General features: G+C 61.8%; 100 protein-coding genes, 6 tRNA genes and 1 pseudogene (2 of these 107 cut by a window edge). 64 read left to right on the forward strand and 43 right to left on the reverse strand.

Annotated features, from left to right (window positions below):
• The 5 genes from KG698_RS00535 to KG698_RS00555 all read left to right on the forward strand — a co-directional run.
• On the forward strand, positions 1 to 246 hold the final stretch of the coding sequence (locus KG698_RS00535) for a cytochrome C (protein WP_213683627.1). The gene continues 324 nt to the left of window position 1, outside the view; only the last 246 of its 570 coding nucleotides appear in the window; its start codon lies beyond the left edge, outside the window; its stop codon occupies positions 244 to 246.
• 81 nt (positions 247 to 327) lie between these two features.
• Complete coding sequence (locus KG698_RS00540) at positions 328 to 1,593, forward strand: NAD(P)/FAD-dependent oxidoreductase (RefSeq protein ID WP_213683628.1); 1,266 nt, start codon at positions 328 to 330, stop codon at positions 1,591 to 1,593.
• A gap of 63 nt (positions 1,594 to 1,656) precedes the next feature.
• Positions 1,657 to 2,088: a DUF302 domain-containing protein gene (locus KG698_RS00545; protein WP_213684248.1), complete on the forward strand. Its 432-nt coding sequence runs from the start codon at positions 1,657 to 1,659 to the stop codon at positions 2,086 to 2,088.
• Entirely contained in the window at positions 2,085 to 3,320 is a 1,236-nt protein-coding gene (hemA, locus tag KG698_RS00550; protein WP_213683629.1) for a 5-aminolevulinate synthase, read from the forward strand. The genes KG698_RS00545 and hemA overlap by 4 nt, the downstream gene beginning before the upstream one ends.
• Before the next feature lie 61 nt (positions 3,321 to 3,381).
• On the forward strand, positions 3,382 to 4,455 hold the full coding sequence (locus KG698_RS00555; protein ID WP_367114008.1) for a YeeE/YedE family protein: 1,074 nt from the start codon (positions 3,382 to 3,384) through the stop codon (positions 4,453 to 4,455).
• Here the strand turns inward: KG698_RS00555 and KG698_RS00560 are convergent.
• Positions 4,443 to 5,186, reverse strand: a complete 744-nt coding sequence (locus tag KG698_RS00560; protein WP_213683630.1) for an SDR family NAD(P)-dependent oxidoreductase — start codon at positions 5,184 to 5,186, stop codon at positions 4,443 to 4,445. The two genes, KG698_RS00555 and KG698_RS00560, sit on opposite strands and share 13 nt — an antisense overlap.
• Before the next feature lie 175 nt (positions 5,187 to 5,361).
• Here KG698_RS00560 and KG698_RS00565 point away from each other — a divergent pair, with 175 nt between their 5' ends.
• The 7 genes from KG698_RS00565 (at position 5,362) to kynU (ending at position 12,533) form a co-directional block, all read left to right on the forward strand.
• The gene (locus tag KG698_RS00565) at positions 5,362 to 6,429 is read left to right on the forward strand and encodes a Gfo/Idh/MocA family oxidoreductase (RefSeq protein ID WP_213683631.1); all 1,068 of its coding nucleotides are present in this window, start codon (positions 5,362 to 5,364) and stop codon (positions 6,427 to 6,429) included.
• Between the two features lie 154 nt (positions 6,430 to 6,583).
• Positions 6,584 to 7,534, forward strand: a complete 951-nt coding sequence (locus KG698_RS00570) for a zinc ABC transporter substrate-binding protein (protein WP_213683632.1) — start codon at positions 6,584 to 6,586, stop codon at positions 7,532 to 7,534.
• Positions 7,535 to 7,581: 47 nt separating this feature from the next.
• On the forward strand, positions 7,582 to 8,358 hold the full coding sequence (locus KG698_RS00575; RefSeq protein WP_213684250.1) for a metal ABC transporter ATP-binding protein: 777 nt from the start codon (positions 7,582 to 7,584) through the stop codon (positions 8,356 to 8,358).
• 6 nt (positions 8,359 to 8,364) lie between these two features.
• A complete protein-coding gene (locus KG698_RS00580; protein ID WP_213683633.1) occupies positions 8,365 to 9,579 on the forward strand; it encodes a metal ABC transporter permease in 1,215 nt (404 codons plus the stop codon).
• On the forward strand, positions 9,579 to 10,499 hold the full coding sequence (locus tag KG698_RS00585; RefSeq protein WP_213683634.1) for a metal ABC transporter permease: 921 nt from the start codon (positions 9,579 to 9,581) through the stop codon (positions 10,497 to 10,499). The genes KG698_RS00580 and KG698_RS00585 overlap by 1 nt, the downstream gene beginning before the upstream one ends.
• Positions 10,500 to 10,518: 19 nt before the next feature.
• Entirely contained in the window at positions 10,519 to 11,349 is an 831-nt protein-coding gene (locus tag KG698_RS00590) for a tryptophan 2,3-dioxygenase family protein (RefSeq protein WP_213683635.1), read from the forward strand.
• Positions 11,346 to 12,533: a kynureninase gene (gene kynU / locus KG698_RS00595; protein WP_213683636.1), complete on the forward strand. Its 1,188-nt coding sequence runs from the start codon at positions 11,346 to 11,348 to the stop codon at positions 12,531 to 12,533. The genes KG698_RS00590 and kynU overlap by 4 nt, the downstream gene beginning before the upstream one ends.
• A gap of 9 nt (positions 12,534 to 12,542) precedes the next feature.
• On the opposite strand, the gene KG698_RS00600 is transcribed toward kynU, so the two are convergent.
• From KG698_RS00600 to KG698_RS00610, 3 genes are read right to left on the reverse strand one after another with little or no spacing between them, the layout of a single operon-like run.
• Entirely contained in the window at positions 12,543 to 14,036 is a 1,494-nt protein-coding gene (locus tag KG698_RS00600; protein ID WP_213683637.1) for a TRAP transporter large permease, read from the reverse strand.
• On the reverse strand, positions 14,033 to 14,677 hold the full coding sequence (locus tag KG698_RS00605; protein WP_367114009.1) for a TRAP transporter small permease: 645 nt from the start codon (positions 14,675 to 14,677) through the stop codon (positions 14,033 to 14,035). Before KG698_RS00605 ends, KG698_RS00600 begins: the two co-directional genes overlap by 4 nt.
• A gap of 12 nt (positions 14,678 to 14,689) precedes the next feature.
• A complete protein-coding gene (locus KG698_RS00610) occupies positions 14,690 to 15,733 on the reverse strand; it encodes a TRAP transporter substrate-binding protein (protein ID WP_213683638.1) in 1,044 nt (347 codons plus the stop codon).
• 166 nt (positions 15,734 to 15,899) lie between these two features.
• Between KG698_RS00610 and KG698_RS00615 the strand changes: the two genes are divergently transcribed.
• Together KG698_RS00615 and KG698_RS00620 are read left to right on the forward strand one after the other, a co-directional pair.
• Positions 15,900 to 16,826 (forward strand): sugar kinase, encoded by a 927-nt coding sequence (locus KG698_RS00615; RefSeq protein ID WP_213683639.1) that lies wholly within the window; start codon positions 15,900 to 15,902, stop codon positions 16,824 to 16,826.
• Between the two features lie 72 nt (positions 16,827 to 16,898).
• Positions 16,899 to 18,686: a gamma-glutamyltransferase family protein gene (locus KG698_RS00620; RefSeq protein ID WP_213683640.1), complete on the forward strand. Its 1,788-nt coding sequence runs from the start codon at positions 16,899 to 16,901 to the stop codon at positions 18,684 to 18,686.
• A 6-nt stretch (positions 18,687 to 18,692) separates the two neighbouring features.
• Here KG698_RS00620 and KG698_RS00625 read toward each other — a convergent pair whose 3' ends face one another.
• Together KG698_RS00625 and KG698_RS00630 are read right to left on the reverse strand one after the other, a co-directional pair.
• Positions 18,693 to 20,186, reverse strand: a complete 1,494-nt coding sequence (locus KG698_RS00625) for a sensor histidine kinase (RefSeq protein ID WP_213683641.1) — start codon at positions 20,184 to 20,186, stop codon at positions 18,693 to 18,695.
• Positions 20,183 to 20,860, reverse strand: a complete 678-nt coding sequence (locus KG698_RS00630) for a response regulator transcription factor (protein WP_213683642.1) — start codon at positions 20,858 to 20,860, stop codon at positions 20,183 to 20,185. Before KG698_RS00630 ends, KG698_RS00625 begins: the two co-directional genes overlap by 4 nt.
• Positions 20,861 to 21,066: 206 nt before the next feature.
• On the opposite strand from KG698_RS00630, the gene KG698_RS00635 reads away from it, so the two are divergent.
• From KG698_RS00635 to KG698_RS00655, 5 genes are all read left to right on the forward strand, one after another.
• On the forward strand, positions 21,067 to 22,161 hold the full coding sequence (locus KG698_RS00635; protein WP_213683643.1) for a tricarboxylate transporter: 1,095 nt from the start codon (positions 21,067 to 21,069) through the stop codon (positions 22,159 to 22,161).
• Positions 22,162 to 22,302: 141 nt separating this feature from the next.
• On the forward strand, positions 22,303 to 24,318 hold the full coding sequence (locus tag KG698_RS00640) for a tripartite tricarboxylate transporter permease (protein ID WP_213683644.1): 2,016 nt from the start codon (positions 22,303 to 22,305) through the stop codon (positions 24,316 to 24,318).
• A 9-nt stretch (positions 24,319 to 24,327) separates the two neighbouring features.
• Positions 24,328 to 25,428 carry a 4-oxalomesaconate tautomerase gene (locus KG698_RS00645; RefSeq protein ID WP_213683645.1) on the forward strand — a complete coding sequence of 367 codons (1,101 nt, stop codon included), beginning with the start codon at positions 24,328 to 24,330 and terminating at the stop codon, positions 25,426 to 25,428.
• A gap of 8 nt (positions 25,429 to 25,436) precedes the next feature.
• Positions 25,437 to 27,086: a thiamine pyrophosphate-dependent enzyme gene (locus tag KG698_RS00650; protein WP_213683646.1), complete on the forward strand. Its 1,650-nt coding sequence runs from the start codon at positions 25,437 to 25,439 to the stop codon at positions 27,084 to 27,086.
• A gap of 24 nt (positions 27,087 to 27,110) precedes the next feature.
• Positions 27,111 to 27,860: a TSUP family transporter gene (locus KG698_RS00655; protein ID WP_213683647.1), complete on the forward strand. Its 750-nt coding sequence runs from the start codon at positions 27,111 to 27,113 to the stop codon at positions 27,858 to 27,860.
• Here the strand turns inward: KG698_RS00655 and KG698_RS00660 are convergent.
• The 3 genes from KG698_RS00660 to KG698_RS00670 are packed head-to-tail and all read right to left on the reverse strand — an operon-like array spanning position 27,842 to position 30,316.
• Positions 27,842 to 28,921 carry a 4-oxalomesaconate tautomerase gene (locus KG698_RS00660; protein ID WP_213683648.1) on the reverse strand — a complete coding sequence of 360 codons (1,080 nt, stop codon included), beginning with the start codon at positions 28,919 to 28,921 and terminating at the stop codon, positions 27,842 to 27,844. The genes KG698_RS00655 and KG698_RS00660 overlap by 19 nt on opposite strands.
• Positions 28,914 to 29,588: a 4-carboxy-4-hydroxy-2-oxoadipate aldolase/oxaloacetate decarboxylase gene (locus KG698_RS00665; RefSeq protein ID WP_213683649.1), complete on the reverse strand. Its 675-nt coding sequence runs from the start codon at positions 29,586 to 29,588 to the stop codon at positions 28,914 to 28,916. The genes KG698_RS00660 and KG698_RS00665 overlap by 8 nt, the downstream gene beginning before the upstream one ends.
• On the reverse strand, positions 29,585 to 30,316 hold the full coding sequence (locus tag KG698_RS00670) for a PIG-L deacetylase family protein (protein ID WP_213683650.1): 732 nt from the start codon (positions 30,314 to 30,316) through the stop codon (positions 29,585 to 29,587). The genes KG698_RS00665 and KG698_RS00670 overlap by 4 nt, the downstream gene beginning before the upstream one ends.
• 174 nt (positions 30,317 to 30,490) lie before the next feature.
• Between KG698_RS00670 and KG698_RS00675 the strand changes: the two genes are divergently transcribed.
• Positions 30,491 to 31,366 carry an NAD(P)-dependent oxidoreductase gene (locus tag KG698_RS00675; protein ID WP_213683651.1) on the forward strand — a complete coding sequence of 292 codons (876 nt, stop codon included), beginning with the start codon at positions 30,491 to 30,493 and terminating at the stop codon, positions 31,364 to 31,366.
• The gene (locus tag KG698_RS00680; protein WP_213683652.1) at positions 31,363 to 32,556 is read left to right on the forward strand and encodes a LysR substrate-binding domain-containing protein; all 1,194 of its coding nucleotides are present in this window, start codon (positions 31,363 to 31,365) and stop codon (positions 32,554 to 32,556) included. The genes KG698_RS00675 and KG698_RS00680 overlap by 4 nt, the downstream gene beginning before the upstream one ends.
• 10 nt (positions 32,557 to 32,566) lie before the next feature.
• Here the strand turns inward: KG698_RS00680 and KG698_RS00685 are convergent, their stop codons facing one another.
• A complete protein-coding gene (locus KG698_RS00685; RefSeq protein ID WP_213683653.1) occupies positions 32,567 to 33,307 on the reverse strand; it encodes a sulfite exporter TauE/SafE family protein in 741 nt (246 codons plus the stop codon).
• A 236-nt stretch (positions 33,308 to 33,543) separates the two neighbouring features.
• Here KG698_RS00685 and KG698_RS00690 point away from each other — a divergent pair, with 236 nt between their 5' ends.
• The 4 genes from KG698_RS00690 to KG698_RS00705 are packed head-to-tail and all read left to right on the forward strand — an operon-like array spanning position 33,544 to position 38,143.
• Complete coding sequence (locus KG698_RS00690) at positions 33,544 to 34,389, forward strand: IclR family transcriptional regulator (protein WP_213683654.1); 846 nt, start codon at positions 33,544 to 33,546, stop codon at positions 34,387 to 34,389.
• Positions 34,386 to 35,825 (forward strand): aldehyde dehydrogenase family protein, encoded by a 1,440-nt coding sequence (locus KG698_RS00695; RefSeq protein WP_213683655.1) that lies wholly within the window; start codon positions 34,386 to 34,388, stop codon positions 35,823 to 35,825. The genes KG698_RS00690 and KG698_RS00695 overlap by 4 nt, the downstream gene beginning before the upstream one ends.
• Entirely contained in the window at positions 35,822 to 37,387 is a 1,566-nt protein-coding gene (locus tag KG698_RS00700) for an FAD-dependent monooxygenase (RefSeq protein WP_213683656.1), read from the forward strand. The genes KG698_RS00695 and KG698_RS00700 overlap by 4 nt, the downstream gene beginning before the upstream one ends.
• Positions 37,388 to 38,143 carry an SDR family oxidoreductase gene (locus KG698_RS00705; RefSeq protein WP_213683657.1) on the forward strand — a complete coding sequence of 252 codons (756 nt, stop codon included), beginning with the start codon at positions 37,388 to 37,390 and terminating at the stop codon, positions 38,141 to 38,143. It begins immediately after the preceding gene.
• On the opposite strand, the gene KG698_RS00710 is transcribed toward KG698_RS00705, so the two are convergent.
• The 11 genes from KG698_RS00710 to KG698_RS00760 form a co-directional block, all read right to left on the reverse strand.
• Positions 38,140 to 39,666, reverse strand: a complete 1,527-nt coding sequence (locus KG698_RS00710) for an indolepyruvate oxidoreductase subunit beta family protein (RefSeq protein ID WP_213683658.1) — start codon at positions 39,664 to 39,666, stop codon at positions 38,140 to 38,142. The genes KG698_RS00705 and KG698_RS00710 overlap by 4 nt on opposite strands.
• Positions 39,663 to 41,831, reverse strand: coding sequence for an indolepyruvate ferredoxin oxidoreductase subunit alpha (locus KG698_RS00715; RefSeq protein ID WP_213683659.1), 2,169 nt, complete (start codon positions 41,829 to 41,831; stop codon positions 39,663 to 39,665). The genes KG698_RS00710 and KG698_RS00715 overlap by 4 nt, the downstream gene beginning before the upstream one ends.
• A gap of 29 nt (positions 41,832 to 41,860) precedes the next feature.
• Positions 41,861 to 42,277, reverse strand: a complete 417-nt coding sequence (locus KG698_RS00720) for a thioesterase family protein (protein WP_213683660.1) — start codon at positions 42,275 to 42,277, stop codon at positions 41,861 to 41,863.
• A gap of 1 nt (position 42,278) precedes the next feature.
• Positions 42,279 to 43,586, reverse strand: coding sequence for a TRAP transporter large permease (locus KG698_RS00725; RefSeq protein ID WP_213683661.1), 1,308 nt, complete (start codon positions 43,584 to 43,586; stop codon positions 42,279 to 42,281).
• Positions 43,583 to 44,089 carry a TRAP transporter small permease gene (locus KG698_RS00730; protein ID WP_213683662.1) on the reverse strand — a complete coding sequence of 169 codons (507 nt, stop codon included), beginning with the start codon at positions 44,087 to 44,089 and terminating at the stop codon, positions 43,583 to 43,585. The genes KG698_RS00725 and KG698_RS00730 overlap by 4 nt, the downstream gene beginning before the upstream one ends.
• 3 nt (positions 44,090 to 44,092) lie before the next feature.
• Positions 44,093 to 45,106: a TRAP transporter substrate-binding protein gene (locus KG698_RS00735; RefSeq protein ID WP_213683663.1), complete on the reverse strand. Its 1,014-nt coding sequence runs from the start codon at positions 45,104 to 45,106 to the stop codon at positions 44,093 to 44,095.
• 155 nt (positions 45,107 to 45,261) lie between these two features.
• Positions 45,262 to 46,449 carry an OsmC family protein gene (locus KG698_RS00740; protein WP_213683664.1) on the reverse strand — a complete coding sequence of 396 codons (1,188 nt, stop codon included), beginning with the start codon at positions 46,447 to 46,449 and terminating at the stop codon, positions 45,262 to 45,264.
• Positions 46,446 to 47,399 carry a methylenetetrahydrofolate reductase gene (locus KG698_RS00745; protein ID WP_213683665.1) on the reverse strand — a complete coding sequence of 318 codons (954 nt, stop codon included), beginning with the start codon at positions 47,397 to 47,399 and terminating at the stop codon, positions 46,446 to 46,448. The genes KG698_RS00740 and KG698_RS00745 overlap by 4 nt, the downstream gene beginning before the upstream one ends.
• Positions 47,400 to 47,474: 75 nt before the next feature.
• On the reverse strand, positions 47,475 to 48,878 hold the full coding sequence (locus KG698_RS00750; protein WP_213683666.1) for an aminomethyltransferase family protein: 1,404 nt from the start codon (positions 48,876 to 48,878) through the stop codon (positions 47,475 to 47,477).
• Between the two features lie 23 nt (positions 48,879 to 48,901).
• Positions 48,902 to 49,636: a GntR family transcriptional regulator gene (locus KG698_RS00755; protein WP_213683667.1), complete on the reverse strand. Its 735-nt coding sequence runs from the start codon at positions 49,634 to 49,636 to the stop codon at positions 48,902 to 48,904.
• Between the two features lie 172 nt (positions 49,637 to 49,808).
• On the reverse strand, positions 49,809 to 51,533 hold the full coding sequence (locus tag KG698_RS00760) for a cation:proton antiporter (RefSeq protein WP_213683668.1): 1,725 nt from the start codon (positions 51,531 to 51,533) through the stop codon (positions 49,809 to 49,811).
• 269 nt (positions 51,534 to 51,802) lie between these two features.
• Here KG698_RS00760 and dusA point away from each other — a divergent pair, with 269 nt between their 5' ends.
• Together dusA and KG698_RS00770 are read left to right on the forward strand one after the other, a co-directional pair.
• Positions 51,803 to 52,801 carry a tRNA dihydrouridine(20/20a) synthase DusA gene (dusA, locus tag KG698_RS00765; protein WP_213683669.1) on the forward strand — a complete coding sequence of 333 codons (999 nt, stop codon included), beginning with the start codon at positions 51,803 to 51,805 and terminating at the stop codon, positions 52,799 to 52,801.
• Positions 52,802 to 52,846: 45 nt separating this feature from the next.
• A complete protein-coding gene (locus KG698_RS00770) occupies positions 52,847 to 53,626 on the forward strand; it encodes a hypothetical protein (protein ID WP_213683670.1) in 780 nt (259 codons plus the stop codon).
• Here the strand turns inward: KG698_RS00770 and KG698_RS00775 are convergent.
• The 3 genes from KG698_RS00775 to ccmI are packed head-to-tail and all read right to left on the reverse strand — an operon-like array spanning position 53,623 to position 55,581.
• Entirely contained in the window at positions 53,623 to 53,865 is a 243-nt protein-coding gene (locus tag KG698_RS00775; protein ID WP_213683671.1) for a DUF1289 domain-containing protein, read from the reverse strand. The two genes, KG698_RS00770 and KG698_RS00775, sit on opposite strands and share 4 nt — an antisense overlap.
• Positions 53,855 to 54,349, reverse strand: a complete 495-nt coding sequence (gene ruvX, locus KG698_RS00780) for a Holliday junction resolvase RuvX (RefSeq protein ID WP_213683672.1) — start codon at positions 54,347 to 54,349, stop codon at positions 53,855 to 53,857. Before ruvX ends, KG698_RS00775 begins: the two co-directional genes overlap by 11 nt.
• A complete protein-coding gene (gene ccmI / locus KG698_RS00785; protein ID WP_213683673.1) occupies positions 54,346 to 55,581 on the reverse strand; it encodes a c-type cytochrome biogenesis protein CcmI in 1,236 nt (411 codons plus the stop codon). The genes ruvX and ccmI overlap by 4 nt, the downstream gene beginning before the upstream one ends.
• A 193-nt stretch (positions 55,582 to 55,774) precedes the next feature.
• Here ccmI and KG698_RS00790 point away from each other — a divergent pair, with 193 nt between their 5' ends.
• From KG698_RS00790 to KG698_RS00810, 6 genes are all read left to right on the forward strand, one after another.
• Positions 55,775 to 57,019, forward strand: coding sequence for a sarcosine oxidase subunit beta family protein (locus tag KG698_RS00790; protein WP_213683674.1), 1,245 nt, complete (start codon positions 55,775 to 55,777; stop codon positions 57,017 to 57,019).
• 109 nt (positions 57,020 to 57,128) lie between these two features.
• On the forward strand, positions 57,129 to 57,449 hold the full coding sequence (locus tag KG698_RS00795) for a sarcosine oxidase subunit delta (RefSeq protein WP_213683675.1): 321 nt from the start codon (positions 57,129 to 57,131) through the stop codon (positions 57,447 to 57,449).
• Positions 57,446 to 60,478, forward strand: coding sequence for a sarcosine oxidase subunit alpha family protein (locus tag KG698_RS00800; RefSeq protein ID WP_213683676.1), 3,033 nt, complete (start codon positions 57,446 to 57,448; stop codon positions 60,476 to 60,478). Before KG698_RS00795 ends, KG698_RS00800 begins: the two co-directional genes overlap by 4 nt.
• The gene (locus KG698_RS15375; RefSeq protein WP_300982772.1) at positions 60,471 to 60,779 is read left to right on the forward strand and encodes a hypothetical protein; all 309 of its coding nucleotides are present in this window, start codon (positions 60,471 to 60,473) and stop codon (positions 60,777 to 60,779) included. The genes KG698_RS00800 and KG698_RS15375 overlap by 8 nt, the downstream gene beginning before the upstream one ends.
• The gene (locus KG698_RS15380; protein ID WP_300982774.1) at positions 60,715 to 61,032 is read left to right on the forward strand and encodes a hypothetical protein; all 318 of its coding nucleotides are present in this window, start codon (positions 60,715 to 60,717) and stop codon (positions 61,030 to 61,032) included. Before KG698_RS15375 ends, KG698_RS15380 begins: the two co-directional genes overlap by 65 nt.
• A gap of 135 nt (positions 61,033 to 61,167) precedes the next feature.
• Positions 61,168 to 61,773 carry a superoxide dismutase gene (locus tag KG698_RS00810; protein ID WP_213683677.1) on the forward strand — a complete coding sequence of 202 codons (606 nt, stop codon included), beginning with the start codon at positions 61,168 to 61,170 and terminating at the stop codon, positions 61,771 to 61,773.
• A 50-nt stretch (positions 61,774 to 61,823) separates the two neighbouring features.
• Here KG698_RS00810 and KG698_RS00815 read toward each other — a convergent pair whose 3' ends face one another.
• Positions 61,824 to 62,384 carry a TIGR00730 family Rossman fold protein gene (locus KG698_RS00815; protein ID WP_213684252.1) on the reverse strand — a complete coding sequence of 187 codons (561 nt, stop codon included), beginning with the start codon at positions 62,382 to 62,384 and terminating at the stop codon, positions 61,824 to 61,826.
• Between the two features lie 141 nt (positions 62,385 to 62,525).
• On the opposite strand from KG698_RS00815, the gene KG698_RS00820 reads away from it, so the two are divergent.
• The 6 genes from KG698_RS00820 (at position 62,526) to hflX (ending at position 70,638) form a co-directional block, all read left to right on the forward strand.
• The gene (locus KG698_RS00820; protein WP_213683678.1) at positions 62,526 to 63,962 is read left to right on the forward strand and encodes a LysM peptidoglycan-binding domain-containing protein; all 1,437 of its coding nucleotides are present in this window, start codon (positions 62,526 to 62,528) and stop codon (positions 63,960 to 63,962) included.
• Between the two features lie 65 nt (positions 63,963 to 64,027).
• On the forward strand, positions 64,028 to 65,896 hold the full coding sequence (locus KG698_RS00825) for an ABC transporter ATP-binding protein/permease (protein WP_213683679.1): 1,869 nt from the start codon (positions 64,028 to 64,030) through the stop codon (positions 65,894 to 65,896).
• A 173-nt stretch (positions 65,897 to 66,069) separates the two neighbouring features.
• Entirely contained in the window at positions 66,070 to 67,446 is a 1,377-nt protein-coding gene (gene trkA / locus KG698_RS00830) for a Trk system potassium transporter TrkA (protein ID WP_213683680.1), read from the forward strand.
• Positions 67,447 to 67,450: 4 nt separating this feature from the next.
• Positions 67,451 to 68,968 carry a TrkH family potassium uptake protein gene (locus tag KG698_RS00835; protein ID WP_213683681.1) on the forward strand — a complete coding sequence of 506 codons (1,518 nt, stop codon included), beginning with the start codon at positions 67,451 to 67,453 and terminating at the stop codon, positions 68,966 to 68,968.
• A 135-nt stretch (positions 68,969 to 69,103) separates the two neighbouring features.
• The gene (gene hfq / locus KG698_RS00840) at positions 69,104 to 69,337 is read left to right on the forward strand and encodes an RNA chaperone Hfq (protein WP_213683682.1); all 234 of its coding nucleotides are present in this window, start codon (positions 69,104 to 69,106) and stop codon (positions 69,335 to 69,337) included.
• 50 nt (positions 69,338 to 69,387) lie between these two features.
• A complete protein-coding gene (hflX, locus tag KG698_RS00845) occupies positions 69,388 to 70,638 on the forward strand; it encodes a GTPase HflX (RefSeq protein ID WP_213683683.1) in 1,251 nt (416 codons plus the stop codon).
• 32 nt (positions 70,639 to 70,670) lie between these two features.
• Here hflX and rimK read toward each other — a convergent pair whose 3' ends face one another.
• Positions 70,671 to 72,068: a 30S ribosomal protein S6--L-glutamate ligase gene (gene rimK / locus KG698_RS00850; RefSeq protein WP_300982779.1), complete on the reverse strand. Its 1,398-nt coding sequence runs from the start codon at positions 72,066 to 72,068 to the stop codon at positions 70,671 to 70,673.
• A 74-nt stretch (positions 72,069 to 72,142) separates the two neighbouring features.
• Here rimK and tgt point away from each other — a divergent pair, with 74 nt between their 5' ends.
• The 10 genes and pseudogenes from tgt to KG698_RS00900 all read left to right on the forward strand — a co-directional run bounded on the left by tgt (position 72,143) and on the right by KG698_RS00900 (position 79,426).
• The gene (tgt, locus tag KG698_RS00855; RefSeq protein WP_213684254.1) at positions 72,143 to 73,273 is read left to right on the forward strand and encodes a tRNA guanosine(34) transglycosylase Tgt; all 1,131 of its coding nucleotides are present in this window, start codon (positions 72,143 to 72,145) and stop codon (positions 73,271 to 73,273) included.
• 277 nt (positions 73,274 to 73,550) lie between these two features.
• Entirely contained in the window at positions 73,551 to 75,887 is a 2,337-nt protein-coding gene (gene lon / locus KG698_RS00860; RefSeq protein ID WP_300982858.1) for an endopeptidase La, read from the forward strand.
• Between the two features lie 143 nt (positions 75,888 to 76,030).
• Positions 76,031 to 76,813, forward strand: a complete 783-nt coding sequence (locus KG698_RS00865) for a polysaccharide deacetylase family protein (RefSeq protein ID WP_213683685.1) — start codon at positions 76,031 to 76,033, stop codon at positions 76,811 to 76,813.
• Positions 76,814 to 76,926: 113 nt separating this feature from the next.
• On the forward strand, positions 76,927 to 77,436 hold the full coding sequence (locus KG698_RS00870) for an HU family DNA-binding protein (RefSeq protein WP_213683686.1): 510 nt from the start codon (positions 76,927 to 76,929) through the stop codon (positions 77,434 to 77,436).
• A 16-nt stretch (positions 77,437 to 77,452) separates the two neighbouring features.
• Positions 77,453 to 77,527 (forward strand) — tRNA-Val (locus KG698_RS00875).
• A gap of 81 nt (positions 77,528 to 77,608) precedes the next feature.
• A tRNA-Val gene (locus KG698_RS00880) sits at positions 77,609 to 77,684 on the forward strand.
• A gap of 97 nt (positions 77,685 to 77,781) precedes the next feature.
• Positions 77,782 to 77,919, forward strand: a pseudogene (locus KG698_RS15750) (hypothetical protein); the annotation flags it as partial.
• Between the two features lie 176 nt (positions 77,920 to 78,095).
• On the forward strand, positions 78,096 to 79,055 hold the full coding sequence (locus KG698_RS00890; RefSeq protein WP_213683687.1) for a DMT family transporter: 960 nt from the start codon (positions 78,096 to 78,098) through the stop codon (positions 79,053 to 79,055).
• 67 nt (positions 79,056 to 79,122) lie between these two features.
• Positions 79,123 to 79,199: transfer RNA gene (locus KG698_RS00895), tRNA-Asp, on the forward strand.
• 150 nt (positions 79,200 to 79,349) lie between these two features.
• Positions 79,350 to 79,426, forward strand: a tRNA-Asp gene (locus KG698_RS00900).
• Positions 79,427 to 79,466: 40 nt separating this feature from the next.
• Here KG698_RS00900 and mnmA read toward each other — a convergent pair.
• The gene (gene mnmA, locus KG698_RS00905) at positions 79,467 to 80,609 is read right to left on the reverse strand and encodes a tRNA 2-thiouridine(34) synthase MnmA (RefSeq protein ID WP_213684256.1); all 1,143 of its coding nucleotides are present in this window, start codon (positions 80,607 to 80,609) and stop codon (positions 79,467 to 79,469) included.
• A 145-nt stretch (positions 80,610 to 80,754) separates the two neighbouring features.
• On the opposite strand from mnmA, the gene KG698_RS00910 reads away from it, so the two are divergent.
• From KG698_RS00910 to recG, 4 genes are all read left to right on the forward strand, one after another.
• Positions 80,755 to 81,036, forward strand: a complete 282-nt coding sequence (locus KG698_RS00910; RefSeq protein WP_213683688.1) for a DUF1153 domain-containing protein — start codon at positions 80,755 to 80,757, stop codon at positions 81,034 to 81,036.
• 84 nt (positions 81,037 to 81,120) lie between these two features.
• Positions 81,121 to 81,834 (forward strand): response regulator transcription factor CtrA, encoded by a 714-nt coding sequence (ctrA, locus tag KG698_RS00915; RefSeq protein WP_213683689.1) that lies wholly within the window; start codon positions 81,121 to 81,123, stop codon positions 81,832 to 81,834.
• Positions 81,835 to 81,914: 80 nt separating this feature from the next.
• On the forward strand, positions 81,915 to 84,110 hold the full coding sequence (gene ligA / locus KG698_RS00920) for an NAD-dependent DNA ligase LigA (RefSeq protein ID WP_213683690.1): 2,196 nt from the start codon (positions 81,915 to 81,917) through the stop codon (positions 84,108 to 84,110).
• Positions 84,103 to 86,211, forward strand: coding sequence for an ATP-dependent DNA helicase RecG (gene recG / locus KG698_RS00925; RefSeq protein ID WP_300982784.1), 2,109 nt, complete (start codon positions 84,103 to 84,105; stop codon positions 86,209 to 86,211). Before ligA ends, recG begins: the two co-directional genes overlap by 8 nt.
• Before the next feature lie 384 nt (positions 86,212 to 86,595).
• On the opposite strand, the gene KG698_RS00930 is transcribed toward recG, so the two are convergent.
• Positions 86,596 to 87,048 (reverse strand): iron-sulfur cluster assembly scaffold protein, encoded by a 453-nt coding sequence (locus KG698_RS00930; RefSeq protein ID WP_213684258.1) that lies wholly within the window; start codon positions 87,046 to 87,048, stop codon positions 86,596 to 86,598.
• A 67-nt stretch (positions 87,049 to 87,115) separates the two neighbouring features.
• Between KG698_RS00930 and hisI the strand changes: the two genes are divergently transcribed.
• On the forward strand, positions 87,116 to 87,478 hold the full coding sequence (gene hisI, locus KG698_RS00935; protein ID WP_213683691.1) for a phosphoribosyl-AMP cyclohydrolase: 363 nt from the start codon (positions 87,116 to 87,118) through the stop codon (positions 87,476 to 87,478).
• A 60-nt stretch (positions 87,479 to 87,538) separates the two neighbouring features.
• On the opposite strand, the gene gluQRS is transcribed toward hisI, so the two are convergent.
• Genes gluQRS through gyrA form a run of 3 tightly spaced genes read right to left on the reverse strand, consistent with a single transcriptional unit; the run spans position 87,539 to position 92,595 of the window.
• Entirely contained in the window at positions 87,539 to 88,390 is an 852-nt protein-coding gene (gene gluQRS, locus KG698_RS00940) for a tRNA glutamyl-Q(34) synthetase GluQRS (RefSeq protein ID WP_213683692.1), read from the reverse strand.
• Positions 88,391 to 88,422: 32 nt separating this feature from the next.
• Positions 88,423 to 89,778 carry a methylenetetrahydrofolate--tRNA-(uracil(54)-C(5))-methyltransferase (FADH(2)-oxidizing) TrmFO gene (gene trmFO / locus KG698_RS00945; RefSeq protein WP_213683693.1) on the reverse strand — a complete coding sequence of 452 codons (1,356 nt, stop codon included), beginning with the start codon at positions 89,776 to 89,778 and terminating at the stop codon, positions 88,423 to 88,425.
• A gap of 42 nt (positions 89,779 to 89,820) precedes the next feature.
• Positions 89,821 to 92,595, reverse strand: a complete 2,775-nt coding sequence (gene gyrA, locus KG698_RS00950; protein WP_213683694.1) for a DNA gyrase subunit A — start codon at positions 92,593 to 92,595, stop codon at positions 89,821 to 89,823.
• A gap of 195 nt (positions 92,596 to 92,790) precedes the next feature.
• On the opposite strand from gyrA, the gene KG698_RS00955 reads away from it, so the two are divergent.
• Positions 92,791 to 93,060 carry an usg protein gene (locus KG698_RS00955; RefSeq protein WP_213683695.1) on the forward strand — a complete coding sequence of 90 codons (270 nt, stop codon included), beginning with the start codon at positions 92,791 to 92,793 and terminating at the stop codon, positions 93,058 to 93,060.
• On the opposite strand, the gene KG698_RS00960 is transcribed toward KG698_RS00955, so the two are convergent.
• Entirely contained in the window at positions 93,047 to 93,520 is a 474-nt protein-coding gene (locus KG698_RS00960) for a disulfide bond formation protein B (RefSeq protein WP_213683696.1), read from the reverse strand. The two genes, KG698_RS00955 and KG698_RS00960, sit on opposite strands and share 14 nt — an antisense overlap.
• Before the next feature lie 5 nt (positions 93,521 to 93,525).
• Positions 93,526 to 94,140: an exopolysaccharide biosynthesis protein gene (locus KG698_RS00965; RefSeq protein ID WP_213683697.1), complete on the reverse strand. Its 615-nt coding sequence runs from the start codon at positions 94,138 to 94,140 to the stop codon at positions 93,526 to 93,528.
• Between the two features lie 183 nt (positions 94,141 to 94,323).
• Here KG698_RS00965 and KG698_RS00970 point away from each other — a divergent pair.
• Both KG698_RS00970 and KG698_RS00975 read left to right on the forward strand, forming a co-directional pair.
• Positions 94,324 to 94,408 (forward strand) — tRNA-Leu (locus KG698_RS00970).
• Positions 94,409 to 95,098: 690 nt separating this feature from the next.
• A complete protein-coding gene (locus KG698_RS00975) occupies positions 95,099 to 95,809 on the forward strand; it encodes a Hint domain-containing protein (protein WP_300982789.1) in 711 nt (236 codons plus the stop codon).
• Positions 95,810 to 95,875: 66 nt separating this feature from the next.
• Here the strand turns inward: KG698_RS00975 and KG698_RS00980 are convergent, their stop codons facing one another.
• The 6 genes from KG698_RS00980 to KG698_RS01005 all read right to left on the reverse strand — a co-directional run bounded on the left by KG698_RS00980 (position 95,876) and on the right by KG698_RS01005 (position 103,288).
• Positions 95,876 to 96,466 (reverse strand): NTP transferase domain-containing protein, encoded by a 591-nt coding sequence (locus tag KG698_RS00980; RefSeq protein ID WP_213683699.1) that lies wholly within the window; start codon positions 96,464 to 96,466, stop codon positions 95,876 to 95,878.
• A gap of 64 nt (positions 96,467 to 96,530) precedes the next feature.
• Positions 96,531 to 98,948 carry an FAD-dependent oxidoreductase gene (locus tag KG698_RS00985; RefSeq protein WP_213683700.1) on the reverse strand — a complete coding sequence of 806 codons (2,418 nt, stop codon included), beginning with the start codon at positions 98,946 to 98,948 and terminating at the stop codon, positions 96,531 to 96,533.
• Positions 98,949 to 99,044: 96 nt separating this feature from the next.
• A complete protein-coding gene (locus KG698_RS00990) occupies positions 99,045 to 100,382 on the reverse strand; it encodes an HlyC/CorC family transporter (protein WP_213683701.1) in 1,338 nt (445 codons plus the stop codon).
• Positions 100,383 to 100,546: 164 nt separating this feature from the next.
• A complete protein-coding gene (locus KG698_RS00995; protein ID WP_213683702.1) occupies positions 100,547 to 101,482 on the reverse strand; it encodes a tyrosine recombinase in 936 nt (311 codons plus the stop codon).
• A complete protein-coding gene (locus KG698_RS01000; RefSeq protein ID WP_213683703.1) occupies positions 101,479 to 103,017 on the reverse strand; it encodes a hypothetical protein in 1,539 nt (512 codons plus the stop codon). The genes KG698_RS00995 and KG698_RS01000 overlap by 4 nt, the downstream gene beginning before the upstream one ends.
• 22 nt (positions 103,018 to 103,039) lie before the next feature.
• On the reverse strand, positions 103,040 to 103,288 hold the full coding sequence (locus KG698_RS01005) for a hypothetical protein (RefSeq protein WP_213683704.1): 249 nt from the start codon (positions 103,286 to 103,288) through the stop codon (positions 103,040 to 103,042).
• Between the two features lie 24 nt (positions 103,289 to 103,312).
• On the opposite strand from KG698_RS01005, the gene KG698_RS01010 reads away from it, so the two are divergent.
• Together KG698_RS01010 and aroB are read left to right on the forward strand one after the other, a co-directional pair.
• On the forward strand, positions 103,313 to 103,894 hold the full coding sequence (locus tag KG698_RS01010; RefSeq protein WP_213683705.1) for a shikimate kinase: 582 nt from the start codon (positions 103,313 to 103,315) through the stop codon (positions 103,892 to 103,894).
• Positions 103,891 to 105,006 carry a 3-dehydroquinate synthase gene (gene aroB, locus KG698_RS01015; protein WP_213683706.1) on the forward strand — a complete coding sequence of 372 codons (1,116 nt, stop codon included), beginning with the start codon at positions 103,891 to 103,893 and terminating at the stop codon, positions 105,004 to 105,006. The genes KG698_RS01010 and aroB overlap by 4 nt, the downstream gene beginning before the upstream one ends.
• A gap of 54 nt (positions 105,007 to 105,060) precedes the next feature.
• Here the strand turns inward: aroB and gpt are convergent, their stop codons facing one another.
• Complete coding sequence (gpt, locus tag KG698_RS01020) at positions 105,061 to 105,567, reverse strand: xanthine phosphoribosyltransferase (protein ID WP_213683707.1); 507 nt, start codon at positions 105,565 to 105,567, stop codon at positions 105,061 to 105,063.
• A gap of 3 nt (positions 105,568 to 105,570) precedes the next feature.
• Positions 105,571 to 106,395 (reverse strand): enoyl-ACP reductase FabI, encoded by an 825-nt coding sequence (gene fabI, locus KG698_RS01025; protein ID WP_300982790.1) that lies wholly within the window; start codon positions 106,393 to 106,395, stop codon positions 105,571 to 105,573.
• Positions 106,396 to 106,528: 133 nt separating this feature from the next.
• Here fabI and pdxH point away from each other — a divergent pair, with 133 nt between their 5' ends.
• The 5 genes from pdxH to KG698_RS01050 all read left to right on the forward strand — a co-directional run bounded on the left by pdxH (position 106,529) and on the right by KG698_RS01050 (position 112,683).
• On the forward strand, positions 106,529 to 107,149 hold the full coding sequence (gene pdxH, locus KG698_RS01030; RefSeq protein ID WP_213683709.1) for a pyridoxamine 5'-phosphate oxidase: 621 nt from the start codon (positions 106,529 to 106,531) through the stop codon (positions 107,147 to 107,149).
• A gap of 166 nt (positions 107,150 to 107,315) precedes the next feature.
• Positions 107,316 to 107,825 (forward strand): cold-shock protein, encoded by a 510-nt coding sequence (locus KG698_RS01035; protein WP_213683710.1) that lies wholly within the window; start codon positions 107,316 to 107,318, stop codon positions 107,823 to 107,825.
• A gap of 11 nt (positions 107,826 to 107,836) precedes the next feature.
• Positions 107,837 to 108,319 carry a DUF192 domain-containing protein gene (locus KG698_RS01040; RefSeq protein ID WP_213683711.1) on the forward strand — a complete coding sequence of 161 codons (483 nt, stop codon included), beginning with the start codon at positions 107,837 to 107,839 and terminating at the stop codon, positions 108,317 to 108,319.
• Positions 108,320 to 108,367: 48 nt separating this feature from the next.
• Positions 108,368 to 108,444 (forward strand) — tRNA-Pro (locus tag KG698_RS01045).
• Positions 108,445 to 109,011: 567 nt separating this feature from the next.
• Positions 109,012 to 112,683 carry a vitamin B12-dependent ribonucleotide reductase gene (locus KG698_RS01050; protein WP_213683712.1) on the forward strand — a complete coding sequence of 1,224 codons (3,672 nt, stop codon included), beginning with the start codon at positions 109,012 to 109,014 and terminating at the stop codon, positions 112,681 to 112,683.
• Between the two features lie 177 nt (positions 112,684 to 112,860).
• On the opposite strand, the gene KG698_RS01055 is transcribed toward KG698_RS01050, so the two are convergent.
• Complete coding sequence (locus KG698_RS01055) at positions 112,861 to 113,784, reverse strand: MBL fold metallo-hydrolase (RefSeq protein ID WP_213683713.1); 924 nt, start codon at positions 113,782 to 113,784, stop codon at positions 112,861 to 112,863.
• 142 nt (positions 113,785 to 113,926) lie between these two features.
• Positions 113,927 to 114,118, reverse strand: the 3' portion of a protein-coding gene (locus KG698_RS01060) for a DNA translocase FtsK 4TM domain-containing protein (protein ID WP_213683714.1). The gene runs 12 nt beyond the window's last position; 192 of the gene's 204 nt are visible here — the last part of the coding sequence; its start codon lies beyond the right edge, outside the window — the gene reads right to left on this strand; it ends in the stop codon at positions 113,927 to 113,929.

The following is a 114,118-nucleotide window of genomic DNA, read 5'->3' on the forward strand; positions in this document are numbered from 1 at the left end:
ATCCTCGCGATTGCGGGCGATGTGCCCTACGGCGAATATCTCTCGTCGGAATGCACCGCCTGTCATCGTGACAGTGGCGGCTCGGATATTCCGACGATCCGTGGGCTTGCGCCTGCGTCGTTCATCGCCGGAATGGTTGATTATCGCAACGGAACACGCGAACATCAGGTGATGAATACGGTGGCACGCAGGCTGGGCGATGAAGAATTAGCCGCGCTTGCCGCTTATTTCGCGCGCACCGAGTAACGTATCGGTGCAGACGGGACAGCGCCACCGGACCGGCGCTTGGAAGAGAAGCCCGAGAACGGGTGGAAAAGGGAGAAAGACATGACCATAAACAGACGCGCCTTTTTGGGCACATCCGCCGCGCTAACGGCGGCGCTTGCCACGCCCATGATCGCCCGCGCGCAGGCCACGCCGCGCGTGGTTGTCGTCGGCGGCGGCTCGGGCGGGGCTACGGCTGCGCGCTACATCGCACGCGATAGCGCAGGTGCCATCGACGTCACGCTGATCGAACCGCAGCGGGTTTATCACACCTGCTATTTCGGCAACCTCTATCTTGGTGGCTTTGTCGCCTATGACGATCTGGGCCATGGCTATCAGGGTTTGGCGGCCAATTACGGGATCAACGTGGTCCATGACTGGGCCGTGGGCGTCGACCGCGATGCCAAGACCGTGACCCTCGCCAGCGGTGCTTCGGTGCCTTACGACCGCCTCGTGCTGAGTCCCGGCATCGATTTCGTCGATGGCAGCGTGCAGGGCTGGTCTGTCTCGGCCCAAGGGCGCATGCCGCATGCCTATAAGGGCGGCACGCAGGTCGAGTTGTTGAAGGCACAGATCGCGGCCATGCCGCAGGGCGGCACCTTTGCCATGATCGCCCCCCCGAACCCCTATCGCTGCCCGCCCGGCCCCTATGAGCGGATCTCGATGGTGGCCCACCACCTACGCGAGAATAACCCGACCGCCAAGATCTTGCTGGTCGATCCCAAGGAAAGCTTCTCCAAGCAGGGCTTGTTCGAGGATGGCTGGAACCGCCACTACAGCGGCATGATTACCCGCATCGGCCCCGATATGGGCGGCGCGGTGGTCGAGGTTGATCCGACAGCGATGACCGTCACCATCGACGGTGTCGTGGAAAAGGTCGATGTCTGCAACGTCATCCCCGGCCAGCGCGCGGGCCAGATCGCCTTTGCCGCCGGGATCACCGATGGCAATTGGGCGCCTGTCTCGGCCTATGACATGACCAGCAAGATCGACTCCAATATCACCGTCTTGGGTGATGCGGCGGCACAGGGCGCGATGCCCAAATCCGGCTTCTCGGCCAATAGCCAAGCCAAGGTTGCGGCCAATGCCATCGTGGCGGCGCTGACCGGATCGCGGGCCTTCCCGGCGCGCTATTCGAACACCTGCTGGTCGCTTCTCGATACCGATGATGGCATCAAGGTCGGCGCGACCTATGAAGCGTCGGCCGAGGGCATCGTCAGCATCGACAGCTTCGTCAGCCAAGTGGGCGAAACCGCCGATGTGCGCGCGGCCACCTATCGCGAAAGCCTTGATTGGTATGAGGCGATCACCAGCGACATGTTCGTATGATCTCACAGGCTGCGGGGTGGTTTTCCCGCCCCGCAGCCCCATTCACCGGAGGCGGTACCCATGATGCGATCCTTAGCTTTTGGCCTGACATTGGCCCTTACACCAATGGCCGCTGTGGCACAGGACGCTATTACCTATCCCTTCGATGGCAGTTTCGAGGATGCGAGTTTCGCCATTGAGAACGCGATTATCGATCGCGGTCTCGTGATCGATTTCACCAGCCATGTCGGCGATATGCTGAACCGGACCGGGGCCGATGTTGGCTCGAACCTGGCCATTTTCGACAATGCGCAGATTTTCCTTTTTTGCTCGGCGGCTGTGTCGCGCCGTGTGATGGAGGCCGATCCGATGAACATCATGCATTGCCCCTATGGAATTTTCGTGGCCGAACGCGAGGGCGAGGTGATGATCGGTCATCGCGATTACCCCGATGGGCCGATGCAAGAGGTCGAGGCGCTGCTTGACGCCATCATTCTCGAGGCGACAGCACAGTGACCGACCAAAACCGCTATGACCGCTTCTTCAACGACGAGCTTGATGCGCTGAAGCAGGCGGGCAATTACCGCTACTTCGCCGATCTCGAACGCCGCCGTGGCCAGTTTCCCGCCGCGGTGAACCGTCATGCGGGCGGCGCGCGCGACATCACCGTGTGGTGTTCGAATGACTATTTGGGAATGGGTCAGCACGCGGATGTGCTGGCGGCGATGCACGCGGCCATCGATACGATGGGCGCAGGCGCGGGCGGCACGCGCAATATTTCCGGCACGACGCATGCCCATGTGGCGCTTGAGGCCGAGTTGGCGGATCTTCACAACAAGGAATCTGCGCTGGTCTTTACCTCGGGCTATGTGTCGAACTGGGCCAGCCTTGGGACATTGGCCGCGCGCCTGCCGGGTTGCGTGGTCTTGTCTGACGCGGGCAATCACGCCTCGATGATCGAAGGGATCCGCCATTCCCGCGCCGAGCGCGTGATATGGAAACACAATGATCTCAATGATCTGGAAGCGAAACTGAAAGCGATACCCGAAGATCGCCCCAAGATCGTGGCCTTTGAATCCGTCTATTCGATGGATGGCGATATCGCCCCCATCGCCGCGATCTGCGATCTTGCGGAGCGCTATGGCGCGCTGACCTATCTCGACGAGGTGCATGCCGTGGGTCTTTACGGGCCGCGCGGCGGTGGCATCGCCGAGCGCGAGGGTCTGATGGACCGGCTCGATGTGATCCAAGGCACGCTGGGCAAGGCCTATGGCGTGGTGGGCGGCTATATCGCGGGATCGACCGTGTTGATCGACTTCGTGCGCAGTTTCGCCAGCGGCTTTATCTTTACCACCGCGTTGCCGCCTGCGGTGGCGGCGGGCGCTGCGGCGGCGGTACGTCATCTGAAAACCAGCAGCGCCGAGCGCGCCGCCCATCAAGCCCGCGTGGCCGAGGTGCGCGCCGAGCTTGACGCGCGCGCTATCCCGCATCTGGCCAATGACAGCCACATCATCCCCGTGATGGTGGGCGATCCGGTGAAATGTCGCTGGATTTCCGACCAGCTGATGGAACGTCACGGCATCTATATTCAGCCGATCAACTACCCCACCGTGCCAAAAGGGACCGAGCGGTTGCGCATCACGCCATCGCCTGTCCATTCCGCCGCCGATATCGCGCGGCTGGTCGGCGCGTTGGGGGAATTGTGGTCGCAATGCCAACTCGCGCGCCAACCGATAGCCGCGCAATAGGCATTTGATCCAAGTCAAAGCGGCCAGCCCAAGGGGTGCCTAGATCCCTTTGCAAACGGGGATGACCACCATGCTGGAAGAGCTATTGATCGCCCAAGGCGAGCCGCTTGTGCTGGCCACTGCCGGTGTCTTGACGGGGTTGGTGTTTGGCTTTGCTGCGCAGCGCTCGCGCTTTTGCCTGCGCGCGGCCACAGCCGAGGTGGCGGGCGGGCAGTTTGGACCGAAACTCGCCATTTGGCTCGTCGCCTTCTTTGCCGCCATGGCCCTGACGCAAGCTGGGCTTGCCTTGGGCCTGTTCGATGTGTCGAGCACGCGGCAATTGGCGGCCGAGGGGTCGGTATCGGGCGCGCTGATCGGCGGGCTGATGTTCGGCATTGGCATGATCTTGGCGCGCGGCTGTGCCTCGCGGCTTTTGGTCTTGTCGGCCACAGGCAATCTGCGCGCGCTGATCACGGGGCTGGTCGTGACGTTGGTGGCGCAGGCGGCCTTTACCGGGGTTTTGGCACCTTTGCGCGAATGGATCGCGGCACTTTGGACGGTGCAAGGTGGGGCGGGGCGCAGCCTTTTGGCCAATCTGGGGCTGGGTAATGGCGCTGCGGCGATTGTGGCCTTCGGTGCCTTGGCAGGCGCGCTTGCATTTGGGCGGCGGCGTGATTTGTCCACAGGCGTCTTGCTGGGTGCGCTTGTGGTCGGGGGTGCGGTGGCGATGGGCTGGGCCGCAACCGCGCTGATCGCGGCCAACAGCTTTGCCTTGGTGCCCATCGGCTCGATCACTTTTACCGGGCCTGCGACCGACACGCTGATGGCTTTGGTGGCCGAGCGGCGCGTCGCGCTGTCCTTTGGCATCGGGCTCGTGCCGGGGGTGTTCATCGGGGCAGGGGTGGCCGCGCTGGCTTCCGGTGAATGGCAGCTCGCGCGCTTTGGCGCGGACACGCCGATGGAGCGTTACCTGATCGGCGCGGTCTTGATGGGCTTTGGTGCGATGCTGGCGGGCGGCTGCGCCGTAGGGGCGGGGGTCTCGGGCGGGGCGGTGTTCTCGACCACGGCCATTCTGGCGGTGTTTGCCATGTGGGTGGGCGCGATGACGACCGCGCGCCTGATGACTTGGCGCGCGGGCAGTGCTCAGACGGTGTAGTTCAGCCCCAAGCGCCCACCATCGACATAGATCGTCTCGCCGGTGACATAGCTGGATTTGGGCGAACACAAGAAAGCCACGACATTGCCGATCTCATCGGCGCTGCCGACCCGGCCGATGGGGGTGCGCGAGAGCACGCGCGCAAAGGCCTCGGGGCTGGCGTTTACGCCCGCCATCATCTCGGTATCGATGGAACCCGGACCAACTGCATTGACGCGGATACCATGCGGGGCCAGCGCGAGTGCTGACGCCTTGGTCAATTGCTGCACACCCCCCTTGGAGGCGCAATAGGCCGGGATCGCGGGGATCGCCACCACCGCGTTGATCGACGACATATTGACGATCGCCCCCTTGATGCCCGCCTTGATCATGCCCTTGGCCGCGCGCTGGGTCGCGGCAAAAACCGCGCGCAGGTTCAGCCCGATCACCGCATCGAAATCGGCCAGATCATAGCTGAGGAAATCACCCGGTTTGGCGATGCCTGCATTGTTGACGAGCGCGGCAATCGGCCCTTCTTCGGCCTCGATTTGGTCGAACAGGGCCAAAAGCGCGTCGGTGTCGGCCACATCGCAGACAAAACCGCGCCCGCCGATGGTGGTGGCGGCCTCCGACACGCTGTCTTTTACATCCACGAGCATCACGCGGTAGCCATCATCGGCCAGTGCCCGCCCGCAAGCCAGCCCGATGCCCTGCGCGCCGCCGGTGACCAAGGCAATGGGATGATCGGTCATGTGCAGTCCTTTCGTCGCGTGATGTGCCCTGAGCCTGCTTTGCGCTTTGGGCGGTGTCAATTCGCTAGCTGATAGGGCCGAGAATTGACAGTGCCATCCGGTCCTGCGCAGTCTGCGCGCAAAGGCGCGGTTTCGCGTGCGAAAAGAGGTGCGGCGGCATGGCGGAGGGGCGAACTTGATCGGGGTTGCAATCATCGGGGCGGGGATCGGGCGCGAGCATTTGGCCGGATACCGCGCGCTTCCTGACCAATTCACCGTGCGCTGGTTGATCGATCTTGATACCGCCCGCGCGGCCGAGGTCGCCTTGGGCGATCCATCCATCGCGATTGCCGCCGATATCGCCACGGCCTTGGCTGATCCGGGCGTCGATCTGGTCGATGTATGCTTGCCGCCGCATCTGCATGTGCCGGTCGCGGTGCAGGCTTTGCAGGCGGGCCGCCATGTGGTGCTGGAAAAGCCTATCGCGCCTTCGCTTGCCGCGTGCGATATCCTAGAGCAAGCAGCTCAGGCCGCCGGGCGGCAGGTCTTTCCGGTGTTTCAATATCGCTACGGCCCGGCCACAGCCGCGCTTGATGCGCTGATTGCCGCGGGTCTTGCGGGCCAGCCGCAGGTGGCCGCACTTGAGACTCATTGGAACCGTGGCCCCGATTACTATGCCGTGCCTTGGCGCGGCACTTGGGCGGGTGAGCGCGGTGGCGCGGTTTTGGGCCATGCGATCCATAATCACGATCTCTTATGTCGCTATCTCGGCGCGCCTGCGGCGGTCAGCGCGACCTTGGCCACCCGCGTGAACCCGATTGAGACCGAGGATTGCGCGGCAATCGCCATCCGCTTTGCAAATGGCGCATTGGCAAGCTCATCGGTCACTTTGGGTGCGGCGGGCGATCAAACGCGGCTTCGGTTCGTTTTTTCCCAGATGACCGCCACATCGGGCGATTTGCCCTATGCACCGGCCATGGGGCAATGGCACTTCGTCGCGCGCGATCCCGCTGGCCAACCCGCGATTGACGCTGTTTTGGCGCAGGTCGCGGCACCGCATGCTGGTTTTGCCGGATACTTCGCGGCGATTGCGCGCGCGCTTGCCGCCGCGCCGGGTGATGAGGTGACGCTTTTGGATGGGCGGCGCTCGATCGAATTGGTGACAGCGATTTATGCCGCCGCGCGCAGCGGCACAGAGGTGGCTTTGCCGCTGACGGTCGGGTCGGAACTTTATGCAAGCTGGCTACCCCCCAAAGATCGGTAAGACAGGCGGCGCAGAGCGGCGATCTCGATGCCCCTTGGCGTAAAGTTTATTGCGACTAATTCGCAACTAACTTGACTTTTTGCGAATGCGTCGCAATATCCAGTACTGACGGCACGGACCGCGCCCGCCCGCGCGCTTGCAACAGGTGCAACAGATGCTAACCCGACGTATTGTTTTGTCTTTTGCCACGGCTTTTGCGCTGGCACTTCCCGCTATCGCGCAAGATCGCCTGACGGTCGTGGCCACCACCGGGATGATCGCCGATGCGGCCCGCCAAGTGGGCGGTGATTTGGTCGATGTGACCGCCTTGATGGGGCCGGGGATCGATCCGCATGCCTATCGCCAGACGCGCAGCGATATTGTCGCCACCGCGCAGGCCGATCTGGTCTTGTGGAACGGCCTATACCTTGAAGCGCAGCTTGAGGAATTCTTGCAAGAGCTGGACGAAACCCGCCCGGTTGTTGCCTTGGCCGAGGCGATCCCCCAAACCCAGCTCATCGGGTCCGAAGATTACGAGGGCCGTTTTGATCCGCATGTTTGGATGAACCCCAATCTGTGGTCGCGCGTGGTTCTGGCCGCGCGCGATGCGATGATCGCACTCGCCCCTGATCACGCCGAAGTCTTCTCCGCCAATGCGGCGACCCATCTGGCCGAGATTTCGAACCTTGCAATCTATTCCCAGACCGTGCTTGCCTCGATACCGGCAGAAAGCCGGGTTCTGATCACAGCGCATGACGCCTTCAACTATTTCGGCGCGGCCTATGGTTTCGAGGTGGTGGGCATTCAAGGCATCTCCACCGAAAGCGAGGCGGGTCTCAGCCGCATCGCAGAGCTGGTCGATATGCTGGTCGCGCGCGATATTCGGGCGGTCTTCGTCGAAAGCTCGGTCTCTGATCGCAATATCCGCGCCTTGATCGAAGGGGCGGCGGCGCGTGGCCACGCGGTCGTGATTGGGGGCGAGCTTTTCTCTGACGCGATGGGTGCGCCGGGCAGCTATGAAGGAACCTATCTGGGCATGATTGATCATAATGTCACCACCATCGCCCGCGCGCTTGGGGGCCAAGCACCCGAACGCGGGCGCATCGATGCATTGGCCATGAATTGAGTGATCCCATGCCAGAGCGACTGCGACTTGCCGCCGATGATGGGGCGATGTTGAGCGATCACGCCGATGTCGCGCGCGCGGCGCTATCGGTGCGCGGCATGACGGTCAGCTATGGCGAAAAGCCCGCGCTTTTTTCGGTTGATGCGACATTCCCCGTGGGGGCGATGTCGGCGATCATCGGGCCGAATGGCGCGGGCAAATCGACCTTTCTCAAGGCCGCACTTGGGCTTGTGCCCATGGTCTCCGGCGAGGTGCAGTTTTTCGGCCAAAGCTTGGCGCAGGCGCGCGCGCGCATCGCCTATGTGCCGCAGCGCGCCAGCGTTGATTGGGATTTCCCGACCACGGTGATCGATGTCGTCTTGATGGGGCGTTACCGCAGCCTTGGGCTTTTGCGCCGCATTGGCCGGGCCGAGATGGCGCTGGCGCAAGAGGCGCTCGCGCGTGTGGGGATGGAGGGTTTTGCCAATCGCCAAATTGGCCAGCTATCAGGCGGCCAGCAACAGCGCGTCTTTCTTGCGCGCGCCTTGGCGCAACAGGCCGATCTTTACCTGCTGGATGAGCCCTTTGCCGGGGTCGATGCCGCCACCGAACGCGCGATTATCGCCGTGTTGAAAGACCTCAACGCTGCGGGCAAATCGGTGATCGCGGTGCATCATGATCTGTCCACCGTGGTGGATTATTTCGATCATGTTTTCATGGTCAATGTGCGCGCCATGGCGCAAGGCCCGGTTGCCAGTGCCTTTACCACCACAGCGCTCAGCCAGACCTATGGCGGGCGGTTGGGCGCGGGCCAGTTGGACCAGTTACACCCGGCGGGAAGCTAGGCGCGCATGGCGGGATTTCTTGACGCGGTGTTGTTGCAAGCGGGCTATAACGCGGCGCTGGTGACGATTGGCGCCACGTTGCTTGGCATTGCGGCTGGCACGTCCGGGACATTCTTGTTCTTGCGCAAACGCGCGCTTGTCTCGGATGCCATGGCGCATGCAACCTTGCCGGGGATCGCCTTGGCCTTTCTTGTGATGGTGGGGTTTGGCGGCGATGGGCGCAATCTGGCCGGGCTTTTGCTCGGTGCGGGGGCAAGCGCGCTGATCGGGCTATACCTTGTCGATTGGATCGTGCGGCACACAAGGCTGGCCGAAGATGCGGCGATTGGGGCCGTCTTGTCGGTGTTTTTCGGCTTTGGCGTGGTGCTTTTGACGGTGATCCAGTCGCTTGACCGGGGGCGTCAAGCAGGGCTTGAGGATTTCTTGCTCGGTGCCACCGCAGGCATGCTGATGCAAGATGCCGTGCTGATCGCTGTGGGTGGCGCTTTGGTTGTGGCATTGATCGTGATCTTGCGGCGGCCCATGACGCTGGTGGCTTTCGACCCCGGCCATGCGGCGGCGCTGGGGCTGCCGGTAGGGCGGATCGATCTGGCGATGATGGGGCTGGTCTTGGCGATTACGGTGATTGGGCTGACCTTGGTCGGGCTGATTTTGATCATCGCGCTTTTGATTATCCCGCCTGTGACCGCGCGGTTCTGGACCGACCGGGTCGCGCGGATGTTGCTGATTGCGGGCTGTGTCGGCGGGGCCGCGGGCTATCTTGGCGCGGCCCTATCGGCGACGGCCCCCGATTTGCCCACGGGGCCGATCATCGTGTTGATCGCTGCGGGGCTATTCACCCTGTCGCTGTTTTTCGCGCCGCGCCGTGGGGTATTGGCGGCCGTTTTGGCGCGGCGGCGCTTTCAGGCGCGGGTGCATTGGCGCCAAGGGCTGTTGTCGCTGGCGCGCGCGGAACCGATCCATGATCCGCTGACGCTACGCATCTTGCGCGCGGCGGGGGCCATCCGCCCCGATGGGGTTGCCACCGACAAGGGGCGGGCGCTGGCAGCCAAATCGCTGCGCGATGAACGCCGCTGGGATATCGCGCGCGCGATCCATCAGGATACGGCGTTGACCGGGCGCTATGACGGGCTGACCCCGATTGAAGAGGTGTTCACCGCCGACCAAATCGCCGATTTTGACGCGCGGATCGGCGCGCCCCAACCGGTGGGGGCCGCGTGATGGGGGCGGAATTCGTGCAATTCTCGCTTACGCCGATGCTGATCGGGGTTTTGGCCGCGATCGCCTGTGCGCTGCCCGGCAATTTCTTGATCTTGCGCCGGCAAGCTTTGATCGGTGACGCGATTTCCCATGTGGTTTTGCCGGGCATTGTCGTGGCCTTTTTGGTCACGGGAACGGTGGCGACCATGCCGATGCTGATCGGGGCGGGGGGGGCGGCGCTGGTGGCCGTGGTGTTGATCGAGGCGATCCGCCGCCTTGGCCGGATCGAGCCGGGGGCCGCGATGGGCGTGGTCTTTACTGCACTTTTCGCGGGCGGTGTGCTTTTGCTTGAGCAATCCGACACAAGCCGGGTGCATCTTGATGTGGATCACGCGCTCATGGGCAATCTGGAGACGCTGATCTGGCTACGCGCAAGCGGTTGGGCAAGCGTGATCGACCCTGTGGCACTTGCCCATCTGCCGCCCGAATTGCCGCGCATCGCTATTGTGGCGGCGTTGATGGCAGCACTGACGGTAATCTTTTGGCGGCCCCTGAAGCTTGCAACCTTTGACGAGGGGTTTGCCCGCGCCATCGGCCTGCCGGTCTCGGCCATCGGTCTGGCGCTGGTGATTGCCGCCGCCGTTGCCGCCGTGGCGGCCTTTGATGCGGTGGGATCGATTATCGTGATCGCGATGTTCATCTGCCCGCCCGCAACCGCGCGGCTGATGACCGACCGGCTTGCGACACAGGTTTGGCTTTCGCTCGCCGTCGCTGCGGTTTCGGCAATCCTTGGCTATGTGCTGGCGGGCTATGGGCCGATCTGGCTGGGTTTTGACAGCTCGGTCAGCGCGGCGGGCATGATTGCTACGATATCCGGCGTGATGCTGGCCATCGCTTGCCTTTGGGGGCGCGCGCGGGGCAGGGTGACACCTGTCGCGTGACCCTGACCGAAAGCTTGCCATGACCGATGCCTATGATCCCGCCAAAGACGGTGCCACCATGTCCTATGCGCGCGAGATGAGCTATGGCGACTACCTCGCGCTGGATGGGCTGCTTGATGGGCAAAAGCCGCTTTCCGATGCGCATGATGAAATGCTGTTTATCATCCAGCACCAGACATCTGAACTGTGGATGCGATTGGCGATTCACGAGTTGACCGCCGCGCGCGCGGGGCTTGCGGCGGGCGACGTGCGCGCCGTGTTCAAGATGCTGACCCGCGTGGCGCGTATTTTTGAACAGCTCAATGGCGCATGGGATGTGCTGCGCACCATGACGCCCTCGGAATACAGCGATTTTCGCGATGATCTGGGGAAATCTTCGGGGTTTCAATCGCACCAGTATCGCCGGATCGAGTTTATGCTGGGCAATCGCAACCAAGCCATGCTCAAGGTGCATGAACACCGCCCCGCGCTGCATGCAGCCTTGCTGGCCGAGCTGGGTCAACAATCGCTCTACCATGTGGCGCTTGACCAGCTTGGGGCCGCGCTTGGCCAAGATTTCAGCGCGTCTTACCAGTTGACCGCACCCCATAGCGCCCAAGAGGCGATCCGCGATGCATGGGCGCGGGTCTACCGCGACCCACAGGCGCATTGGGCGCTTTACGAGCTTGCCGAAAAGCTCGTCGATCTTGAGGATTACTTTCGCCGCTGGCGCTTTAACCATGTCACCACGGTCGAACGCATCATCGGCTTCAAACGCGGCACGGGGGGCACATCGGGGGTGCAATATCTGCGCCGCATGCTCGAGGTGGAGCTTTTCCCCGAGCTTTGGCAAGTCAGGGGGCAATTATGAGCATCTTGCGCAAACATCTGTTCGATCTGCCCGAGGGGGTGATCTATCTCGACGGCAATTCGCTGGGGCCTCTGCCCAAATCCGTGCCCGCCCGCGTGGCGCAGGCGGTGACGGGGCAATGGGGCGCGCATCTGATCAAGGGCTGGAATATCGATGGCTGGATGGCCCAGCCCTCGCAAGTGGGCGACCGGGTGGGGCGTCTGATTGGGGCCGCACCCGGATCGGTGGTGATGGGCGACACACTCTCGATCAAGGTCTATCAGGCGTTGTCTGCGGCCCTGCAAATGCGGCCCGACCGGCGGGTGATCTTGTCCGACAGCGGCAATTTCCCGACTGATCTCTATATGGCCGAGGGGTTGATCCGCCATTTGGGTGGCACCCACCGCTTGCATACTGTCAGCCCCGAGGCGGTGATGGCCAACATCACCAACGAGGTGGCCGCCGTCATGCTGACCCAAGTCGATTACCGCACGGGGCGGCTGCATGATATGGCGGCGATCACCAAAGCGGCCCATGCCGCGGGTGCCGTGATGATCTGGGATCTGGCCCATAGCGCCGGGGCGCTGCCCGTCGATCTGGCCGGATCAGGCGCGGAATTCGCCGTGGGATGCAGCTATAAATACCTCAACGGCGGCCCCGGCGCGCCCGCGTTTATCTATGTGCGCCCCGATATCGCGGACCGGATCGACCCGGCGCTGGCGGGCTGGTTGGGCCATGCCGCCCCCTTTGCCTTCGATCTTGATTACCGCCCCGCACCGGGGGTAGAGCGGATGCGCGTGGGCACCCCGCCCGTGTTGCAGATGACAGCGCTCGATGCCGCCCTTGATGTTTGGGAGGGGGTGGATATGGCCGCGCTGCGCGAAGCCTCCATCGCGCTTTCTGACCGCTTCATCGCAGAGGTAGAGGCGCGCTGCCCCGATCTGGTCTTGGCCAGCCCCCGCGACGCGCAGCAGCGCGGCAGCCAAGTTTCGTTCCATTTTGCCCATGGTTATGCCGCGATGCAGGCTTTGATCGCCCATGGCGTGATCGGCGATTTCCGCGCGCCCGATATCATGCGCTTTGGCTTTACCCCGCTTTATATCGATGCGGGCGATGTCACCCGTGCCGCCGAAATCCTTGCGCGGATCATCGGCGAAAGGCTGTGGGACAACCCCGCCTATCACGCCCGCCAAGCCGTGACCTGAACTGCGGCCCTAGCGCAGCAAGAACAAGGTGATCCCCGGAAAGGCCACAAGGATCGCGACGCGGATCAGGTCGGATGTCACAAACCACATCACCGCGCGATAGGTGGCGGTGATCGGCGTCGCGCGGTCAAGCGCGTTGATGATGAACAGGTTCATCCCCACAGGCGGGGTGATCAGCCCCACCTCGACCACGATCAAGACCAAGATCCCGAACCAGATCGCGGTGAGGGTGGTGTTGAAATCGGCATGCATAGCTTGCGTCACCGGGCGAAGGCCCAGCGCGCGGAACTCGTCGCGCGCCAGCGGCACGCCCTCGGCCAGTTTGGTCTGCGCGGCGGCCAAAAGATCGGGGGCCATCGCCACGCCATCCGCGATCCCTTGGGCCAGCCTTGCCGCTTGCATGTCAAGAAGCGAGATGAGCCCGAAATCCAGCCCCGCCATCACCGGCCAAAAGATCGGGATGGTCAAAAGGATCATCGACAGGCTGTCCATCAAACAGCCCATCAAAAGGTAGAAGACCAAGATCAAGATCAGCACGGTCAATGGCGCATAGCCTTGGCTGACCACCCAAAGCGACAATTCCTGCGGCATTTGGGTGAGTGCCAAAAAGGAATTATAAAGTTTCGCGCCCAAGATGATGAAAAAGATCATCGCGCTCGAAATCGCGGTGGCGATAATGCTTTGCTGGAAAAGCGCCCATGTCATGTTGCCCCGCACAAGCGCCAATAGACCGGTGCCAGCGGCCCCCACCGCCGCCCCTTCGGTCGGTGTGAACCAGCCCGCGTAGATGCCGCCGACCACAAGGCCAAAGACCGCGATCACCGGCCAGATCTCGACCAACGCGCGCAACCGCTCAGCATAGGGCACGCGCGCTTTGACCCCTGCGCTGGTGGGGTTGACGCGCACATAGATGGCGATGGTCAGCATATAGCCGATAGCAGCCAGTATCCCCGGCACAAAGGCCGCCAAGAACAGCGAGGCGATGTTTTGCTCGGTCAAGATCGCATAGATCACCAAGATCACCGATGGCGGGATCAAGATGCCGAGCGTGCCGCCCGCCGCCAGCGTGGCGGTCGCAAACCCGCCCGAATAGCCGTAGCGCCGTAGTTCGGGCAGCGCCACGCGCCCCATGGTGGCCGCCGTCGCCAGCGATGAGCCGCAGATCGCCCCAAACCCCGCACAAGCCCCGACCGAGGCCATGGCGACGCCCCCCTTACGATGGCCAAGCCAGCCTTCGGCCGCGCGAAACAGCGATGTGGACATCCCCGACAGCGTCGCGAATTGCCCCATCAGCAAAAACATCGGGATGATCGACAGCGAATAGCTGGAAAAGGTGGAATAACTCTCGCCCTTGAGCAGGTTCAGCGCCATATCAGGGCTGCCTGTGATCAGCCACAGCCCGCCCATTCCCATCAAAAACATCGCCGCCCCAATCGGCGCGCGCAGAAAGATCAGCGCCAAAAGCACCGGGAAAGACCATAGCCCGATGGCAAAGGCGCTCAAAGCTCTGCCCCTTCGCCCGTCGGCAGATGGGGCTTACCTGTCGGCACCTCGTGCAGGCGCATCAGCGCGCAATAGACCCCAACCAGCCCCGCGACCAAGGCCGCCAGAAAACTCGCCCCATAGGCCCACCACACTGGCATTTGCAGCAAAAAGGTCGTCTGACCGTTATCGAGTTTCTCAAGAAATCCAAGAGAGAGCCGCCAGCCGATCACGATGATGATCGCGGCCAATACCCCTTCCCAGAAGGCGGTCAAGATGCGGTTAAGGCGCGCGGGCAAGGCCGCGGCGATCAGATCGACCCGCGCATGGCCCGCCTTGAGTTGGCAGATCGGTAAAAAGGCGAAAATGGCGAAAGCGATCCCTGCCTCGATCAATTCATAGTCGCCCTTGACCGAGCCGGTATGGGCGGCAAGCCAAAGGCCCAGCGCGCCCAGCATGCCACCATGTCCGACGGTGTTGAGCGCGCGGCCAAGGATACTGATACAGGTCATGCCCACCAACAGGCACAGCACCAACCCGCCAAGCAAGGCCATCACCTGCGCGCTGCGCGTGATCACGATTTGCATGGCAAGCACCTCGCACAGCCTTTGGGCTTCATCGCCCATGGGCGCGATATAGCGGGCGATGGCGGGGCGCGCCACCGCCCTTGGGCTTTAGTTCGCGGGCTGGTTCTCGGCGATCAATGCACGCGCGCGATCAACGAGCGCTGCCCCATCGATGCCCGAGGCGGTCAAATCGGCCACCCATGTCTGGATCGTGGGCGCGGCGGCGGCGCGCCAAGCGGCCACTTGGGTCTCATCAAGCGTGATGATCATGTTGCCCTGATCCTCGGCCATTTCGCGGCCGGGCGCGTCATAGCTTTGCTGCACGCGCCCTGCATTGGCCGAGAATTCCAGCCCGGAATGGGCGTCGATAATGGCGCGTAGATCATCGGGAAGGGCGGCATAGCTTGCGGGGTTCATCGCAAGGATGAAGGTCGCGGCATAAAGCGCCTCGCCGCCGAATTCGGTGTGATAGTCCACCAACTCCGCCACGCGCAGCGATGTCGACACCTCCCATGGGATGACGGTCGCATCGATCACCCCTTGCGATAGCGCCTCGGGCACGGCTGGAACCGGCATGCCAATGGCGGTGGCCCCGAGCGCCGAGAGCATCATGTTCGTCGTGCGCGTCGGCGCGCGAAGCTTGACGCCTGCCAGATCGGCGACATCAGTGATGGGTGTCTTGGAATGGATCACGCCCGGCCCATGAACCCAAAGCCCCAGCACATGCAGATCGGCGAAATCGGTGTCCATCATCGTCTCTTCGGCCAATTGCCAAAAGGCGCGGCTTGCGGCCTCGGCATTGCCGCCTGCGATGATGAAGGGCAGCTCGAACACCTCGGTGCGCGGGAAGCGGCCCGGCGTGTAGCCCGGCAGCGTCCAGACGATATCGACCGTGCCGTCGATGGCTTGGTCGATCAGCTGCGGCGGCGTGCCACCCAACTGCATCGAGGGAAAGCGCGCGATCTCGATCCGCCCGCCTGATGCCGCCTCGATCGCATCGGCCCAGGGATCAAGGATATGGGCAGGCACCGCGGATTGCGGCGGCAAGAATTGATGCAGGCGCAGCGTCACCTCCTGCGCGCAGGCAATCCCCGCACCGAAGGTAAATGCCAAAACCGCGCCGTTAAAGCGCAATGCCACTCTTCTCGCCATGTGCCGATCCCTCCACATGATGGGCGACAATCACGTGCCGCCCGAATCCAGCCGACACTATCCGAGGGGCAGGGCCGCTCCAAGCGATCTTGTGACGGTGCGCGGGGGCCATGGACCTTTGGCCCGACAAGGCGCAAGATCGTGCCAAAGACGCGCGGGGGGCAGCATGGCGCAGATAAAAATCGCATGTATCGGCGAATGCATGGTCGAATTGTCGGCACTTGCCTTTGACGCGGGGCGTGCGCGGCTGGGGGTTGCGGGTGATACGCTCAACACCGCCGTCTATTTGCGGCGCAGCCTGCCCGAAGATACAGGGCAGGTCAGCTATGTCACCGCCTTGGGCGATGATCCGATCTCACACCAGATGGTCGATATCATCGCCGCACATGGGATTGAGACTGGCCTGATCGCGCGCTGCGCAGGGGCGCTGCCGGGGATCTATGCAATCGATCTGACCCCGCAGGGTGAGCGCAGCTTTCACTATTGGCGCAGCGCATCGGCCGCGCGCAGCATGTTTGGCGATGGTGGCATCGCGTTATCGCGGCTGACCGATTTCGGGGTGATTTATCTATCTGGTATCAGCTTGGCGATCTTGCCCGCCGCTGATCGCGACGCGCTAATAGCCCAGCTTGCCGCGCATAAGGCGCAAGGCGGGCAGGTGGTCTTTGACAGCAATTACCGCCCCCGGCTTTGGCCTGATATCGCCACGGCCCAAGCTGCGATGGCCGCGATCTGGAGGGTTTGCACCTGCGCGCTGCCCTCGGCCGATGATGAGGCGGCCCTGTGGGGCGACGCGGATGATGCGGCGATCATCGCGCGGATCGCGGCGGCAGGTGTGCCCGAGATCGCGCTCAAGCGCGGTGCGCGCGGCCCGATCTTATGGTGCGACGGGCGGTTGATCGAAAACAGCTACCCCGCTGCAAAGACCTTGCGCGATACCACGGCTGCGGGCGATGCCTTTAACGGTGCCTATCTCGCCGCAAGGCTGGCGGGGCATGACCCAGAGGTCGCCGCGCGCCGTGGCCATGATCTGGCCTGTCATGTGATTGGCCAGCCCGGTGCCATCGTCGATCTACCGCCTCGCCCGGCCTGATAAAGCGCTTGACGCCCGCGCGCGATCCGCCGCCATTGACCCAGCAAGACCCGCAAGAAACGGAAACATCCCATGACATTCACGACCCGCCCCGAGATCACCGGCACATTCGGGGTTGCCACCTCGACCCATTGGATCGCCTCTGCCGTGGGGATGAAGATCCTTGAACAAGGCGGCAATGCTTTTGATGCCGCCGCCGCCATGGGCTTTGTCCTTCAGGTGGTCGAGCCGCATCTGAACGGCCCCTTGGGCGATATGCCCTTGATGCTGCGCACTGCCGATGCCGATGCGCCGGTGATGATCTGTGGTCAAGGCACGGCACCCGCAGGGGCCACGATCGACCACTATAAATCCGTTGGTTTGACCATCGTGCCGGGGTCCGGCCTATTGGCCACCGTCATTCCCGGCGCGTTCGGCGCATGGATGCTGATGCTGCGCGATCACGGCAGCTTGCCCCTGCGCGAGATTTTGGCGCCTGCGATCTATTATGCGCGCCATGGCCACCCGATCTTGCCGCGTGTGGCCAATACCATCGCAAGCCTGCATGACTTCTTTCGCGATGAATGGCCCACATCCTATGCAACTTGGTTGCCGGGGGGCGTGGCCCCGGTTGCGGGGCGGTTGTTCAAAAACCCCGATCTGGCCGATACATGGGAGCGTGTCTTGGCCGAGGCTGAGGCCGCGCAAGGCCATGCCGCCCAGATCGAGGCCGCGCGCCGCGCATTCTACGAGGGATTTATCGCCGAAGGGATCGACGACTACCTGCGCGAGGCTTGCGTCATGGATGCCGAGGGCGCGCGCCGCAAGGGCGTGTTGACCGGCCAAGACATGGCTGATTGGCAGGCGAGTTATGAGGCACCGCTCAGTGTCGATTACCACGGCTGGCGCGTCTGGAAGCCCGGCGTCTGGACCCAAGGGCCGACATTGCTGCAATCGCTGATGACGCTCTCGGGCTTTGACATCGGCGCGATGGACCCGCGCGGGGCCGATTTCGTCCATCATGTGACCGAGGCGATGAAGCTATCATTCGCCGACCGCGAGGCCTATTACGGCGATCCGGCTTTTGCCGATATCCCGGTCGAGACGCTGCTCTCACGCGATTACGCCGCAACGCGCAGCCCACTTGTCGGCCCCAAAGCCTCGCGCTTGCAGCGCCCCGGCCATATCGCGGGATACGAGGCATGGGCCAAGGCCGCGATCGCGCGGGCGGGCCAAGACCACGCCGAAGGGCCGGGGATGGGCGCAGGCGAGCCGACGATGGCGCATCTGACCGAAAAGCGCGGCGATACCGTGCATATCGATGTGATCGATCAATGGGGCAACATGGTCTCGACCACGCCCTCGGGGGGCTGGCTGCAATCCTCGCCGATCATTCCGGGGCTAGGGATGCCGCTCAATAGCCGGGCGCAGATGTTCTGGCTGGAAGAGGGGCTTGCCACCTCGCTGGCGCCCGGACGGCGGCCGCGCACGACGCTCTCGCCCTCGATGGCCGAGACTGATGGGCGCAAGCTGGCCTTCGGCACGCCCGGCGGCGATCAGCAAGACCAGTGGCAACTGATCTTGTTCCTGCGGCTGGTGCATGGGGGCATGAACCTGCAAGAGGGGATCGATGCGCCCCTGTTTCACACGGCGCATTTCCAATCCTCCTTCTATCCGCGCGGCACAAAGCCCGGTCATCTGATGGTCGAGCCTGCATTTGGTGAGGCCGTGCTGGCCGATCTGCGCGCGCGCGGCCATGATCTGGAGGTGTCCGAGCCTTGGGCCGTGGGGCGTCTAACCGCCGCCTCGCGCGATGATGATGGCATGCTCAAGGCCGCCGCCACACCGCGCCTGATGCAAGCCTATGCCATCGGTCGGTAAGTTCGCTTAAGGCGCGATGGCGGGGCTTGATGGCCCTAAGACGCGCGCAGGGGCGGCATTGCCGTTGCCGGCCAACGCCATGCTGGGCTGCTGGCTTTCATCGGCCAGCGGCAGGCGCATTGTGACCTGAAGCCCGGCGCGCGATGCGGCGCTTGGGGCGATGTCAAGCTGGCCGCCATGTGTCGCGACGACGGCGGCGGTGATCGATAGGCCAAGCCCCGATCCTTCGGTGGTGCCAACTTGCCCAAAGCGCGCAAGGGCCAGCGGCACCTCGTCAGGGCTAAGGCCACGGCCATCATCGCGCACGCTCAGCTGCGCATGGCCATCCATGACCGCCAATCCGATGTTGATATGCCGCAGATTTGGTCCGCCATGGCGCAGCGCATTGTCGATCAGGTTCAACACCGCTTCGCGCAGCATCAAGCGATCGGCCATGACCACGGCCTGTGCCTTTCCCAGATCCAGCACCAGATCGACCGCTTGCGCCACAGCCCGCGCTTGCTGATCGCGCGCGATCTCGGTCAGCAATGCGCCAAGCGCGACCCTTTCGCGGGCCTGTCCTGCCGCACTCGCGCGCTCGAGCGTCAGTAACCTGTTGGCCAAATCGCGCACTTGTCGGGCTGAGCTCAGCAATTCACCCGCCCGCGCGCGGGTATCTTCGGGGGTGGGGGCGCGGCGCACCGCCTCGGCCATGGCCAAGACGCCCGCGATTGGGTTGCGCAGTTGATGGGCGGCGTTCGACACGAAACTGGCCTGGGCTTGGATCGTCGCCTCGACCTGTTCGAACAGCGCGTTGAGCCGCAGCACAAGCCCGCGCGCCTCAGGCGGTACACGCCGCCGGATCGGGCTGAGGTCATCTGAATTACGCCGCGAAATCGCATCTTCAAGATCAAGCAGCGGCCGCAGACCCAGATTAACCCCGAACCACACCACCAATGCCACAGTGCCGATCAGCACGCCCATCACCACCATGACCTGCCAGGCCAGATCGCGCGCCAAGGCGTCAAGAACCGCGCGCTCTTGCCAGACGGTATAGGTATAGGTGCCTGAAATGCCACTGACCGTATTGACCTGTCGCAGGCGCAGCGCGCGCACCGGGCTGCCAAAATAGGTGGAATCGTAAAAGCCGTAAAACGCGTCGCCAATGGCCGCGACCGCCTCGGGCGGGCGGGCCGGGGGGGTCGCATAGCCCGTTACATAAACGCCTGAGGGCGCGAAAGCATGGTAATAGACCTGACCGCCGGATGTGTCATTCAACAGATCGCGCGTCTCAAGCGACAGCGCGTCACCGCCCGAGCGCGCCACATCGGCGGCGATGGCAAGCCCGGTGCTGAGTAGTGAGCGGTCAAAGAGCCCCTCGGCCTTTTGGCGGGTATAGTCGAGCTGCCAGATACCCAAGGCCAGCGCGATCAACAACAATGGCACCAAGATGATCGCCGTGAGCCTGACCCGAAGCGACGTCGCGGGTTTTGCAATCTGATAGGATTGCCGGGTGATCATGCGCTTTTCCCCAAAACCACAAGCGCATAGCCAAGGCCGCGCGCCACGCGAATTTCCAGCCCGTAGGGTTTCAGCCGCTTGCGTAACCGCGAGATATGCACCTCGATCGCGCTCTCCTCGATATCGGCACCAGTGCCGTAAAGATGGTCGATCAGATCGCTCTTGCTGACGGTGCGGCCCTGCGCGCTCATCAAAATCTCCATCACGCTGACCTCGCGCCTTGGCAGCGCAAGGGGGATGCCCGCGCCGCTGACCTCGCGCGCATCGAGATCAAGGATAACATCGCCTGCAGTGATCTTGCGCCGCAGCGGGTTGGGCTGACGCCGGGCGAGCGCGCGGACGCGCGCCTCCAACTCGTCCATCTCGAAGGGTTTGACGAGATAATCATCCGCCCCCGCATCAAGCCCGCGCACCCGGTCATGGGTTTCGGCGCGTGCTGTCAGCAAGAGCACGGGCCGCCCATCGCCACGTTGGCGCATCGCGCGCAGGATCGACAGACCATCAAGCCCCGGCAAGCTGATATCAAGAATGACCAGATCGCCGCCACCCATGCGCAAATGCTGATCAGCCGCCAACCCATCCGAGATTACATCGACCGAATGGCCCAAATCCTCCATCCGGTAACAGATGCCCTTGGCGACGCTGTCATGGTCTTCGACCAAAACGATCCGCATGGCTGGTCTCTCCCCTTGGTTTAATCAGCCTGTGTTGCACGCTCTTTGGAGCGATGCCCCATAAATCCGTTGCAAGCGATAAAAAAGGCGCTCACGTAAGCTTGGCGAAAGCTTCGCAAGTCAAGAACACCACATCAAGGGTGGTAAAACGCCTTGAATTTTGCCGTGTGACCCAGAATGAGCCGCACGGACCTAGGGAGGAAGACATGACCAAAATCAATACACCGCGCGTCAGCGCGGCAATTCTTGCGGCCTCTGCCGCAGCTTTCAGCTTTGCTGCCCCCGTCGCGGCACAGGATTTGGCGGGCAAAACCGTCGAGTTCGTGATCCCCTTCTCAGAATCGGGTGGCTCGGCGCGTTGGGCGAACTTCTTTGCGCCGCTCCTGGCCGAAGCGCTGCCTGGCAATCCGACCGCGATCGTAGGCTACCGTCCCGGCGGCGGCTCGACCACGGGCGCCAACTGGTTCCAGGAACAGACCACCGCCGATGGCACGCTGATCTTCGGCACCTCGGGCTCGACCCAGTTCCCCTATCTCTTGGGCGATCCGCGCGTGCGTTATGAATACCGTGATTGGCAGCCGGTTCTGGCATCCGGCACGGGCGGCGTCGTTTACCTGCCCGGCGATCTGGGCGCGCGTTTCGATGGTGATATGGATGATCTGCAGGGTGAGTTCTTCATCTTCGGCAGCCAAGGTGCCACCACGCTCGACCTCGTGCCGCTTTTGGCCTTCAAGATGCTTGGCCTTCAGGTCGAGCCCGTCTTCGGGATCGAGGGTCGCGGCGACGGCCGCCTGATGTTCGAACGCGGCGAGGCCAATATCGATTACCAAACCTCGTCGGCCTATCTCAAGAATGTTGTTCCGCTCGTCGAACAGGGCTTGGCGGTTCCGGTGATGAGCTGGGGCATCTTGGATGACGCGGGCAATGTTGTGCGCGATCCGACCTTCCCCGATATCCCGACTTTCGCCGAGATTTGCGAGGCGACCGCTGGTTGCGAAACCTCGGGCGTGGCTTGGGACGCATGGCGCGCCTTCTTCGTGTCGGGCTTTGCGGCGCAAAAGCTGGTCTATCTGCCCGGCAATGCATCGGCTGACGTTGTTGGCATGTATAGCGACGCCTTTGCAGAGATTCTGGCGCGCCCCGACTTTGCCGCTTTGTCTGAGAGCCAGTTGGGCGTCTATCCCCAGATGATCGGCCCGGCGGCCCGCGTTGCGCACGAGGCGGCGATCACCGTGTCCGATGAAGCGCGTGAATACGTGCTGTCGTGGCTGGCCGAGGCTTACGGCGTCACGATGCAGTAAACCGCTGCACGGGTCCGGCGACAATTTATACGTCGCCGGACCTATTTTCTCTCGCAAGATACGACAAGCCGTGCGTGCCGTGCGGAACAAATAACCACGCGTGTTCGGGCGGCCGATCATGGGTGAGGGGAGGGCGCCGCCATGGATATCTTGACTGTCGCGCTACCGGCGCTGGGTGACGCGTTTTTGACCGTGATCCAGCCTCAGCACATGATGTACATGATTGCGGGGGTGCTTTTGGGCCTGTCGATTGGGGTTCTGCCTGGGCTGGGTGGTATCGCCGGACTGTCGCTTGTTCTGCCCTTCATGTTCGGGATGGACCCGATCTCGGGTCTGGCGCTGATGGTGGGTTTGATCGCGGTGATCCCCACATCCGATACGTTTTCTTCTGTTTTGCTCGGAATTCCCGGCAGTTCGGCCAGCCAAGCCACCGTGCTTGACGGCTTTCCATTAGCGCGCAAGGGCCAGGCGGCGCGCGCGCTGTCCGCGGCCTTTGTCTCATCGCTTTATGGCGGTATTCTGGGGGCCATGGTGTTGACGATGATCATCTTCGTCGCGCGGCCCCTGATCTTGGCCTTCGGCCTGCCCGAGATGCTGATGATCACGATCCTTGGCATGTCGATGGTCGCGATCTTGGCGGGGCGCATCCCGCTCAAGGGTGTGGTCGCGGCTGGTTTGGGCATCTTGGTGGGCACGATCGGTACGGCGCCTGCTGGCGGCTCGCTGCGCATGGCCACTTATGATTTCCCCTATTTGGTCGATGGGTTGCAATTGGTGATCATCGGCCTTGGTATCTACGCGATCCCCGAAGTCGTCTCGCTTTTGCGGCAAGACACATCCATCTCGAAATCAGGCCAATTGGGGGCGGGCTGGTCGCAAGGTCTGCGTGATTGGTGGGCCAATCGGTGGCTTTCGACGAAATGCGCGGGCATCGGTGTGATTGTGGGCGTGATCCCCGGGCTTGGCGGCTCGGTCGTGGATTGGATCGCCTATGGCTACGCGGTCCAAAGCACGAAGGATCGCGACCAGTTTGGCCAAGGCGATATTCGCGGCGTGATCGCGCCCGAAAGCTCCAACAACGCCAAGGAGGGGGGCGGGCTGGTGCCCACGCTCATCTTCGGCATCCCCGGCTCAGGCTCGATGGCGGTTTTCTTGGGCGGCTTGGCGCTTTTGGGCATGTCGCCGGGGCCCGCGATGATCCGGCAAGACCTTGATATCACCTACACCATCGTCTGGTCGCTGGCGTTGGCCAATGTCGTGGGCGCCGGGCTTTGCGTGCTTTTGTCGGGCCAGATCGCGCGGTTGACCACGATCCGCTTCACGCTTTTGGCGCCCTTCTTGTTCATGATGATCGCCTTTGCCGCGTTTCAGTCGCGCATGTCCTTTGGCGATCTGATCGCGCTGGTTTTTGTTGGCGTCATCGGCATTCTGCTTCGCCGCTTCGATTATTCGCGGCCGGCTTTCCTGATCGGCTTTGTTCTGTCGACGCAGGCCGAGCAATTCGTCAATATGGCCACCCAGATCGGTGCAGCCCGTTTCCGGCGCAGTTTCGAGGCGGGGATCGATTACCTCGTCTCACCCATCACGGTGTCGCTGTTGATCCTGACGGTGTTGTCCATCGTGATCGGTATCCGCCAATCCAAGAACATCCGCGAGAATATCACTACCTATACAGGCACCAAGCGCGCGCCGATGCTGTTTTTGGGCGCGATCACGGTTTATGTCGCCATCGCCACCATCGATGCGGCTACGGTGACGCGCTTTGGTGACAAGGTCTTTCCGCTGACAGTCGGCATCGTGACGCTTTTGGGCTGTCTGGCGCTGATGGCGCGGATGATCTTGCGGCCTGAGACGGACGACGTCTTCATCGATATGGAAACCGGCGGCGATGATGGTGAGGCACCTCATTCCCTTTGGGGAACCTTGGCATGGTTCTTTGGGCTGTTGGTGCTAACCGGGCTTTTTGGCTTTATCATCGCTTTGGCGCTGTTTTTCGTGGGCTTCTTCCGGCTTCGCGCGGGGCTGTCTTGGGCAATGGCGCTGGTGTTCGCGTCGGTGGGGCTTGGCTTTATCTTGTTCTTCGCCGATCTCTTGAACCGCGATTTCCCGCCCGGTTTGTTGCAAAGCTATTTCGACCTGCCTTGGCCCTTCACCTGAGACATCAACATGACCAACCCCCTCTACCAAGATGCGATCCCGTTTTTGTTCATGCGCGGCGGCACCTCGCGCGGGCCGTATTTGAACCGTGCCGATCTGCCCCAAGATCGCGACGCGCTGGCGCGCGTTCTTGTGGCCATCGTGGGCGCTGGCCATCCGCAGAATATCGATGGTTTGGGCGGCGGCGTGGCGGTCACGACCAAGGTCGCCATGCTGTCGAAATCCGATGAGCCGGGGATCGATGTGGATTACTTCTTCGGCCAAGTCGCCGTGGAAGAGGCCTTGGTCGATTTCAAACCCACCTGCGGCAATATCCTTGTGGGCGTTGGCCCCGCTGCGCTTGAGATGGGGCTGGTGGAAGCCCAAGATGGCGTGACCACCGTGCGCATCCGCGCGGTCAATACCGGTGCCACGGTCGAGGCGCGTGTGCAAACACCCGGCGGGCGCGTGAGTTATGAGGGGACAACCGCGATTGATGGCGTGCCGGGCACGGCCGCCCCCGTGGGCCTGCAATTTCTGGATGTCGTCGGCTCGTCTTGCGGGGCTTTCTTGCCCACCGGCAAGCCCCGTGATGTGATCGACGGGGTTGAGGTCACATTGATGGATGTGGCCATGCCGATGATGATCGGGCGGGCCGCCGATTTCGGCCTGACCGGGTATGAGACCGCCGAAGAACTCGACGCCAACCGCGACCTTTACGCCAAGATGGAACCCATGCGGCTTGAGGCTGGGCGGCGCATGGGCCTTGGCGATGTGACGAAATCCGTCATGCCCAAGATCGGGCTTTTGTCCGCCCCCCGCCACGGCGGCGCAATCTCGGCGCGCTATTTCATGCCGTGGAATTGCCACCCCTCGATGGCGGTGACGGGCAGCCAATGCCTTGCCGCGTGCACGCTTACCCCCGGCACGGTCGCCGATGGTTTGGGCGTCATCCCCAACGAGGTGCCGGCCTTGATGAAGATCGAGCATCCGATGGGCATCATCGAGGTGACGGTGGATTATGATCAAACCGCCGCGGGCTTTGTGATGAAATCGGCGGGGCTGGTGCGCACCGCGCGGATGATCGCGCGGGGCGAGGTGATGGTGCCCCCCGGTCTTTTGCAAGGCTGAGGCGCAAGATGGGGCTGCACGCCTTCGACATGCTGGCCGATGTGGCCGCACAGGAAAACCCCGGCGCGTGTTTCGCGCTTTTGGGCGATGCCAACATGAACTTTGCCACCCGTCTGGCCGAGGCGGGTTGCCCGATGATCTATGTCCGGCACGAGCATTGCGCGGTGGCCGCTGCGATGGCGCATGCGCGCAAAACGGGCGGCGTGGGCTTTGCCACCGTCACCTGTGGCCCCGGCCTGACACAATTGACCACGGCCCTGCCTGCGGCAGTGCGCGCGCGCATTCCGCTGGTGGTGCTGGCGGGCGAGGCGCCGCTGAAATCGGCATGGTATAACCAGATGATCGATCAGGCGCCTTTTGTCACGGCAACGGGGGCCGCATACCGCGCGTTGCATCATCCCGCCCGTCTTGCCGAGGGGCTGCGCGATGCGTTTCTCGAGGCGCGGATGACGCGCGGCCCGGTGGTGGTTGGCATTCCCTTCGACCTGCAAAACGCGGTCTTGAGCGGGGCTGTGGCATTGCCCGCGCCGTCGGCAAGCCTGATGCCCGTAATCTCGCCCATGCCGCCCAATACCGATGATCTGGCGCGCGTGCTGGCAATTGTGGCAAATGCCGGGCGCGTCGTCGTCATGGCAGGACTTGGCGCGGCAGAGGCGGGGGCAGGGCCGGCATGTGCCGCCTTGGCCGACCGATTGGGCGCGCTCCTCGCCACCACGCTGCCGGCGCGGGGGCTCTTCGCGGGGCATCCCTTCAACCTCAATGTCGCGGGTGGGTTCTCGACCGAAACCGCGCGCGATTGCTTTACCGAGGCGGATTTGATCATCGCGGTCGGCACCTCGCTTAGCCATCACAATGCCGATGGGGGCAAGCTGTGGCCCAAGGCGCGCGTTCTTCAAATCGACACCGAACCTACGACTCTGGCGCAAGGACGGATCGCGGCCCATGACCATCTGCGCGCCGATGCGCGGTTAGGGGTGGAGGCGGTCTTGGCCGCTACGCCCGCGCGGGGCCAAGGCTGGCGGTCTGATGCGCTGGCCCATCGTATTGCAACAGCACCCGCCGACAGTACCCATTTCGCGCCCATCCCCGGCCTGCATGATCCGCGCGATGTGGTGGCGGCTTTGGAAACCCATCTGCCGCAGGGATGGGAGATGGTGAATTCCTCGGGCCATTGTTCCTATTTCGTGGCGCAAATGCCGTCGCGTAGCCAAGAGCGGTTCCTGACGATCCGCGAGTTCGGGGCCATCGGCAATGGTCTGGCCTTTGCCATGGGCGTGGCTGCGGCGCGGCCTGACCAGCCAACGGTGCTGTTTGATGGCGACGGTAGCTTGCTCATGCATGTGCAAGAGTTGGAGACCATCGCGCGGCACGGGTTGAACATCTTGATCGTGGCGCTGAATGATGGGGCTTACGGCTCGGAGATTCACAAGCTCAGGGCCGAGGGGCTGTCGGATGCGGGGGCCGTGTTCGGGCATACCGATCTTGCCGCCATCGCGCGGGGCTTTGGGATCAAGGGCGCGCGGGTGAATGATTTGGCCACTTTGCCGGGGCTGATTGCGGCGTTTGGCACTGATGGGGTTGCGATGCTTTTGGATATCCCGATCTCGGATCAGGTCGCATCCCCGGTCATCCGGCGCGCGCACCCGCCCAAAGCGTGATCTGGCCCGCCATAGGATAGCCCAATGTTTGAACATCTCACCACCTTGCCCGAGGGGCTAAGCCAACTGGCGTTTTGGGTCTTGGTTGTCATGAGCTTTGTGGGCTCCTTCATCACCGCCGCCTTGGGGATCGGGGGCGGTGCACTTTTGCTGGTGTTCATGGCGACATTGATGCCGCCTGCAGCAATCATCCCGGTCCATGGTGTCGTTCAGCTTGGCTCCAATGCGGGCCGCGCGGCAATGCTTTATCGCTATTTGCACCGGCCTGCCTTGGGTGGCTTTGTGCTGGGCTCGGTCATCGGGGCGTCGCTTGGCGGCATGGTGGTGGTCGATCTGCCGCCCAATGCCGTGCAGATCGGCCTTGGTGTTTTCATCATCTGGTCGGTCTTGGCCAAGCCGCCCGCGTGGTTGACGCAGCTGCCGTGGATGGCGGGGGGGATTTCCAGCTTTCTAACCATGTTTTTTGGGGCAACGGGTGTCTTCGTGGCCAATTACACCAAATCCTTTAAGCTTGATCGCCATGCCCATGTGGCGACCCATGCGACCTTGATGACGGTGCAGCACGGGCTGAAGGTGGTGATTTTCGGTTTCTTGGGCTTTGCCTTCGGCGCATGGGCGGGGGTGATCATCGCGTTGATCGTGGCGGGGTTGATCGGCACTTATGCGGGCAAGCTAGTCTTGAACCGCATGACGGATGTGAATTTCAAGCGCGCGCTTGATGTCTTGCTGATCTTGATCTCGCTGCGGCTGATCTATCAGGGCGTGACGGGCTGACGGGCTGGCCCCGGAAAGACCATGCCATCCATCAGCTTGCGCGCGGTACGCAGCGTGCCTGCGGCAGTGATCCTACCCTGATCATCGCGCGTCAGCACCACTTCAGCCGCACCCGTGGGGTGTTCGATGCGAAACACGCCGTCACCGGGCAGGTGCGCGCGCTTTGCGGCAGGCCCTTTGGGCAGCACACAGGCCGCCGCCACGCTCACTGCAGCGAAAACGCCAATGGTGGCGTGGCAGCGATGGGGAATGAAGCTGCGCGTGGAGATCGCGCCGCCCGCCACCGCCGGTGAGACCAGCGTCATCTTGGGCACGCTTTTCAAACTGACATCGCCCAAGCCCATCATCCGCCCCGCGATCAGCCGGATCGCGTCGATCTTTGCTTTGAGGTCGGCATCGGCATCAAGCGCCTCGCGGCTTTCCTGACCCGTCAGCCCAAAATCAGCGGCATCCATCACCACGATGGGCATCCCCATGTCGATCAAGGTACAATCGACGCCTGCGATCTGGTCAACGTCATGGCCCGTGGGCAGCATCACGCCGCCCGTCATCGACCCGGCCAGCCCGGAAAACATCAGCGGAATGGCAGCACTGCTGCCCGGCACGCCGTCGATACGGGCTGTGCCCTCATAGCTGACCACGCCCCCCGGCGTGGCGACATGGGCCACGGACACTTCGCCGGTGTTGACCATATGGATGCTGACGGGTGTTTCATCCGCGCGCGCGGCGACAAGCCCACGCTCGATAGCGGCGGGGCCGACACCGGCCAAGATATTCCCGCAGCCCTGCGCATCGCTGACCAGCGCCTGATCAACGAAAACCTGCAAGAACAGATAATCCACATCGGCATCCGCGCGCGTCGATGGTGACAAGATGGCCACCTTGGAGGTTAGCGGATCGGCCCCCCCGATCCCGTCGATCTGGCGGGCATCTGGGCTGCCCATGATCCTGAGCAAGATATCATCGATCGCCGCGCGGCCTGCGGGCAGATCGCTTGCCAGAAAATAGGCCCCCTTAGAGGTGCCCCCCCGCATCCAAAGGCAGGGGATGCCCTTATTCATAGCGCAGGCCCTTTTTGGCCAAAACCTCGCGCATGGCATAGATATCAAGGCCCAGTTCACCTGCGGCAAGGCGTTGGCGCTTGACCTCTTCGGCGGCGAGCCGCTTCTCGGCTGCGGCCAGCACACCTGCCGCCTCGGTGCAGCGCACAATGCAAACCCCATCATCATCGGCCACGACCACATCGCCGGGCTGAACGGCCGCACCCGCGCAAACGATGGGGATATTCACCGATCCTAGCGTTTCCTTGACCGTGCCTTGCGCGCTGACAGACGTTGACCAGACGGGAAAGCCCATCGCGCGCAAATCGCGCAGATCGCGCACGCCTGCATCGATCACAAGGCCAGCACAGCCCCGTGCCATCGCAGAGGTTGCTAAAAGATCGCCGAAATAGCCATTGTCGCAGGGGCTTGTTGGCGCAAGCACCAAGATATCGCCCGGTTGCAACTGTTCGATGGCGACATGCAGCATCCAATTATCGCCGGGGGGTGCGCTGATTGTCACGGCACTTCCCGCGATGGCGACACCATCCTGAATGGGCCGCATCTTGGCGCCCATCAGCCCCTTGCGTCCCTGCGCCTCATGCACGGTGGCGACACCTGCTTTTGCCAGCCCTGCGATGACCTGCGCATCGGCGCGGGGGATGTTCTGGACCACCACGCCGCTCATAGTGCATCCACCGTGCGCGGGAAGATCGACTGAAACCCTTCGGCATATTTGCAATCGCGCCCGCCCGCTTGACCGCCGGAATTGCGCTTGAAGTGATTGGCGCGTTGCTGGGCCACCCGGGTGTAGTATTCCCACAGATGCGCTTGGCCGTTCATCTGCTCCATCGCGGCGCGCTTTTTGTCCCAAACCGGCGTGATGTCGAGGAACACATCGGGCTTCCAGCCCATCTGTTCGGTCTGGTGCGGCTCGAACAGGTAAAGCTGCGGCGCGCCCAGCACTTTTTGCCCCGGATTATGGCCCCAAGCCTGCGCGATCATCCGTGCCTCAAGCGCGATTTGCGTCATGTACATGTGGTCGGTGTTATAGGGGTCGTATTGGCTATGGCTCATCATCCAGGCGGGCTGCACCCGGCGGATCAGATCGACCAGCGCGTATTTATCCTCGCGCTCCATATGCAGCGGGTAATCGCCCAGATCGAAACAGACAAGCTCATGCACGCCCAGCACATTGGCCGCTGCTTCAGCCTCGGCGCGGCGGATGGCTTTGACTTCATCAAGGGTCTTGCCCTCTTTCCATAGCTTGGCGCTTTCGCCGCGTTCACCGAAGGACAGGCAGGCCACCGTGACGCGGATGCCCATCTGTGCATGCAGCGCGATGGCCCCGCCGCAGCGCCAGACGAAATCAGCAGCATGGGCGGAAATGATGAGTGCGGTTGGTTGGTCGGTCATGATGGTCTGGTGCCCCTTTGCAAGCCATGTCCCATCATCGGGCAGGCGCGTGGCAGTGGCAAATCCGAACCGTGGTTCGCATCATAAGATTTAGCTTCTTTATATCGACAGAGGCGCGCGCCCATGCAAGCGTCGCGGGGAGAGAACAGCCATATCGACAAAGGAACAAGGCCGATGACCGCAAAGATCGCCATGATTGGTTTCGGAGAGGCGGCAACAGCCTTTGTCAGCGGATGGGCGTTGGATGATCCGGCCCGTATCACCGCCTTTGATGTGAAATCGACCATGCCCGAGCACAAGTTGGCGATGGCGGCACGGCAGGCTGCCCTCGGCGTGACGGGCGTGCCCGACCTTACCCAAGCGCTGACACATGCCGATCTGGTGTTTTGCCTGATCACCGCAGACCGCGCCGCCGAAGCGGCCGAGGCCGCGGCTGCCACGGGTGCGCTCAGACCCGGCGCGCTGTGGTGCGATGGCAATTCCTGTGCACCGGATACCAAACGTCAAGCTGCCCGCGCGATCGAAGGGGCAGGGGCGCATTACATTGATATGGCGATCATGGCCCCCGTATATCCCAAGAAACATCTGGTGCCGATCAAGCTGGCGGGCGCGATGGCCGATGCCGCCGCTTTGGCACTTGCCAGCTTGGGCATGCGGCCCGAGGTGGTGGGCGATCAGGTCGGCGATGCCTCGACCATCAAGATGCTGCGCTCGGTCATGATCAAGGGGCTGGAGGCGCTGGTGGCCGAGTGTTTCCTTTCGGCCCGGCGCGCGGGCGTCGAGCAACAGGTGATCGCCTCGCTTGAGGCATCGGACCCCGATATCGCGTGGCGCAAGCGCGGGGCCTATAACATCGAGCGGATGATGGTGCATGGCGCACGCCGCGCGGCCGAGATGCGCGAAGTGGCCAAGACGGTCGAGGGTTTGGGGCTGTCCCCCGGCCTCAGCCAAGCCACGGCAGCGTGGCAAGATATCGTCGCCGCCACCCATGCCGATCCGGGTGAGTATGATCTGATCGCGCGGCTGGATCGGGTCTTGGCGCGGTTGTGAGCGGGGGGCTCGCCGACAATCTGCGCCATTTGCGGCTGTTTTTGGCCCTGAGCGATGAGGGCAGCCTATCGGCGGCGGCGGCGCAAATGGGCGTCTCGCAGCCAGCGGCCAGCCAAGCCTTGGCCGCGCTGGAGCGCCGCGCAGGTGGGGGATTGGTCGCGCGCCGCATGGGTGGGGCATTGACCGCGCGGGGGCTGGCCCTGCATCCGCGCGTGGCGCGCGCCTTTGCGATTTTGGATCACGGCTTTGCCGATCTTGCGCCGCGCCTGAGCCTGACAACCAGCCATGCCCAATTGCGTGCGCTGATCGCCACTGTCGAGAGCGGCAGCTTTGCCTTGGCCGCCGCGCGCTTGGGGCTAAAGCCGCCCAGCGTGCAACGCGCCATCGCCACACTCGAGGCCGAGGCAGGCCGCACCCTGTTTACCCGCACTGCCCAAGGCATGCGCGCCAGCCGCGCGGCGCAATCCTTGAGCCGCGCAGCACGGCTGGCGCTTGCGGAGCTTGCACAGGCCGAGGCGGAATTGGCCGCAATCGACGGTGTCGCGGTCGGGCCGATCCGCGTGGGGGCGTTGCCCTTGGCACGGGCGGCGTGGTTGCCCGCAGCCCTTGCCGCGTTCCGGCGGCGCTGTCCGGGGCATGCAGTGTCGATCATCGACGGTGCTTATGGCGCCCTTATCGGGGCATTGCAGCGCACCGAGATTGACCTGATGCTGGGCGCGTTGCGCGCACCTGCACCTTATGATGATATCTGTGAAGCGCGCGTGTTCGACGACCGTTTAGCCTTGGTTGCGGCCCCCGGCCATCCCGCCTTGGGTGGCCACACCGCTGATCTGGCAGCATTGGCGCGCGCCGATTGGGTGGTGCCGCGCAGCGGTGCGCCGGGGCGGGCCCAATTCAACGCGCTTTTTGAGGCGGCAGGGCTATCGCCGCCCAGTGATGTGGTCGAGACGGGATCGGTCGTGATCTTGCGGGAACTCGCGGTCGAGGCAGGCTATCTTGGCTGCATATCAGGCGCGCAGCTTACCCCCGAATTGCGGCGCGGCCAGCTGGTGCAGCTTCCCATCGCGGGCGATCTTCCGGCGCGCCCCATCGGGATTTCAACGCGGGCGGGCTGGGTGCCGACACGGGCGCAAGCGGTGCTGCTTGATTGCTTACTTGGCGCGGCACCCGATGGGCGGGTGCAACCCTGAGGTTGGGGGCCTAAAGGACCGCGTCAAAGAGCAGCTTCAGCGCGATCATCCCTAAAAGCGCCAAGATGATCTTGTCGAAGCTTTCTTTCGAGATGCGGCGCGCGAGCCATGCACCGATGGGCATGCCACCCAAAAGCGGCACCATCGCCGCCCCGCTCAGCGCTGCGATTTGTGGGGTCAAGATGCCCAAGCCGACCAATGCCGGGATCTGCACCAGCGACATGGCGCAGAAAAACACCGAGATGGTGGCGATGAATTGACCACGCTCCAACCGCATCGCGTTGAGAAAGGTGACAGAGACAGGGGCCGAGATGCCACCGGCCCCTTGCATCATCCCGCCGATCAAGCCCACGGGCGCGCAAAGCCTGTCGGCCAAGGGCCGTGCCAGATGCCAGTTCGGGCGCATCAGCCGAAAGGCGATGTAAAGCAGCACGACGCCAGCCACGACGCCCATCAAGACCTCGCCGGGCAAGAAGGCCAACAAGAGCGAGCCGATGCCCGCACCAAGTGCACCGGCACCGGCAAAGATCAGCGTAAAGCGCCGCGAGATCTGGTGTTTGCGGAATTGCCAGCCTTGCCAAAGATTGGTCAACAGGTTGGGGACGGTGAAGATCGCAACCGCCATCGGCACGTTGAAAATCACGGCCAGCACCGGCACACCGATCACCGGCGCGCCAGCCCCGGTTGCGCCTTTCAAGATGCCACCAAGGCCAAGCCCGATCAGGGCCAACAGAATATCGCTACTGCTCATGATCCGATCCTTGTCGTCGCGGCACGTGCGGGCAAAGGGTAATCCGCGCTTTGTCGCGCGCTTGGTCGAGATTGGTATTGCGAATTTGACAGTTCGGGCTAACCTGCCCGCAAATCTCAATTATTGGGATTTTGATCTTGTTGCAACAGAGCTTTGGGCAGAGGCGGATATATGCGGTTCATCTGCGGGTTTTTGCACCAATATGGGGCCGCGTTTGCCCCATTTGCGGGGCGACGATGACCAGCACGTCGGGCAGCGGCGAGCGGATCTTGGCGATCCTTGATCTGTTTACGCCGGATCGGCGCGAATGGTCGCCTGATGCGATGATGGCGGCTTTGGGCTATTCGCGCCCGACGCTGTATCGCTATCTCAAAACGCTGAAAAGCGCAGGTTATCTGGTGTCGTCGCCCAGCGACGGGCTGACCTTGGGGCCGCGCGTGACCGAGTTAGATTTTCTGATGCAACGCTCGGACCCGCTGATCGCGGCGGCGGCCCCATTTATCAAGCTTCTTGCCGCGCGCTACCCCGGTGTGGCCCTGATTACCCGCTGGTATGGCAGCAAGATCCTTTGTGTCGCGAGCGAAGGCGCGCCTGATGCGCCGGTGTCGAGCTATCCGCGCGGCCAGCCCATGCCGATTGCACGCGGCGGGATTTCGCGTGTCATCATGGCCAATCTGCCGCGCCGCGAGCAAGATCGGCTCATCAAAACCCAGCACGATATGTTGGCCGGGCCGAATACCACCGCTGATGCGCTGCGCGAGACCTACCGTAGCGTGCGCCGCATGGGCTATTGCACCGCTTGGGGTGAGGTGACGCCGGGTGTGGTGGGCGTGGCTGGCCCGATCCTTGCGGCCGAGCGTATGCCAATCGGTGCAATCAGTATCACCAGCGATGCTGCATCCATGACCGACACCCGCCTTGCCGCGATCGAGCGCGATATCCGCGACAGCGCGGCGGCCATCTCGGGTATGTTCTGCGCCAGAGGTGGCGCGCCGCTGCGTGATGTTAGGCCCGCGATCCAAGCGATAACTGACAAAGATTTTTCCGCGACAGACCAACAGCCTAGGAGGCACCGCTTATGACCATCCATCCCGCAGCGCATTTCATCGGCGGCGATTGGGTCGCCGAAGGGCCGCTTGGCGATAGCCTAAACCCTGCCGATGGAACCCGCGTGGGCCAGTATCACAGTGGCAGCGCCGATCTAGCCAATGCTGCGGCCAGTGCGGCGCGCGCGGCGTTTTTCGGCACCCCTTGGGCGCAAGCCCCCCGGCTACGCGCGCAGGTCCTATTAGAAATCGCCGAAAGGCTAGAGGCCGCCAAGGCCGAGATCGCTGATCTGGTGGTGCTGGAAAACGGCAAGCTCAGGGCCGAGGCGATGGGTGAAACCATGGCCGCAATTTCTGAGACGCGCTATTACGCGGGGCTTGCGCGTAATATCCGCGGCACGATGCAAGAAATCGCGCCCGGCACGCTGTCGCTTTTTCACCGCGAGGCGGCAGGGGTGGCCGGTGTCATCGTGCCATGGAACGCGCCCGTGACGCTGCTGATGCGTTCGCTTGCCCCTGCGTTGGCGGCGGGCTGCACGGCGGTGATCAAGCCTGCGATCCAGACGCCCTTGGTGCATGCGCGCATCATGGCAGCCATTGCAGGGGCGCCAAGCCTGCCCAAGGGTGTGATCAATTCGGTTAATGAAAACGGCATCGCCGTAGGTCAAGCTATGGTCGCCTCGCCCGATGTCGATGTGATCTCCTTCACCGGCTCCAGCCGGACGGGGGCCGCGATCATGGCCGCCGCCGCGCCGACGCTCAAGCGTGTTGGCTTGGAGTTGGGCGGCAAAGCACCCGCCGTGATTTTCGACGATGCCGATCTTGATCATGCGGTGCATGAGCTGACCCATGGATCGCTGGCGATGGCGGGCCAGATCTGTGTCGCGGCTGCGCGGTTCTTGGTCCATGCGCCGGTTGCCGCCGCATTCGAGGAAAAGATCACCCATGCTTTTCGCAATATCCGCACAGGGCCGGGCAGCGATCCGGCCAGCGAAATGGGCGCGCTCATCGATACCGAGAACCAAGCCCGTGTGCTGCGCCTGATCGAACAGGCGGGTGATGAGGGGCAAATGATTCTCAAGGGTGGGGTTCTGGGGAATGGTGCGTTCCTGACGCCGACGCTGTTTCGCATCGATAATCTGCAATCGGCGCTGGTGCAGGAGGAGTTGTTCGGCCCCATCGTCTCGGTCGAGGTGTTCCATGACGAGGCCGAGGCCGTGGCGCGCGCCAATGCCACCCCCTACGGCCTTGCCGCATCGGTGTTTTCGCGCGATCTGGCGCGTGCGACCCGCGTGGCGCGCGCGATCCGGGCGGGCACCGTCTGGCTCAATTCCCATCTCAAGCTCTTCGCTGAGGCCGAGACGGGGGGCTATGGCAAATCTGGCCTTGGGCGGCTGCATGGCCCCGAAGGGCTTTATGATTTCCTTGAGACAAAGCATATTTACATGGAACAGGGTGTGATCGGCGCATGAGCAATTTTGACGTTCTCATCGCGGGCGGTGGCCCTGTCGGCATGGGGTTGGCCATCGAGTTGGGCCAGCGCGGCATCAAGGTGGCCGTGGTCGAGCGCTACCCGACGCCGCAACCAATTCCAAAGGGGCAAAACCTTACCCAGCGCACTGCTGAGCATTTTGCGGCTTGGGGCTGTGAGGCGGAATTGCGCACGGCGTTTCCGCTGCCGCCCGGTTCGGGCATCGGCGGCTTGACCACCTATGGCACGCTGTTGTCCGAGCATCATTACGATTGGCTGAACCGCGCCCATGTGCGCGATTTCTATCGCTGCGCCAATGCCCGCTTGCCGCAGTACGCGACTGAATCTGTGCTCCGTGCGCGCGCCGCCCAGATCGCGGAGATCACCATTTTCTATGGCTGGTCTGGTGTCGAATTCACCCAAGATAACAACGGATTGCGGGTCGAAGTTGAACAAGCCACGGATGGCGCGCGTCAGGTCTTGACCGCGGCTTATGCGGTGGGCTGCGATGGAAGCCGCTCATTCCTGCGCGCGGCGGCGGGGATCGCAGAAACCTTGTCCGATCATAACCGGGTCATGGCGCTGTTAGTATTTCGCTCGCCCGAGCTACACGAATTGTTAAAACGCTATCCTGGCAAGGCCTTCTACAACGTTCTTCATCCGGATTTCGAAGGCTATTGGCAGTTCTTCGGCCGCGTCGATCACGGGGTCAGCTGGTTTTTCCATGCCCCAGTGCCGGTTGGCACGACCCGCGACAATCATGATTTCGCGGCGATGCTGACCCGCGCCGTGGGCCAGCCCTTCGCGCTTGAGCTTGATTATGTGGGCCTTTGGGATCTGCGGGTCGCGATTGCCAATGATTACCGCAAAGGCCGCGCTTTTGTCGCGGGGGACGCGGCGCATAGCCATCCGCCCTATGGCGGCTACGGGATCAACACAGGCTTTGAGGATGCGCGCAATCTTGGCTGGAAGCTTGCCGCCGTGATCCAAGGCTGGGGGGATGAGGCGCTTCTCGACAGCTATGATGCCGAACGCCGCCCGGTGTTTGCCTCGACCGCCCGCGATTTCATCGAGCGTTTCATTACCGAAGATCGCGCCTTTCTCGAGACCTACAACCCCGACCGCGACCGCGCCGCGTTCGAGGCTGCGTGGCATAGCCGCAACCTTGACGCTGATGAGGTGATGGCCTTCGCGCCGCATTACGAAGGCTCGCCCCTGATCGGGGGGGCGGGTGCGCCCGGTGCCAAGGGCAACCACAGCCACAAAGCTCGCCCCGGTCATCATCTGTCGCCCCGCGATCTGCCCGATGGGGCGAATAGCTATGATCATCTTGGGGCGGGTTTCACGCTTTTTGTCGAGGATGCAGCACTAGGGGCCGCATTCGCCGCTTGCGCGGATCAGATGTGCCTGCCGCTTGCGATTGTCCCGGTGGCAAAGGGTGGTCTGACCGAAGCCTATGACAGCCCCGTCATCTTGGTGCGCCCCGATCACTTCGTGGCATGGGTGGCCGATGGCACAGCACCACAGGCGGTCTTGCAGCGCGTCATCGGGCAGGGGGCATAGATGCGGGTTCTGATCACCGGGGCGGCGCATGGGATCGGGGCGGCTAGCGCCGCGCGGCTTTTGGCCATGGGCGCGCGGATCGTGGCGGTCGATATGGTCGAACCCGCGTTTGATTGCGATTGGCACCGCGCCGATCTGTCCGATCCCGCCAGCATCGATGCGCTTTTGCTGAGTGGCGGCTTTGACGCGCTGGTCAATGCCGCTGGCCTGCCGCCGCGTGCGGGCGCGCAGGAGGCTGTGCTGGCCGTCAATTACCACGGGCTGGTCCGCTTGACCGAGGCCGCGCTGCCGCTGATGCCCAAGGGTGGGGCGATTGTCAGCCTTGCGTCCAAGGCAGGCGCGCGTTGGCGTGAGAATATCGCGCAGGTGCAGCGCTTTACGGCGCTGGCGCGCGGCGAGGTCGCGGATTTCGTGGCGATGGAGGGGATCGACCCGGTGCGCGCCTATGATCTGTCGAAAGAGGCGGTGATTTACTGGACCAAATCCAACACCGCGCGGCTTTTGGCCATGGGGTTGCGCGCCAATACGGTCAGCCCGGCGGCGATTGCTACCCGGATCTTGCCCGATTTCGAAGCAGCCTTTGGCGACCGCGCGGCGCGCGGCATCGCGCTGTCGGGCCGTGCTGGAACGGCTGACGAAGTCGCCGAAGCCGTAGCCTTTCTGGCAAGCTCTGCGTCCGCTTGGGTGCGCGGCGTGAACCTCGAGGTGGATGGCGGTCTTGCCGCCCAGCTTGAGATCGCAGCGCTGGCTGATTAACCCTTTGCCGCTTTCTTGAAACTCTCCACGACGCGGTCGAGCGCCTGGCCTTCGGGGTCTTTCAGCGCCGCAAGCCGCGCTTGCAGCACCCCATCGGCCAAAAGCGCTGCAGGCAGGCGGCCATCAAGGCAAGGCGTGATCATCTCGCCCGCGATCAGCCGCCAATTTCGCATGCCGCGTGTATAGGTCGATCCATAGCCGCGCACGATCTTGGCGGTCTCGGCAATCTCGACCGCCGCCTCGGGCGCGATATCAAGCGTGCGGGTGATGTGATCAAGCCAGCTTGCGAGCCACGCCATTTCATGGGCATGGCGCAGATTGCCGCGCCGCCAGCGCTTGGTCGCCGCTAAAAGGCGCAGCCTTATAAAACCGGAAAAGCGCGTGGTCTTGACCTGCATCGGGAAAGACAGCTTGCCCCAACCACGCCGCTCGGACATTGACATCAGCTTTGCCCCAAGCATGCGGGGCAGCATGCCAAAAATCTCCTCCGGTCCCGGTTTCATGTATTCGGCCACATCGACGATATCGCCGGGGCGCGCGCGGGCTTCGGCGGTCACGCGCGCCATGCGGGCGCTGCGTAGCTTGAGTTCCGCCACGCGGTGCGTGTCCTCATAGCTCATGCGCAGCGCCATGTGGCGCGCGAGTGCGGCCAGCAGTGTTGGGGTGGCCGCAGGATGGGCCGCGATGCGCTTGAGATGGCCAAGATACTCGGCGGCATAGGCGGTATCTTGGTAGTCGGTCAGCCGGCGCATCCCTTCGGCAGCAAGGCCCGCGGCCTCGGGCGGTAGGAATGAAGTCTCGGGGCTGGGTGGCAGCAGGGCCGCTGTCGCCTCTAGCGGGGTCGGCTTGGCCTTCGCGCCGCCCAGATCGGGCACCGTCCCACGATCTTGGGTCATCTTCAGCCCGGCCTCGAACCCCCGGCCATTGGCGTCGGAGGCGCGCTTGCCCCCCTCCATCGCGCGGCGGATGCACTCGACGGGCAGGGGCAGGGTGCCTGATCCGGCCAAAACCCCCAAGACCACGGAATTCAGATGACACCCCTCGCGCAATGCGATGGCTGACAGATCGTCGATTATGGCGGTTTTGGCGAAATCGCGGCAAGATGCGATCATTGGCGCGGGGTCCATCCGCCCATCGGCCATCGCGCTTTTCTCATCGACGGTATAGGTGCGATGGGTCGATGCGATCAGCTTGGTGCGGTCAGGCGTGACAAAGCCAAGATTGACCATCCGTACCGCTTCCAACAGTTCCGTGGCCACCAGTACATCGACACGCCCCGGTGCGGGATGCAGCGCCATGATGGGGCGCGTCGGGCCGGTTTTGGGCAGAAACTCAAGGTAATAGGTCGTGGCACCCGTTCGCTGCGCCACACCGGGGACCGAGGTGCGTTGGACCCATAGCCCTGCATCAAGGGCCGCTTCGGTCAGCCATCCGGCCAGCACACCGCCACCTTCGCCACCCATTGCGGCGATCAACAGGCGTGTCGGGCGGGTTTTCGTCTCTGTCTTGATCGGGGCGTTCATTCTGCGGGCACCCCTTGGGCGGTGGGCGCGCGGGCAGGGCGGCCCTGCGTCTCACCGCCGAACAGTTTGATCAACAAGTCCGACAGCCCACGCCGCGCGCGGTCCCATGCTGTGGGGTTCTGGATGATGTCGATGCGCGCGAAAGACGGGCAAAGCTGGGCCGCGTGGCTCACCTCGCCACACAGGCCACAGCCCACGCAATCATTGTTCACATGCGCCACGGGATCGGTGCGCAGCGGATCGGGGTTGGGCTTGATCGTCAAGGACGGGCAACCCGATAGGCGGATACAGCTATGATCGCCGGTGCAGGTATCTTCATCCACCCAAAACCGCGTGCGCATCACCCGCTCGCCTGCAGCGACCGCCTTTGCCATTGCGGGCTTGATGCGGCGCTGGCGGGCCAATTGGCATTCGCCATCGGCCAAAATGACTTTCAGCCCCTTCTCCTTGGTCAGCCGTGCATCGCGCAGCACATTGACTAGATTGGCGACGCGGTAGTTATCGACCCGCTTGATCCAAGTGACGCCCATCGCGCGCAGCGCCTTTTCCATATCAAGGCCACGGCCACGCCCGCTTTCTTTGGGCTTGCTGGAGGGAAGATCCTGCGCCCCTGTGGCGCTGGAGTAGCCATTGTTCATCACCACCAAAACGCTGTCATCTTGGTTGAACACCGAACCCGCAACGCCCGTCAGAAGCCCGTTATGCCAAAAGCCGCCATCGCCCATCACGGTGAAGGGGCGCTTGACCTGCGTGCCTGATACAGCCGAGGCTGCGGCCAGCGACAGCCCATAGCCGATGATCGAATGGCCTTGGCTAAAGGGGGGGAAGGTCGCCAGCGCATGACAGCCGATATCGACCGAGACATGCATCGGGCCTGTCTCTTCCTTGACCAGCTTCATCGCCGTGAACACGGGACGCTCGGGGCAGCCGGTGCAGAATGTCGGCGGGCGCGGCGGCAGGGCGGGTGCATCGCGCGCTGTCAGTGCCGCGCGGTTGGTATCGACAGCGTCAAGCCATTGGCCCAACTCACCCGGATCGACGCCATATTGCGTGAGGAATTTTGCCAAACCACGCCCGACCACAGCGGCGGTGTATTCGCCCGCCATGGGCAGCATATCCTTGCCATGAATGGCCGTTTGCAGATCGGCTTGACGCAGGATCTTGCCGACGGAGAGTTCGATATATTCAGGTGCGCCCTCCTCGACGATCAGCACGGCCTTTTTGCCGCGCGCGAAATCGACGATCTGGTCGGGCAACAGCGGATGGGTGACGTTCAGGACAAGGGCTGGGATTTTCAGATCACCATAGGCATCCGACAGCCCCGCATCTGCAAGCCGATCATTCAGCCCGTTGAACAGCCCGCCTTGGGTAATGATCCCGATCTCGCCCGCTTCTGGCCCCATGAATTCGTTGAGACCCTCGCGTGCGATGAAGTCGCGGGCCAAGGGTAGGCGGCGGTTCACCTTGTCGCCCTCTTGCAAGAAGGTGACGGGGGGATGGGCCAGCCGCGCATAGTCGAAGGGGGCGGGTTCGGCGAATTTCTCGCGGGTCGATTTCGGGGCGGCGACATTATCCTTGGTCTCGAAACTCCCGAACACATGGCAGGCGCGGATACGCAGCTCCATCATCACGGGGGTATTGCTTGCCTCGGACAGCTCAAAGCTTTTCTCGACCATTTTCACGATCATCGGCAGATCAGGGCGCGGATCAAGAAGCCAGATCGAGGATTTCATCGCAAAGGCATGGCTGCGTTCCTGAATGACGCTGGCCCCTTCGCCATAATCCTCGCCCACCACGATGAGCGTGCCGCCGATCACACCGGGCGAGGCGAGGTTCGACAGCGCGTCAGCCGCCACATTGGTGCCGACGATGGATTTCCATGTCACGCAGCCGCGCAGCGGGTACTGCACCGAGGCCGCCAACATGGCGGCGGCCGCCGCCTCGTTCGTGCAGGTTTCCAGATGGATGCCAAGCTCGGCCAAGATATCCTCGGATTGCACCAGCACATCGAGCAGATGGCTGACCGGCGCGCCCTGATAGCCGCCCACATAGGCCACGCCCGATTGCAACAGCGCCTTGGTGACGGCCAAAATCCCCTCACCATGAAAGGTATCGCCTTCGCCCAGTTTCAGGCTTTGGATTTCCTTGTGGAATGAAACTTCCATTGGGTCTTCTCCTTTGCCCTTGCGGGCCTTCAGGCAAAGCGTGCCTTGACCGCGTCAGGCACGGGTCGGCCCTTGATCTTGTCGGGGTCATCGGGGTGACGGCCGACCCAGACGCGGGTTTCCCACGCCGCGATGGCAAGCGCGTCACCCTTGAAAACGCGGTGTTCCACATCGAAGCTAGAACCGCGCCATTGCGCGATTTGGCTTTCGATGGTGATGGTCTCGCCCCAGCGGGACGGGATGGTGAATTTCGCCCGCGTATCGACCATCGGGATGCCCACGATGTCGTAGGTTTTCACCATCTCATGCTTGGGCAGGCCCGCGGCCGCGAAAAGCGCCACGGTGGCATTGTCGAAGAACACGAAATAGCGCGGGTAATAGACAATGCCCGCCGGGTCGCAATCACCCCATTCGATGAAGACGTCCCGGCGGTTGACCAATCCCATCTCAGCGCCCCAGCATCGTATCGGGCAAGAACAGCGCGATATCGGGGAAGGCGACAAGCATGATCACGCAGACGCCCATGGCCAGCCAAAAGGGCAAGATGCCGGCATAGATCTGGCCCAGCGGCACATTGGGCGCCACCCCTTTCACCACGAAGACATTCATCCCCACAGGCGGGCTGATCAGCCCCATCTCCAGCACCAAGACCATGATGATGCCAAACCAGATCGGATCGTAACCCAGCGTGGTGATGATGGGCAGCACGATAGGCACAGTCAGCACCATCATCGCGAACCCCTCCATGAAGGTGCCAAGCGCGATATAGACCAAGATGATTACGGCTAAGATCGCAAGCGCGGGGATGGCCAGATCGCCGATGGCATCGGCTAGGTTCACGGGGATGCGCGTCAGTGCCAGAAAGGGCGCAAAGAAATGCGCGCCGATCAAGATGAAGAACACCATCGCGGTGGTCTTGATCGTATCAAGGATCGCCTCGAGGAATTTCGGCAGGTTCAGCTTTCCCGACCAAAGCGCATGCATGAAGGTGAGAAATGCGCCAACAGCTGCCGCCTCGGTCACGGTAAAGATGCCCGCATAGATGCCGCCCAGCACGATAATGACCACAAAGATCAGCGCGCCCGAGTTCATCAAGACCTTGAAGCGTTCGCCCATCGGCACACGCTCGCCGGGTGGGCCAGCCTCGGGGTTCATCATCGACACGATGAACACGGTCGCCACGAAAAGTGCGGTTAGCAAGAGGCCCGGCAAAACACCGGCCAGAAACAAGCGCCCCACCGATTGCTCGGTCAACAGCGCATAGACGATCAACACGGTCGAGGGGGGGATCAAGATGCCCAGCGTGCCGCCCGCCGCGATCGAGCCGGTGGCAAGCTTGGGGCTGTAGCGATAGCGCTCCATCTCGGGCAGGGCCACTTTGCCCATGGTTGCGGCCGATGCGATGGACGAGCCGGAAAGCGCAGCAAAACCCGCACAGGCCAAAATGGTCGCCGCCGCCAAGCCGCCGCGCTTGTGGCCCACCCAAGCATGGGCCGCGCGGTACATATCCGCCCCCATCCCCGAGACATTGGCAAATGCGCCCATCAGCACGAATAGCGGGATCACGCTCAGCGTAAAGACCGCCGAGTATGAGAAGGCAAAAGAGCCCATGATATTGAGCGCCGCGGTGGTGGAGTTCAGCACGGCGATCCCCACCGCACCCACCAGCATCATCGCAAGCCCGATGGGCATGCGCAGCGCCAGCAACAAGAACAGGGCAATGAAGCCCGCGATCCCGGCAAGTGTCGGTGTCATGTCTTGGCCTTTTCGGTGGTGTGTTTGGGATAGACGACCCGGATCGCCTCGAGCATCAAGACGATGGCAAAGAGCCCGGTCGAGATGGCCACAGCGAACTGAAAGGGCGATTTGGGGATTTTCATCATGTTCGAGACATCGCCATAGGCATGGCTGCGTAGGGCATACTCGACGCTTTCCCATGACAAGACGGCCAGCAACGCCGCCCCAAGCACATGGACGATGAAATTCAGCCAGCGAAAGGCGGGCTTGTCGAAAATGCCTGATAACAGATCGACCGACACATGCCCCCGCATGATGGCCGTATAGGGCAAGCCACAGGCCACGATGACCGACATGGCAAGCTCGGTGATCTCATAGCCGCCCCGAAAGGGGCGACCAAAGAAGTACCGCATGCAGATCTCATAGACCACAAGCAGCACCAAGCCCGCGAGCACCAGGCCGCCGGCATAAGCCAGCAGCCTGAGCGCCCGTTCGAACCCGCGTTCAAACGCGTTCAGCATCACTTAGTTTACGCTGATGCCAGCGAAGGCAAGCATCGCGGCACCATCGATACCTTGTGCGGCCATCGCCTCGATCCACTGGCCGTAGATCGGAGCCAGGACGTCGCGGATGCGGGCCTGTTCCTCGGCCGAGAACTCGATCACTTCCTTGCCGGAGGCATTGCGCACGAACTCAATCGCTTCTGCGGCGCGGTCGAGATAGGCCTGCGTCGCCTTGCGGCTAAGCTCTTCGCCTGTCAGCCGGTCGATGATCGCCTGATGCTCAGCCGAGAGGTTGTTGTAGCTGTTCTCGTTCATCACCACGGTGAATTGCGAACGGCCAAAGATCGGGCCAGTGATGGTGAAGTAATTGGCAACCTCATGCATGCGGAAGTCGAGGATGGTGGTAAAGGGCACCATCGCGCCATCGATCACGCCGCGCTCGAGCTGTGGGTAAAGCTCGGGGATCGGCAGGGCCACGGGCGTGCCGCCCATCGCTTCGATCTGACCGGCTTGTGCGGCTGAGGGCGAGCGCAAGAGCATGCCAGCAACATCATCAAGCGAGCGGATCGGCTTGTCACGGGTGTAGAGGCCCGCATCGTCAGCGGCCCAGAGTGCCAGAACCTTGAGCCCGTCATACTCGGGGTCAAGATAGCCGCCCTCAAGCAAGTCCCACATCAGTTCGGTCGTGGCCATGCCATCTGCGCGCAGGCTGGGCAGTTCGATCATCTGGGTGCGCGGGAACTGCGCCGAGGTGTAGCCGGGCAAGCTGAACGACATGTCGACAGTGCCTTCGGCGGCCTGACGGATCAGCTCGGGAGCGCCGCCGCCCAACTGCATCGACGGGTAAAGCGTCAGCGTGAGCGTGCCATTTGATTCCGCCGCGATCTGCTCGGCCAAGGGCACAAGGATCGTGGTGTAAATGATATGGCCCGGCGGCACGAAGGTGTGCAGACGCAGCTCTGTTTGCGCCTGTGCGGCGGTCATGCCGAATGTCGCGCAAAGACCGAAGACGGTCGATGCGAATGCGGCCTTCATGGTTCTTGAGTGTAGCATGTTTTCCTCCCTTTGTTTCGTGGTGCCCCGTCAGTCGACGCAGCGTCAGGCTGTTTGCTTGGTGTCAAACCGCAAGTGGCGGCTCGCGCAGTCCCCAGCCAATGGGACTATGTCGTGTAGTGATCATGCGCATGTATTCACTGGCGCGTCACCTTGAGTTTCGTTTTCAGATCGGTTCGGCAAAATGCATGCAGGAAACAGGTGCGTTCCGACACATCGAGCATGTCGCGCGCGACATCGTCACTTTCCGTTGTCTGCAAATGCACATGGGTTTCGACCGGATCAGCGCTGCCCGCGCGGCGCGTGCCGCCGGATGCGCCGCCGAGCGAGAAATGCGTATCTTGCACCACCGCGTAATGCGACAGGTCGAGCTTTTCCATCGTCGCCATGCGCCCGAACTGCGTCATGAAGCAAAAGGCGATACCCGCCGAGATGTAGCTGACCGCATCGGGGGCGCGGCCTTGTCCATGGGGCGGTGCCTCTTCGCTGAGATAGCGAAAGATCGAGCCATGCGGGCTATAGAGGTGCTGTTCAATCTCCTTGATCCCATCTTCGCGTAGCGTGCAGATGGCGGCGGGGTTCAGCGTGCGGTCCTGCTCATCGGTCAAGCTGGTTGCCGCACCCGCCGTTCCTTTGGTCACGGATTTCTGCGGTGACAGGCCCAAGCGTTCGATCAGCGTGAGATCGGTGTCGGCGGGAACCGGGGCCGCGCCCTTTGGCCCGCCCACGACCGGATGATCCAGCGCGGTGGCGGCTCCCGTGGGGATCTGCGCGCCATTGCGGCTAAGTGTGAACAGGCTGGGCAATACGCCCCGCATCAAGCCATTGAGCGGCGAGGCATGGACCGCGCCCATCAACATCTCGTTCAGGGCTGCATCGGACAGATCGCAATCAACCTCGACCTCCAATTCGACCGGAAGCGCGCCACCTGTCATGGTGCGCTTCATCATCGAGCCCTTCATGGTATAGAAATTGTTTTGAATAAGCCGCAGATGGCGCAGCTTGACCCCATCACGCGCCGCCAGCGCCATGATCTCGTTCATATAGCTCGAGATCATGCCGACGGTCAGAAATGACAAGGGGCAGGGGGCGGCGTCATGGCCGTTGAGATAACCCCCTTCATCCGACACCAGCCGCCACATCGCGCCCGTGCGGGTTGACAGCACCAACGCCTCTTTCTGGAAGCCGGCCAAAGCGCTGACCCATGTGCGCACCGCATCGCCATGGCGCAGCGGCGCGGGGGCCATTCCTACCGCATCGGGGTTGGCCACGCGAAAGAACGGCGCGATCCCGCTTTCCCCGATGATGTTGGCGGCTTGTTTCATATGCTGCGCTCCGTTGATTTGGCGGCTTTCGCATCATCACTTGCGTCACTCGTTCTGCCACTGGCGCGGGCGGCAAAAGCCGCACTCGCATCAATCCCGCCAAGCGGGAACAGATGGATCTGTGCGATCAGGCTTTCCGGATCGCGCGCCAATCCTGCGGCCAGATCGGCGATCAGCGTGTCAGGCTCAAAGGGCAGTAGCAATTTGGTGACATCGCGGGCGCGCTTTTGCAAGACCGAGAGCGAGGGGCCGACGCCACATGCGATGGCGAATTTCAAAAGCGTCTGGAGCTTTGCAGGCCCAGCCACACCGAGATGGATGGGCAGCGTGACACCAAGCGCGCGCAAACGGCGCTCCCATGCCAGCACGCCTTCGGCCTCAAAGGCGAATTGGGTGACGATTGCCATCTCAACGCCCGTGCGTGCGCTGTAATCTTGTTTCCACAAAAGCGCCTGATCAACGGTGGCCGTGCCACCATCGGGGTCGATGTCGCGATTGCCCTCAGGGTGGCCCGCCACATGCAGGCGGGTATAGCCCGCTTCTTCAAAATAGCCCGTTTCGAGCAATTGCATGGAACTATCGAAGGCACCCACGGGGGTTTTCGGCCCACCTGCCAGCACCAGCGCCTCAGTCACATCGGCCTCAAGCCGGTAGCGGGTGATCCAGTGGTTTAACTCATCGGGGCCCGCGATGATGCGCGCGGGAAAATGCGGCATGACGCTAAAGCCCTCGGACCGTAGGCGGCGGGCGGTGGCGATCATGTCGTCGATGGGTGTGCCCTCAAGATGGGCGATATAGATCCGGGTGCCTTGTGGCAGCAGCGGGCGAAAATCGACGATCTTGGCCGCCGTGCGTGGCATCACCTCGATCGAGAAGCCAGCCATGAGCCGGGCGGCATCCACGCCCAATCCATCGCGCAGATGGGTCTGGCGGAAGGGCAGGATGGGCATGGCATCTCCTTTCATGTTCGGCGCATGCGCCGTGGTTGGCCGCGCCCCGATGCGGTCGGGGCGCGGCCTTGGTCTTTAGGATTTCGCGCGCCAGCTATCGACAGCGTAGCCTTCGCGCACTTCGCGCGCATAGGGCGTGGGGGCCACGCGCACGCGGATCTCGGTCTGGCGGTGCTTTTCGGTCGAGGTCTTGGCGGTGGTTTCCGGCTCGCCCCACTTCAGCGTCAAGATCTCGTCTTCTTTCACATCTTGATGGACAACACCCAAGGACAGCACGCGGCGTTCATTGTAGCTGTAGCCGTTGAACATCGACATGCCGACCATCTTGCCGTCGCGCATCACCATATCTGCCGAAGACGAGGCATAGTTGGGCTGGGGGAAGTCGATCCACTTATAGGGTGTGCCTTCCTCGAAGGCCGAGGCGATGACCTTGACCACATCCTCGGGGTTCCACTCGAAGGTAACTTTTTTGCGGTTCGACGGCGCATCCTTCAGCTTGGTGAGTGCCGCCTTGCCGATAAAGTCATCCTTTTTCCAGCCGATGTAGAAGCCATAGCCCAGCTCGAACGGGTTGACGTAGTAATCCTCGATATTGTCGGAGACAAAGCTGCCGCCGATGGCGCCTGCGGCCTCGTAGCTGTCTGCGCCCAGCCAATCGCGATAATCTTTCAGCATGCCGTCGCCGGTGTAGATGCCCGGAAGCGGCGAGGGGATCCAACCCGATTCCAGCGTATTGGTCGAATAGGCGCGGCTGCCGCATTGCACCAGATTGACGCCCGCATCACGCGCCGCCTGAAGGATGGTGGAGTGGATGTAATCCTTGTCCTTGTAGGGGCCCCAGATCTCAAGACCCGGCGCGCCCGACATGCCGTGACGCAGCGCTTGGACCTTTTTGGAGCCGATATTGATCCAATCGACGTGGAAGAATTTGATGTCGGGGATCGGGCCGCCATTCATCTTTTCAAAGATCTTTGGCGCATCGGGGCCTTGGATCTGGTAGCGGTAATGCTCGCGTAGCACGCGCTCACCCTCGGGGCGCGACGGCGAACGGGGGTCATAGCGCAAGCGCACATTCCAGTTGCCATATGCGGCGCAGAACATCAGCCAGTTCGAGGTCGGCGCGCGACCCACGAGAATGAATTTATCGGTGCGCTCGCGGAAGATGATGTGATCGCCGATGACATGGCCATTGGGCGTGACCGGCACATAATGCTTGGCGCGGTTCAGGTCGAAATTGTTGAAGGCGTTGATGCCGTGATGAGACAAGAATTCCTCGGCCTGTGGGCCTTCGACGATGATCTCATCCATGTGGTGCGATTGATCGAACAAGACGGCGGTATCACGCCAAGCGGCTTGTTCATTGCGCCAGTTCTGGAATTCAGGGGCCACCACCGGGTAAACATACATCCCGATCTGAGAATTGCGCAGCATTTGCAAAGGGTTGCCGGATTTGGCCATGACGTCGTTTAGGCTAGGCATCGTTTTTCGTCTCCTTGTTTGAATTAGCGTGATGAGACCAGCGCAAGGCCGGGCAGGCGCGCGGCAAGCTTGCGGTCGCTGCTCATCACATGTTCGAGGTTTTCACGGGCAAGGCGGGCATGTTCGCGCGCCAAGCTTTCGGCGCGCGCACCCTCGCGGGCGCGGATCGCGGCAATGATCGCCTTGTGCTGATGTTGCGCGCGCAAAAGCGAGGTTTGGAAATCGCGGATCAAGGCTTGTTCTTGCAAGAAAGCAGATGGTGAGGCCAAAGGCAGGCGCATCACCCGCTCAACCTCGCGCGTGATGACGGGGCTTTGGGCCAGCAGGGCCAAACGTTCGTGAAACTGTGCATTGGCTGCGACATAGGCATCGAAATCAATGCCACCTTGACAATGCAGCGCCTCGTCGATGCGGGTCAAAAGCGCGTCGCACTGGGCCAGATCGCTCTCTGCCGCGCCGCGTTCGGCGGCCAGACGCGCAGCCGTGCCCTCGATCACGCCGCGAATTTCGATCGCGTCCAAGATATCGGTAATGCTCAGGCTTGCGACACGACATCCGCCGGTCTCAATGCGTTCCAGCAAGCCTTCGGCGGTCAAGCGGTCCATCGCTTGGCGGATCGGTGTACGTGAAATGCCCAATCGCTCGGACAAGGCCACCTCGGCCACACGGGCCGAAGGTTCCAACTCGCCTGACATGATCATGCTGCGCAAGGCGATGATCGCCTTGTCCACCAGCGACATACGGTCTTGTTCGCCCATTATTCCTCCCCTCGCCGAGTCGGGCTGAATTGCCTCGGCTGAGAAACGTTAGACTGTATACAATCTTACGTCAATCCTTATGAAAAGGCTGCAACTATGGCCGTTCGTGCCATTTTATGTATGCAATCACGCAATTGCCGACGCCCACTTGCCTGTTTCCTTGGGTGGCTATCTATCCGGTCGGCTTTTCTTCTGATGCGATGGTTGGGATGTCGGTGCGGTCCTCGACCGCAGCGCCGCACAATAGATCAACCGCCCGGTCGGCGGCATCTTGGAAGGGCTCAAGAACCAAATCGGCCCCGGCTTGCTCCAACAGTGCGGTCTCCTCGGCACTATGCGATGTCACCGTGATTTGGCCGCGAAAGCCCGTTGCGCGGGTCAATTGGATCAAGGTCAAGCGTGTATCCTCATGACTAAGCCCCGTGGGGTGGATCGGGACGGTCAGGACGATGCGCTCTGCCCCTGCCAACGGCAAATCCGCAACGAACTCGGGATCGGTCGCGTCGCCAAAGGCGGTCTCTAGCCCCAAGCTGCGCCATCGTTTTATGGCTTGCGGGTTGAAATCAACGCCCAGCACGGCAATGCCGCGCTTATGCAGGCGTATCCCGATGGCCGTGCCAAGCCGCCCCAGACCGAAAATGATCACACGATAGCGATGCTTTGGGTGGCTGTCGGCTTCGCTTGCCTCGCGCGGGGTGCCGCGCCGCTCGAACAGGCCGAGATAGGGGCCGAAGACTGCATAAAGCTGATGCGAATAGGTGATCATATAGGTCGAGGCCGCGATGGTCACGAGGCCCACCATCGTCACCAAACCCAGCGCATCCTCGGGCACATGGCCAAGCGACACACCCATGGCGATGAAGATCAGCGAAAACTCACTGATCTGTGCCACCGTCAGCCCGGCCAGAAACCCCGTGCGCTTGCGGTAGCCCAAGGCCCCCATAATCAAAAGCACGATCAGCGGATTGCCGATCAACACGAAGAGCGAGAACACGATCGCGCCTGTGACATGGCTGCCCAAAAGCGACAGATCGAGGGCCGCGCCAAGTGCAATGAAGAAAAACAGCAACAAGAAATCGCGCAAAGGTGCCAGCCGCGCGGCAATCGTCTCGCGGTAGGGGGTTGATGCAAGCGCCACACCGGCCAAAAGCCCGCCCACCTCTTTGCCAAGCCCAACAAGATGGCCGATGGCCGCAAACATCGCGGCCATGGCGATGGCGAAAATCACCAAAAGCTCGGGCGCGCGCGCTAGGCGTTCGGTCAGCGGCGTGGCGGCGTAGCGGACAAACAAGATCACAAGCCCCACCATCGCCATGCCCGACAACAGCACCATGACGACCGAGCCGCCACCATGCGCGTCATCGCCGGCACCGATCCCGATGGCCGACAACACGATCATTGCCAACACCACCACCAGATCTTGCACGATCAGAAAGCCTAGCGCGATCTGCCCATGCAGGCTGTCGATCTCGCGCTTGTCGGACAGCAGCTTGACGATAATGATGGTCGAGGAAAACGTCAGCGCCACGGCGACATAGAGGCTGGTGATCGGATCAAGCCCCAATGCCAGCCCAATCAGAAACCCAAAGACCGAGGTAAAGGCGACCTGCCCAAGCCCTGTCATCAAAGACACAGCGCCGAGCGAGCGGATCAGCTTTACATCAAGCTTGATGCCCACAAGGAACAGCAGCACCGCGATGCCCAGCTCTGAAAGAAAGTCGATCTGCGCATCCGCGCGCACGATATCAAGCGCCGATGGCCCGGCCAAAAGACCCACCGCGATGAAGCTGACGATCAAGGGCTGGCGCAGCATCACGCCGACAAAGCCGATGACGGCGGCCATGACCAAAAGCACGGCAATTTCGACAAAGGGCGATTGGATGAAGGCGGCGATCATGCTTGGGCCTTCCCAAGGCGTGTGAACAAATCGCCGCAGCACAAGCCGCTATTGTCGTCAAAAGATGTCATTGCACGCCTCGCATCGTTACTGGTCCCGTCATCGCCTGTGTTACAGGCATTTTTGATGATCTGGATCAATTACCAGTGATTTTGCGCATCGGTCGATCCGCGCAGTGATGGGCGGGCCTTGGGTGGCGCATCCGATGTGGCTTGCGTATGCTTGGCCCTACCTCTCTATTCGATAATCGGCTTTCGGGAGACTGCTGCATGACCGAAACCCCAGCCAGCAAAGCTGCACGCCTGAGCGTTGCACCCATGATGGACTGGACTGATCGCCACTGTCGGTTTTTCCACCGGCAGATGTCGGCGCACGCGTTGCTCTATACCGAGATGGTGACAGCGCCCGCGGTGATCCATGGGGATCGCGACCGGCTTTTGGGTTTTGACGCGGCCGAGCATCCGGTCGCGCTGCAACTTGGTGGCTCGGACCCTGCGGAATTGGCGCAAGCTGTGCGGATTGCGGCGGATTATGGTTATGATGAGATTAACCTCAATGTTGGTTGCCCGTCTGACCGGGTGCAATCGGGGTGTTTTGGTGCGGTGCTGATGGAGCGGCCCAAGCTGGTGGCCGATTGCGTCGCCGCCATGATCGCGGCCAGCCCGGTTGAGGTGACGGTGAAATGCCGCATCGGTGTGGATGAGCAAGTGCCCGAGCAGGCTTTGCCGTTATTCCTTGATACCGTCGCTGCAGCGGGTGTGACGCGCTTTACCATTCATGCGCGCAAGGCGTGGCTTAAGGGGCTTAGCCCCAAGGAAAACCGCGATATCCCGCCGCTTGATTACGGCTTGGTCTATGCGATGAAGCGAAATTTCCCCGATCTGCATCTGTCGATCAATGGCGGGGTCACCAGCTTGGCCGAGGCGCAGACACATCTTGATGCAGGCATGGATGGGGTGATGATTGGGCGCGCGGCCTATCAAACGCCGGCCGCCATCTTGCGTGAGGCGGGCCGCGTGATCTTTGGCGATCCGCGCCCGCCCCAAACCGCGCATGAGATTGTCATGCGGATGCTGCCCTATATCGCGGCGCATCTGGCCGGTGGTGGGCGGCTTCATCAGGTCACGCGCCATATGCTTGGGCTTTTCGCGGGCCAGCCCGGCGCGCGCGGTTGGCGGCGCTATTTGTCCGAAGAAGCGCATCGCGACGGTGCCGATACGCAAACGGTCATGCGCGCATTGGATGCGATGGGCGCACATGCTGCGTGAGCTTGGCTGTATTGCCCCCAAGATACTCCGAAAAGGTGAGAAGCAATGAGTTGGCTTGATCGCGGCTTTGGGGTTTTCCCGCGCGAAGATGCGGTTGCTGATTGGGCAAAAGCGGCGATGCAACCCGCCTTGGCCGCGATCCGTGATCCGGTGATGCGCGCGGCATGGCTACGCCACGGCGGCACTTGGTTTGCCGGTGTCGATCTGCTCGACAATGATGAGGCGGGCAGGGTGGATGGCGGCCCGCCGCTGACCGGACGCGCGCTTGCGGCGGCACAGGCGGTTTGCGGCCCCTTGGCGCTGCACCGCGCGCAGCTTTCGGTGACATATCCCCGCTATCCTGCTCGCGACGCAGGCGACAGTGACGCGGCCCATCGCTACCGGCTAACGCGCGATGCCGCCCATCTTGACGGGCTTTTGCCCGAAGGGCCCGACAAACGCCGCCATCTGCGCGAGCCGCATGGCTATATCCTTGGGGTGGCGCTGACCGGCGCGGGGGCGGGGGCTTCGCCGCTTGTGGTTTATGAGGGGTCACATCATGTGATGCGCGCGGCATTTTCTGAATTTTTTTCGGCCTATGCGCCCAAGGATTGGGGCGATCTTGATGTCACGGATTCTTATCAGACAGCGCGGCGGCATTGTTTTGAGCACTGCGCGCGGGTCGAGATCACCTTGGACGCGGGGCAAAGCGTGCTTGTGCACCGGATGGCGCTGCATGGCATCGCGCCCTGGACCGAGGGGGTTCAAGCCGGGCCAGATGGGCGCATCATGGCCTATCTGCGCCCCGTGCTGCCCGATATCGGGGATTGGCTGACGCTGCCCTAGTTTTCAGCACCGCGCGCAAGCCGTGCGGCACGGCCGCCGCGCCGCACCGAAAGGGCCGCGCGCCGCTCGGGCAGGGTGGCCATCACCGCGCGGCGCGCATCGGGGCTCATCCGCGACCAAGACGAGATTTCGTCGATGGTGCGCCAGCAGCCGGTACAGGTGCGGGTTTCGGGATGGACCACGCAAATCTTGACACAGGGGCTTTCGATCTCGTCGCGCTGCCAGATGTTATCGGTCATGGTGATCTGCCCGCAAATGCCTGAGCCGGTCGAGGGCCCCTTGCAAGATATAGCCTGCGGCGACGGCATCGATCACCTCTGCGCGACGTTTTCGTGACGTATCCGCCTCGAGCAGTGCCCTTTCTGCCGCAACCGTGCTGAGCCGCTCATCCCAAAAACCGATCGGCATGTGTTTGAAGGCGTCGCTTTGGGCCAAGTTGCGGGCGAATCCGCGCACGGATTGGGCGCGCGGCCCTTCGCTGCCATCCATATTGGCGGGCAGGCCGATGATCATGCCGCCGATCTCGCGGTGGGTGGCGATCTCGGCCAAGCGTGCGGCATCAAGGGTGAATTTGAGCCGCTTCACGGTTTCCAAGGGCGTGGCCGCCGACAAAAGCCGGTCAGAGACGGCGACGCCGATGGTTTTCGTGCCGGGATCAAGCCCCATCAAGGCGCGGCCCGATGGGAGGGCCGCGGCAAATGCAGCGATATCGTCGAAGATCACGGTGCGCGCCCGGCAAGCGGGGCAACAGCCGCCGCGATCAGCGCCAAGGCATCGGGCAGATCGGCAAAGGTGACGCGCGCCTCCTCGGCGATCATCATCGCCTCGTCGGTGCGGCCCAGTACGATCTGTGCCCCAATGAGCCGCGCCCATTCCTCGGGCGGGCCACCATCCGTGGCGAGCCGTGCGGCAAGACCTGCCACCATGCTTTCGATCATCGCGGCTTGATCTTGGGCCGACATATCTTGTGCGGCGGCAATATCGGCGGCACTTGGCCCCCGCGGCGCGGTGGGCTGTGGCAACTCGGCCAGGGTGACATTCACCCCTGCGAGAAAGGCCACCTCTTCGATCTGGAGCCGGATCGCCTCCAACCACGGCGCATCTGCGGACGATTCGGCCAAGAGGTTGCGCCAGATCGGAAAGGCCAGATCGGGGCGGCCCTGCTGGGCATACATCAGCCCGATGTAATAGCGCGCCGTGCCGTTGCGCGGCGCCAACTCTAGCCCGCGCAAGAGCGCCTGTTCCGCCTCGGGGCTGACATAGCCGCCTGCGGCAAGGATCATCATCTCGGCCAGATCGATATATTCCAAGCCTGTCACCGCATCGCCCAACACCGCGATCAGGCGCGCTTGTGCCAAATGACCCGCGCGGAAATTGCCCAGCGCCGCCTCGTTTTGGGCCAGAAGGGCCAAGCCCTGCGGCTCATCGGGGCGGTTTTCCATCACTTGGCGTAGCTGGATCACCAGCGCTTCGCGGCGCGGATCGGCGGGCCGGCTCTCGCGGAAGGGGACTTGCGCCTCGGCGGTGTCTTGATCGGGGCGGCCGGCGCGTGCGGTTTCGACCTGATCAAGGCGCGCGGCAATCGGCAAATCGGGGTAGCCCGGTGCGCCGATCTGAAGATAGATCGCAAAGCTGCCTGCAACCGTCGCGGCAAGGGCCGTGCCGATGATCAGCCGGTCATAACGACCCGTGGTTTGCATGGCCGTGCCAGAGGCATGCAAGGCGCGATCAGCCTCGAGCAGGCGGCGCGAGACCTCGGCGCGGGTGCGGGTGGCCTCCTCCTCGGTCAAGACGCCGCGGGCGATGTCGCGCGCCACCTCTTTGAGTTGGTCGCGATAGACCTGCAGATCATAGGCGGCCGCAGGCGTTGTGGCCCTTTGCGGGCGCGAGGCCGCCAAAAGCAGCAACACCACAACCAGCCCCGAGAATAGCCCCGTCGCAATCCAAAATCCCATGCGCTACGCACCCTTGTTCTAAACCGTCGCGCTACACATAAGGCCAGATGATCGGACAGAAAACTGGGCGTCGGGCCGCAGGGGGGCAAGATTGTGCGGCTGCGTCGCATTTCGCGATAAACTGGTCGCGCGCAGTATGATGTTTGTGCCGCGCCTGCGACACAGCTTGCAGGCAGTTCGAGGGAGCCGTGACATGCGCCGCTATTCCGCCTTTGCCATCGCCCGAGAGGCCATGCGCCATCATTTGGGCTGGGAGCGTGCTTGGAAAAGCCCTGCACCCAAAAGCCGCTATGATGTGATCATCGTGGGCGCGGGTGGGCATGGTCTGGCCACGGCCTATTACCTTGGCAAGAACCACGGCATCCGCAATGTGGCGGTGATCGAGAAGGGCTGGCTTGGCGGCGGCAATACCGGGCGCAATACGACGATCATCCGGTCGAACTACCTCCAAGATCCGTCGGCGGCGATCTATGAAAAGGCGCGCTCGTTATACGAAACGCTGAGCCAAGACCTGAACTACAACGTGATGTTCAGCCCCCGTGGCGTGATGATGCTGGCGCAGACCGAGCATGAGATCCGCGGCTATCAGCGCACGGCCCATGCCAATGCGCTGCAAGGGGTCACGACCGAGTTCATCAGCCGAGCCCGGGTCAAAGAGCTGTGCCCGATCATCAATATCGACGGGCCGCGCTACCCTGTCTTGGGCGCGCTGTGGCAGCCGCGCGGCGGCACCGCGCGCCATGATGCGGTGGCTTGGGGCTATGCGCGCGCTTGTTCGGATATGGGGATGGACATCATCCAGCAGACCGAGGTGACGGGCGTGAAGCGCGAGGGTGGCCGGGTCGTTGGTGTCGAGACAACCAAGGGCGACATCGATTGCGACAAGCTGGGCATCGTGGTGGCGGGTCATTCCGGCGTCATGGCCGAGCGCGCGGGCTTTCGCCTGCCCATCGAAAGCGTGGCACTGCAGGCGTTGGTATCGGAGCCCATCAAGCCGATCATGGATGTGGTCGTGATGGCCAATACCGTGCATGGCTACATGAGCCAATCCGACAAGGGCGAGATGGTGATCGGCGGCGGGGCGGACAATTACAACAACTACACCCAACGCGGATCGTTCCAGCATGTCGAGGAAACGGTGCGTGCGCTGATCGAGACCTTCCCCATCATCTCGCGGCTCAAGATGCTGCGCTGGTGGGGGGGAATCGTCGATATGACCGGCGACCGCTCGCCCATCATCTCGAAAACGCCGGTGGATGGCGTCTTCGTCAACTGCGGCTGGGGGACAGGCGGGTTCAAGGCCATTCCGGGCTCGGGCTGGGCCATGGCGGAGTTGATGGCCAAGGGGCATTCGCCACTGGCCGATGCGTTTTCCTTGGGCCGGTTCCGCGAAGGGCGTTTCATCGACGAAAGCGTGGCGGCGGGGGTGGCGCATTGATGGGCCGGGATTTGATGGCGGGCAAAATAGGGGGGCTGTCTGCCCCCCTCCTGGCCTTTGGCCAGTTCACCCCCCGAGGATATTTGGAAAACGAAGAAGTGGTGCGGTCATGCTGACATTCCAATGCCCCTATTGCGGCGTGCAGGCTTGCGAGACCGAACTGGCCGCAGGCGGCGAGGCGCATCTCAAGCGCTTTGGCCCCGGTTCATCGGATGATGATTTCGAGGGCTATTTGTTCCTGCGCCCCAATGTGAAGGGCGTGCATTTCGAGCGCTGGCGCCATGCGATGGGCTGCGGCAAGTGGTTCTTGGCCGCGCGTTGCACCGCGACGCTGGAGGTCTTCGGCACATATCCGGCCCAGACGACCGAGCCCCCCGCAGACATCATCGCCGCCATCAAAGCAAGCCGCCCCGATTGGAGCCTGACATGAGCATCCGCCTTGCCACTGGCGGCCGGTTGATCGACCGCAGCCGCAAGATTGGGTTTTCCTTCAACGGCAAGCGGATGAGCGCGCATCCCGGCGATACGCTGGCCGCGGCCTTGATGGCCAATGGTCAGATGATCATGGGGCGGTCGTTCAAATATCACCGCCCGCGCGGCGTGGTGGCCAGCGGCGCGGAAGAGCCCAACGCGCTGGTCAATCTGGGGGTTGGCGCGCGCCATGAGCCAAACCAACGCGCGACGCTGACCGAGGTGTTCGATGGGTTGCAGGCCACGAGCCAAAACCATTGGCCAAGCCTGAACTGGGATATCGGCGAGGTGAATGCGCTGATCCCAAAGCTGTTGCCAGCGGGCTTTTACTACAAGACCTTCATCCATCCGCGCCCCTTTTGGAAACATGTCTTTGAGCCGTTTATCCGCCAATCAGCGGGTTTGGGCCGTGCGCCTGACCCCAAGCATTCTGACCCCGACCGCTATGAGCAATTCTATGCTCATGTCGATCTGGTGATCGCGGGCGGTGGGATTGCGGGGCTTCAGGCGGCGCTTGAGGCTGGGCGCGCGGGCCTACGCGTGATCTTGTGCGAGCAAGCCGCCCATTGGGGTGGGCGCGCGCCGGTCGATGAGGTTGAGATCGATGGCCAGAGTGCGGCAGACTGGGTTGCTAATGCCGTGCAAGCGCTTGAGCAAATGCCGAATGTCGATCTGCGCCTACGTTGCATGGCGGCAGGTGTCTATGATCATGGCTATGTCATTGCCTACGAACGGCTGGCCGATCACGCGCCGGGCGAAGATGGGCCGCGCCATCGTTTGTGGCGCATCCGCACGGGGCGGGTGATTGCCGCGACGGGTGCGCTGGAGCGGCCCTTGAGCTTTGCAGGCAATGACAAGCCCGGCGTGATGCTGGCCGCCGCGATGCGGGATTATGTGGTCAACTGGGGTGTGGCACCGGGCCAGCGCACCGTGGTGGTGACCAACAATGATGATGCCTATCGCACGGCGCTGGTGCTGCATCAGGCGGGGCTGGATGTGGCATGCATCGTCGATGCCCGCCCCGAGGCCGATGGCCCCTTGGTGCAAGAGGCGCGCGCGCGTGGCCTGCGGGTTTTGACCGGCATGGGGATCGCATCTGTCAAAGGGTTGCGCGGCGTGGTTGCGGTGCAGCTTTGCGCGCAAGATGGCAAGGGTGAGGTGATCGAGGATGTGGTGTGCGACGCGGTCGCCATGTCGGGCGGTTGGTCGCCAGTGGTGCATCTGTGGTCGCATTGCGGTGGCAAGCTGATCTGGGACCGCGAGGGCGCGTTCTTCCGCCCCGATCACGCGCGCCCGCCCACCGATCAGAGGGGCCAAGGTTTCGTGATCTGCGCCGGTGCTGCCGATGGGGCGCTTTTGGCCGCTGATACTATGGCGAACGCATCATCTTCGGTCGGTAAGGTTCTGGCTGAGAATGGAAAAGCTGCAACCAACACACCAGTGGCCTATTCGGTTGCAGAAGCACCGATGCGGCCGGTTTGGGTTATGCCCGAAGGCGCCGGGGTCAAGAAACGCGCCAAGATGTGGCTGGATTTCCAAAACGACGTAAAGGTCTCGGATGTGCAGCTGGCCGCGCGCGAGGGCTATGAAAGCGTCGAGCACACCAAGCGCTACACCACGCTGGGCATGGCGACGGATCAGGGTAAGTTAAGCAATATTAACGGCTTGGCTGTGCTTGCTCAGGCGTTGGATGAAGATATTCCGCGCGTGGGTACCACCACCTTCCGCCCGCCCTATACGCCCATCTCGATGGGGGCGATTGGCGGCGAGGCGCGCGGTGCGATCTTCCAACCGCTGCGCCGCACCCCGATCCAAGACTGGCACGAGGCCAATGGCGCGCATTTCGAACCTGTGGGCTATTGGCGCAGGCCCTATTGCTTTGCGAAAAAGGGCGAAAGCCATCGCGATGCGGTCAATCGTGAGATCTTGGCCACGCGCAATGGTTTGGGCCTGCTTGATGCTTCGACCTTGGGCAAGATCATCGTCAAGGGGCCGGATGCGGGCCGTTTCCTCGATATGCTTTACACAAATATGATGAGCAGCCTTGCACCGGGCAAATGCCGCTATGGGCTGATGTGCAGCGAGAACGGTTTCTTGATGGATGATGGCGTTGTCGCGCGCCTGTCGGACGATAGCTTCGTTGTTCATACCACCACCGGCGGGGCGGATCGTATCCATGCGCATATGGAGGATTGGCTGCAATGCGAATGGTGGGATTGGCAGGTTTATACCGCCAATGTGACCGAGCAATGGGCGCAGATCGCGGTGGTGGGCCCAAAATCCCGGGCGGTTTTGGAAAAGCTTGGGGCGGATTTCGACCTGTCTAATGACGCTCTGCCTTTCATGGGCTGGGCCGAGGGGCAGATCGGCGGCATTCCGGCGCGCGCGTTCCGTATCTCTTTCTCGGGCGAGTTGTCCTTCGAGATCGCTGTTCCCGCCTCCCATGGCCGTGCCTTTTGGGATGCGCTTCTTGCCGCCGGTGCCGAGTTCGGAATTACCCCTTACGGCACCGAGGCGTTGCATGTGATGCGGGCCGAGAAGGGCTTCATCATGATCGGCGATGAGACCGACGGCACGGTGATCCCTCAGGATCTGGGCCTTGATTGGGCGATTTCGAAAAAGAAATCGGATTATCTGGGCAAGCGTGCGCAGGACCGTAGCCACATGACCGACCCCAACCGCTGGAAGCTTGTGGGGCTGGAAACGCTTGATGGTTCTGTCTTGCCTGATGGTTGCTACGCGCTTGCAGAGGGGCTGAACACCAATGGCCAGCGCAATACGCAAGGGCGCGTGACCTCGACCTATTTCTCGCCCACGCTGGGGCGGGGTATCGCGATGGGGCTTGTGTTGCACGGGCCTGACCGCATGGGCGAGGTGATCAGTTTCAACACCACCAAGAAGGACGCCAAGGGCGAGATGCGCACGATCAATGCGCGCATCGTCAACCCGGTGTTTTTTGATCCTGCGGGAGAGAAACAGAATGTCTGATGCCATGTTGAGCGCACTGGATGGTGCGCAGGCCCAAGGCTTGATCGGCATTCGCGAGATGGGGTTGCAAGGCATGATCACCTTGCGTGCCGATCAGGCAAAGGCCGCGAAAGCGGTGGAAAAGGTCACGGGTGTCGCGATGCCCGCGCGCCGCATGATCAGCGCCGGGCAGGGCAATCAGATCGCGTGGATGTCGCCCGATGAGGTGATGATCTTATGTGATCACGCCAAGGCCGATGGGCTGGTTGCTGATCTTGGCGGCATTGGCGGGGCAGCATCATCTTGTGGTCAATGTCTCTGATGCACGCGCGATGTTTTCCTTGACGGGTGAGGCTGGCGCGCTGCGCGATGTGTTGGCCAAGATCACGCCCGCCGATATCGCGGGCCTGCCCTTGGGCGAGATGCGGCGCACGCGGTTACAACAGGTGGCAGCCGCGCTCTGGTTTGAAACCCAGACCGAGGCACGGGTGATCTGTTTCCGCTCGGTCGCGCGCTATGTGTTTGACCTCATGGCTGTATCAGCGCATCCGAGTGGTGCGGTCGATTATCACTAAGGCGGGGGAAACCCCGGGGTTTCCCGACCGAAAGCCCGTGTTTTTCGGCGCGCGCACCGGGGGCGGGGTTGACGCCCCCCCACCGCGCACTCCATCTGTCACCCAGACCATATGCAACACCAAGGGGGGCCCCTTATGGCTTTTACACTTCCCGATCTTCCCTATGCCCATGATGCGCTGGCCGGTCACGGCATGAGCCGCGAGACACTGGAATATCACCATGACCTGCATCACAAGGCTTATGTCGACAATGGCAACAAGCTGATCGCTGGCACCGAGTGGGAAAACAAATCCCTCGAGGAGATCGTCATCGGCACCTATCAGGCCGGTGCGGTTGCCCAGAATGGCATCTTCAACAACGCGTCGCAGCATTGGAACCACAACCAGTTTTGGGAAATGATGGGCCCGGGCGAGGGCGGTATGCCCGGCGAGTTGGAAAAGGCCATCGCTGAGTCCTTTGGCTCGGTCGATCAGTTCAAAGCTGATTTCGCCGCCGCAGGCGCGGGTCAGTTCGGGTCGGGCTGGTGCTGGCTCGTCAAGGACAAGGATGGGTCGCTCAAGGTCACAAAGACCGAGAATGGCGTGAACCCGCTCTGCTTTGGCCAGACAGCACTTTTGGGCTGTGATGTGTGGGAACATTCCTACTACATCGATTTCCGCAACAAGCGCCCCGCATATTTGGAAAACTTCCTGAGCAAGCTGGTCAATTGGGAAAACGTGGCCGCCCGTCTGGTCGGCTGATCGCTGCTTAATGATTGATTGCGGCCCGCCATGTGCGGGCCGTTTTCATGTCAACCCGCAGGTGCGGAAAGTGCCGCGAGCTTGGCCATCAAACCCTCAACATCACCCACTGTTTCGATGAAGCCTTTGATATTGTCCTCGGCAAAGCCTTGCGCGATCACATGGTCGAGCAGCGCGATGAGCGGCTGCCAATAGCCCGCGATATCAAGCAGGTAGATGGGTTTTTGGTGCAGGCCGAGCTGTCGCCATGTCAGCACCTCGAAAAACTCATCAAGCGACCCCGCGCCGCCGGGCAGAACCACCACCGCATCGGCATTCATGAACATCACCTTTTTGCGCTCATGCATGGTTTCAGTGACGATAAAGGTGGTCAGGTCACGCTTGCCCACCTCCCATGCCATCAGATGCGCGGGGATCACGCCGAATGTCTGCCCGCGCGCCGATTGGGCGGCGCGTGCAACCGCCCCCATGATGCCAACATCGCCCGCGCCATAGACAAGGCGCATATCCGCCTCGGCCAATGCGCGGCCCAGATCGGTCGCGGCCGCCATATAGGCAGGATCGACACCGGGGCGCGCGCCACAATAGACACAAACTGACAGAGTTTTCATCGCGATCCCTTGCACTTGCCCGAGGTTTCCCCCCTGATAGGCCGATCCGGTGAGGGTCTCAAGCGGCATGGGGGCCGTGATCTTCACGACGGAAAGCGATACAGAGGGTCTGGGCCTTCGCGTTTAGGGGACGAACAAGCCATGGCGACACCTACGTCGGGCGCAACAGGTGCAAGCAATCGTGCGATCCTGTGGGCTGGAATTCTTGGGTCAGTGGTGTTTGCGGGTGTTGTTGCCTTCGTCACGATGCGCGATGTCCCAGAGACGGTGCCACCTGTGGCAGAGGTTGCGCCTTTGATTGAAGCTGCGACGCCGGTCGTCGAAACGGCCCCAGTTGCAGCAAGCGAGCAAGTGTCCGCCCCCACGACCGCCGAGGGAGCGCCCGTCACAGAGCCAGTGCCGGACGAAGCAGCGCCTGTGCCTGTGGCGCCAGTGCTCGATGTGGTACGCGTCGACGCCGAAGGCAACGCCGTGATCGCTGGCCGTGCCGCCCCGCAGGCCACTGTGGTTTTGCGTCTCGATGGTGAGCTGCTTGAGACTGTGGCAGCCGATACTGCCGGGAATTTTGTCGCTTTGGTGGTAATTTCGCCCTCTGATCGAGCGCGCGTCTTGAGCCTTGAGGCGATTGGTGCGGATGGTGTGGTGATCGCCGGTGCCGATAGCGTGCTGATTGCGCCCTTTGCCGGTGCTGTCGCGCAAGTCGTAGACGATCTGGCCGCTGACGCGGCTGTCGCCGAGGCAGAGGTTGCGCCGACTGAACTCCCGGCTCGCGATACAGCCGCCATGCAATCGGCCCAAGCAGCCGTTGAAACGACGCCGCCGCTTGCGCGCCAAACCGACGACGTCACGCCTGATGCTCCGTCGCCCGCAACGCCCCCAGCCGCAGCGGCACCGGCTGCCGTCGCCACCAGCCAAGCTGAGGTGGCCGAGGGGACAGCGCCTGCCGCTTCGCCTGTGCAACCAAGCGCCGCGCAAACGGTAGATGTCGCAACTGCCCCCACGCAAGCCACCGCTGCGCAACCGCAAGCGCCTGCCGTCGTGATCGCTGGCCAAGATGGGGTTCGTGTCGTCCAAGGGGCCGAGACGCAGGACAGTACCAAAGTTCAGCTTGATGCCATCACCTATGATGATGCGGGCAATGTCACGCTGGCCGGGCGCGGGCCAGCCCAAGCGCCGCTACGGATCACGCTCGACAACACAACCGTGAGCACGAGCGCGGTTGGTGAGAGTGGCCAATGGAGCGTGCCTTTGTCCGAGGTCGCACCGGGCACCTATACGCTGCGCATCGAACAGCTTGACGCCAGCGGTGCAGTATCTTCGTCGGTCGAAACGCCATTTATGCGCGAAGATCCCGCCCGTATCCGCGACAATCCGATGCTGGCCGAACCGGGAAGTTCGGTGATCACCGTGCAACGTGGCTTTACGCTTTGGGGGATAGCCGAGGCGAATTTTGGCAATGGCATCTTGTATGTGCAGATTTTCCAAGAAAATCGGGCCGATATCCGCGATCCTGACTTGATTTATCCGGGTCAGATCTTTGCCTTGCCTGATCTGCCGCGCGCAGATAGCGCGCCCTGATCACTCTGGCCATTTGCCGGGCGGAGACTTAGGTAGGGCGCAAGATCGCCCGCTAGGATTATTCCATGCAAGCCAAGACCAGCGCCGCAGGCCCAAGGCCCGCGGCCCATCAACCAAGCCCCGCCCCCGAGAGTGAGGGCGCGCGCGAACGCCGCTCAAGCTGGCGCACCTTGCGCAAGGTGGCACCCTATCTTTGGCCCGCAGATAAGCCTTGGGTGAAAAACCGCGTCTTGGCCGCATTGGGCTTTTTGCTTTTGGCCAAGCTCGTGGGTGTCGGCACACCCTTTGTCTACAAGGCCGCCGTTGATGTCTTGACCGGTGAGGCGGCAAGCCCTGCTTGGTTGTTGGGGATGGGGGCCGTGGGCATCACGGTCGCTTACGGTGTGGCGCGCGCGGCCAATGTGGGCTTTCAGCAATTGCGCGATGCGGTCTTTGCGCGCGTGGCGCAGGCGGCCCTGAGGCAATTGGCGCTTGAGACATTCCAGCATATCCATGCGCTCTCGCTGCGCTATCACATCACGCGCAAGACCGGGGGCCTTAGCCGGATCATCGAGCGCGGCGTGAAGGGCGTCGATTTCTTACTGCGCTTCATGCTGTTCTCTGTCGGCCCATTGGTGCTGGAGCTTTTGCTGACCGGCATCATCTTGGCGCTGGTCTTTGATATCAGCTATTTGATCGTGCTGGTTGTCACCATCGGGCTTTATGTTTGGTTCACCTTTACGGTGACCGAATGGCGGGTGAAAATCCGCAAGGAAATGAACGAGCAAGACACCGACGCCAATCAAAAGGCGATCGACAGCCTGCTCAATTACGAGACGGTGAAATATTTCGGTGCCGAAAAGCGCGAGGCCGCGCGCTATGATGGCGCGATGGAAGGTTATGAGCGCGCGGCGATCAAAACCTCGCTTTCCTTGGCCTTTCTCAATTTCGGGCAAGCGGTGATTATCACGGCAGGGCTCGTGATCGTCATGGTCATGGCCGCCATCGGCGTGCAGGCGGGTGAATTGACCACAGGTGATTTCGTCATGGTCAACGCCTTCATGATCCAGATCACCATCCCGCTGAATTTTCTGGGCACGGTCTATCGCGAGATCCGCCAAGCGCTGGTCGATATGGGCGAGATGTTCGATCTTTTGGAACAACCGCAGGAGGTTTGCGACAAGCCCGGCGCGCCAGCGCTGGCGGTCTCGGGCGGGGCGGTGGTGTTTGAAGATGTGCGCTTTTCCTACGAACCCGCGCGGTCCATCCTCAAAGGGTTGAGTTTCACACTCAACCCCGGCGAGACGGTGGCCCTTGTCGGCCCCTCCGGGTCGGGAAAATCGACCATCGGAAAGCTCTTGTTCAGGTTCTACGATGTGACGGGTGGCGCGATCCGTATCGATGGTCAGGATTTGCGCGATGTGACGCAAGAAAGCGTGCATGCGCAGATCGGCGTGGTCCCGCAAGACACGGTGCTGTTTAACGACACGATCCGCTACAATATCGGCTATGGCCGGGCAGGGGCGAGCCAAGACGAGATCGAGGCGGCAGCGCGCGCCGCAAGCATCCATGACTTCATCGCGGCCCTGCCCGAAGGCTATGACACGCCTGTAGGCGAGCGCGGTCTGAAACTCTCGGGTGGTGAGAAGCAACGCGTGGGCATTGCGCGCACGCTGCTCAAGGATCCGCCGATCTTGTTGCTCGATGAGGCGACAAGCGCACTCGACAGCGAGACCGAGCGTGATATCCAAGCCGAGTTGAAAATGATGGGCGAGGGGCGGTCGGTCATCACCATCGCGCATCGGCTTTCAACGGTGGTTGATGCAGATCAGATCATCGTGCTTGAGGCTGGTGAAATCGTCGAGCGCGGCACCCATGACGCCCTGATCGCCAAGGGCGGGCGCTATGCGACCATGTGGGCGCGCCAACAAGCCGAGGAAGAAGAAACATCCTAAGGGCGGGGCTGCGATTATTCGTACGAATAATCGCATCATCGCGTTGCACGTCATCGGTGTGGGTGTGGCGATGCCCTTGTGGGCAAAGGTGACGTACGGGGCAAGGTGGATTGACCTTTGCCGCCAATGCATGCCAGTGAAGGGCCGAATGCGGCCGCAGGGACGGAAGTTTCATGAAGGTCATCATCTGCGGCGCGGGTCAAGTTGGCTGGCAGATTGCGCGCCATCTGGCCGGCGAAAAGAACGACGTCACGGTTGTTGATAGCAACCCAGATCTCGTGCGTCGCGCGACCGACACGCTCGATGTGCAGGGTTTGACGGGGTTTGCCTCCTATCCAGATGTGTTGGAGCGCGCAGGCGCGCGCGATGCCGATATGATTATCGCCGCGACCTTCTCGGACGAGGTGAATATGGTGACCTGTCAGGTCGCCCATTCCGTTTTCGCCGTGCCGCGCAAGATCGCGCGCCTGCGTGCGCGCAGCTATCTTGATGCGATCTATTCCGATCTTTACCGGCGCGACCACCTGCCTATCGATGTGGTGATTTCGCCCGAGGAAGAGGTGGCGCAAGCGGCCCTTGCGCGCATCCGCTCGCCTGCGACCTTCGACACGGAGGATTTTCTGTCAGGCGATGCCAAGCTTTTGGGCATCCAGCTTGATGCCGATTGCCCGGTGCTGGAGACCCCGCTCAAGCAGTTGTCGGAACTTTTCTCGACACTGCGCGCCATTGTTGTGGGTATCCGCCGCGCGGGGAGCTTGTTTGTGCCGGAACCCGGCGATCAACTTTTCGCGGGCGATCAGATCTATGTTTTTTCCCATACGGTCGATGCGGGCCGTGCGCTTGAGATTTTCGGCAAGACCGCGCGCCTGCCCGAACGGGTCTTGATCGTGGGCGGCGGCAATGTGGGGCTGACGGTCGCGCGCGCATTGGAGGCAGGACCAGAGCGCATGCGGGTGCGCGTGATCGAGAAGTCGCGCGCGCGCGCCGAAGTGGCCGCCGATGCGCTGGAGCGCACCATCGTTTTGCATGGCGACGGGCTCGATGCCGAAATCCTGCGCGAGGCGGGGGTGGACCGCGTCGATGCGGTGCTGTGCGTGACCGATGACGACAAGACCAACCTTTTGGCCTCGGTCCGGGCCAAGACGGCGGGTGCGACGCTGTCGATTGCGCTGATCAATGATCCGACATTGGTCACGTTGATGCAGCCCTTGGGGATTGATGCCTATATCAACCCGCGCGCGACCACGGTCAGCTCGATCTTGCGCCATATCCGCCATGGCCGCGTGCGCGGTGTCTATTCGGTGGGCGACAGCGAGGCAGAGGTGATCGAGGCGCAGGTTCTGTCGACCTCGGCCATTGCCGGACGCCAGATCCGCGATATCGATTTTCCCGAAGGCGTGCTTGTGGGTGCGGTGCAAAAGGGCGGCAAGGTGGTGCGGGCCTCGGGCTCGACCCGGATCGACGAGGGCGATGTGATCGTTCTATTCGTGCTTGCCGCGGATGTGCCTGCGGTCGAGACGCTCCTTCAGGTCTCGATCGACTTTTTCTGACGTCATGGCGCGCCCTGACCGCAGCCCACCGATTTTCGTCAGCCTGCTGATCGCGGCCGCGCTGGCAAGCTTGGTGCCATCCTTCTACGGGGCGGCGGTCGGTGATTTCGACAATGCACGGGTGTTTTTCTATAGCGGTCTTTTGTTTGCGATTGCGGCGGGGTTCATCGGCATTGCCGTGGCCACAACGCCGCGCAACCGGACCGAGCATCGCTATTTGCTTGGGCTGGTGTTGTCTTACTTTTGGTTGCCGGCGGTTCTGGCCCTGCCGATGGTGCAGGCGACCGATGATCTGCGCGTGATCGATATCTATTTCGATATGGCCTCGGCGCTGACGACGACGGGCGCGCCGATCTTTGCGCCCTCGCAATTGGCCGAGACGCTGCATCTGTGGCGCGCCACCGTGGGGTGGTTTGGGGGCTTGCTGATTTGGATCACAGCGCTGGCGGTTTTCGCGCCACTCAACCTTGGTGGCTTCGAAGTCGCGTCAGAGGCGCGCCCCGGCACGCAAGTTGCCAGCTTGCGGGGGCAATTGGCCATGATCACAGCGGCGGGTCGGTTGCGCCGGGCGGCGGCGCTGTTGATCCCCATCTATGCCGGTTTAACCGTGATCCTTGCGCTGGCGCTGACCATCGCGGGTGAGCGGCCTTTGTTTGCCGTCATGCATGCGATGTCGACGCTCTCCACCTCGGGGATCAGCGCGGTGCGTGGTCCGCAAGATGGCGATGCGGGTCTGATCGGCGAGGTGTTGATCGCGCTCTTCTTTGTTTTTGCGCTGACGCGGCGCAGTTTCGTAAACGGGATCACCGCCGCGTGGCCGGGTGTGATCTTGCGCGACCGCGAGCTGCGTTTGGCGATCTTTGTCGCGGTGGTATTGCCGAGTTTCTTGTTCCTGCGGCATTGGCTGGCAGCTTTCGAGGGCAATGAGCTTGATGATATTGCCGGTGCCTTTGCCGCCTTATGGGGGGCGTTTTTTACGGTTTTGTCTTTTTTGACCACCACGGGCTTTGTCTCGGACAGCTGGGCGCAAGCGCGCAGCTGGTCGGGCTTGCCCACGCCGGGGCTGATTCTGGCTGGGTTGGTGATCATGGGGGGCGGTGTGGCCACGACCGCCGGCGGGCTCAAGCTGCTGCGTATCTATGCGCTCTACAAACACGGCACGCGCGAGATTGAGCGGTTGATCCATCCCCATTCCGTCGCCGGTGCCGGGCGTTTGGGGCGGCGCATCCATAGCGAGGGGGCATTCATCGCTTGGGTGTTTTTCATGTTGCTGCTGATCACCTTGGGTGCGGTAACCTTGGCCTTGGGCATGACGGGGCTGGATTTCGAGCAAGCCTTGATCTTGGCGCTCTCCGCCATTTCCACAGCCGGGCCTTTGGCCAGTGTTGCCGGAGAAGTGCCAATTTCCTACATTGACCTTGGTGATATTGCCAAACTCATCTTGGTCCTGGCCATGATCATCGGTCGGATGGAGACCTTGGTTTTCATCGCCGTGTTAAACCCGGTCTTTTGGCGCACATAGTTGCGTGACGCGACAAGATGCGGCAGTGGGTTGATCTTTTGGGTGAATTACCTGCACACAAGAGTCGACATTCGGTTTGGACGGTTGCAAACTGATCCGTGACACGCCAGCCCAGCACAAGAAGGCGCACATAAGATGGCCGAGACGAAACAAAATCTGCAAGACGCGTTCCTTAACCATGTCCGCAAGACAAAGGTTCCCGTGACGATCTTCTTGATCAACGGGGTCAAGTTGCAGGGCGTGATCACATGGTTTGATAATTTCTGCGTGCTGTTGCGCCGCGACGGCCAAAGCCAGCTTGTGTACAAGCATGCAATCTCGACCGTGATGCCCGCGCAACCCATCAGCCTTTATGATGGAGAAGAGTGACGCGCGATCCAGAGTTAGGTCGCGGTGATGACGCGCAGGGCAAGGGGCCCATGCGGGCGCTTGTTCTTCATCCTGATCTGAAATCTGACCGTCACCGCCGCGACCCCGGACCCGCGCTGGAAGAGGCTGTGGCGCTTGCCGCCGCACTTCCCGATCTTTTGGTGGTGGGTGCCGAGATCGTGCGCTTGCCGCGCGCCCAGCCGGGGCTGTTGTTTGGCAAGGGCAAGATTGCCGAGATCAAGGAACGGATCGCCGATCTTGAGGTGGGGCTTGTTTTGATCGATGGGCCGGTGACGCCCGTGCAACAGCGCAATCTTGAAAAGGCGTGGGGTGTTAAGCTTTTGGATCGCACCGGGCTGATCCTTGAGATTTTCGCCGACCGCGCCGCCACCCGCGAGGGCGTGTTGCAGGTCGAGTTGGCCGCGCTGAGCTATCAGCGCACGCGGCTTGTGCGGGCATGGACCCATCTTGAGCGCCAGCGCGGCGGCTTGGGCTTTGTGGGCGGTCCCGGTGAAACCCAGATCGAGGCTGACCGCCGCGCCATCGACGAGGCGGTGACACGCATCCGCCGCCAACTGGCCAGTGTCGTGAAGACCCGCGAATTGCACCGTAAGGCGCGCAAGAAGGTGCCTTATCCGATTGTCGCATTGGTGGGCTATACTAATGCGGGCAAATCGACGCTGTTCAACCGGCTAACCGGGGCCGAGGTTTTGGCCAAGGATATGCTGTTTGCCACGCTCGACCCTACGATGCGTGCGGTGCGCTTGCCCGACGGCACAGATATCATTTTGTCCGATACGGTGGGCTTTATCTCGGAGCTGCCGACCGAGTTGGTCGCGGCCTTTCGCGCCACGCTGGAAGAGGTGCTTGATGCCGATCTGATTTGCCATGTGCGCGATATCAGCCATGCCGAGACCGAGGAACAGGCAGCCGATGTTGCTGCGATCTTGCGCAGCCTTGGCGTGTCCGAGACCGCGCCGATGATCGAGGTCTGGAACAAGATCGACCGTTTGCCTGACGCACAGGCCGAAGCCCTGAGCGCCATGGCGGATCGGCGCGAGCGTGTTTTTGCAGTCTCGGCGCTGACAGGCGCGGGGCTGACGCCCATGTTAGCCGCCATCGCCGAAACCCTTTCACCGCCGCGCAGCTTGGCCGAGGTGACGCTTGGCCATGATGATGGACGCAGGCGTGCTTGGCTTTACGCCCAAGGCGTGGTCGAGGCAGAGCAGGCAACCGAGGATGAGACGCGCTTGCGCGTCAACTGGACCGCGCGTCAGGAACACTCTTTTCGCAATCTCTAAGCCTGCGCGATCTATCGGCGCAAACGGCGGGGTTAAAGCGCGGTGCGGCGCTTGCGGACGGGGGCCGGGCGCACCTTGCGTTCAATCGCATCATAAAGCAGGGCGGCGATATTTTTGCCGGTGGTCAGCTCGATCCCCTCAAGCCCGGGTGAGGAGTTCACTTCCAACACCTTGGGCCCGTCATGGGCGCGCAACAGGTCAACCCCCGCTAGCCCAAGGTTGAAAACGCGCGCAGCGCGCAGTGCGGTGTCGCGTTCCTCTCGCGTGATGCGGACGGGTGTAGCGCTGCCGCCGCGATGCAGGTTCGAGCGGAAATCATCGCCTGCGGCGCTGCGCTTCATCGCGGCCACCACCTTGCCATCCACCACGAGGCAGCGAACATCCTCGCCTGCCGCCTCTTTGACGAAGCTTTGCACAAGGAAATTGGCGCGCAAACCGCGGAAAGCGTCGATCACCGATTGCGCGGCCTTGCGGGTTTCGGCAAGCACCACACCCTTGCCTTGGGTCGATTCAAGCAGTTTCACCACCAAGGGGCCGCTGCCCACCAGCGCGATCAAATTATCCGTGTCCTTGGGGCTCGCGGCAAATGCGGTGCGCGGCATGCCGATGCCGCGCGCGGCCAAAAGCTGATGGGCATGTAGCTTATCGCGGCTGGCGGTGATGCCCGCGCTGCCGTTCACGCAATAGGTGCCGAGCGATTCGAACTGTCGCAGAACAGCGGTCCCATAGGCGGTGATCGAGGTGCCGATGCGCGGGATCACGGCGTCATAGCGGGGCAGGCGGGTGCCATCGTAATGCACCTCGGGGGCGAGCGTGTTGATCGCCATGTAGCAGCGGGTGGTGTCGATGACCTCGATGGTATGGCCGCGTTCCTCGCCCTCGGTCACCAGCCGCCTTGTGGAATGGTTTTCCTCACGGCTGAGCACGGCGATCCGCAAGGAACGCGGCGGCGCGGCCAGCTTGACCTCGGCGCTATGGTAGATGTCATAGGTCATGCGCGGCTGGCAAAAGCTGGCGGTGGGGCTGATGCGCCATTCAGGCTGGATCGCTTGGCGCCCAATCAGCATGCGGTAAGCCATGTTCGTACGATCAGACAGCGTGACCTCGACCGGCACCTCGGCCTCGCCGATGCGCAGGGCGGTTTCGATAACATAGCGCAGCTCGCTTTCGCCATTTGACGATGTCACCTCGCGCCGGTCGCGGATCGTGGCGGAACATGCAATGGTCAGGTCCGTGCGCCCCGGCACCGGGTGGACGGCAAAGCGCAGCTTAGGCCGCCCGGCGGGGCCGAAAGGCTCGATATCGAAGGCATGCAACGCCGAGGTGCGCGCGCCGGTATCGACCTTGGCCTTGAGCGCGGGCAGGCCGAGGCCGGGCAGGGCCACCCATTCTTCCCATCCCAGCGTCAGCGGGCGGTGTTGCATGACCATCGGCGCGCTCCTTGGCATCGCGGGGGAATCGGGGCATGACCTGCGGGGTTTCGCAGGCACACACAAGGATGACCATGGGCGAAGTGTTCGACTTTCATGTGACAGCGACATCGGGCAAGGCGCGTGTGGGCGTGATCGACACACCGCGCGGCCAGATCCGCACGCCCGCCTTCATGCCGGTGGGCACGGCGGCGACCGTCAAGGCGATGCTGCCAGACAGCGTGGCGGCGACGGGGGCCGATATCTTGCTTGGCAACACCTATCACCTGATGCTGCGGCCCACGGCCGAACGCATCGCGCGGCTGGGTGGGCTGCATCGGTTCATGAATTGGGACAAGCCGATTTTGACCGACTCGGGCGGGTTTCAGGTGATGAGCTTGGCCGAGCTGCGCAAGCTGACCGAGGATGGCGTTGAGTTTCGCAGCCATATCGACGGTTCGAAACATTTCCTCAGCCCCGAGCGGTCGATGGAGATACAAAAGCTTTTGGGCTCTGACATCGTGATGTGCTTCGATGAATGCCCCGCGCTGCCTGCTGATCGCGGGCGGATTGCCGAAAGCATGCAGCTTTCGATGCGGTGGGCCGAACGTTCCAAGGCGGCCTTTGGCGACAGACCGGGACATGCGCTTTTCGGCATCCAGCAAGGCGGGCTTGAGCGTGATCTACGCGAAGAATCGGCCAAAGCGTTGAAGGATATCGGCTTTGATGGCTACGCGGTGGGAGGCCTTGCCGTGGGCGAGGGGCAAGAGGCGATGTTTGGCGTGCTCGACTACGCCCCCGACATGCTGCCCGCCGACAAGCCGCGCTACCTGATGGGGGTGGGCAAGCCCGATGATATCGTGGGCGCGGTCGCGCGTGGCATCGACATGATGGATTGCGTGCTGCCGTCGCGCTCGGGTCGTACCGGGCAGGCATGGACGCGGATGGGCCAGATCAATATCAAGAACGCCCGCCATGCCGACGACCCGCGCCCCTTGGACGAGGATTGCACCTGCCCGGCCTGTCGCGGCTATAGCCGCGCCTATCTGCACCATGTCTTCCGCGCGGGCGAGATGATCTCGGGCATGCTGCTGACATGGCACAACCTGCATTACTATCAGGAACTCATGGCCGGCATGCGCGCCGCCATCGCAGAGGACCGTTTTGCCACCTTCGCGGCTGATTTCCATGCGCGCCGTGCTGAGGGTGATATCGCGCCGATCTAAGCGGCTTTCCACAGCATTTTGTGGCCCCCATGGGCCAATGATACCAAACCTCTCTTGCACCGCGCCGCGTGCGGGCGCACGATGTGGCTGCGGCGCGTTGGCTATGGTGGTTGAAACTGATCGCGCGCTGCACCAGATTAGCATCCTGACCGGACCGGGTCCGCGCGGCTGCCCAGACAGAGCCGGCACCGGTGCCAAGACCAAGGAAGGCGATTTCCAAGTGACCCAAGATACATTCCCCGTACTGCCGCTGCGCGATATCGTCGTTTTTCCGCATATGATCGTGCCGCTCTTTGTGGGGCGCGAGAAATCGGTGCGCGCACTCGAAGAGGTGATGCAAGACGATAAGCAAATCTTGCTTTCGAGCCAGATCGACCCCGCCGTCGATGACCCCGACAGTGACGGTATTTATCGTACGGGCGTTTTGGCCAATGTGTTGCAATTGCTCAAACTTCCCGATGGCACCGTCAAGGTGCTGGTCGAGGGGCGCAGCCGCGTGCTGATCGAAGAGTTTCTGGCAAATGACAGCCATTTCGAAGCGCGCATCTCCCACCTCGCGGAATCCCCCGGCGATGCGGCCTCGGTGCGTGCCATGATCGGCGCGGTGGCCGAAGAGTTCGAGAAATACGCCAAGGTCAAAAAGAATATTCCCGAAGATGCGCTGACCTCGGTCGCAGAGGCGGGCGATCCAGCCAAGCTGGCCGATCTTGTCTCGGGGCACTTGGGGATTCAGGTCAGCCAAAAGCAGGAGCTTTTGGAAACTCTCGACGTCGCCGAGCGTTTGGAAAAGGTCTATGGCCTAATGCAGGGCGAAATGTCGGTTTTGCAGGTCGAGAAAAAGATCAAGAGCCGCGTCAAGAACCAGATGGAGCGCACGCAGCGCGAGTATTACCTGAACGAACAGATGAAGGCGATCCAGCGCGAGTTGGGCGATGGCGACGAGGGCGGCGAAGTGGCCGAGCTTGAAGATCGCATCAACGCCACCAAGCTGTCCAAAGAAGCGCGCGAAAAAGCCGAGGCAGAGCTGAAAAAGCTCAAGAACATGTCGCCCATGTCGGCCGAGGCGACGGTGGTACGCAATTACCTCGACTGGATATTGTCGATCCCATGGGGCGTGAAAAGCCGCGTCAAGAAAGATCTTGGTCGCGCCGAGGCGGTGTTGGATGCCGATCACTATGGCCTTGAAAAGGTCAAGGAACGCATCGTCGAATACCTTGCCGTGCAAGCGCGCAGCGCCAAGCTCAAGGGGCCGATCCTATGCCTTGTCGGCCCGCCGGGCGTGGGCAAGACCAGCCTTGGCAAATCAGTGGCCAAGGCCACGGGGCGCGAGTTTATCCGTATTTCGCTCGGCGGTGTGCGCGATGAGAGTGAGATCCGTGGCCACCGGCGGACCTATATCGGCTCGATGCCGGGCAAGATCATTCAGGCTTTGAAAAAAGCCAAAACCACCAACCCTCTGATCTTGCTCGATGAGATCGACAAGATGGGCCAAGATTTCCGTGGCGATCCGGCCAGCGCCATGCTCGAGGTGCTCGACCCCGAGCAGAACGCGACCTTTATGGATCACTATCTGGAGGTTGAATACGATCTCTCCAACGTGATGTTTTTGACCACCGCGAACTCCTACAACATGCCGGGGCCGCTTTTGGACCGGATGGAGATCATTCCGCTGGCAGGCTACACCGAGGATGAAAAGCGCGAGATCGCCAAGCAACATCTGGTCGAAAAGCAGATGAAAAACCATGGGCTGCGGTCCAAGGAATTCTCACTCTCAGATGCGGCGCTGACCGATATCATCCGCTACTACACCCGCGAGGCAGGCGTGCGGAACCTTGAGCGCGAGATTGCAAAGCTCTGCCGTAAGGCGGTCACGACCATCGTCAAGAAAGAGGCCGACAAGGTGTCTTTGACGCCTGAAAAGCTTGAAAAGATGTTGGGCGTCAAACGCTTCAAATTCGGCTTGGCCGAGCGTGAGGATCAGATCGGCGTGGTCACTGGGCTGGCATGGACCAGCGTCGGCGGTGACCTTTTGGCAATCGAGGCGCTGCGCCTGCCCGGTAAGGGCCGGATGAAGACAACCGGCAAGCTTGGCGATGTGATGAAGGAATCGATTGAAGCGGCGGCAAGCTATGTCCGCTCGATCGCGCCCAAGATCGGGGTCAAGCCGCCCCGGCTCGACAGTTGGGATATCCATGTCCATGTGCCTGAAGGTGCAACGCCCAAGGATGGTCCAAGTGCGGGCATCGCGATGGTGACCTCCATCGTCTCGGTGCTGACCCAAATCCCCGTGCGTCGCGATATCGCCATGACCGGCGAAGTCACATTGCGTGGTAATGTTTTGCCCATCGGCGGCTTGAAGGAAAAGCTATTGGCGGCGTTGCGCGGTGGGATCACCACTGTGATGATCCCGGCCGATAATGAAAAAGACCTTCCCGAGATCCCCGATAATGTGAAGCAGGGGCTCAACATCATTCCGGTCTCTCATGTGACCGAGGTTTTGGCGCGGGCCTTGGTGCGCCAGCCCGAGGCGATCGACTGGGATGAAGAGGCCGAGGCTGCGGCTGCAGCCGCGCGGGTTGTCGGCAACAATAACGAGACAGCGACTGCGCATTGATCAAAGGCGCAACAGATCAAAAACGCCGCGCCTAAAGCGCGGCGTTTTTGCTTCTCTGGCCGTGATCGTTGAAAATTCCCTTTGACACGGCAGGTTTACTGGCTCTTCCATGCACATCGTTAGGGGCGATTTGGGTTATGTCGATGGACCGTTTCACATCGCGGCGCGGTGTCTTGTGTGGTGGGCTTGCGCTTGGGGTGGGCGCGTTCCTGCCGGGTGCTGTCTTTGCCCAAAGCGGCCATCGCGGCGACATGCGGTTGGGCGACTTCCCGGTCGCAGGCAATGGCGAAGTTCTCGACCAAATTCGCCATGTGGCAACCGCTGAGCGTGTCATCGCCATGACCTTTGATGATGGTCCGCACCAGATATTAACGCCGCAGGTCTTGGACATTCTGGCTGCCCGTCAGATCAAGGCAAGCTTCTTTGTTATTGGCAATCGTGTGGCCCAAATGCCCGCTCTTGTCGCGCGCATCGCACAAGAGGGCCATGAGATCGGCAATCATTCATGGTCACATCCGCATATGGGCCAGCTGCCCGATCACGCGGTGTTGAACCAGATCGATAGAACTGTCGATGCGGTCATGACCGCCACAGGCCATCGCCCGGTGTTGATGCGTCCGCCATATGGCGACTTCACGATGCCGCAAAGCCGGATGGTGCGTCTGGCACGCAATATGCCCACGATCATGTGGTCGGTCGATCCACAAGATTGGCGGCGACCCGGCGGTTTCGCGATTGCCGATCACATCATCCGCCATGCCGCGCCCGGTTCAATTGTCTTGGCCCATGACACGGTCAATGACACCATCCGCAACCTGCCTCATGCGCTCGATACGCTGCTGGCGCAGGGGTACCGCTTTGTCACCATCTCCGAACTGATCGGTTTTCCTGCATCGACGTATCGCGCAGCCGCGCGCGCCACGTAACCGCGGGTGCGTCTTCTCTAATAGCCAATGGTTGTAACTTTCGATAAGATGTAGGCCGAGTCAGTCACGCGCCGCGAGCAATGAAACTTAGGCGCAATATCAGAGGTCAGGCCATGGCGCGTAACGAGAAACCCGCAACACCCCCCAAAACGACAAAAGCACGGGCCACCCCGGCAGGCCCCAAAAGCCGCAGCAAGACCAAAGCGGTCGACAGCGGCGATGTTGTGGTCAGCGTGTCTGATGCGGCCACGCCGCGCGCGGCCCATCTGCGCGCTATCACCGCAGCCGAGACAGGCGATGCCGCCGCCGCCCAGCCGGTCGAAGACGCCGGGGCCGCAGATACGCGGTTCAAGCGCCAAGCCCTGCTCGAGGCTGTCTGCGCCAGAACCCCGATGAAGCGCGGCGAGGTCAAAACATTGGTTGAGCTGGTCCTTGAAGAATTGGGTCGCGCCATCGACGCGCATGATGAGTTGGCCTTGCCACCCTTGGGCAAGCTTTCGGTCAAGCGGCGCAATAGCGAGGGCAGCGGCGGGGATAATCTGAGCATCAAGCTCAAGCGGGCAAAAGACGCCGCCGATGCAGGCGATGAAACCCCCCTTGCAGCCGCGGGCGAGGATGGCTAAAGACCTGCCACCCGGCGGGTGATTAGCTCAGTGGTAGAGCGCTTCGTTCACATCGAAGATGTCGGGGGTTCAAATCCCTCATCACCCACCATTTTCTTTTCGATCTTTGGCATATGATCCGCTTTGCGGCTCTTGCCCTGTCGCGCCGTGCAGGCTATCAGGCGCGGGCTTTGGGTGGTTAGCTCAGTTGGTAGAGCGCTTCGTTTACACCGAAGATGTCGGGGGTTCGAGTCCCTCACCACCCACCATCCATCCCTGTCGCGCGGTTGTCGGTGAAAACGCCCAGTGAGCGCTTGCTATGGCTAACCACGCAAGCGTTATTCTGACCCTAGGCAAGATGACAAAGGCTACAAGCATGAGATTGCGCCCGATGACGCCAACCTGATGACGGCGGGCCATGGCATCACCCATTCCGGGCGGGTCGATGACCAGATGGAGTCGTGGTCAGCATTGCGGGCCATTGGTCCGCACCGGGGCGGCTGATGGTGTTTCCCCGGACTTGATAAAGAGTTTCTGCCCTTGCCGCCGCGCTGAATAAGACCGCTTGCCGGCCCGTATGTTCCGGTCCAACGTCGGATCATGCAAATGTGCCGCGCCAATTCCGTTGATATCTCTGCCATCGTGCCGTCGCCTGCGGCCAAAGGGGCGTTGACGCGATCATGAGCACCGCCTTGCGCGCGATTATGTTCATCTTGCTGGGTGTTTTATGCGGATCGCTCAATGATGTGGGGATCAAGCTTTTGTCGGGCGAGTACCCGCTGCACCAGATGATCTTTGTCCGCTCGGTGATCGGGGTGGCGATCAGCTTTGCCTTGGTCCAGATGGAAGGCGGGATTGCGCTGTTGCGTAGCGATCGGCCGGGTCTGCACCTGTTGCGCGCATTGCTGGTGGTCTTTTCCAACATGCTGTTTTTTTCGGCCTTGGCGGTGATGCCACTTGGCGCGGCCACGGCGCTGTTTTTCGTCGCGCCGCTTTTCATCACGATTTTAGCCATTCCCATTCTGGGCGAGACGGTGGGCCGTCACCGGATCGCTGCGGTGCTGATCGGCCTGCTGGGCGTCGGCGTCATGATGGCGCCGGGCGTTGATTGGGGCGGGATTGGGCGGGCCAGTCTGCTTTTGCCTGTGGCGGCGGCATGTTGCTATGCGGGCATGCAGGTTTTGACCCGCAAGCTTGGCGCCGACACAGCCGCCTCAGCCTTGGGCTTTTATATCCAGCTAACCTTTCTCTGTGTCTCGGCCTTGTTCTTCCTCGTCGCCGGTGATGGACGTTTCGCCGAAGGGTTAAGCCACCCATCGGCGGTCTTTTTGCTGCGCGCATGGGTCTGGCCCGCAGCGCAGGATATCTGGGTCTTTGGCGTGATTGGCTGCATGTCAGCCGCCATCGGCTATTGCATGGGCATGGCCTATAAGCTTGGGACTGCATCGGTGGTGGCGTCGTATGAGTATGCCGCACTTCCCTTGGCGCTTTTGTGGGGTTGGTTGATCTTTGGCGAGGTGCCGCGCAATGTCGTGTGGATCGGTATCGCGCTGATCGCTGGTGCTGGGCTTTACGTCTTTGCCCGTGAGCGCGCGCGCGACCGCGTGCTGGCAGCAAGCCCGCCATTGCGCCACCCCTAGAAAAAAGCGCGCGTGCCCTGTGATGGCGCTTGACGGGGCAGGCGGCGCACAATAGGCAGCGCAACACGCGGTTGTAGCTCAGTTGGTTAGAGTACCGGCCTGTCACGCCGGGGGTCGCGGGTTCGAGCCCCGTCAACCGCGCCAATTTCCCCCAAATTATTTGTGACGTTGCGCATGGTCCAACCATGCGCGGCGTTTTCTGCGCGTCTGTGATGGCTCTTGCGTATTCTCGCGAAAAAGCCAGCCTGATGGCATTGACGCCGCTTTTGCGATTGCCTAAACGATCCCTCACGCGCGGTTGTAGCTCAGTTGGTTAGAGTACCGGCCTGTCACGCCGGGGGTCGCGGGTTCGAGCCCCGTCAACCGCGCCACTTTCCCCCAAAACCAAGATTTTTATGATGGCCGCAGCCATCAGCGCTTGTGGATCCAGCCGCCACCCAAGACGCGGCTGCCTGCGGCGTCATAGAAAACACATGCTTGGCCGGGGCTGACGCCTTCTTCGGGGGTGATCAGCTCGACGGTGGCTGTGTGATCTGACAGGGGGCGAATGACCGCTGGGCGCGGCGGGCGGGTGGAGCGGATCTTGACTTCCACCTCCCATTCGGCGCGCGAGGTGAGGGGCGTATCGCCCAGCCAGTTGATCTCGCGCAGCGGCACGATGCGGGTCGATAGATGCTCTTTTGGTCCTACCACGACTTGCCGCGTCACGGGGTCGAGTTTCACGACATAAAGCGGATCGGCCAGACCACCGATGCCAAGGCCGCGCCGCTGACCGATCGTGTAATGGATCACGCCGCGATGTTCGCCCAACACTGTGCCATCCATATCCACGATCTGGCCCGGATCGGCGGCACCGGGGCGCAGCTTCTCGATCACGGCGGCGTAATCGCCATTCGGCACGAAACAGATATCTTGGCTATCGGGCTTGTCGGCAACACTCAGCCCGTATTTGGCGGCCAAGGCCCGCGTTTCGGCCTTAGAGGTCAGATGCCCCAAGGGAAAACGCAGGAAATCAAGCTGGGCTTGCGTGGTCGAGAACAAGAAATAGGATTGATCGCGGGCGCTATCGGCGGCGCAATGCAGCTCGGCCTTTTGCGGGCCCATCTTGCGCTGGATATAGTGGCCCGTCGCCATGCAATCGGCGTCAAGGTCTTTGGCCGTTTCCAACAAATCTTTGAATTTTACCCGCTCATTGCAGCGGATGCAGGGGACGGGCGTCGCACCGGCCAGATAGCTATCGGCAAACTCATCGATCACCGCCGCGCGAAAGGTGTTCTCGTAATCCAGCACGTAATGCGGAAAGCCCATGGTTTCGGCCACGCGCCGTGCATCATGGATATCGCGGCCCGCGCAGCATGCGCCCTTTTTCGCAAGCGCCGCCCCATGATCGTAAAGCTGGAGCGTCACGCCCACCACATCATAGCCTTGTTCGGCCAGAACCGCAGCGACAACCGAGCTATCGACGCCGCCCGACATGGCGACGACAACGCGGGTTTGCGATGGGGCCTTGGGCAGGCCAAGCGAATTGAGCATCCCGGGCTGATCCAGCGCCATGGGCGATCCTGACATAATGGCAAGGAAGGGGTCGTTTTGTGCAATATAAGAAAAACGCGCGAAAGCTCAACCGTCACGGTTACGTCGCTTTAAGCATATTCAGGCCATCCTCTCGCGCAGTTCGCACCAATAGAGGGGAGAGGCGATGTATATTCGCAAGATACCGGGGCCGCATACGGTCACATTACCCAGTGGCCGCGCCATGACACGCGCCGATTTACCCCCAGCAGGGACACAGCGCTGGGTGGCCAGCCGAAAAGCCGCTGTGGTGCAAGCCGTCGATGCCGGGTTGATCACCGCAGACGAGGCGCTGTCGCTGTGGTCACTCTCGCATGAAGAGCTTGAAAGCTGGCGCGGTGCCGTGCTGCGACATGGGGTTGCCGCCCTGCGGGCCACGGCGCTACAGCAATATCGGGATCTAACTTAAGTTGATAAATGCCAACTTAAGTAACAAGTAATTAACCTTTCGCGCTGATTCTCTTGATATCAGTGAGAGATTCGGAGCGGATAGATGCGTGTTTTGCTTGTCGAGGACGACCCCACCACATCGCGTAGCATCGAAATGATGTTACGGCATGCAAATCTCAATGTCTATGCGACTGATCTTGGGGAAGAGGGGATCGATCTGGCCAAGCTCTATGATTACGACATCATTTTGCTTGATCTGAACCTACCCGATATTCACGGCCATGATGTGTTGCGCCAGTTACGCACCGCGCGGGTCGATACGCCGATCTTGATCCTCTCGGGGCTTGATGACCCCGAAAGCAAGCTTAAGGGTTTTGGCTTCGGTGCCGATGATTATTTGACCAAACCCTTCCACCGGGAGGAATTGGTGGCGCGTATCCATGCGATTATCCGCCGTTCCAAGGGGCATGCGCAATCCATCATCAAAACCGGCATGATTGCCGTCAATCTTGATGCCAAAACAGTTGAGGTGGATCACCAAACCGTCCATCTGACAGGCAAAGAATATCAGATGTTGGAACTTCTTAGCCTGCGAAAGGGCACGACGCTGACCAAGGAGATGTTCTTGAACCATCTTTACGGCGGCATGGATGAGCCGGAACTCAAGATCATCGATGTCTTTATCTGCAAGCTGCGCAAGAAACTCTCGGTGGCGACGGGTGGGGCCAATTACATCGAAACCGTCTGGGGGCGGGGCTATGTGCTGCGCGATCCGGTGCCGGGGCGGGCAGCGGTCGAGATGGCGATGAACGGATAAGCCGCCCAAGCGCGCGCATGCTCTGGAATTCATGCGCGCATCCCCCTAAACCCTATTTCAGCGGCATGTAGGGGTTGGGCATGGTCGAGAATGGCAAAGCGGCAACAGGCCAAGATATCGCAGGTCTGGATGAGGCCGCAGCGCGCGCCCGGTTGAGCCAGCTTGCCACGCAGATTGCGGCCGCAAACAGCGCCTATTTCCAGAACGATTCCCCGATCATGTCGGATGCGGCATTTGATGCGCTCAAACGCGAAAACGCCGTGATCGAGGCGCGCTTTCCCCATCTCAAGCGCCAAGATAGCCCCAGCGAACTGGTCGGGGCCGAGCTTGGCGAAGGCTTCTCCAAGATCACCCATGCCGAGCGGATGCTGTCGCTGGCCAATGCCTTTGACGCCGCCGATGTGGCCGATTTCGTGGCCGGTATCCGCAGATATCTGGGGCTCGCCCCAGACGCGCCATTGGCCTTTACCGCCGAGCCCAAGATCGACGGTTTGTCGCTCTCACTGCGCTACGAGAATGGTCACCTGATCAGCGCGGCAACACGCGGCGATGGTGAGACGGGTGAAAACGTCACCGCCAATGCCCGCACCATCGCCGATATCCCGCAAAGGCTTGGCCAGGCCCCCGCAATCTTGGAGGTGCGCGGCGAGGTTTACATGGGCCATGACGATTTCGCAGCGCTCAACGCGCGCCAAGCGGCCCTTGGTGGCAAGATCTTCGCCAACCCGCGCAATGCCGCCGCCGGATCATTGCGCCAACTCGACGCCGCGATCACCCGTGCGCGCCCTTTGCGGTTTTTCGCCTATGCATGGGGCGCGCTTTCCGCGCCTTTGGCCGCGAACCAAAGCGGTGCTATCGCGCGGCTGGCTGACATGGGCTTTGCGACCAATCCCTTGACGCAGCTTTGCCCGGATCTCGACGCGATGCTCGCCCATTACGCGCGGATCGAGGCGCAGCGCGCGACGCTTGGCTATGATATCGATGGTGTTGTCTACAAGCTCGATGATCTGGGGCTGCAAGCGCGCCTTGGGCTGCGCTCAACCACGCCACGCTGGGCGATTGCGCATAAATTCCCCGCCGAACTGGCTTGGACCCGGCTAGAGGCGATTGATATCCAAGTGGGCCGCACCGGCGCGCTCAGCCCGGTTGCGCGTCTCACGCCCGTCACGGTCGGCGGGGTGGTCGTGTCCAACGCAACCTTGCATAATGAGGATTACATCGCTGGTCGCGATGCGCGTGGCGGCGCAATCCGGGGCGGCAAAGACATCCGTATCGGCGATTGGGTACAGGTTTACCGCGCGGGCGATGTGATCCCCAAGATCGCCGATGTCGATCTCGCCAAACGCCCCGATGATGCGCGGCCTTTTGTATTTCCAACCCATTGCCCCGAATGCGGCTCCGAGGCGCTGCGCGAAGAGGGTGACGCGGTGCGCCGCTGCACCGGCGGGCTGATCTGCCCGGCGCAGGCGGTGGAAAAGCTCAAGCATTTCGTCAGCCGCGCGGCGTTCGACATCGAGGGCTTGGGCGCCAAGCAGGTCGAGACATTCTATACCGATGGTTGGATCAAGGAACCCGCCGATATATTTGATCTCAAATCGCAATACGGCTCGGGCCTGCAACAGCTGAAGAACAAGGAGGGCTGGGGCGAGAAGAGCGCGGCAAATCTTTTTGACGCGATCGACGAGCGGCGGCGCATCGGCCTTGGGCGGGTGATTTTCGCCCTCGGTATCCGCCATGTGGGCGAGGTTGCGGCCAATGATCTGGCGCGCCATTTCGGCAGTTGGGCGCAGTTCATCGATTGCGTGGACCGCGCTTCACAAGAGCCCGCCGCCAACGCCCCCGATGCGCGCGCGCGCAAAGCGGTCTTGGCGCAAAGCCCCGCTTGGGCCGAGATTACTGGCATTGACGGCATTGGCGAGGCGGTGGCACTGGCGCTCACCACGACGCTCAGCCAAGGGGCCGAGCGTGCCTCTGTTGATCGGCTGGTGGCGCATCTGGATATTCAGGCACCCGTTGCGCGTGCGAACGCCGATAGCCCGGTCGCAGGCAAGACCGTCGTCTTCACCGGCACGCTTGAGAAAATGACCCGCGCCGAGGCCAAGGCGCGCGCTGAGGCGCTTGGGGCCAAGGTCGCGGGCAGCGTCTCGGCCAAGACCGATCTGCTGATCGCAGGCCCCGGCGCGGGCTCTAAGGCCAGCAAGGCCGCCGAACTTGGGGTCGAGATCATCGATGAGGATGGATGGCTGGCCTTGATTGCCGGGGCCGGCGATGGCTGAGGTCCACATCCCGATGGATCGGCCAGATTACCTTTGGCCGCTCTTTGCCGGGCTGGAAACGCTCGATGGGGTTGGGCCGAAAACAGCCAAGCATTACAAAGCTCTCGGGGTTGAAACGCCCAAAGATCTGATCCTGACATTGCCGGTGGGTGGGGTGGATCGCACAAGGTCAGATTCAATCCGTGATGTGCCGCTGCCGGGGATGGCGACAGTGTCCGTGGTCATCGGTCGCCACCGCCCCCCCGTCAGCCGGGGCAGACCCTACCGGATCGAGGTGGAGGATGCCAAAACTAGCTTTCAACTCGTGTTTTTCCACGGCAAATCCGACTATCTGTCGCGTATCTTGCCCACGGGCGCGCGGCGCGTCGTGTCTGGCAAGGTCGAGCTGTTCGATGGGGTTGCGCAAATGCCCCATCCCGATCACATCCTCAGCCCCGATGAGGCGGGTGATATCCCGGCTTTTGAGCCCATCTATCCCTTGGCCGCAGGCCTGACGCAAAAGGGGCTACGCCGTGCAATGACAGCGGCATTGGCCGAGGTGCCGAACTTGGGCGAATGGATCGACCTGCCACTTTTGGATCAAAGGGGCTGGCCCGTTTGGCATGACGCCATCGCCATGGCACATGCGCCGAAAGGGCCACATGATCTGGCCGCCAGCGCGCTGGCGCGGGAGCGTTTGGCCTTTGACGAATTATTTGCCCATCAGTTGACGCTTGCCTTGGCCCGAGCCTCCAATCGCAAGGGCAAAGGGCGCGTGACGCAAGGCAATGGGCGTTTGCGGCAAAAAGTGTTGGAAAGCCTGCCCTTCAAGCCTACAGGCGCGCAAATGCGCGCCATCGACGAGATCGCCACCGATATGGCAACGCCCGCGCGGATGAACCGCTTGCTGCAAGGCGATGTGGGGGCGGGCAAGACACTCGTCGCGCTGATGGCGCTTCTCGTTGCGGTCGAGGCAGGCGGGCAAGGCGTGATGATGGCCCCCACCACGATCTTGGCAGGGCAGCATTACGCCAATCTCAAACCCTTGGCCGAGGCGGCAGGCGTGGTGATCGAGATGCTCAGCGGCCAAGACAAGGGCGCAGAGCGGCGCGCGAAACTGGCCGCACTCAAGCGCGGCGATATTCAGATATTGGTCGGCACCCATGCGGTCTTTGTCGAGGATGTGGCTTTTGCCGACCTCAGGCTGGCCATCGTCGATGAGCAACATCGCTTTGGCGTGCGTCAGCGCATCAAGCTGGGCCAAAAGGGGCAGGGAGCGGATGTGCTGGTGATGACGGCCACGCCGATTCCGCGCACCCTCAGCCTTGCGCAATATGGCGATATGGATGTGAGCGTGCTGGATGAAAAGCCGCCCGGCCGCACGCCTGTGGCAACCGCGCTGGTTTCGACCGCCCGGATGGATGAGGTCATCGACCATTTGCGCAAAGCCGTGGCCGAGGGGCGGCAGGCCTATTGGGTCTGCCCGCTGGTCGAAGAGAGCGAGAGTTTTGACGCCACAGCCGCCGAGGAACGGGCCAAGCTTTTGCGCGCGGCCTTTGGTGAAGGGGTGGTGGGGCTGGTGCATGGGCAATTGCCGCCCGATCAGAAAACCGCCGCCATGGCTGATTTTGCCAGCGGAAAGACCCGTGTTTTGGTGGCCACCACGGTGATCGAGGTGGGGGTGGATGTGCCCAATGCCTCGATCATGGTGATCGAACAGGCCGAGATCTTCGGTTTGGCGCAGCTTCACCAACTCCGCGGCCGGGTGGGGCGTGGGGCGGCTGCTTCGACCTGCTTGCTGATGTATCGGCCACCTTTGGGCGAAACGGCAAAGCGGCGTTTGATGGTGCTGCGGGACACAGAGGATGGGTTTGTCATCGCTGAAGAGGATTTGGCGATCCGCGGTGCGGGCGATGTCATCGGCACGGCGCAATCGGGTTTGCCACAGTTTCGGATCGCCGATCTTGAGACGCAGACGGGGCTGATGGCCTTGGCGCAATCGGCGGCACGCACGCTGTTGGTGCGCGACCCAAAGCTGATCGGGCCGCAGGGGCAATCGGCGCGTATCCTTCTGATTTTGCTCGAACAAGAGAAGGCGATCCGGCTGATCTCGGCAGGATGATCTGTTTTGTTCACAAATGTTCTTAAAAAGTTCTTTACAGGCCGCACAAGAAATGAGAACAAAGCGACAACACGCTTATCTCAGGAGGCCATGACATGACCCGGATCGCTGAAATTTTGACCCATTCGCGCGAGACTTTCATCAGCGACGCGGTCGGGGTGATCGCGCTTGCGATGTTCACCTATGGGCTTTTGTATCTTCCCGGCTTGATCTGATTGCGATTTCTGCCTGCGGTCTGGCCATGCGGGTTTTTGGGTTTGCCCCTCTGTCCCGCCCAAACCTTTCCCGTGTCATGACGGGCATGCATCGGCCCCAGATACGCTGACTGCCGCCGCCCTCGGCCCCGAGGTGCGGCGGTTTTTTATGATGATCTCGGTATTTTGATCAGGCGCTTTGCGCTTGCGCTGCGGCATCCATCGCCTCAACCGTCGTGTCGAGCGATAGCATGATCGAGGCGTGGCGATTGCGGTAATCGCGCGCCGGCGTCAGCACCTCATAGCCCGCAAAGGGTGCCCCGGGCGGGGTGCCCCCCTCGGTCAGCATGGCGCGCAGTGCGTCGCGGGCGCATGCCACCTCATCGCGGCTGCGCCCGATGATGGCGGCCCCCATCAAGGCTGCGGCCGCTTGCCCCAAGGCGCAGGCTTTCACATCTTGGGCAAAGCGGGTGATCCGGCCATCCGCGATATCGAGATCGACCGTCACGGTCGAGCCGCATAGCGGCGCGCGCTTGCGCAAGCTGGCCTGCGGCGCGTCGAGCCGGCCATGATGCGGAATATCGGCCGCCAAGGCGAGAATACGCTGGGAATAAAGTTTGATCAGATCGCTGTCGCCGGACATGGGTTCCGCCTGTCTTGTCATGGCCTTATAGGTAGCGCTGTTGCCCGGTTTTGCAAAGAGGTGGCCCATGGCCCAGTTCGACCCCAACACGCTGCGTTTTGACGCGCAAGGCTTGATCCCATGCATCGCCCAGGACGCCGTGAGTGGAGCTGTTTTGATGATGGCATGGATGAATGCAGCGGCCGTTGCGCGCACGCTGGCCACGGGCCGCGTGACCTATTGGTCGCGCTCACGGCAAGATTTCTGGGTCAAAGGCGAAAGCTCGGGGCATGTTCAGGAATTGGTCGAGCTGCGCATCGATTGCGACCGCGATTGCCTTTTGGCGCTGGTGCGGCAAACCGGGCCTGCCTGCCATACCAATCGTGCGGTGTGTTTCTATACCGCCCTGCGCGATGGGGCCGAGGTGGAGCTGATGGCACCCGAAGATTAGGGGGCGCTGCCCCCATCGCCTTTGGCGATTCCCCCGGGATATTTTTGAAACAGAGAAGGCTCAGAGGCCGACCATGCGGCGGATGTCTTGCGGCGCGGCGCCGTCCGCGCGGTAACTGTGGATGGCACGGGCATCGTCGCGCTTGGCCAGCCGCTTGCCCTGCTCGTCGCGGATCAGGCGGTGGTGGTGATACTGCGGCGTTGGCATGCCGAGCAGGCCTTGGAGCAAGACATGGATCGGGGTGGCGGCGAAAAGATCTTGGCCACGGATCACATGGGTAATGGCTTGGGCCGCATCATCGACCGCAACCGAAAGGTGATAGGACGCGCCCATTGCCGGGCGGGCCAGAACGACGTCGCCGATGGTGGCGATCATGGCCGCAGCGGGGATAGGGTGATGGCCCAAATGTGCGGGGCCGGTTTCGTCAAAGCCGCGCGTGGTGTCGTGGCGGGCCATGGCCTTGGCCATATCGAGACGGATCGCATCGCCCGGGCCCATCGCGGCCATGGCGCGGTGGCGGCAGGTGCCGGGATAGACCAGCCCATCTGGCCCGGTGAGCGGCTCTCCGCCCTCTTGCGGGGCGTTTGCCGCCTCGCGGATATCGCGCCTTGAGCAGCGGCAAGGATAGATCAGCCCCATCTGGCCCAGCCTGTCGATGGGGGCGCGGTAAGCCGGCAGGTGATCGGATTGACGGCGCGGCGGGGCGTCCCATGTCAGCCCCAGCCACGCCAGATCGGTGTAAATCTGCGCCTCCCACGCGGGGCGCGCGCGCGATTGGTCAATATCATCGATCCTGAGCAGGAAATCACCGCCAGCGGCGCGGGCCATGTCATGGGCAAGAATGGCGGAATAGGCATGGCCCAGATGCAGCGGGCCAGTGGGTGACGGGGCAAAGCGGGTGCGAAAGCGCATCTCAGCCCCTTTGGAATTGGCCCAATGCCTCTTCAAGCGGCATCGGCGCGGGCCTCGCCCAACCAGCCCAGCCATGCCGCTTTCGCGCGGTCGGTATAGGCTTTGTAGCGGTCCTTGCGGCCGCGGCGTCCGGCTTTCAGCCCCTCGACCGAGGGGAAAAGGCCGAAATTCACGTTCATCGGCTGAAAGGTCTTTGCCTCGGCCCCGCCGGTGATGTGATGCACCAGCGCGCCCATGGCGGTGTCTTGCGGCACGGGGGCAAGCGCCTTCCCGCAAAGCTCGGCCACGGCGAGCCGACCGGCCAAAAGCCCCATGGCTGCGGATTCGACATACCCCTCAACCCCGGTAATTTGGCCCGCAAAGCGGATATTGGGGCGCGAGCGTAGCCGCATCTGCGCATCCAGAAGGCGTGGCGAATTGATGAAGGTGTTGCGATGGATACCGCCTAGGCGCGCGAAGCTGGCATCTTGCAAGCCGGGGATCATCTTGAAAACAGAGGTTTGCGCGCCGTACTTCATCTTGGTCTGGAAACCCACGATGTTGTAGAGCGTGCCAAGCGCATTGTCGCGGCGCAGCTGCACAACGGCCCAAGGCTTGACCGTTGGGTCATGCGGGTTGGTCAGCCCCACGGGCTTCATCGGGCCGTGGCGCAGCGTTTCGCGGCCGCGTTCGGCCATCACCTCGATGGGTAGGCAGCCGTCGAAATAGCCCGCGGTCTCGCCCTCGTGGAACTCGGTCTTATCGGCAGCAAGCAATGCGTCAATGAAGGCGTCGTATTCGTCGCGCGTCATGGGGCAGTTGATATAGGCGCGCTGTTCGGCCTCGGTCTCGCCCTTGTCATAGCGCGACTGTTCCCATGCCACGGACATATCGATGGTGTCGGCATAGACGATGGGGGCAATGGCGTCGAAAAAGGCCAGCGCATCCTGTCCTGTCTCGGCTGCGATGGCATTGGCGAGCGCGCCTGATGTCAGCGGCCCTGTGGCGATGATCGCGGGGCCATCGGGCAGGGCGGTGATCTCGCCCGCCACCACGGTGATATTGGGATGGGCGCGCAGCTTGGCGGTCACCGCCTCGGCAAAGGGGTCGCGGTCAACAGCCAGCGCGCCACCCGCAGGCAGGCGGTGGTCATAGGCGGTATCCATGATAATCGAGCCCGCCGCGCGCATTTCCCAATGCAAAAGCCCCACGGCGTTTTGCTCATCATCATCCGAGCGAAAGGAGTTGGAGCAGACCATTTCCGCAAGCGAGCCGGTGCGATGGGCAAAGGTGCCGACAGCAGGGCGCATTTCGTGCAGCACGACCTTGATGCCCGCTGTTGCCGCTTGCCAAGCGGCCTCGGACCCGGCCATGCCGCCACCAATGATCTGCAGTGTCTTCTCGGTCATGCCGGGCATCTCGCGCCTAAAGGATCGGTTGCAAAGGGCCGCTTAGCCCTCTGCGGCGGGTGTATCGACGACGATCGCGGCGTCATCGCCATCTTCATCGCCCTGATCGGCAATCCAAGCGACAGAGACGACCTCTTCGCCCTTGGCGGTGTTCAAGACCTTGACCCCGCCCGCGCTGCGCGAGCGGAACGAGATACCCTGAACCGGCACGCGGATCGATTGGCCGGTGGAAGTGGCGAGCATGATCTGGTCACTCAACTCGACTGGGAAGCTTGCCACCAGCGTGCCGCCGCGCATCGCCTTATCCATGGCCATCACGCCTTGGCCGCCGCGCCCGCGCACCGGGTAGTCATGGCTGGACGAAAGCTTGCCCGAGCCGCTGGCGGTAATGGTCAGGATCAAATCCTCGGCGGCTGACATTTCGGCATATCGCTCTGGCGACAATTGGCCCACGGCGACGGTTTCCTCGTCCTCGTCGGTCTCGATCTCCTCCTCGGGGGCGCCCGCCATCAGGCGGCGTTGCTTGAGATAGGCAGCGCGCGCCTCGGCCTCGGCCTCGAAATGGCGGATAATGGCCATCGAGACGACGCTGTCACCAGCGGCCAAGCGGATGCCGCGCACGCCCGTCGAATCGCGGCCCTTGAACACGCGCACATCGGTGGTGGGAAAGCGGATCGCGCGGCCCAAGGCCGTGACCAGCATCACATCATCGGCTTCCGAACAGATCCGGGCATTGACCAAGCTGACCGAGCCATCCTCGGGCAGTTTCATCGCGATCTTGCCGTTGCGCATGACATTGGTGAAATCCGACAAGGCGTTACGGCGCACCTCACCTTCGGAGGTGGCGAAAAGGATCTGCAACTCGTCCCAATGCGCCTCGTCGCGGTCGACGGGCATGACGGCGGCGATGCCTGTGCCGATGGGGATGGGCAAGATATTGACGATGGCCTTGCCGCGCGAGGCGCGCGAGCCTTGCGGCAGGCGCCAAGTCTTGAGCTTGTAAACCATCCCATTGGTTGTAAAGAACAAAAGCGGGGTGTGGGTATTGGCTACAAAGAGCGATGTGACAACGTCATCTTCCTTGAGCGCGCCACCAGACAGGCCTTTGCCGCCGCGTTTTTGGGCGCGGAATTCGCCCAAGGGCGTGCGCTTGATATAGCCGCCTTGGGTGATGGTGACGACCATATCCTCGCGTTCGATCAGGTCTTCGTCATCCATGTCGCCCGACCAATCGGTGATCTCGGTCCGGCGGGGGACGGCGAATTTCTCGCGCACTTCGGCGAGTTCGGCGGCGATGATCTCGAGGATACGCTCGCGCGAGGCGAGGATGGCGAGGTAATCCTTGATCTTGCCTGCCAGCTCTTCCAGTTCGTCGGTGACTTCTTTGACGCCCAGCTGCGTCAGGCGTTGCAGCCGCAGATCGAGGATGGCGCGCGCCTGTGTTTCGGACAGGTTATAGGTGCCATCTTCGTTGGCGGTATGGGTCGGATCATCGATCAGCTTGATAAAAGGCAGAATTTCGGCCGCGGGCCAACGCCGCGCCATCAGCTTTTCACGTGCCTCCGCCGCATCGCTTGAGGCGCGGATGGTGCGCACCACCTCATCGACATTGGAGACCGCGACAGCCAAACCGCACAGCACATGCGCCCGGTCGCGCGCTTTGCGCAATTCGAACGCCGTACGCCGCGCCACGACTTCTTCGCGGAAATCGAGGAACGCGGTCAAAAAGCCCCGCAGCGTCAGCTGTTCAGGCCGTCCGCCATTCAGCGCCAGCATGTTGCAGCCAAAATGCGTCTGCATCTGTGTAAAGCGGAAGAGTTGGTTCAGCACCACCTCGGGCGTTGCGTCGCGCTTAAGCTCGATCACCACGCGCACACCGATGCGGTCGCTTTCGTCGGCCACGCCCGAAATCCCTTCGAGCTTTTTCTCACGCACCAGATCGGCGATCCGCTCGATCATCGACGCCTTGTTCACCTGATAGGGGATCTCGTCGATGACGATGGCAAAGCGATCTTTGCGGATTTCCTCGATATGGGTTTTGGCGCGGATGATGACGCTGCCGCGCCCCTCAAGATAGGCTTTGCGCGCGCCCGAGCGGCCAAGGATAAGACCGCCGGTCGGAAAATCGGGTGCGGGGATATATTCGATCAGCTCTTCAGAACTGAGATCCGGCTCTTTGATCAGCGCTTGGCAGGCATCGATCACCTCGCCCAGATTATGGGGCGGAATATTCGTCGCCATGCCGACGGCGATGCCGCCCGCGCCATTGACCAACATATTGGGAAAGCGCGCAGGCAGAACCGTGGGTTCTTGCTGCTTGCCATCGTAATTGTCTTGGAAATCGACGGTATCCTTGTCGATATCGGCCAAAAGATACGCGGCAGGTGCTGCCATGCGCACTTCGGTATAACGCATGGCGGCCGGGTTATCGCCATCCATCGAGCCGAAATTGCCCTGACCGTCCAAAAGCGGCAGCGACATGGAAAAGGGCTGCGCCATACGCACAAGCGCGTCATAGATCGCCGAGTCGCCATGTGGGTGGTACTGGCCCATCACATCGCCCACGGGGCGGGCCGATTTGCGATAGGCTTTTTCGTGGGTATTGCCGGTCTCGTACATGGCGAACAAGATGCGCCGATGCACGGGCTTCAGCCCATCGCGCAGATCGGGGATCGCGCGGGAGATGATCACCGACATCGCATAGTCGATGAAGGAGGTCTTCATCTCAGAGGCGATATCGATCGACGGCCCATCATGAGGGTGCCGCTCGATCACGTTTTCCTGTTCGTTTTCAGGGCTTTCGGTTGTATCACTCACGTCGCGCGCCTGTTCTGCCAGTGGCATCTATATTTAGTTGACCCGCAGTATAAGCCCGCCGAATATAGGGTGCAATGGCGCATCCCCACTTGGTTTAGCAGCCAGGCCATATGGGTGATAACAAATTGTTTTCATTGATTTTTAAATCGACTGCGGCAAGTTTGCTCCACGGGTTTTCAACAAATGGAGGATCGCATGGTGAAATCCGAGGTCGCATTGATGTTGAAGGGCTATGGCCTGACCACCGCGGAAATGATCTATCGCATGCCTGATCATCGCAATGTGTTGAACAGCTTCGTGTGGCAAGATTACGATCTGGCCCCCGATTACCCGCGATTATTCGACTTCATCGCCTATTGGCATGACGCGATCGAGGGGCCGCTGCATTCGGTTCGCTTTGTGCATCGCAAGCTGATCGCACCGGGTGAATGGCGCAATGTGACGGGTGAGTTTACCTATCACTAGACGCGCGCGCCGCTGCGATCCACAGGCCCATCAGCGCAAGACTGGCGATGCCGTTCCACGACGCCATCGACAGGCCAAGCATCGACCACGCCACCTCGGTGCATAAGACAATCGCCTCGCCGATGGTCGGATCGAGCAGGGTGGCCATATCCATCGCGCCCAAATCCTCGCCCGCGCCGGTGCAACTGAGGTTGAGCGTCCACCACGCGCGCTCGACCCCGGTATGGAGGAGCGCGATCCCGGCATTGACCAACATGCTCAACGCGCCCGCTAACGCCAATAGCCGATGTGGCACCACAACACCCAGCGCGCCGATGGCGACAGCCACCGCATGCGGCCAGCGCTGCCAGAGGCACATGGTGCAAGGGGCAAGCCCGCCGATGTATTGAAAACCGAAGGCACCAAGCAGCATTGCCGCCGATCCCGCGCCCGCCAGCGCCATGAGAGACTTGCGTTTCATCACCCTTACCCTCCGATCCATGCCATGATCAGGCTTACCGCGGTCGCCCCTGCGACAAGCAAGGTGCCGATCCATGCCACGCCAAGGATAAGGCCGAGAAGCACTAAAATGCCGTCGCGCTGTAACAAGCCGATGGCAATAATCGCCACTGCGATGCCGGGAACGGTATTCGTACCGGGAACCGGAACAAGGATCGCGGCACTGAAGACCAAGAGCGCCAGCCCCACCAATTGATCAAACGGCCGCCGCGTGAGCGCCGCAAGTCTGGGGCGGCTCACCGCCTCGATCCGCCTGAGCCAAGGGTCAGAGCGCCGGGCCAGCGCCGCAAGGCTCGCGGTTGCCACCTGCCGCTCTCCCAGCTTTTGCGGCAACCAAGGTTTGCCCCAGCCCAGCACCATTTGCCCCGCGATAAACAAGAGCGGCAAGGCCACAACCTGCGGAACGCCGTAAAGAAAAGGGATGCAGCAGGGCAGGGCCAAGATCAAAAGGAACAGTCCAAAGGCGCGCTCGTGCAATTGATCCAGCACCCAAGCAAGCGTGACCATCTCGCCCTCGGCATCCGCGACCAGTCGGCTAAAGCGCTGTGAGATCGTCATTGGCGAATCGACAGGGTCTGCCATGCGTCGGTCTCCTTGTGGCGGGGCGGCACGCGGGCCAGCGGTTGCGGCTTGCAGGTTTAGGTAACAAACCGCAAGCAGGCATGCCAGCAGGCCGTGGTCACAAACGGGCGATACGGGCAGAACCGCCGGCTGTATGGATTGGGGCTAGACGAAACCGCGCCACTGCGCTATCGCAACCGCCGTGCCCGAGTGGTGGAATTGGTAGACGCAGCGGATTCAAAATCCGCCGCCGAGAGGCTTGTCGGTTCGAGTCCGACCTCGGGCACCATCTCTTCGAATCAGTCGATGGATTGGTCCCCGTTCTTATGAACGGGTTGCGTGATTTATCCGCAAATGCGCGGTTTTTGATCTCATTGAATTGTGACCGGCACGTGTCACGCCTTTGGCTGTTTCCAAAGGTGAAAATATTTGTCGCATCAACAATCTGGCCCATCAGCGGCGTGTTGGCTTTCATTTTTGCGCAGACAATGCAGGCGTGGGGCGGCCGCCCGGCGAGGTAATAAATTGAAATCACGTTATTTTTTGCAAAATGTTTCATTTAGGATCATGCCATCATCGTGCCGCGCTCTGACGCGAATGGGGTTCTTTCAGGTCGGAAAGCGCTGGATATTGCCATGATCGCAAAATTTTCGCTTCAGATTATGGTGCAGAGCGCCTATCTTTCGATTGTCCGACTGGGGGGCGATGTCTGTTTCGGCCACGGGGGCGGTCACACGACCTGCGTTTGATCCGCGGGAGAGGTGTGCGCCGCGCACAGGTCAGCTTGACCGCTTTCGGCGCAGCGCTGTGTAGCCAGCGGCGACAGATGTCGCAGGATGCTGGTGCAACGGCCCCTCTCACGGCAGGCGATGCAAGTGCGGACCGCTCAGGGGCCGGCACCATCGCTAAGCGGTCGGGGCATCAGGCGGCACGAAGGCCGAATTGGCGCAAGGTTGAGCTAAGCGTAAAGGGTGATGAGATGATTTTTGGCTTCAAAGAAGCAACGGATACATGGTCCACTCACGTCGCTCGGCGCGTGGGTGATGTCATCACACAAAGCGTCAAGACTGCCCCGCATCATGGCCTGACGGATGCGCCCATCTGCCCCTGCTTTACCCCTGGCACAATGATCGCAACACCGCGCGGCGAAGTGCGTGTTGAAACACTGCGTGAAGGCGACCAGATCGTCACCCGTGACAATGGACTTCAAGAGATAAGATGGCTTGGTCAACAAACCCTCAGCCGTGATGTTTTGGCGCGCGATCATACCATCAAGCCGATCTTGATCATGGCAGGCAGCCTTGGTGACAACCTGCCTGAACGCAATATGGTCGTCTCGCCCCAGCATCGCGTCCTGATCACCGGGGAACCGGCACAGCGTCATTTCGATGAGGCAGAAGTTTTTGTAGCCGCCACGCATTTGACCAATGCAACCGGGATCAAACCGCTTGAGACGTTGCGGGTGACCTATCTCCACTTCATGTTTGACCAACATCAGGTGGTGATGTCCGATGGCGCTTGGACGGAAAGCTTTCAACCCGCCGACAATACGCTGGGCGCCCTTGGGCAAGCGGCGCATGATGAGATTATGGCGCTTTTCCCCGCGCTTGCGACGCCTGATGGCGTTGCCAGCTATGTTGCCGCACGGCGGACGTTGACCGTCGACGAGGCACAGCTTCTACAACTGTAATGCTTTTGTCCGCAGGGGCGCGCAAAAGCCATTGATAGATCAGGGGGGCCGTGAGGGGCCGCCCTTTCATGTGGTCGGGCTGCGTTTGGCGTGCCACGCGGCCCAATCCTCGGGCGTGTCAAGATCGACCGTGGCGCGCGCATCGGCCAGCGGCAAAAGGGTGACGCGCGCGGCCTGTTTAGCCAGAACGGCCTTGGCACCTTGGTCGCCGCGCAACTGCGACAGCTCTGGCAAGAGATCGGCGGGGAAAAGCACGGGGTGGCCGGGCATACCCGCCGGGCTTGCGGCCTGCAATATCGCTGTCGGTGCATGCGCGCCGAGCGAGACCATCAGATAAAGATCTTGCGCAGTGATCTCTGGCATATCGGCCAAAACAACGAGCACCGGCCCCGTGAGCCCCGCAACACCAGCCCGGATCGAGGCGGCCATGCCATCGCCCTGCGTGGCCGTGACGATGTCGACCGAAAGATCCGCAAGTGCCGCTTGGCGGGCGGCTTGGTCAGGGCCGAGAACCACCCGCACCGCCACACCCGCCTTGCAGGCGCGCCCAGCCATCAGCCGCAACAGCGGCTGGCCGTCGATCTCTTCCAAGAGTTTGTCGCGGCCCCGCATCCGCGACGATTGCCCCGCGGCGAGTAGCAAGATGGTTATTGTCATTGCACCACTGAGGCTGAAGGATCATCGGCGGTCAAGCTGCCGCACAGGAATGGCGCGCTGCCCATCATGCGCGCATGCGCGGATCATCCCACAAGGGCGCTGTCACGACGCGGGCCTTGCGCATCTCGCCCAAGATCTCGATCTCGACTTCCAACCCCTCGGTGATGCGATCTGCGGGCAAAAAGCCGGTCGCAACCGATTGCCCCGTCCAATGCGAGTATCCGCCCGAAGTGCAGAACCCAACCACCGCGCCATCAAGCCAGATCGGCTCATAGGCCACCACATCGGCATCGGCGGCATCGACGACGAAATGGGCCAGCTTGCGGGCAGGGGGGCTTGCGCGCTCGGCCTCGGCCAAGCTTCGTCCGATGAAATCGGTGTTTTTCTTGAACTGGATAAAACGATCAAGCCCGGTTTCAGCGGCGGTATAATCGGGCGAAAATTCTCGCATCCACGAGCCGAAGAACCGATCAAGCCTGAGCGACATCATCGCGCGCATCCCGAAGGCCGTGATCCCAAAGGCCTGACCCTTGTCCCAAAGCGCCTGCCACAGCGCGCGCTGCTCAAGCGCATCGACAAAGATCTCAAAGCCCAGATCGCCGGTATAGCTCACGCGCTGCACGATGGCGTCCGATAGCCCGACCACCATGCGCTTTACATCCATGAAGCGGAAAGCCTCGGCCGAGACATCGGCGCTTGTCACGGCGGCCAACAGATCGCGCGCGCGTGGCCCGGCGATCTGGAACCCCGTTCGCCTGTCCGAGACATTCACCACCTGCACATCGCCCGCCAGATGCGTATCGAACCAGCGCATATGCATGTCTTGCGCGCCATAGCTTGCGGTCAGCTGGAATTCCGTATCCGACAGGCAGGACACGGTGAAATCGCCAATGATCTTGCCCTTTTCCGACAGCATCGGCGTCAGCGACAGCCGCCCCGGTGCGGGGATGCGGCCCGCCATGATCCGGTCAAGCCATGCGCGCGCATCGCGGCCCGTGACCGCGTATTTGCCGAAATTCTGCAATTCGTTGATGCCGACCGCTTGGCGCACGCCCATAACCTCGCGCGCTGTTGCCTCCCATGCGTTGGAGCGGCGGAAGCTTGGCGTCTCATAGCGCACCTCGCCGGGTTGGGCGAAGTAGTTGACCACTTCCAGCCCGTATTGCGCGCCCCAAACTGCCCCCATCGCGTCGAATGTGTCATACATCGGCGTCGTGCGGTGCGGCCTTGCGGCGGGAAGCTCTTGATTGGGATAGACCACCGAAAAGCGGGTTTGGTAGTTCTCGATCACCTTGGGCAGGGTGTAGCCCGGCCCGATCCAGCGGCCAAAGCGGGCGACATCCATCGCGCTGACATCGCGCTCGGCCTCGCCCGCGATCATCCATTGGGCCAGCATCAGGCCCACGCCGCCCCCTTGGGAAAAGCCCGCCATCACGCCGCAGGCCGACCAGTAATTGCGCAGGCCCGGCACGGGGCCGACCAGCGGGTTGCCATCAGGCGCAAAGGTGAAGGGGCCGTGGATCACCGATTTCACGCCCGCGCGTTCCAGCACCGGAAAGCGCTTATAGGCAAAGGCGATGCTTTCCTCGATCTTGTCGAAATCATCGGCCAAAAGCTCGTGGCCGAAATCCCATGAGGTGCCATTAACCGCCCATGGGCGGCATTTTTGTTCGTAAAAACCGATGCAAAGCCCGCGCCCTTCTTGGCGTAGGTAACTTTCGCCCGAGGGATCCATGACATGGGGATGCTCGCCGCCCGCGTCGAGCATGGCCATGATCTCGGGCACCTCGTCGGTGACGATATATTGATGCTCCATCGGGTGCAGCGGCAGGTAGCAGCCCGCCATCGCCGCCACTTCGCGCGCCCAAAGCCCGGCTGCATTGACCAGATGCTCGGCATGGATCGTGCCCTTGTCGGTCACCACATTCCATGTGCCGTCAGCGCGCGGGGTGGTGGCGATCACCTTGGTATGCAAAACGATTTCCGCCCCGCCCATCTTGGCCGCCCGCGCATAGGCATGGGTGGTGCCAGAGGGGTCGAGATGGCCATCAAGCGGGTCGTAAAGCCCGCCCAAGACGCCGTCGACATTGGTGATCGGGGACAGTTTCTTGATTTCATCGGGGCCGATAATCTCGGTATCCATGCCCATGTAGCGATGCTTGGCGCGCTCGGCCTTGAGCATATCGAGCCGCTCGGGCGTATCGGCCAGTGTCACACCGCCCACATGGTGCAGGCCGCAAGACATGCCTGTCAGCGCTTCCAACTCGCGGTACAGGCGGATGGTGTAGCCCTGAAGCGCCGCCATATTGGTATCGCCGTTGAGCGTATGAAAGCCGCCCGCCGCGTGCCATGTCGAGCCAGAGGTCAGTTCCGACCGCTCCAATAGCATCACATCCGACCAACCCAGCTTGGTCAGGTGGTAGGCGACCGAGCAGCCGACGACGCCACCGCCGATAATGCAGACGCGCGTGGTGGTTTTCATGTGATCCTCCGACAATATGTGGACGCATCAAATGCAGGGCGCGCGGGCCGTCGCATGTCAAAAAGCGACAAAAGCTTGCCCGCCCGCACCGCCGCGTCAGCCGAGCTTGCGGACCTTGAGCTTGGTCAGGCGGTTGCGCTCACGCTCGGCCACCTCGAAGCGGAAGCCATGGAAGCTAAAGCACTGGCCAACCGCCGGAATAGTCTGCGCCTCGTGGATCACCAGACCCGCGACGGTATTGGCCTCCTCATCGGGGAGTTGGAATTCGGTCGCGCGGTTGAAGTCGCGAATCGTCATCGCACCGTCGATCACGAAATTCCCATCGGCGGCAGGTGCCAGCATCGGCGCATCGGGGATATCGAACTCATCGGTGATCTCGCCCACAATCTCTTCGAGGATATCTTCGAGGGTGATCAAACCGCGCAAAGCGCCGTATTCATCGACAACCAGTGCGAAATGGGTGTGGCGCTTGAGAAACTGCTTGAGTTGATCGTCAAGCGTGGTCGTCTCGGGGATGAAATAGGGTTTGACCGCCACATCCGTGATCTTGAAGCCCTTGATCCCTGCGATACCCTGTGCGTCCGGGCCGCGCACAAGCTGGTCGATGGCGCGCAGCAGGTCTTTGGCATGGACCACGCCTACGATATTCTCTTGCTCGCCGCGATAGACGGGCAGGCGGGTATGCGGTGATTTCAAAGCTTGGCTCAGAATATCCTCAGGATCGGCATTGGCATCGATCATCTCGATGCCTGAGCGGTGCAGCATGATCTCTTCCACGGTGCGCTCATGCAGGTCGAGCGCGCCCAAAAGCCTGTCGCGCTGTTCTTTGCCCACGCGCCCCTCGGAATGGCCAAGCGAGAGCGCGCCCATGATCTCTTCATGGACGGAAAGCATATTGGCACCCGCATCGATGCGCACACCAAAGACCGCCAAGACCGCGCGCACAACGTAGCGCACAAGCGTCACGACGGGGGCCATGACCGCGATCACCAGCGCCACCGGGCGCGCGACACGCGCAGCGGTGCGTTCGGGATCGTTGATGGCATAGGTCTTGGGCAAAACCTCGGCAAAGATCAGCACAAGGGCTGTCATCACCAGCGTGGCCAGCGCAATGCCGCCCTCGCCAAAAAGCGTGGTCAGAAGGGCGGTGGCAAGCGAGGTGGCAAGGATGTTGACCAGGTTATTGCCCAAGAGAATGCCGCCGATCAGCCGCTCACTATCTTCTTTCAGCAACAGCGCTTTTTCAGCACCTTGTTGGCCCAAATCCTCCCGGTCGGCCATCGAGCGCAGCTTACCGCGCGAGGCGGCTGTCAAGGCCGTCTCTGAGCCCGAGAAAAACGCCGAGCAAAACAGTAAAAGCACGATCACCGCAGCGGTGATCCATGTGGTTGGGTCGGACAGGCCGGTGAAGCTGTCGGTCAGGGTGTTTTCCATGGCGCGGTTATGGGGGTTGCGCGGCTTTGCTTCAAGTGGCGGCGCGCAAGGGGTGTGGCGCTGTTGCAATCACGGCGCTTCGCATTGCTCTTGTTTGGGGGGCTCTGCCCCCGGTCGCCCTTGGCGACCGCCCCCGGAGTATTTTTGAAGCAAAGATGGGTTGGTCAATCCTTGGCAAGCGGGTGGCGGTCGAGCACGAGGCGCTTGAGGCGTTCGTCAAGGATATGGGTGTAGATCTCGGTCGTGGCGATATCGGCATGGCCCAGAAGCATTTGGATCGCGCGCAGATCGGCCCCATTATGCAACAGATGGGTGGCGAAGGCATGGCGCATGCTGTGGGGCGTAATGCCCGCAGGATCGAGGCCAGCAGCAATAGCCAATTCCTTGATCAAGGTGAAAAAGCGGACCCGCGTCATATGCCCCGCGGCCCCGTGCGAGGGAAAGAGGAAGGGAGAGGGTTTCGCGCCACTTTCCTGTTTGCGCGCCTCTTGCGCGGCATCGCGATGGGCAAGCCAGGCCGTGATTGCCGCGCGGGCAGGGCGCGAGAGCGGCACAAGGCGTTCCTTGTTCCCCTTGCCGCGCACCAAAAGCATCTGTGGATCGCCACGCACCGCCGCAACCGTTAGGCTCACCAATTCCGACACACGCAGGCCCGTGGCATAAAGCAATTGCATCAAGCAGCAATTGCGCGCCCGATCCGCGGCGGTTTTGCCATATGTTTCGCTTGCTTCCAAAAGCGCATCGACATCGGCCATGCTGAGCGCATCGGGCAGGCTGGCGCGCTTGGTCGGCCCTTTGATCTGCAAGGCGGGATTGTCGCTGCGCCAACCTTCTTCATGGGCGAAGCGGTAAAGCTGTTTGACGGCCGAAAGGCGGCGCGCGCGGGTGGCAGGGGCAAGGCCCGCCGCATCCATCTGGATCAAATAGGCCTCGAGCATGGCGCGATCGGCTTGCGCAAAGCCTGTGCCGTGTCGAACGAGATAGGCCTGCACATCATTCAGGTCACGCCCATAGGCCAATTGCGTGTTGCGCGCGGCCCCTTGCTCGGCGGCTTTTGCGGCGAGAAAACTGGCAATCCAGCGCGTATCGGCAGTGGTCATTGGCTGGGTGCCGTGGTCAGCAAAAGCAGTTGTAGCGCGCTGCGCCGTGCCAAATCTTCAAGCCCGATACTGCGCAAAAGGGCCAGCGCATCGGTGATATCGCCCGGATCGCGCGCCTTGTCTGAGAGCACGAAGGTTGCACGCAACACCGCCTCGCCCAAGCGGTCATTGTTCAAAAACCACTCATAGCGATGCACAGGGGCGGGATCGGCAAAGGCCGCCGCCACCGCGCGTGTGGTCAGATCTGCCCCCTCGGGCGGAGAGGCCGCTTGGCCGCGTGCAATGGCGAAATGAAACGCCTCTTCGCGGCTTTGGGGCAGGGCCGATTGCGCGACGGTCTCATAAAGCGGCGACAACAGGCCGATCCGGCGCGCCAAAAGGCCGGTTTCGCCCACCAAGGGCAGGCGCAAAAGGCGTTCTGCGTAAACCTCGGCAAAGGCTGTCTCAAGACCCGCGGCCTGCATCGCGGCAAAGGCAGCGGCCAAGCGCGCGCCCGCCTGTAGCGGATCGCCCGCCAAAATTGCGGCATCAAAGCGTTGTAGCGCGCCGACCCTGTCCCAGACCCCGCCCGAGGCCGATGGCACGAGCGATGTGTAGATCGCAAGCCATTGCCCGGCCGAGATCGCACCCGCGCGCATCAGCCGCTCGCTGGCATCAAGCTGGGCATGCCATCCGGCCAGATCGGACAGATCGGCATGCGCAAAGATCAGCGGCAAGCCCGTGGTTGCCGGGCGCTCACCAATGGCCATGCGCATTTGGAAATCGAGCGGTGTCATCGCTGCATCGGGGGGCAGGGGCGGGGCCCCTTCGAATAATTCAGGGTCAAGGAAGCGCGCGATCAGCTCTGCCTCGGCCTCGGTCATCCGGCCCAAGGCAAAGCCCGTATCAAGGCTGAGTGCCGCCGCCGCCCAATCGCCCGCCCGCGCAAGACACAAGATGCGCGCAGGCAGGGTGGGCGCGATATCGGGGTTGGCGGCCATCGCCTGACAGGCGCGGTCGGCATGCCCGGTCATCAGCGAGACATCGAACCAGCGGCGGAATACCTCTGGGTTGGTGGGGCCCGCGCGTTCGATCAACGCTTGGGCCTGATCGAGTGCGCCGCGCGCCAGGAGCATATCGATCCGCGCCAAAAACAGCATGGCCGCGTCACTTGCCTCTTGGCGGGGCGGATCAAGCTCGGCCAAGGCAAGTGTTTGGGTAAAGCTTCGGATCGCGGGCAACCCCTCGATCGGTTGGGCGCGTAGCAGCCGCGCCAAGGTTTCCGGGTCAGACATGCCCCAAAGACCCGGCGGCAAGCCCGTGATGCTGGGCGGCAAAAGCCCCACCGCCTCAAGCGAGAGCGCGCCAAGCGGCATCACGCTGATGCTGGGGGCGACAATCGCCGTTGCGACATTGCCATGCGGCCGGGTCACGGTGTCGGACAACCAGTCAGGCGCTGTGATGACCGGCAAGGATGGCAAGACCGGGGGCATGGCGGTGGCGCTGTCTTGCGGCGATGTTTGAGCGTAGCAAGGGGCGGCGATCGTGAGTGCCACGCCCAAGCCACACAGCCTGCGTCTAATCGACATTGAGCTGCACCGGTTCTGTCACGCTTTGCTGCGCGGGCAGCAGATATCCCGAATAAGAATAGCCGATCAAACCAAGCACCCCCAAAAGGATGATCAAAACCAGCAATCTGATCACGCGCCACATGCTCTTTGCCTTTACCTTGTTGTTTGCCCGCATGCCTTTCGCAGAAAGGTCGCGGATCGGCGTTTGCCGCCGTTTCGATTTGCTTATAAGCCATGAGAGGCGAAATTGCGCCACTCACAGAAGAATTTTTTGAGCACCATGACCGAAACGACCACAAATTTGCGTGATGCGCCCGCGGGCCGGTTGGTACGCAGTGTTGTTTTGGTGGGCATGATGGGTGCAGGCAAGACCGCCGTGGGCCGGGTTTTGGCGGGGCAGCTTGATGCAGAGATCCGCGATTCGGATGCCGAGATCGAGGCCTCGGCCCAGCTTTCGATCGCCGAGATATTCGAACGCTATGGCGAGCCGTTCTTTCGCGAAAAGGAGAGTGCCGTCATCGCGCGGCTCTTGGCGGGGCCGCCGTGCATCTTGTCGACAGGCGGCGGGGCCTGGATGTCGCAGGCCAATCGCGATCTGCTGATGGCGCATGCGGCAGTCCTTTGGCTGAAGGCGGATTTGGAGCTTTTATGGCAAAGGGTGCGCCACAAGAACACGCGGCCGTTGCTGCGCACTGCTGATCCGCGCGCAAGCCTGTGCGCACTTTATGAGCAGCGCGCGCCGGTTTATGCATTGGCCCCGTACCAGGTCACAGTCGCGCCGGAATGGTCGGTGGAAGAGACGACAGAGCATGTTTTGGCAGCGCTCGTTGAGGCAGGCGCGGTAGAGGGGTACCCGACATGATGCAGACGGTGCATGTGGCTCTCGGTGAGCGGGCCTATGATGTGCACATCGGCGCGGGATTAATCGCGCAGGCGGGCGCCCAGGTCGCGCCGCTTTTGCGCAGGCCCAAGCTGTGGATTGTCACCGAAACCAATGTTGCCGCCTTGCATCTGGACGCGCTGCAAGATGGGCTCCGGCAAGCGGGACTGATGAGCGAGGCACTGATCCTGCCAGCCGGTGAGGGCACGAAAAGCTGGCCCTATTTGATCCAAGTGGTCGAATGGCTTTTGGCCGAAAAGGTCGAGCGCCGGGATGTGGTCATCGCCTTTGGTGGCGGGGTGATCGGTGATCTGGTCGGCTTTGCCTGCGCCATCTTGCGGCGCGGCGTGCGCTTTGTGCAGCTGCCCACCTCGCTCTTGGCGCAGGTCGATAGCTCGGTCGGGGGCAAAACCGGGATCAATACGGCGCATGGCAAGAACCTTGTCGGCGCATTTCACCAGCCCAGCCTTGTCTTGGCCGATATCGACGTGCTGGGCACGCTGGCCCCGCGCGATTTTCTGGCGGGCTATGGTGAGGTGGTGAAATACGGGCTTTTGGGCGATGCGGGCTTTTTCGATTGGCTGGAGCAAAACGGCCCAGCCCTTGCCGGAGGTGATGCCGGCCTGCGCGCCGAGGCGGTCCGCCACTCGGTTCAGATGAAGGCCGATATCGTGGTACGCGATGAAACCGAACAGGGCGACCGCGCATTGCTCAATCTTGGACATACATTTGGCCATGCGCTCGAGGCGGCGACCGGCTACTCTGATCGTCTATTGCATGGCGAGGGGGTGGCGATCGGCTGCGCGCTGGCCTTCGCACTCTCGGCGCGGCTGGGGCTTTGCGCGCAAGAAGAACCAAGCCGGGTGCGGGCGCATTTGTCGAAGATGAAGATGAAGCTTGATCTATCTGATATCGCTGGCGATTTGCCGGATACGGATGGGCTTTTGGCGCTAATGGGGCAAGATAAGAAGGTGGTCGATGGCCAACTGCGCTTTATTCTTGCGCGCGGGATCGGGCAGGCCTTTGTCGCAGCGGATGTGCCGCGTGATGTGGTGCGCGATGTCTTGCACGACGCGCTAGGCGTAAGGAGCTGAATTTTCGTACGAAAATTCAGCTTATGCGAAAATTCGTACGAATTTTCTGTACCATCAATCCTTGCCGCGATAGGGCTCGACATATTGCAGCGCCATATCCCATGGAAAGAAAATCCATGTGTCTTGGCTGACGCCAGTGATGAAGGTATCGACCAGCGGTTCACCTTTGGGTTTGGCGTAAACCGTCGCAAAATGCGCCTTGGGATAAAGGCCGCGCACCACCTCGAGCGTTTTGCCCGTATCGACCAGATCGTCGATGACCAAAATCCCCGTGCCATCGCCCATCATCGCATCATCAGGACGGTTCAGCACGACAGGTTCGGCCTGTGATTGGTGATCATAGCTTTTGACGCTGATCGTATCGACCAAGCGGATACCCAACTCGCGTGCCACGATCATCGCAGGTGCCATGCCTCCGCGTGTAATCGCGATCACTGCGCGCCAGTTCCCATCTTCGCCCGGGCCGCGCTTATCCAGCCGCCAAGCCAAGGCGCGCGCATCGCGGTGGATCTGATCCCAGCTGACATGGAAGCCTTTTTCATGGGGCAGCGGCGTGATCATGGCTTAGTCTTCCTTCTTGTCGAGGCTCAGATCCGGGGCTTCGGGGTTTTTCATGCCGATCACATGATAGCCCGCGTCGACATGCAACACCTCGCCTGTCACCGCGCTGGACATATCGGACAACAGGTAAAGCGCCGATTGGCCAACCTCGTCTTGCGTCACAGTGCGCCGGAGGGGGGAATTGTACTCGTTCCACTTCAAGATATAGCGGAAATCGCCGATGCCCGAGGCGGCCAGCGTCTTGATCGTGCCCGCGCTGATCGCGTTCACGCGGATACCGTCGCGGCCCAGATCTTCGGCCAGATACATCACCGATGCCTCGAGCGCGGCCTTGGCGACGCCCATGACATTATAATGAGGCATGACTTTTTCCGCCCCGTAATAGGTCAGGGTCAGCAAGCTGCCGCCATTGGGCATCATCTTTTCGGCACGCTGGCACACGGCTGTAAAGGAATAGACCGAAATATTCATCGTCATGGCAAAATTCGCGGGCGAGGTTTCGACATAGCGGCCGCGCAGCTCGTTCTTGTCGGAAAAGCCGATGGCATGGACCACGAAATCAAGACTGCCCCACGCGGCCTGAAGCTGGTCGAACAACGCATCAAGCGAGGCTTCGTCGCCGACATCGCAAGGAATCATCACGCTTGAGCCAAGGCTTGCCGCAAGCGGTTGCACGCGCTTGAGAAGGGCGTCGCCCTGATAGGAAAAGGCGAGTTCCGCCCCTTCGGCCGCGAGTGCTTTCGCGATGCCCCATGCGATGGATTTGTCATTGGCCAGCCCCATGATGAGCCCGCGCTTCCCTGTCATCAAACCCATTTCTGTCCCCATATGCCTGTCTTGCACTGCGGTTCTGGTACGCCATCACCTGAGATGCTTCAAGAGAGGCAGACTTGCAGCCGGGTGGGGCGGGCGCTAGCTGATGACGCAGGGACACGGACAAGGTCAGCAAAGGACGGTTGAGATGAGCGAGCGGACAGGGATTTTCGCGGGCGATGACCCGTTCATCATCGCCCAAGAGTGGTTGGCAGCTGCCGAACAGACCGAGCCGAACGATCCAAACGCAATTGCCTTGGCCACGGTCAATGCTGATGGGCTACCCAATGTGCGAATGGTCTTGCTGAAACAGATCGAGGCGAATGGTGCAGGGCAGGGCGGTTTTGTCTTTTTCACCAATTACGAGAGTGTGAAGGGGGGAGAACTTATCAGCGCGGGCAAAGCGGCCTTTGTGTTGCATTCCAAGACGCAGCGCCGCCAGCTTCGGGTGCGCGGGCTGGTCAGCCGCGAAGATGGGCCAGCGGCGGACGAATATTATGCCTCGCGCTCGCTCAAAAGCCGCTTGGGTGCATGGGCGTCAAAGCAATCACAGCCGCTGGACAACCGGGCAAGCCTGATGGCCGATGTGGCGCGTGTGACGGCGCAATATGGCACGAATCCACCACGGCCGCCCTTTTGGGGTGGGTTTCGGATCGTGCCGCTTGAGATCGAGTTTTGGGCCGATGGTGCCTTTCGCCTGCATGACCGCTTTCGGTGGCAAAGGGCCAGCCCTGCGGCGGATTGGCATATTCAGCGGCTCAATCCTTGAGCCGAAAATTGTTTGTAAATGTTGACAATTTCGCGATTTCACGACGCGCGAAACTGCAAATCACTGGGTAAACGCCAAATTTTTGTCTTGTATCCAGTGGTTTTGGTCACCAAAACGTAACGTAAGGGTCACCGCCCGACACGGGCAATTTACGGGATAGGCCAGTATGGCGGACGAAATTATGGATGAGTCGCTCGTCGTCGAGGGGCGCGTAAAGTGGTTTGATGTGGGTAAAGGATTTGGTTTCATCGTGTCAGATGATCCCGGACCCGACATCTTGTTGCATGCAAATGTGTTGCGCAATTTCGGCCAAGGCTCGGTTGCCGAAGAAGCGCGCATCACCGTGCGGGTGCAAGTGACACCGCGCGGCGTGCAAGCCAGCGAGGTTTTAGCAATCTCGGCCGCGGCAGGCCCGGATGGCGAGGAATTTGACACCACCGAGGATTTGGCGCCGGGCGTGCCCTTCGTGCCAGCACGGGTCAAATGGTTCGACAAGGCAAAAGGCTTTGGCTTTGCCAATGTTTTTGGTAACGCTGAGGATGTCTTCGTGCATGCCGAGGTGTTGCGCCGTTGCGGGTTGGCCGATCTCCTGCCGGGTGAGGCCGTGGCGATGAAGGTCGTCGAAGGCCCGCGTGGCAATATGGCCGCCGAGGTCCGGAGCTGGGATTTCGTCTGACGGAGGTGCGCATGCGCCCGTTTATTCTGGGCGCGGCGTCCGCGCTGATGATGTTGCTGATGGGGGCGCAACAGGTTTGGGCCTGTAGCGCCGACCAGATTGCGCTGCGCGGTGATTTCGGAACGGTCAGATTTCGGGTGGAGGTGGCCGATACCCCCGCCACGCGCGCCCAAGGTCTGATGTTTGTCAGCGATCTGCCACAGATGTCTGGCATGCTTTTTGTCTATGAGCGGCCCCAGAGCGTCAGCTTTTGGATGGAAAACACACTCATCCCGCTTGATATGGTTTTTGCCGATGAAACCGGCACGGTGCAGCGGGTCCATGCCAATGCAATCCCCCGAGATCGCACACCGATCCCCGGCGGTGAGGGCATTCAATATGTGCTTGAGATCAATGGCGGCTTGGCCGCGCGGTTCGGGATCAAGCCGGGCGATCAGATGCGCCATCCTGCGATTGCCCAAAACCTTGCGGCTTGGCCGTGCAGCACCCCGTGATCGCCGGGTCTTTCCAAGTCGATCAATGCCCTTTAAAGGGAAGTCAGTCGGGGCGTAGCGCAGCCTGGTAGCGCGTCTGTTTTGGGTACAGAAGGTCGTGAGTTCGATTCTCGCCGCCCCGACCATTTCACAACTTTAGATACTAAATATGGTGTCACTTGCGTGGCGCGACAACATCATGTGGGTCGTCGCGCGGCGTTTTGTGACTTTTCCACAATATCTTGTGCGAGGTTTCTGGGGGGCGATCACTCCTGCTGCGCCGCCGCGAGGGCCAGCCGTGCCTTGATGTGACAGTTCAAGGATATGCCCTAAACCCCAATGATCAATGCCGTTCTCGTTGCAATGCGTGATTTGCAGGCGCGAAAGGGAATCGGGTGGCACCCGGGGCAGAAAATTCGAGCGCCATTATTCAACCTGTTTTTGCGTGTTGAAGCCGTAAAAAAGTGATTGACCAGATAGCCCCCCCTACGTCAGTTTGTGTAGGTCGGGGTAAGCCAACACTAGATATGGTGGTCTCGACGGGGACGGGGAAATACCCCAGCACATCTGCGCAGATCCGTTGGACGGGTCGAGCATCGGAAGGCCGCGAGGCTCGCCGTGGGCAGGATATGTGTTCGTTCCCCATACGGTCAGAGCGCAACGACGCTGGCAGACCATGCTGATGGGATCAAAGTGCTAAAAGAGGCAGCCAGATGAAAATTGAACGCAGATTTACCAAAGCCGGCGCGGATGTTTATGCCGATCTCGAGTTTACGACCACCACATCAGAGATCCGGAACCCCGACGGGACAGTCGTGTTCAAATTGGATAATGTCGAAGTGCCCGCCGGCTGGAGCCAGGTCGCCTCGGATGTGATCGCACAGAAATATTTCCGCAAAGCGGGCGTTCCGGCGCGGCTGAAGCCCGTCAAGGAAAAGGGCGTGCCCGAATTCCTGTGGCGTCAGGTCGCCGATGATGAAGCGCTGGCCGCTTTGCCCGCAGAAGACCGCATGGGCGGTGAGACCTCGGCACGCCAAGTGTTCCGTCGTCTGGCAGGTGCTTGGGCCTATTGGGGCTGGAAGGGTGGCTATTTCACCACCGAGTCCGATGCGCGCGCCTATTTCGAAGAGATGCAGCTGATGTTGGCGCGCCAGATGGCAGCACCCAACAGCCCGCAGTGGTTTAATACGGGCCTGCATTGGGCCTATGGTATCGATGGTCCGGCGCAGGGTCACTATTATGTCGACTACAAAACCGGCAAGCTGACCAAATCCGCCTCGAGCTATGAGCACCCACAGCCGCACGCCTGCTTTATCCAAGGCGTCAGGGATGACCTCGTCAACGAGGGTGGCATCATGGATCTTTGGGTGCGCGAGGCACGGCTGTTCAAATATGGTTCGGGCACCGGCACGAACTTCAGCCATCTGCGTGGCGCGGGCGAAAAGCTTTCGGGCGGCGGTAAATCCTCTGGCCTGATGGGCTTCCTCAAGATCGGCGACCGCGCGGCTGGCGCGATCAAATCGGGCGGCACAACGCGGCGCGCAGCCAAGATGGTCATCGTCGATGCTGACCACCCCGATATCGAGGCTTTCATCGACTGGAAGGTGATCGAAGAGCAAAAGGTTGCAAGCCTTGTCGCGGGCTCCAAGACTCATGAGAAAATGCTCAATGCGATCTTCACTGCCATCGGCGGCTGGGATGGATCGGTTGATGATGCTGTCGATCCCACCAAGAACGACACGCTGAAAAAAGCGATCCGCGCGGCCAAATCCGCGTCGATCCCGGAAACCTACATCAAGCGCGTTCTCGATTATGCGCGTCAGGGCTACACCGCGATCGAGTTCCCGACCTATGACACGGATTGGGACAGCGAGGCTTATTCCAGCGTTTCGGGCCAGAACTCCAATAACTCGATCCGTGTTACCGATGCCTTCCTCAAGGCGGTTGAGACTGATGGTGATTGGTCGCTGATCAACCGCGTCGGCGGCAAGGTATCCAAAACGATCAAGGCGCGTGATCTGTGGGAAAAAGTGGGTCACGCCGCTTGGGCCTGTGCCGATCCGGGGATTCAGTTCCACGACACCGTCAACGCATGGCACACCTGCCCCGAGGATGGGGCGATCCGTGGATCGAACCCTTGCTCGGAATACATGTTCCTTGACGATACGGCCTGTAACTTGGCCTCGATGAACCTGTTGACCTTCCAACATGCCGGTCAGTTCGACGCCGAGGGCTACATCCACGCCTGCCGTTTGTGGACGCTGACGCTCGAGATCAGCGTGATGATGGCACAGTTCCCCTCCAAGGAGATCGCGCAGCAAAGCTATGATTTCCGCACGCTGGGTCTGGGCTATGCCAATATCGGCGGCTTGTTGATGAACATGGGCCTTGGCTACGACAGCGACGAAGGGCGGGCCATGTGTGGCGCGCTGACCGCGATCATGACCGGCGTGGCCTATGCCACATCTGCCGAGATTGCAGCCGAGCTTGGCCCCTTTGCCGGCTTTGCGCGCAACCGCGAGCACATGCTGCGGGTAATGCGCAACCACCGTGCCGCCGCTTACGGCAAAACCGATGGCTATGAGCAGCTCAACGTGACCCCCGTGCCGCTCGATCATGCCAACTGCCCCGATCAGCGCCTTGTCGCGCTGGCGCGTCAAGCATGGGACGAGGCGATCACCCTTGGCGAGGCGCATGGCTACCGCAACGCGCAATCCACCGTGATCGCGCCGACCGGCACCATCGGCCTTGTCATGGATTGCGATACCACCGGGATCGAGCCTGACTTTGCCTTGGTGAAGTTCAAGAAACTGGCCGGTGGCGGCTATTTCAAGATCATCAACCAATCGGTGCCGGGTGCGCTGGAAACGCTGGGCTACCCCAGCCACCAGATCGAAGAGATCATCGCCTATGCGGTGGGTCATGGCACGCTGGGTCAGGCACCCGGCATCAACCATACCGCGCTGATCGGCCATGGTTTCGGCCCCGCCGAGATCGAAAAGATTGAGGCGGCACTGCCTTCGGCCTTTGATATCCGCTTCGTCTTCAACCAGTGGACGCTCGGGGCCGATTTCTGCACCAAGACCTTGGGCATCCCGACCGAAAAGCTGAATGATCCCACCTTCGACATGCTGCGCCACTTGGGCTTTACCAAAGCCGATGTGGACGCCGCCAATGACCATGTCTGTGGGACCATGACGCTCGAGGGCGCGCCCTACCTCAAGCTTGAGCATTACTCTGTCTTCGATTGCGCCAACCCCTGCGGGAAAAAGGGCAAGCGCTATCTGGGTGTCGACAGCCATATCTACATGATGGCGGCAGCGCAGAGCTTTATCTCGGGCGCAATCTCCAAGACGATCAACATGCCCAACTCGGCCACGATCGAAGACTGCCAGAAAGCCTATGAGCTGTCTTGGTCGCTGGGTGTGAAAGCCAATGCGCTTTACCGTGACGGCTCCAAGCTGTCGCAGCCCTTGGCCTCGGCCCTCGTGGAAGATGACGAGGAAGCCCAAGAGATCCTCGAGAGCGGCACCACGATGGAAAAGGCGCAAGTCATCGCCGAAAAGATCGTGGAAAAGATCGTCATCAAAGAGATCATCAAGGCGCATCGCGAAAAGCTGCCCGAGCGGCGCAAGGGCTATACCCAAAAGGCCATCGTCGGCGGTCACAAGGTCTATCTGCGCACCGGCGAATACAAGGACGGCACGCTGGGCGAGATTTTCATCGACATGCACAAAGAAGGTGCTGGCTTCCGCGCGATGATGAACAACTTCGCCATCGCGGTGTCGGTCGGCCTGCAATACGGTGTGCCACTGGAAGAATTCGTGGACGCCTTCACCTTCACCAAGTTCGAGCCCTCGGGCATGGTGAAGGGCAACGACTCGATCAAGAACGCGACCTCGATCCTCGACTACATCTTCCGCGAATTGGCTGTCTCTTATCTGGACCGCACCGATCTGGCGCATGTCCAGCCGCAAGGCACCAGCTTTGACGATGTTGGCCGTGGTGCGGAGGAAGGTGTGTCCAACATCCGCGAAGTGCCCGAAAGCCGCGCCTCGACGCCTATCGAAGTGCTCAAGCAGGTGGCATCGACCGGCTATCTGCGCAAGCGCGCGCCGCAGGAGTTGCTGGTGTTCAGGGGCGGTGCCGATGCCGTGGCCACCTTGGAAACCCTCATCCCCGAGGTGCGTGGCACTTCCGCCATCGCCGCTGTCGCCACGACAACGGCTGTGACGACCGGCACGGTGTCGATGGATGCCGCGACGCGTGCCAAGATGCAGGGCTACGAGGGCGAGGCCTGCGGCGAGTGCGGCAACTACACGCTGGTGCGCAACGGCACCTGCATGAAGTGCAACACCTGCGGCGGGACGAGCGGCTGTAGCTGAATGTGATCGGGCACCCCGCTGGTCGGGGTGCCTGTCATCCGGGGCGGGTGCGCTCGCCCTAGACGCGGATCAGGCCGCAGGCAGAAACTTCGGGCAGCAATTCAGAGCCTGATACGCGAACCTCGGGGGGGCCATCAGCCCCCCCTTTTTCATGCGCTCTTCGCCGGTTGGGCGGGGTTACAGGGCGGGCTGAAAGATAAAGCCGCCATCTGCTTGCGTCACACGCCCGATCCCGCCGCCTGGCAGGTGGAAGCCGATCACGGCCATATCTTCTGCCGTGATCTGCGCGAATAGCGTGGCACGCGTTGCCGCCGCCATCTCAGGGTCTTGGTCCGAGCCCGACGTCCATTCCGGCCTTGCAAAAGCGATATGGCCATTGCCGATCGCATCGCCCAGCACCATCACCGCATCCGCCCCTTGCCCGATGACAAAGGCCATATGCCCCGGTGTATGGCCGGGTGTGAGCTGTGCGCGCACATCGGGCAGTACCATCTCACCATCATGAAACAGCACCATATCATCGGCCAGAACCTCCAGCCGCCGCTTGGCCCCCACAGCGAAACTGGCGCGTTCCTCGCCAATACTCTCGACGGTGGCGTCATCCATCCAATAGTCGAACTCGGTCTGGCCCATCATATGGGTCGCATTGGCAAAAAGCGCCTCGTCGAAATCATCAAGCGCGCCCCAAAGGTGGTCGGGGTGGCCATGGGTAAAGATCACATGGGTGATGTCCAACGGATCGATCCCGGCCGCCGCCAAGGCATCGGGTAGCGCGCCGACGCTGGATTGAAACCCGGTGCCCGATCCCGCATCGAACAGGGCCAATGTATCGCCATGGCGCATCAGCGTGATATTGCAGGGTGGGGTCAGCGGTGCGCTTGGGTCCATGTCAAAGCGCGCCAAGATCGTGGCCAACTCATCTTTCGGCATCGGGCCAAAGATGAAATCGGCGGGCAGGGTCAGGTTGCCGTCCGATAGGGTCAAGATCTCGACCCCGCCAGCCAGTTGCAGCCGCGTCTCAGTCCAGCCGCGTCGGGGCAGGGTGGTCGACACAAGTGCGGCCCCGCTGGTGGCAAGCAAGCTGCGGCGGGTGATGTTCATGATTTAATCCTCCCATTCTGGTGGCGGCGTCCTGCCGACCTTTGGGAAAGATGTATTCACAAAAATCTATATGTGTCACGGCGGAACTTTGGACCGGGACGGATCAAGCGGCGGCATGCGGCATGGGGCGGGTTTTGTCGCCCTAGATTTTCCGCCTTCTCAGGCGGCGCAGACCAAGGCCGCCACCAATCACCACCGCAAGCAAAGCCGCGACGCCCAACACGACCGCGCCATGCGACAGATCCGACAGCCAATGCCCAACACCACCCGCCGCCTCATGGCCGGGATGGGCCAAGGCCGATGTCGCCAGCAGTGAAAGGGCCAAGGGCGTTGC

Origin of the sequence: Roseicyclus sp., assembly GCF_018402035.1 — a bacterium.
Taxonomy (GTDB): Bacteria; Pseudomonadota; Alphaproteobacteria; order Rhodobacterales; family Rhodobacteraceae; genus Roseicyclus.

What these genes read in the sequence shown, in the direction of transcription:
- KG698_RS00545 (WP_213684248.1), top strand. Translation starts at nt 1,657, where the DNA reads ATGCGATCCTTAGCTTTTGGCCTGACATTGGCCCTTACACCAATGGCC.
- KG698_RS00865 (WP_213683685.1), top strand. Translation starts at nt 76,031, where the DNA reads ATGGACCGTTTCACATCGCGGCGCGGTGTCTTGTGTGGTGGGCTTGCG.
- KG698_RS00735 (WP_213683663.1), bottom strand. Translation starts at nt 45,106, where the DNA reads ATGAAGGCCGCATTCGCATCGACCGTCTTCGGTCTTTGCGCGACATTC.
- hflX (WP_213683683.1), top strand. Translation starts at nt 69,388, where the DNA reads ATGCGGGCGCTTGTTCTTCATCCTGATCTGAAATCTGACCGTCACCGC.
- KG698_RS00815 (WP_213684252.1), bottom strand. Translation starts at nt 62,384, where the DNA reads ATGAAAACTCTGTCAGTTTGTGTCTATTGTGGCGCGCGCCCCGGTGTC.
- fabI (WP_300982790.1), bottom strand. Translation starts at nt 106,395, where the DNA reads ATGGGGACAGAAATGGGTTTGATGACAGGGAAGCGCGGGCTCATCATG.
- KG698_RS00740 (WP_213683664.1), bottom strand. Translation starts at nt 46,449, where the DNA reads ATGAAACAAGCCGCCAACATCATCGGGGAAAGCGGGATCGCGCCGTTC.
- KG698_RS00960 (WP_213683696.1), bottom strand. Translation starts at nt 93,520, where the DNA reads ATGAAACGCAAGTCTCTCATGGCGCTGGCGGGCGCGGGATCGGCGGCA.
- KG698_RS00615 (WP_213683639.1), top strand. Translation starts at nt 15,900, where the DNA reads ATGGCGCAGATAAAAATCGCATGTATCGGCGAATGCATGGTCGAATTG.
- KG698_RS00890 (WP_213683687.1), top strand. Translation starts at nt 78,096, where the DNA reads ATGAGCACCGCCTTGCGCGCGATTATGTTCATCTTGCTGGGTGTTTTA.
- KG698_RS00985 (WP_213683700.1), bottom strand. Translation starts at nt 98,948, where the DNA reads ATGAAAACCACCACGCGCGTCTGCATTATCGGCGGTGGCGTCGTCGGC.
- KG698_RS00630 (WP_213683642.1), bottom strand. Translation starts at nt 20,860, where the DNA reads ATGCGGATCGTTTTGGTCGAAGACCATGACAGCGTCGCCAAGGGCATC.
- ctrA (WP_213683689.1), top strand. Translation starts at nt 81,121, where the DNA reads ATGCGTGTTTTGCTTGTCGAGGACGACCCCACCACATCGCGTAGCATC.
- KG698_RS00980 (WP_213683699.1), bottom strand. Translation starts at nt 96,466, where the DNA reads ATGACAATAACCATCTTGCTACTCGCCGCGGGGCAATCGTCGCGGATG.
- KG698_RS00810 (WP_213683677.1), top strand. Translation starts at nt 61,168, where the DNA reads ATGGCTTTTACACTTCCCGATCTTCCCTATGCCCATGATGCGCTGGCC.
- KG698_RS00625 (WP_213683641.1), bottom strand. Translation starts at nt 20,186, where the DNA reads ATGATCACCCGGCAATCCTATCAGATTGCAAAACCCGCGACGTCGCTT.
- KG698_RS00610 (WP_213683638.1), bottom strand. Translation starts at nt 15,733, where the DNA reads ATGGCGAGAAGAGTGGCATTGCGCTTTAACGGCGCGGTTTTGGCATTT.
- KG698_RS00685 (WP_213683653.1), bottom strand. Translation starts at nt 33,307, where the DNA reads ATGAGCAGTAGCGATATTCTGTTGGCCCTGATCGGGCTTGGCCTTGGT.
- KG698_RS00675 (WP_213683651.1), top strand. Translation starts at nt 30,491, where the DNA reads ATGACCGCAAAGATCGCCATGATTGGTTTCGGAGAGGCGGCAACAGCC.
- KG698_RS00770 (WP_213683670.1), top strand. Translation starts at nt 52,847, where the DNA reads ATGAGTTGGCTTGATCGCGGCTTTGGGGTTTTCCCGCGCGAAGATGCG.
- KG698_RS00670 (WP_213683650.1), bottom strand. Translation starts at nt 30,316, where the DNA reads ATGACCGACCAACCAACCGCACTCATCATTTCCGCCCATGCTGCTGAT.
- KG698_RS00570 (WP_213683632.1), top strand. Translation starts at nt 6,584, where the DNA reads ATGCTAACCCGACGTATTGTTTTGTCTTTTGCCACGGCTTTTGCGCTG.
- KG698_RS00660 (WP_213683648.1), bottom strand. Translation starts at nt 28,921, where the DNA reads ATGAATAAGGGCATCCCCTGCCTTTGGATGCGGGGGGGCACCTCTAAG.
- KG698_RS00730 (WP_213683662.1), bottom strand. Translation starts at nt 44,089, where the DNA reads ATGCTGAACGCGTTTGAACGCGGGTTCGAACGGGCGCTCAGGCTGCTG.
- kynU (WP_213683636.1), top strand. Translation starts at nt 11,346, where the DNA reads ATGAGCATCTTGCGCAAACATCTGTTCGATCTGCCCGAGGGGGTGATC.
- KG698_RS00560 (WP_213683630.1), bottom strand. Translation starts at nt 5,186, where the DNA reads ATGACCGATCATCCCATTGCCTTGGTCACCGGCGGCGCGCAGGGCATC.
- KG698_RS00975 (WP_300982789.1), top strand. Translation starts at nt 95,099, where the DNA reads ATGATTTTTGGCTTCAAAGAAGCAACGGATACATGGTCCACTCACGTC.
- KG698_RS00750 (WP_213683666.1), bottom strand. Translation starts at nt 48,878, where the DNA reads ATGCCTAGCCTAAACGACGTCATGGCCAAATCCGGCAACCCTTTGCAA.
- KG698_RS00965 (WP_213683697.1), bottom strand. Translation starts at nt 94,140, where the DNA reads ATGGCAGACCCTGTCGATTCGCCAATGACGATCTCACAGCGCTTTAGC.
- ligA (WP_213683690.1), top strand. Translation starts at nt 81,915, where the DNA reads ATGGTCGAGAATGGCAAAGCGGCAACAGGCCAAGATATCGCAGGTCTG.
- KG698_RS00665 (WP_213683649.1), bottom strand. Translation starts at nt 29,588, where the DNA reads ATGAGCGGCGTGGTGGTCCAGAACATCCCCCGCGCCGATGCGCAGGTC.
- KG698_RS00650 (WP_213683646.1), top strand. Translation starts at nt 25,437, where the DNA reads ATGGGGCTGCACGCCTTCGACATGCTGGCCGATGTGGCCGCACAGGAA.
- KG698_RS00910 (WP_213683688.1), top strand. Translation starts at nt 80,755, where the DNA reads ATGTATATTCGCAAGATACCGGGGCCGCATACGGTCACATTACCCAGT.
- KG698_RS00620 (WP_213683640.1), top strand. Translation starts at nt 16,899, where the DNA reads ATGACATTCACGACCCGCCCCGAGATCACCGGCACATTCGGGGTTGCC.
- KG698_RS00715 (WP_213683659.1), bottom strand. Translation starts at nt 41,831, where the DNA reads ATGGAAGTTTCATTCCACAAGGAAATCCAAAGCCTGAAACTGGGCGAA.
- KG698_RS01040 (WP_213683711.1), top strand. Translation starts at nt 107,837, where the DNA reads ATGCGCCCGTTTATTCTGGGCGCGGCGTCCGCGCTGATGATGTTGCTG.
- ccmI (WP_213683673.1), bottom strand. Translation starts at nt 55,581, where the DNA reads ATGGGATTTTGGATTGCGACGGGGCTATTCTCGGGGCTGGTTGTGGTG.
- KG698_RS00800 (WP_213683676.1), top strand. Translation starts at nt 57,446, where the DNA reads ATGAGCATCCGCCTTGCCACTGGCGGCCGGTTGATCGACCGCAGCCGC.
- KG698_RS00580 (WP_213683633.1), top strand. Translation starts at nt 8,365, where the DNA reads ATGGCGGGATTTCTTGACGCGGTGTTGTTGCAAGCGGGCTATAACGCG.
- KG698_RS00695 (WP_213683655.1), top strand. Translation starts at nt 34,386, where the DNA reads ATGACCATCCATCCCGCAGCGCATTTCATCGGCGGCGATTGGGTCGCC.
- KG698_RS00590 (WP_213683635.1), top strand. Translation starts at nt 10,519, where the DNA reads ATGACCGATGCCTATGATCCCGCCAAAGACGGTGCCACCATGTCCTAT.
- gpt (WP_213683707.1), bottom strand. Translation starts at nt 105,567, where the DNA reads ATGATCACGCCGCTGCCCCATGAAAAAGGCTTCCATGTCAGCTGGGAT.
- tgt (WP_213684254.1), top strand. Translation starts at nt 72,143, where the DNA reads ATGGGCGAAGTGTTCGACTTTCATGTGACAGCGACATCGGGCAAGGCG.
- KG698_RS00990 (WP_213683701.1), bottom strand. Translation starts at nt 100,382, where the DNA reads ATGGAAAACACCCTGACCGACAGCTTCACCGGCCTGTCCGACCCAACC.
- KG698_RS00955 (WP_213683695.1), top strand. Translation starts at nt 92,791, where the DNA reads ATGGTGAAATCCGAGGTCGCATTGATGTTGAAGGGCTATGGCCTGACC.
- KG698_RS01050 (WP_213683712.1), top strand. Translation starts at nt 109,012, where the DNA reads ATGAAAATTGAACGCAGATTTACCAAAGCCGGCGCGGATGTTTATGCC.
- trmFO (WP_213683693.1), bottom strand. Translation starts at nt 89,778, where the DNA reads ATGACCGAGAAGACACTGCAGATCATTGGTGGCGGCATGGCCGGGTCC.
- KG698_RS00705 (WP_213683657.1), top strand. Translation starts at nt 37,388, where the DNA reads ATGCGGGTTCTGATCACCGGGGCGGCGCATGGGATCGGGGCGGCTAGC.
- aroB (WP_213683706.1), top strand. Translation starts at nt 103,891, where the DNA reads ATGATGCAGACGGTGCATGTGGCTCTCGGTGAGCGGGCCTATGATGTG.
- trkA (WP_213683680.1), top strand. Translation starts at nt 66,070, where the DNA reads ATGAAGGTCATCATCTGCGGCGCGGGTCAAGTTGGCTGGCAGATTGCG.
- KG698_RS00755 (WP_213683667.1), bottom strand. Translation starts at nt 49,636, where the DNA reads ATGGGCGAACAAGACCGTATGTCGCTGGTGGACAAGGCGATCATCGCC.
- KG698_RS00835 (WP_213683681.1), top strand. Translation starts at nt 67,451, where the DNA reads ATGGCGCGCCCTGACCGCAGCCCACCGATTTTCGTCAGCCTGCTGATC.
- recG (WP_300982784.1), top strand. Translation starts at nt 84,103, where the DNA reads ATGGCTGAGGTCCACATCCCGATGGATCGGCCAGATTACCTTTGGCCG.
- KG698_RS00725 (WP_213683661.1), bottom strand. Translation starts at nt 43,586, where the DNA reads ATGACACCGACACTTGCCGGGATCGCGGGCTTCATTGCCCTGTTCTTG.
- KG698_RS00790 (WP_213683674.1), top strand. Translation starts at nt 55,775, where the DNA reads ATGCGCCGCTATTCCGCCTTTGCCATCGCCCGAGAGGCCATGCGCCAT.
- KG698_RS00720 (WP_213683660.1), bottom strand. Translation starts at nt 42,277, where the DNA reads ATGGGATTGGTCAACCGCCGGGACGTCTTCATCGAATGGGGTGATTGC.
- dusA (WP_213683669.1), top strand. Translation starts at nt 51,803, where the DNA reads ATGACCGAAACCCCAGCCAGCAAAGCTGCACGCCTGAGCGTTGCACCC.
- KG698_RS00700 (WP_213683656.1), top strand. Translation starts at nt 35,822, where the DNA reads ATGAGCAATTTTGACGTTCTCATCGCGGGCGGTGGCCCTGTCGGCATG.
- KG698_RS00710 (WP_213683658.1), bottom strand. Translation starts at nt 39,666, where the DNA reads ATGAACGCCCCGATCAAGACAGAGACGAAAACCCGCCCGACACGCCTG.
- gluQRS (WP_213683692.1), bottom strand. Translation starts at nt 88,390, where the DNA reads ATGCGCTTTCGCACCCGCTTTGCCCCGTCACCCACTGGCCCGCTGCAT.
- KG698_RS15380 (WP_300982774.1), top strand. Translation starts at nt 60,715, where the DNA reads ATGGGCTGGTTGCTGATCTTGGCGGCATTGGCGGGGCAGCATCATCTT.
- KG698_RS00745 (WP_213683665.1), bottom strand. Translation starts at nt 47,399, where the DNA reads ATGCCCATCCTGCCCTTCCGCCAGACCCATCTGCGCGATGGATTGGGC.
- KG698_RS00575 (WP_213684250.1), top strand. Translation starts at nt 7,582, where the DNA reads ATGTTGAGCGATCACGCCGATGTCGCGCGCGCGGCGCTATCGGTGCGC.
- KG698_RS00795 (WP_213683675.1), top strand. Translation starts at nt 57,129, where the DNA reads ATGCTGACATTCCAATGCCCCTATTGCGGCGTGCAGGCTTGCGAGACC.
- KG698_RS00825 (WP_213683679.1), top strand. Translation starts at nt 64,028, where the DNA reads ATGCAAGCCAAGACCAGCGCCGCAGGCCCAAGGCCCGCGGCCCATCAA.
- KG698_RS00690 (WP_213683654.1), top strand. Translation starts at nt 33,544, where the DNA reads ATGACCAGCACGTCGGGCAGCGGCGAGCGGATCTTGGCGATCCTTGAT.
- KG698_RS00645 (WP_213683645.1), top strand. Translation starts at nt 24,328, where the DNA reads ATGACCAACCCCCTCTACCAAGATGCGATCCCGTTTTTGTTCATGCGC.
- KG698_RS01035 (WP_213683710.1), top strand. Translation starts at nt 107,316, where the DNA reads ATGGCGGACGAAATTATGGATGAGTCGCTCGTCGTCGAGGGGCGCGTA.
- KG698_RS00635 (WP_213683643.1), top strand. Translation starts at nt 21,067, where the DNA reads ATGACCAAAATCAATACACCGCGCGTCAGCGCGGCAATTCTTGCGGCC.
- mnmA (WP_213684256.1), bottom strand. Translation starts at nt 80,609, where the DNA reads ATGGCGCTGGATCAGCCCGGGATGCTCAATTCGCTTGGCCTGCCCAAG.
- KG698_RS00775 (WP_213683671.1), bottom strand. Translation starts at nt 53,865, where the DNA reads ATGACCGATAACATCTGGCAGCGCGACGAGATCGAAAGCCCCTGTGTC.
- KG698_RS00540 (WP_213683628.1), top strand. Translation starts at nt 328, where the DNA reads ATGACCATAAACAGACGCGCCTTTTTGGGCACATCCGCCGCGCTAACG.
- hisI (WP_213683691.1), top strand. Translation starts at nt 87,116, where the DNA reads ATGGCCCAGTTCGACCCCAACACGCTGCGTTTTGACGCGCAAGGCTTG.
- rimK (WP_300982779.1), bottom strand. Translation starts at nt 72,068, where the DNA reads ATGGTCATGCAACACCGCCCGCTGACGCTGGGATGGGAAGAATGGGTG.
- lon (WP_300982858.1), top strand. Translation starts at nt 73,551, where the DNA reads ATGATCGTGCCGCTCTTTGTGGGGCGCGAGAAATCGGTGCGCGCACTC.
- KG698_RS15375 (WP_300982772.1), top strand. Translation starts at nt 60,471, where the DNA reads ATGTCTGATGCCATGTTGAGCGCACTGGATGGTGCGCAGGCCCAAGGC.
- KG698_RS00760 (WP_213683668.1), bottom strand. Translation starts at nt 51,533, where the DNA reads ATGATCGCCGCCTTCATCCAATCGCCCTTTGTCGAAATTGCCGTGCTT.
- KG698_RS00820 (WP_213683678.1), top strand. Translation starts at nt 62,526, where the DNA reads ATGGCGACACCTACGTCGGGCGCAACAGGTGCAAGCAATCGTGCGATC.
- KG698_RS00655 (WP_213683647.1), top strand. Translation starts at nt 27,111, where the DNA reads ATGTTTGAACATCTCACCACCTTGCCCGAGGGGCTAAGCCAACTGGCG.
- KG698_RS00870 (WP_213683686.1), top strand. Translation starts at nt 76,927, where the DNA reads ATGGCGCGTAACGAGAAACCCGCAACACCCCCCAAAACGACAAAAGCA.
- KG698_RS00555 (WP_367114008.1), top strand. Translation starts at nt 3,382, where the DNA reads ATGACCACCATGCTGGAAGAGCTATTGATCGCCCAAGGCGAGCCGCTT.
- KG698_RS00585 (WP_213683634.1), top strand. Translation starts at nt 9,579, where the DNA reads ATGGGGGCGGAATTCGTGCAATTCTCGCTTACGCCGATGCTGATCGGG.
- KG698_RS00930 (WP_213684258.1), bottom strand. Translation starts at nt 87,048, where the DNA reads ATGTCCGGCGACAGCGATCTGATCAAACTTTATTCCCAGCGTATTCTC.
- hfq (WP_213683682.1), top strand. Translation starts at nt 69,104, where the DNA reads ATGGCCGAGACGAAACAAAATCTGCAAGACGCGTTCCTTAACCATGTC.
- KG698_RS01055 (WP_213683713.1), bottom strand. Translation starts at nt 113,784, where the DNA reads ATGAACATCACCCGCCGCAGCTTGCTTGCCACCAGCGGGGCCGCACTT.
- KG698_RS00640 (WP_213683644.1), top strand. Translation starts at nt 22,303, where the DNA reads ATGGATATCTTGACTGTCGCGCTACCGGCGCTGGGTGACGCGTTTTTG.
- KG698_RS00995 (WP_213683702.1), bottom strand. Translation starts at nt 101,482, where the DNA reads ATGACCACTGCCGATACGCGCTGGATTGCCAGTTTTCTCGCCGCAAAA.
- pdxH (WP_213683709.1), top strand. Translation starts at nt 106,529, where the DNA reads ATGAGCGAGCGGACAGGGATTTTCGCGGGCGATGACCCGTTCATCATC.
- KG698_RS01010 (WP_213683705.1), top strand. Translation starts at nt 103,313, where the DNA reads ATGACCGAAACGACCACAAATTTGCGTGATGCGCCCGCGGGCCGGTTG.